Raw genomic sequence first — 115,343 nt, 5'->3', positions numbered from 1 at the left:
GCTGGCAGGGCTCCCCTTGGAGATCGGCCACGATCTGGCAGCCGAACTGCGGGCCCGGGTCCTGGCCTTCGGAGGGAGCGCCGGACACGTCGTCTTCATCGACCAACTGGAGGAGTACGACCCCTGGGCCGCGCGTGACCTGTTCGGAATGCTCGCCGCTCTGGCAGGCAAGGACGGCGCGGCCGCACTGCGGGTTGTCGCCACCGCGCGGCCCGACATCCTCGATGTGCTTGTCACTGCCAGCAACTCGGACCTGGTCAGCGAGGCCGTCTGTTTCCTCGCACCGCTGAGCGGCCGTGACCTGATGCGGGCGGTGACGGGGCCCGTCGACGCGGTGCCGGGACTGTGGTTCGAGCCGGGGCTGCCGGATCGGATCATCGCGGATGCGAGCGAAAGGCCCGGGCGAATGCCGATGGTCCAGTTCGCTCTGACTGAGTTGTGGATGCGCCGCACCCACTCAACGCTCACCCACTCCGCCTACGCCGACATGGGCGGTGTCGCGGGCGCGTTCGTGGCATACGCGGATGGCACACTGGAAGGACTCACGCAGGCCCAACGGGACTGTACCCCACGGCTGTTCGCGCAGCTCGTCCAGTTTGGCGACAGTGACACCTTTTCCCTGAGGCCCGCTCGCGCCGCCGACCTCGCCCCCGAACTCCGCCACCTGGCATGGGAGCTGGCCACCCACAGGCTCGTCGTTCGCTCCCATGGTGCCGACGGAGAGGAGATCGTCGACCTGCCGCACGAGGCTCTGATCCAGCTGTGGCCGCGCCTGGGGCAATGGCTCGCCGACTACCGAGAGTTCCGCGTTTGGCAGGCGGAGTTGCGGGACGACTTCCTCCGCTGGAAGGCACAAGACCGCGGGTCCGCTCGTTTGCTGAGCGGACCCGACCTGGCAGTGGCCTTGAGCAGACTTGCCGAGCATCCCGAGGACATCTCAGCCGACGAGCGCGACTACATCCTGCTGAGTCGCCGCCGCTCCCGATGGCGCGCAGGTAGGGCAGTACACGCAGTATCCGAACTGATGAAAAGAGCGGCGATGCCGATGAGGCGGGGCAAGGACTCGGAAAGTCGGCCGCACTGGCAGGTTCTGGCAGCAGTCGGTTTGTGGCTCGCCGTCTTGCTGGCCGCAGCGTCGATCAGTGTGCGTGAAGTGCTCGATAGCTTGCGTCTGCACGCACAGTTGGGGCCCTCCGACACGCCCGCGGTGGTCACGGCAATCGTCACCCTGGCGACTGCCATCGGCACCTTGATCGGTGTCACTCTGACCGCTTACGCCAAGTACGTGCAGGCCCGGGGGCAGGTCGAGGCGGATCTAATCCGAGCAAGAGCCGAGATGATGCGCGCGGAAGCCGATGTCACCAGAGCCCGGGCAGGGATCCCGCCGCACGATCCCTCCGCCACCGGCGATCCGCAAGCTCTCACGTCAGCCGAACTTGACACTAGCCAGCCTCCACCGTCCGGTGGGGTCACCTGATGCACCTTGAAGTACCTGAACTGGTGCCGTGACACGGCACCAGTGTCATGAAACACCGCGCCTAACGAGCTCGTGCATGGTTGGCGGTGGCGCGTCGAGAGCCTCGGGCCGACGGTCGTGTTCACCATTGTGTACCGCTTGCCGCCGTGGCGGTCTGTTGGTGGGAGAGGAGGCCTGCGACGGCTTGGAGGATGTCGCTCATGTGCTCGCGTCGGCCGTGGTGACGGGCGAGGGATCTCCAGTTCTTCATATGGCCGATGCCGTGCTCGACCCGGATGCGTCGTGAGGAGTGGGCCTTGCGCCGGCGCTGGTGGATCTCCTCGTACCACTCGGGTGGGTTCTTCTTGAACTTGCGGTGCGGTGGCGTCACCACACGGCCTCCGGTCTGGGCGCCCAGACCCTGGTATCCGGCGTCGGCCAGGATCTCCACGGCTGGGCCGTCAGCCAAGAGGTTGACCAGGCCCAACTTCCGGGCGTGGGTGATGTCCGCGCAGCTGGCCGGCTCGGCCGGGCTGCAGAACAGCAGCCGCCCGTCGGCGTCCGTGACAACCATGGATTTCACGGCGTTCTGCTTGCTCTTCCCGGAGATGAACTCTCCCGGTCCTTGCGTCCGGCGGCTGGGCGGCGCACTCGGACCTCGGTCCCGTCGATGATCCCCGTGCGTCCCTCGGCGCCGAGGTAGTCGATGACCTCAGCGAGAGTACGCAACTGCTGGCCAGGGGCGATGGTGCAGCCCCGTTCGGCCAGCAGGGGCCGTACTTCACTGATTGCACGCGTGATGGTGGAGCGGTCGACACCAAACCAGCAGGCCAGCACGTCATGGGTGGCGCCGTGTCGGAGATGGACGAGGGTGGCCAACAGCCGGTCCACGAAGACCAGTTTGTGTTTGGCTCCAGCACCCATGGCCCTGCGCCGAGGGCGCGCGGCGAGTGCCGCTTGGTGGCGCTCGTGCCACAACGGGCCAATCTCCGCAACGAGTTCAGCGATCACGTCGGGCGTCAGCCCGGTGATCCGCTGACTACGGATAATCGCTGCACGAACCCGGTTCCCCACCACGCAAACCATGATCAAGGATCAAGGTCTCGACGCGCCACCGCCAACCATGCACGAGCTCGTTAGGCACCCAACGCTGGGTCGTGGAACGCGCCTTCGCTCACCTGCACTGGTTCCGCCGCCTACGGATTCGCTGGGAGATACGCGACGACATCCACGAAGCATTCCTCACGTTGGGATGCGCACTCATCTTCTGGAGGCGTCTCACCCCACGAGGGCAGACGGCCCCTGTACCGCATGGACCGTGAACTGTAGAGGCTGGTCAGTGCACGCGTTCGCTGCACTCTGCTGCGAACAGCACGGCGCCGGGCGGCAGTTCAACTGGACGCCATCCCGTCACACGCAGGCACGCTTCAACAGAGCCGTCCACGGGTGGATATTCGAGGGCAACCTCGTCCAGCACGGCGATCTCGCCCCCGACGTGTAGTTCCGCTGCGTGCACGCCGCTCGGGAAACAGCCGACCAGAGTCCCGAAAGCTGCCGTGTCATTGCTGTCGGCGACGCACTCTCGGATCTCGAAACGCCAGTGCTTGGCCGCATCTGCAAGCAGTGCCCCGCCCCGCTTGCCCAGTCCAACAAGGAAAGCTGAGCGAGTTCGCAACTGGTGGGCGATAGCGCAGCAGATCGGGACTGCTGCGCCGAAGGACGTCGTCACCCGCGTGTACTCGCCGTGGGGATAGGACGACAGGGCCTCATCGACCAGCCCCAACGCGGCGTCCCGTGCCGCCGGGTGACCCTGCTGCGCGATGTCCAGGAGCAGAGGGGTCGCGACCGCGGCCGCCGGAAACACTGCGGCACTGTGGCCATGGACGATTCCGCCGCCGCCGAGCAGCGAGCTGGCCTCAGCCGCCTCCACCAGGTTCGCCGCATCCGCCAGCGCGCGCAGACCGCGCTCGGCACGAGCTGGTTCATACCAGTCCGGATGGCCCGGTATGGCACCCCAGTCCACCGCGTTGATCGCATCCAACACGACAGCATCCTCGCACCTGTCTGCTACCCACTGCCCCATACTGCCCCAGGGCCCGACGATGCCTCAATGAGTCATTCCGTTACTGACTTTGCAGCTGGGATGTCGTTTGGGGCTGACCGGGTGTGATCGTCGCGGTATGCCGGTTGTATGAGGTATCCGCAAGGTGGTGGGTTGACGCCTGAACGGCAGGCATTTCGCGAGCGGATCCGCCTGGAGGCCGTCGAGCGGTTCGCCGCGGGGACCTCCTGCGTCGAGGTCGCCAGGGAGTTACGGGTCAGTGTCCGCTCGGTGCAACGGTGGCGGCGCGCCTGGCAGGATGCCGGCGTGGACGGGGTGCGTTCGACGGGCCCGGCATCGCTGCCCAAGCTGAGCGACGCACTGTTCGCCGTACTGGAGAAAGAGCTTGACAAGGGCCCGGTAGCGCACGGCTGGCCGGATCAGACCTGGACCCTGTCGCGGATCAAGACCCTCATCGGGCGCCGGTTCCACAAGAAAATGACGCTGTCGGGCATCAGCCAGATGCTGCGCCGTCACGGCTGGAGCCACCGGGTGCCCGCCCGACGGGCCACCGAGCGCGACGATGCGGCCGTGGCCGGCTGGGTGAAGGAGACGTGGCCGTTCGTGGAACTACGGCGGCGGCGCTCGGCGCCTACCTCGTCTTCGAAGACGAGGCGGGCTTCTCGATGACGCCGCCCACCTCACGCACATGGTCCCGCCGCGGGACTACCCCCGTCGTCCGGGTCCGTGGACGCTCCCAGCGTCGGATCTCCATCGCCGCCCTGACCTGCTACAGACCCGGCGAACGCTCCCGCCTGATATACCGGCCGATCATCCATCGCGACCACAAGGTCGGCGGGCGCCGTAGCTTCGCCTGGACTGACTACCGCGACCTGCTCATCACCGCACACCGCCAGCTTGGCCGGCCTATCGTCCTGGCCTGGGACAACCTGAACGTCCACCGCGACGCCCGCATGCGGGCCTTCGCCGACGCCCACGACTGGCTCACCATCTACTACCTGCCGCCCTACGCACCCCAACTCAACCCCGTCGAAGGCATCTGGTCCCTGCTCCGCCGCCGCTGCCAGGCCAACACACACTTCACCGACCCCGAACACCTCATGCGCACCCTCCGCCGAGGCCTGCGCGAAGTCCAATACCGCAGCGACCTCATCGACGGATGCCTCACCGGCACCGGCCTCACGCCGAACCCATCAGAGCTAAATCCTCAGTAGCGCCTCAGCGAAGTGCCTGCGCTGCACGGCGATAGACGAGGGCGTGCTTGCCGGCCTCCTCGCGTAGGGCCCTCGCTCCACCGTGGCCGAGCACTTCAACTGCTGTGTTCTGGCACGCGGCCTCGAACTCGACCAGCGAACTCTGGGCTCCCGCGTCAATGGCGGTCGGCCAAAGGCGTGCGGCCTCTCGGGCCTTGTCGTTGATCCGCTGCAAAGAAACGTCGGAGCGATCCTCGCCGATCAGTACAAGGACCATCCGGATCACCAAGATGCCGGCGCCGAAGAAGGCTGCGGCAGCCGTGGTCTCTGGATACCGTGTGCTCAGTGACGAGCAGTCGTCGATGGCAGAGCAAATGATGTCGTGCTTGACTTCACGTTGCCGTGTAAGCGCGATCATCCCGGCCTGGATCCCCGCGTCCGCACCGTAATAGGCCTCCTCCAGTCCGGTCGCTTCGGCCAGGATGTACAGCGCACCTCCGGCTCGAATCGCCGTTGCACAGGCCAACGCCTTCGACGTGGGACCTTCAGCCGTATCCCGGGAGTCAGCCATCCCGGTCTCCTCTCTATACTGCTTCGGATTCCCGGTACTACTACCACCACCCTGTGGACCTGCCGGACGTCCGAGCCCCTCCGAGCCAAGGAGGTCACTCACGCCGGGCATCGGTCTCATCGCGACGACACCACAGCTACAACCTCAGTAGTAGTTCTAACCTCGATCTTGCATGAGCCCTCGTTGGATGCCGGCGGGGGCTTTTTGCGTGCCGGGACTGGGGTTGGTGTGAGGGTGGGCAGGTCGGTGGCCCGGCTGTCGTGTCGGGTGGGCGCCGGGTTCCACGGTTCCGGAGGCATTCGGGTACTTGTCGGGGTGGGTTGATGTTGCTGGTCAGCCGGGGTTCGGTAGGGCTTGCAGCCGGGTGAAGGCGCTGGTGATCGTGGTGGTCCAGGGCCAGTGGCGGGCAAGGCGGAGGATGCGTCGGCGGCCGGTGGTGACCAGGTGGGCGGCGGCGGAGAACAGCCTGAGTCGGAGCTTTTTGGGTTCCCAGCGGCGGGCTTGACCGGTCAGGGCGAGCATGGGCATCCAGGCGAGGATGTCCAGGGCGAGCTGGACGATCTCCAGCCAGAGCTGGTTGCTGGCGGTGTGGTGCAGGGGGAGGTTGCGCAGGCCGGTGTGCCGGGCGGCGCGGATGCGGTCCTCGGCCCGGGCGCGTTGGCGGTGTCGCAGTTCCAGCGTCGAGATCGCGGTGTCGGTGGTGTTAGTGGCGAAGCACGTCAGGCGCATGCCTTCGGCGTCGGTGAACCGCAACTGGGCGCCTGGGTGCGGCCGTTCCTTCCTCACGATCAGCCGCATCCCCGCCGGCCAGGCCTTCAGGACGTCGCCGGCGAGTTCGGCGACCCAGGCGCCGTCCCGGATCTTTCCGTCGGGTTCGACTGCCGGGGTCCATGCCGGGCCCGGGATCTGCAGCACGGCGTGGTGGACGGCGTCGGTGATGGTCATCCCGACCGAGTAGGACAGCCACCGGCCACGTGTGGTGAGCCAGTTGAGGAACTCGTGGGTGCCGCCTGCGGAGTCGGTGCGAATCAGTGTCGAGACTCCCCGCCGGTGCTGTTTGGGTAGTTGGGCCAGGGCGAGTTTCGTGGTGGTGATGTGGTCGGCGGCGGTGTTGCTTCCCGCATTCCCGGGCCGCAGCAGTGCTGCCACCGGCTCTCCGGAACCGGCCGGGCCGTGGTCGACGAACGCGACCAGCGGATGGTGCCCGAAGGTCTTCTTCCATGTCGCGGTCGCGTCCTGTTTGTCGGAGTGCGCGAGGACCAGCACCCCGTCGATGTCCACGATCACCTGCCCGTCCGCGTCGGGGGCGTCGGCGCCGGCCAGTGTCCAGACGCGCTCGCGGACTTCGGCCCTGGCCCGGCGGATCGCGGTCAGCGCGCGGGGACCGGCCCCGGCCAGGGTCTCGACCAGCCGTGAGACGGTCGGATCGGAGGCCACCGGCCCGAAAAGGCCGGGCTCGGCCCGAAGTAGGCCGATGTCCGACAGGCAGTCCCCGCCCAGTGTCACCGCCACAGCCAGGTCCAGCAGGATCTTCCCTGGATCGTGCACGGCCCGCGGCTTGCGCCAAGGCCGCAACGCCGTCGATATCGCCCGGCCCAGACCGGACTTTCGGACCGTCTCGACCAGTAGAACCGCTCCAGCCTGCGAGACCACTGAACGGCCACCGTCGCCCACACGGACGTGTGGGTAGAACCCGGTATTCTTCTTCACCTGGGAAGTGCCTCCGGCGGTGGCAGGAACAAGGACCTCGACAATCCTCATTCTTGCTGGTCAGAGGCACTTTTCGTTGAGCTGATCACCTGCTGGACAGTCAACTCGCGTGACTCTCGGCAGTCCAGCCGACGCACTCGATCTGTCCGAGGGTGATGAGGCAAACGACCCTGTCCGCACCCCGGGTCCCGTTCTTTACCGTGCGGGCGACCTCATCACCGCGAGCGTATCTCGTCCTGAGCAGCCCGTTGCAGAGTCCCGCTTCACCTGCGAAGTGCTCGAACCCCCGCGACGGGCGGGACCCTCCACGAATCCCAACCTTGCACGTCAGCGGCACTTCGGACGATGAGATTCAACCGTTGCGCAACTCAACCGGTGAAAGCCCGAGGCTAAGTGGGCGGTTCGTGAGTCTTTGAGTGGGTCTGCTGTCGCCTGATGGTGTGGAAGTAGGGCGGAGTCCGACTGTCTGCGGTTGTTGATCTGGTGATGTGACGGGGTGAGTGAACGCAAGTCATACCCGAGTGACTTATCGGACGAGCAGTGGTCGTTGATCGAGCCGGTGATCACCGCGTGGAAGGACCGGCACCGCTCGGTCAGCGGTTATCAGGGGGCCTACGAGATGCGGGAGATCGTGAACGCGATCCTCTACCAGGGGCGGACCGGCTGCCAGTGGGCCTACATCCCGCACGACCTGCCGCCCAAGAGCGCGACGTACTACTACTTCGCCGCCTGGCGGGACGACCGGACCGACCAGGTCATCCATGAACTCCTGCGCTGCCAGGTCCGCGAACGCGCCCGCCGATTAGAGGACCCGACCCTGGTGGTCCTGGACACCCAGAGTCTCCATGTCGCTGCCGGAGTCCCCGCCTCCACGACCGGGCACGACCCGGCCAAGCGAGTATCCGGCCGCAAACGCGGCCTGGCCGTGGACGTCCTCGGCCTGGTCATCGCGGTCGCCGTCCTCGCTGCGAACACTCACGACAACGCCGCGGGCAACATCCTGCTGGACCGGGCTGTCGAGCACACCGGCCACAGCGTCCGCAAAGCCGTCATGGACCAGGGCTTCAAGAACAAGGTCGTCGAGCACGGCGCCGGCCTGGGCATTGACGTCGAGATCGTCGCACGCAACCCGCAGGACAAGGGGTTCGTGCCCCAGCCGAAGCGGTGGAGGGTCGAGCAGACCTACGGGATCCTGATATTGCACCGGCGCCTGGTCCGTGACTACGAGCACCGACCCTCCTCTTCCGCCTCCCGCGTCTACTGGGCGATGACCCACGTGATGGCCCGACGCCTCACCGGCGCGAACGCCCCCACCTGGCGCACGGCGCAGGAGGCAGCAGCGTGAACATCCAGCCCCTGCTCGAAGCCCTGGACCTCCAGGAAGATGCCGCCCAGGCACTGGCCGACGACCTGCGCGCACAGATCGAAGACCTGCAGACCCGGCTGCGGGAGGCCCAGACGCATCTGGACCACCTCACGATCACCCGCAAGACGGTCACCGGCCTCGCCGACCGGCTCCCCCCATCCCCGCCGGAGTTGCCCGACCACCCCGACTACCCACGCATCCTCGCCGACTTCAACCGCACGGCCGAGCCACTACGAGCCAAAGACGTCTGCGAAGCCCTCGGCCACGAACTCCTGCCGAAGTACGTCGAAGGCACCCGCGCCAAGCTGAAACGCCTGGTCAAACTCGGGATCCTCACCGAGGCCGACACCGGCAACTTCGCCAGGAAGCAATAGCTGGCACAACCTCCACCAGCGTCCCTGCCCCCACCTCAGCAAGAAACGGACATCACCTCACGAACCGCCCACTAAGAGCCCGTTGCTCTATAGATCGTGGTGAGCGTGGGTTCGAGTTTGTCTTCCCGGTCGGGTGATCTCCGGAGGTGGCGCGCGTCTGAGGGCAGGGCCTCCGGTGCATCTCAAGGTTGTCGAGACCAACGAGCCCACCAGGGAGTCCTGTTGGCGCAGTTGTACGCCTTCGCGTCGGCCGGATCCAGCTCGCGCACCCGGTCGTGCGACTGTCTCGCTCACCGTTTCGAGAATGCGGGCGACCGCCAGGGTGGCCAGTTGACGTCGCAGACGCTTGCGGAACTATGGGAACAGACCGCGAGGAAGTTCCCTCGAAGCACCGCGATCATCTCCGAGAGTCCACAGCTCTCGTACGCGGAGGTGAACGAACAGGCAAACCGCCTTGCCCGGATGCTCATCGACCAGGGCGCGGGCCCCGAACGTCTGGCCGGCCTGGCGCTGCCCCCGTACGCCCGGCGACCTCGGGATAATCCGATTCTCGTGTCGGCGTGCACATGAACGTGCCCAACCGCGTACGCAGGAACGGGCTCGGTTCGTGAGGGGGTATCCGACCAGGCACTCCGGGCCTCCCGCGCTGGCAGGAGGGCCCTTCGGCCTCCATGAGTGATCAAGCCCACTACCTGCGGCATGAACTCCTCCTGGTCCACCTCGTCGTTCAGAATTTCTTGAATGCAACCTTTCGCCCTGAGGCGTCCAGGGGCTGGGGTTCCACCGCCTTGGCTCCTTTCCCAGGCCAAGACGCCGGCTGGTAAAAGATCCAGTACCGGCCGTCGGGCAGGTCGTGCCCTTTGGGGAGCGGTTTGGTCGGCACGACTTCTTTGGTGGATACCCGCACACCCACCGCCTTGCCGGGAAGGGGCCCGTAGGAAACGAAGGCATTTTTCCCTGGTGCGTCTCCGCCTCCATAGTATCCGCCGGAGTCCGAATCATCGAAGCCACATGCGGCGTTCACCCACGGGATGTTCGCGGTGGCGTCGGGGCCTTTAGGGCCGTTGATTCCCATGCAGAAACTGCCGTTGGCATCCCTGAATGCGTCCAGCTGCCAGTGCACGCCGCCGGTGACGTACGTCGCGAGCACAGTGTAGTGATCGCCCACGCGGCCCTCGCTGTTCTTGTGCCCATCACAGGCAGCAGTCAGACCTGCCATGAGGACAGAGACAACTACCGCCGCCACGGTTGTTCTCGTCAAGTGGCGTTCATCCCCCAAGTGCGGTCGCGGGCTCATCACTGCTCACTCGGTTGGGCAGCCCAGACATGCATGGAAGGGTGACCCTTCTGCCAGCTCAGATGGTCTGGCACCTTGTATATGGGCTCGTTTATTCGAGTAATACTGTGTTGTGTGACATATGGATTTGTTCCGTGCATCGACGTGATCACCGCCGCGTGATCGATGCTCTTCGAGTTCGATCCCTGCCAGTCAACAAACACGATGTCGCCCGGATGGGCATGCCGGGGATCTACAAAGGACGCATACTGCTTCTTCTCGAACTGGTACAGGTCCCTGGCAATGCTCCAGGAGTGGCTCCAGGTCCGCATTCCGTAATAGTCGCGGAAGAACCAGTACTTGTCGTTCGAGGTCATGTAGGTCTCTCCGTCGGCTCCGCGGTCGAACCTCTTCGGGAAGTGACCACCGTAGAACAGCGCGCGCGAGACGAAGTCCGTGCAGTCGTCGCCAAATCTGTTGTAAGTGCCCTTGTACCACTTTTTCGCCCAGGCGGCGACCAGGGGGTTACCGTCGCTCCTTCCACTCACTGGAGCAAGGCTGTTGGGTGACAAGGAGAAGTGGTCTTGAAGGTCCAGGATTCCTTCGGGGGTGGTGTCGTTCGGGTCGTCGGTTGCGTCATCGGGCGCCGACGCCGTCTCGTTGGACTCGGCGTTCACTGGGTCGAAGACCGCGTCGGCGTCAACGAGGCCGGTCATGACGGGGGTCCCTGCCGCGTTGAAGAAGAACTCGTCATTGTCGATGGCCTCTCCGGGAGTTGACGCCGTGCTACCGCCGCTGGTGTCGATAGTCGTGAAGGTCTCGTCTGCTGTGGTGAAGACCTCGGCTGTAGGGCTTCCGCTGGGTCGCACGACCAGGGTGTCGGACAGGGAGGTGCTGTCCTGGGTGTCAGTCTCGTTGTTGGCGAGTTCAAGGGCCGCTGTTGCCGTATCCACGGTTGCACCGACCGTCAGCTGGTCGGCGAACTCACCGGAGCCGCTGTACTTGGGCAGTATGCCGGCGGCCGAGCCGTTGGGGTCCTCCTCGAGCTCGTCCTGCGCGTTGAGGAATTGGCTGACGGTCTGCGTGTACGCCGTGGTGCCTCCCGGCACGGCTTGCGGGCTGGCCGACACGCCGGTGGCGGCCGGCCCAGTACCTACGGCGTTGACGGCGGCGACACTGAACGTATATGTATCACCGTTTGTGAGTCCGGTGATCACTGCGTACGCACTACCGGTCGTCACCTGGTGCGCGATCGTGCCCTGGGGATCGACCGCGCTGACGGTGTAGGTGATTCCGCCGTCTTCTGTCCCGGTGTATCCCTCGTCGGCAGGGGGGGACCAGGACACCAGCGCTCCTCCGTCGCCGGGCAGCGCCGCGACGTTCTCCGGGACATTTGGCACGACGGGCGGGGTGTAGGTGATCGTGAGGCCCGGACCAGAGGTCGGCCCGGTTGCGTAGGCGATCCCGGAGGTGGCCGCCGACGTGTCGTCGGCTTCAAGAATCATCCCGTTGTCGGGGAGGACGCCCGATAGCCAGCCGTCCACGAGTGAGGTGACATCGAAGGTGGCAGCGGGGTCGGTGGCCGAGTCGACCGGTCCTGACGGGTCGGTTTGGGCCATGAGCGCGGTTCCGGTGGTCTGGCTTGTCACGTCCGCATCGGCCTGTTCGATGTCGACCGTCTGGGCGGAGCAGACGTTGAGGCAGGCGCTTTTCGTCAGGGTGAGGTCGGCACTGTAGACGGTGGCCCCCGTCGGTATCGAGGATAGGTCCGCCTTGATGGCGGTGGCCCACTCGTCCGTGCCGTCGCTACCGACCTTGAGGACAGACGCCACCGGGTCGACGGGGCAGGACGCGGCACAACCGGTGCTGTCGATGACCGCGTCTTCCGTGGTCAAGGTGCTGCCGGAGAGTGTGATGGTGATCGCGTTGGCTGGTGGGGTGTCCGTTGCCGTATCGGAGGCGCTGGTGACCGTGAACGTCTGCACACTGGTCGGAGCGGAGCACAGCGACTCGTAGCAGGCCATCATGTACCAGTGGTATGTCTGCCCGGTGGTGAGCAGTCCGTCGGGAATCGCATAGGTGGCGCGCTCCCCGGACGGTACGGTGCCGGTCGCGGTGGGGGTGTCTCCGACAGGGGTTCCGGTGGAGTCCTGGAGGAAGATCTCGCCGGTGACGGAGTCGCCCGTCGGGCCGTAGACAATGCCGGACAGGACGGGCGTGGTGCTGTCGGTCGCTGCTGTCACCAGGTCAACGGGGAGGGAAGGTTCGACAGAGGAGAACCAGCCTTCGAGGTCGACGACCACGTCGATGGTTCCGGCGCTCTGGTTGGCGATGCTGATCTTGCCGCCGGTGCCGGGCTGAAGGATCGCCATATCCGCCCGGGAGGTGCCGGCCTGGAAGTTGTCCAGGGAGGTGGCCGGCATCGGCTGTCCGGTGGGCCAGCCGACCAGGTAGCCGCTGTTCTGTTGGTCGGTGGTGGTGATGTTGACGATCGCGCCGCCGATCCCGTACGTGGGGATCCCGTTCGTGCCTCCGACGGTAACTGTCGTGGTGCCGTGCGCTGGTACCGGCGTTGTCGTAGTGCGGGTGTCGAGCAACCGGGCCTGCACGGGAGTGAAGCCCCCGCCCTGGGTGACCGAGGGCGTGAAGTATCCGTACAGGTCCACGACGACATCGACCGGCTGGGTACTCGACCCGTTCTTGATGGCGATGTCGCCGTCGGCGCCAACCGCGATCGTGGCCGCGCTGGCGGCTGTTGCCTCTCCGCTGTACGCCAGGACCGGCTGGCCGCTCGATCCGCCGTCGGCATACGCGTACAGCGAACCGGCTGCGCCAGGTGAGGGCACTGTGACATTGGCGAATACAGCCGAGGGATTCGCGATGCCGTCCACGTCGGAGATCCGCACGTTCATGGTGGCACCGGGGGCGAGTTGACCCCCCGCGACGCCTGTCCCGTTGCGGGTGTCGACGACGCGTGCTTGCGTGACCGGGGTGTAGCCGCCCGGTGCCACTCCCGACGGCGAAGACGTGAAGTAACCGGTCACATTGACGACGACGGCCGCGGAACCGTCGGAGTTGTACACGTCGATCTTGCCGTCGGTGCCGACGGCGATGACCGCGGAGTTGCTGGACGTCTCGCCGCTGTGAAAGTTGATCACGGAGCCCGGAGAGGGCTTCGTCGTACCGTCCGGCCACATCTCCAGATAGCTGGAGGCCGAAGTGGCGGAGCTGACCACGACATTCAGCGACACCGCGGAGACGCCGCTCGTCGGCACGCCTCCCTGCCCGAGGATCTGCACCGTGGCCGTAGTTGCCGGGCCCAACGCGGTGCCGATGCCGAGCGCATGGGCCGTGTCCACGATCTCCGCCGAGGGTGAGACCGCAACGAAGTCTCCCCCGGTGCCTGGTGTTTCGGCAGCCGCACGGGCCGGCGAGACAGTTCCGAGAACCGAGGTGACAAGTAGGACGGCAAGCAACTCGGGCAGCCGTCTGAACCGGCTACGAGCCGGCATGTGTGGATACACAACCCCCCCAGGGAGTTAAGCAACTCCGCGATCTTCACAGCTTCCTCACAGAGGTCACAATGCTGAGCCGGTAAAGGTTGAGGAAACCCCGCCGAAGGCGAAACGCCAACCGCGTGTGGCGGACCACCGATCGCCCCGGCGCCGGCCTGGATTTCCGCTTCCACGCCCGCCACCGCATGACCTTGCCCATCCCCCCACAGCCCGGCACCAGTCACCCAGGCGCCGGCTCCGCTGGTCCCGCTGGCGCCGCCGCCACCAGGCCATTGCCCGGCATCACCACTACCAGCGCCGAACGCGCCCCGATCGGGCGAGTCACGAACCACCGCCATCCTGATGGACCGTCAGTGGACTAGGCTCAGAAAGAGCCTCCTGACCAGGGCATATGGAGAAGTACAACTGGAGTACTAGGGGTGTGGACCACCGAGTCCGGCGTGCAGGTCTACACAGGCAACAGCCTCGATGGCGGCGCCGGCGGTGCCGACGGGAAGAAGTACGAAAGCGATGGCGCGGTGTGCCTGAAGACCCAGCACTTCCGGACTCCCCGAACCGGCCGGACTTGTCCAGCATCGTGCTGTGCCCGGGGCCGGAGTTCCGCAGCACCACCGAGTTCCGCTTTCCGCATCTGGCGGAAGCCGGCTGAGTGAGCAGTGTGAAGCCCTGGGGGCGGGGGCCCGGTCTCGAGTCCCGCCCCCAGGGGCATGGCCGCTTCCTGCGCGAACCGCCTCATCTCGCGGGCGTGTACAGCGCCGCGACGTCCGAGGCCGTCAACGCGCGGTTCCACGTCTGCACTTGGTCGAGGGCGCCCGGCCAGAAGTCGGCGTTGTGTGACCCGGACAAGGCTCGGCCGATGGCGAAGGGACCGGATGACACGTCACCTGTCGGTTGCTGCCAGACGGTGGACTGAGCCTTGCCGTCGACGTAAAGGGTGTACGTGCCGGTGTCCGCGTCGTGCACGCCGATGAGTTGGTACCAGCGGCCGGTCACTGGTGCTTCGTCGGACAGCGCGCGGCCCTGACTGGTGGAGAACGCGAGCCGGTTGTTCGCCGCCGAGTACTGTAGGTAGAAGCCGCTGCTGACCGGGCCGTCCTGGCTCACGGCGGTGGCCCATGATCCAGTGCGGTCCAGCCGCACCCAGGCGCTGACCGTGAAATTGCCCGCGGTGTCCAGCACTGGTCCCGCGGTCTGGCCGAACTGGCTTGCGTCGCCGTTGAGCTGGAGTGCCGACCCGGTAACCCCCGTGACCCGGGCCGGTGACCCGCTCAGTGTGATGTCGTGCCCGCCCGCGCTGTCGTGCCCGCCCGCGCTGTCGTGCCCGCCCGCGCTGTCGTGGGCGACCGCTCCGGTTGTTTCGTCAAGATTCCACACGCCCACCGGATCGTGCTGCCCCGCCGCGAACGGAGTCCGCACGTTCTGCAACTCGTGAGTCGACTCGGGCGTGCCATGGCTCCGGCGGTACGTGGCCGTGGCGAGCACCGCGGCCTCTGTGCCGGGCGCGGTTTGCGGTGGTGCGGTGACAGCGAAATGCCAGATGGCCGAGCCGTGCGGGGCGATCGTCTCAGTCCGGTCACCGGTCGGCAGCGTTGTCCACCCTGCGGGCGCTGCTAGCCGCACCGACGCCGCGTTGAGCCGCTGACTGGTGGTGTTGCGCACCGTGACGTCCACCGGCGTCGAACTGCCAACAGAGACAAGCCCGATGGGGTTCAACGGGCCGACGCCGACGGTCGCGTCGCGGCTGGAGCTCCCCCATGCCTGGAACTCCGTCACGCCGACGAACGCCCCCGGCGGGTTGGTGAACAGCAGCCGCACGCGGCTGGTGGTGAGGGCCGGGAAGGTGATGCGGTTCAGGCCGTTACCCACCGGCTGCGCGGAGTTGCGCACCTGACCGGGCACGTCCTGCCAAGCCTTACCGTCCCAGTACTGCACGCTGTACGCGGCGGCTGGCTTAACCCCGCCCCCGTCGTCGTACCCGTACCAGCGGATGTCGCTGACGGTCGTGGGCACGCCGAAGTCGACGCCGTAGTAGTCCTGGGGGTGGGGGGAGGAGTAGTTCGTCCAGCGGGTGTTCTCGGGAACCTCGTTGAACCACACCTTGCCGTCCAGGGCGTTCCACGCGTTGTCGCCGGACCACGTGTACGAGGTCAGGGGCTTCGGGTAGCCCTGGCGCAGCGGGTTGGCGGCATCGTTCACCAGGCCCGTCGGCGCGGCCGGCACGGTCGCGCCGACGCCCACCGTGGTGTCCCTCAGCGTGGGCGAGGAGCGGACCAGGCGGCCGTCGAGGTAGATCCGCAACCCAGGGCCTTGGTGGTAGTGACTGCCGTCGCGGTCCCACAGCACGGTGACGTTGTGCCCGTGGTACGGGACGTTCTCGGCGGCGAAGTGGTCCCAGGACGACGGGACGAGCGGTTGTACACGCAGGTCGCCGCCCGGCTGCGGACGCAGGCCGATCAGCCCGGACAGCACCAGGTCGTCGTAGGTCGAGTGATTGTAGTCCTCGCTGTGGTCGTAACCGTCGTAGATCCAGTGGTCGTTGTCCGGGTCGTGCGCCTCCGCCACATACGGCTTGCCGTCCCGCGTCTGGGTCTTGGCGTAGGTGGCCAGCGCTTCGGCGTAGTCGTCCTTGGTGACCGCACTCTGCGTCGGATAGTCGTCCAGCAGGGTGGCCATCCCCGTCAGCGTCTGCGAGGTGGCGAACGGCCAGCTCGGGCCGTCCCAGCGGCAGCAGTTGTCCGCCTCATGCATGAACCAGGGGCTACGGCGCTCTGCCGTCGTCGGGCCGTAGGCGCTCGCGAAGCCCTGCGGGTCGAGCAACTGGGACCAAGCGGACGCGTCGGACGGTTCCGCGGCGCCGAACATCCACGGGAGGTAGCCGATCTCCTCCCGGGTGTCGGACAGCTTGTGGTCCGGGTTGTCGTCGCGCGCCATCGTGTAGTAAAAGCCGCGCCTCGGGTCCCACAGCCGCTTCTGCAGGGAGGCCCTCAACGCTGCGGCGCGATGGGCGTATTCGGAGGCGAGCGCGGTGTCACCGGCCTTGACCGCGATCGCACTGATGGCCATCGCGTCGCCGTACTGGTAGGAGTTCAGGGTGGGCCGGTAGCCCGCGCCGCCGTGGTACGGATCGTTTGACGCGTAGGAGGATGCCGAGAACTCCATGGCATCCCACACCGGGACCGACCAGTACAGGCCCAGCTGCGAGTTGAACTGTTTGTCCCAGCCGCGGTACTGGCGAACCAGCGCCGGCAGCAGGTCCTCCAGGCGGCCGAAGTCGCCGGTGACCTGGGCCTGCTGGTAGGCCGCGGTGGCCAGCCAGACGCTGTACTCGTGCGCCCAGTCGCTGGTGTCGGCGTTGACATCGTCGGTGGCGGGCTTGCTGCCCGCGCCCGGGCCGGTCAGCCAGAAACGTATGTAGTCGTCGTCGTAGGACTGATCGCGCAGCCAGCGCCCCTCGGTGATCTGGTGCCCAGCAGCCGCGTTGATTGCCTGGTAGGGGGCGGCGTAGCCGCAGCAGTCGAGGAACTCTGTGGAGATCCAGCCGTCCGCCGGATCGGTGTACCGCAGGTGCTCCTTGTAGTCCCGCCATCGGTAGTAGTAGACGCTTTGCATCGTTGCGTCCGGCAGGTCCACGAAGGGGATGTTCGCCTTGTACCAGGCGGGGTCGGCCACGCCGGACAGGTAGGACGCGTCGTCAAGGAAGTGAGTGCCGGGACCCACCGCGGGATAGGACGACGGGGCTTGAGACGCGCCGGCCGGCATGCTGGCGTCCGCAGGCAGTCCGGTGCCCAGGGCTTGGCCCGAGGTACTGCCGAACGCGAGCAGCACGAGCGCCGTCAGCGCGGCGAAGCATGCTGTCAGCCGAGTGGTGTGGCGCTGGGCTGCGGGACCAGCCTCTGGGGGTCGTGCTCTGCCAATGCCTTGGTTCATCTGTTGACGCATAGGGGCACCTCCGTCGTCGGCGCTTCTATAACGATGTAAATCATCGTCACCGTCAACCGGTTAAGGTCAACCCCGCTGTACGCACGGGTTTTTTCCGTGATCCGTCTGACCAAGGCGTGGTGGAGCGCGTAGGTGGCCATGTCATGGGACGGATATTTCCATCGTTGTAAGAGGAGATGTCGAGGCGTCCGGTGTGGCGGTGGTGGGGTTCGGTGCCCGCCACCGGCTTACGAACACGAAGGACTGAGCGAGCCAGACACCTTCCGGCGTACCAGACCCTGCCGGCATGCAGCAGCTCAAGGCACCGGGGTCTCGCTTGTGGGCAGGAAGCCGCGAACGCCCCCAACGCATCGCCCTCCGCCGGGTCCACAGACAGGCCCCACGCCAGCTTCGCCGAGACACAGTTCACGATGTGCCGGAGTCGCCAGGCGACGGCTGGAACATCGGTGGCACAAACGCCCATCGGGCCCAGAACAAGCGGGCGGCGGGGTGGTGGTTCTCCCGCAGTTCGCGCACCGCACTAGTGCGACGGGCCATTGTTCGGGGCAGAGGTGACGGTGTGGGTTCCTGCCTGGCTGACGGTGAGGTAGACGTAGCCAGATGCGGCATGTACGGCGGTGATACCGGAGCCCGCGGTGAAGCTTCCGTGACGCCACACCACCTTGCCGTCGACGGTGACGGTCGTGTCGCCTGCGCCGTAGGTCGGGACCGCGATCGTGCCTCGGGTGCCGTGTGGAGCGGTGACGGTGATGGTGAACCGTCCGGCCGCGCATTGGCCGCGTTGCGGTCGGTCATGTCGGCCGGGGTGACCATGACAAACAGCGGCAGGCCCTTGGTGTCCGCGACCAGGTGACGTTTGCGGCCGTTAATCTTCTTCCCGGCGTCGTAACCGCGGGAGTCCTTCCCGACGGTATCGGCGGCCTCTCCCGCCGGAGGAAGCGGTGCGGTGCCTGGTCGGCGGGGAACTGCTGCGCGTTGGGGCCGACCCGGCAACCTGATCCGGGAGCAGGGGGCGGGGCGCGCCTGCCTGGTTGCTACCAGGTGGTGCTGGGGTGGCGTTCGGCCCCGAGCTGGACCTCGCGCAGACACTCACGGCAGTGCCGCTCACCTACCAGGATCCTGTCTGCTGACCAGCGAGCGGAACTCGTCTAACACGTACGGACGGACCAGGTCCGTGCACCGTGCGCGGCCCAGATTGACCTGCTTCCCTCGCTCCGGCGCAGAGCCTGATGCTGCGTGATTTCGTCCAACACCGCCTTCTTGAAAGGCAGTTACCGCGGGCGTGAGGCTGGCCGCTAGCCTTCAGGCATGGACAGTATCGTGAGCGCGGGCCCCTCCGGGGATGACCAGCTCCTGTCCACGCGGGGCGCTGACACCATCAAGCGCGTACTCGCCGAGTGTGGGTCGATGCCCCTGCATCCGTGGCGGCGTCGCCAGGTGGACCAGTCGAGGCGGTGGGCGGCGCCGTGGACGGGCTGGACGACGAGCGCGATGAACAGGCGCTGGATCTCGTTGCAGGTGAGCGATATGAGGGAATCGGGTGCGCGGTGGCGGGCGTGTTCGTCCGCGCGGACGACGGCGAGGAAGGCGTGCGCAAGCATGGCGAGGGTGACCCATCGCGACCGGGACGGGTAGCGGCGGACCTGGTGCTCGTCCAGTCCGGCCAGGCCCTTTCCGGACTGGAAGAATTCCTCCACTCGCCACCTTGATCCGGCGACGCGCACCAGGGTGGCCAGCGGCACCGGGGTGGGCGAGTAGCAGCGGTAGTAGGCGAGTTCGCCGGTGCTGTGGTTACGGCGGATGAGCAGCTGGCGACTGCCGGGGGCGGGGTCGGCAAGGTCGATGACGGCCCAGTCGTAGAAGCGGTGGCCCTTGGCTCCGGCTCCTGCGGACAGCTTCTGCCAGGCCCTCTTGGGTATCTTCCTGGCCAGGGCGTCCGCGCGGAACTTCCCGGCGCTGGTGGTGGCTTCGTGGGAGCGGGCCACTGCGAGGATGTAGCCGGTGCCGCGTTCCTCCAGGGCGGTTCGCAGGGTCGAGTTGCCGCCGTAGACCTCGTCGCCCGCAACCCATGCGGCCCGGTGGCCGGCGTCCAGGAATCGGGCGACCATGCGCGCGGCCAGCTCCGGCTTGGTGGCGAATGCCGTCTCCTTGCCGAGTCCGGCGGCGAGGCAACGGTCGGGGTCGGAGGTCCAGGAACGCGGAACGTACAGTTCTCGGTCTACCGCGGCATGCCCACGCTGACCTGCGTAGACCAGGTAGACAGCAACCTGGGCGTTCTCGATTCTGCCCGCGGTGCCGGTGTACTGGCGCTGGACGCCGACCGTGCCGCTGCCCTTCTTCACGTCGCCGGTCTCGTCGACCACCAGCACTGCCTGGTCGTCGTGCAGGTGCTCCACCACGTAGTCGCGCACGTCGTCGCGGACGGCGTCCGCGTCCCATTTGGCTCGCCCGAGCAGGTGCTGCATGCCGTGCGGGGTGGCCTCACCGACCCACTCGGCGATGGTCCAGCAGTTCTTGCGCGGCAGGTCTGACAGGAGTCCGAGGACCAGTTGCCGAACCCGGCGTCGCGGTTCGACCCGAGCGAACCGTCCCGCGATCCGGCCGATCAGGCCCTCGAAGGCCTCCTGCCAGCGGCTGTGACCTGCGGCCACCGCATGATCGCTTGTCTTCATACACAGATGGTCAACGGTGGCCGTATGCGTTCCCACAGCAGTGATGTCGCTCATTGAAAACGGAACCCCCTTGCTCAGGACTGTCTCCACAGGCTCGCCGGATCTCCCCATCAATGTCACTGCGGGTGGCCACGCCTCTGCGTCAGGCATGTGACTTTCTGGCTAGGAAAGTATGTGCCATGCTGGCAACCTCATCGTCCTGCTGTCGGGAAGGTCGTGCGGTCTCGTGTCTCTTGGTGCTCATGGCGGCGAATCACAGTCCGTGGAGGTGTCCCCGGCGCAGGCGGCGGACGCACTGGCTCGCGCGGAGTCGATTCGAGCCGGGGTGCGGGGGCGGCGGGCACCGGGTTGGTTCCCGATGCTGGCGGGCCTCCTCGTCGGCGTGGACGTGGCGGCGCTTGCCGCCACGCAGGAGGTACCGCTTGCTGCGCTGCCGGGAGCATTGCTCACGTGGTGCATAGCGTGGTTGATGCGCCGGATGAGTGTCCAGGTCACCGGGGTGAGGGATGTCCTCTCCAAGCGCCTGCGCAACATACGGCTCGTGGGCGAGGCGGTGGGGCTGTGCGCACTGTGCATTGCCGTCTGGGAAGTGTGTCGCCTCGGCGGCGGCAGTCACGCCACGTGCATCGTCGTACCTGCTGTCGTTGGCGCCGCGGCGGCCTCGGGTCTGTTCGCGCGGCGCAACCGGGCGCTGCCTCCTGGCCCTGGGGGAGCCCATGTCCGCTGATAGGGGCGTGGCTGGGCCGGGCTTCAACGAGCTGATGCATCATCCGAGTCGACTGGCTGTCTTGGCATTCCTCTCCGGTTGCGTCGAGGCGGACTTCGCGCTCGTACGCGACCGGTGTGAACTGTCCGACTCGGCACTGAGCAAGATCGCCAAGACGCTCGAAGAAGCTGGCTACATCGACGTCGGAAAGGGGCGTGCCGGTCGCAAGGTCCGAACCTGGCTCGCCCTGACTCCCGAGGGTGGCAACGCGCTCGCCGCTCACCTGGACGCGCTCCAGGCAGTCGCAGCGGCGGCCCGCTCCTCAGCTAGCACGAGGCTGACGTGAACCGCCACGCCAGCTGACTCAACCGATCCGCGCTCGGTGCCGAGAACCGTTCGACTCGATCTGCCTCGCAGCACCTGAAGATTGGCTGCCGCCCTCCGCACGGAGGCTCATGTCCTGCTGTCCGGCAGTCGTCGCCACCGGCGCCTGGTCTGTTGAACGGCGGACCACGCAGGGCAACGAGCACGCCTGGCCATTTTCGATCGAAGAGCGTCATCAGCACCAGCAAGATCACGATCTACGACTGGAGTATTAGTACTCCAGTTGCAGTTCTCCATATGCCCTGGTCAGGAGGCTCTTTCTGAGCCTAGTCCACTGACGGTCCGTCAGGGTGGCGGTGGTTCGTGACTCACCCGATCGGGGCGCGTTGTACCGCTTGTGGAGTCGGAAGATGTCGAAGCGGGCTTGTGGGATGCCGAGTTGGGGTCGTTGCTGTTGCGGGTGGGTGAGCGTTTCGGGCGGGTCGAGCCGCGTCGGCACATGCGGGACTATGTGCGCGGCTTGTTGGGGTCGGTGGGCCGGAAGAACAGCTGGCAGCTGGCCGAGCATGCGGGCCATGTTTCTCCCTATGGTCTGCAGCGGCTGCTGTCGTGGTGCCAGTGGGAGCCGGACGAGGTCTGAGATGACCTGCAGGATTACGTGGCCGAGCGGCTTGGTCGGCCGGACGGTGTCCTCATCGTCGACGACACCGGCTTCCTGAAGAAGGGCACCGTCTCCGCCGGGGTACAAAGGCAATATTCCGGGGCGGCCGGGCGTACGGAGAACTGCCAGATCGGGGTGTTCGCCGCTTACACCTCCGCGAAGGGCAGGGCCCTGGTGGACCGCGAGCTCTACCTGCCCAGGTCCTGGACTGAGGATCCCGACCGGTGTCGCGCCGCTCGGATCCCCGAGGGCACGTCCTTCGCGACCAAGCCGGAGCTCGCACGCGCCATGGTCCGGCGGGCGCTGGACTGCGTACTGCCGATCGCCTGGGTGACCGCGGATGCGGCCTACGGGCAGGAGTGGCACTTCCGGCGAATGCTGGAGGGCGCCGGCGTCGGCTACGTCCTGGCAGTTCCCAAGTCCCAGCAGGTCACGTCACCGGCGGGCAGCTGGCGTATCGACCATGTCCTGACCGGCGCCCCGGCCGAGGCATGGGAACGGATCTCGTGCGGCCAGGGCGCGAAGGGACCTCGGGTCTACGACTGGGCTGCGGCCAAGCTGCCCACCGTCGATGGTTCCGATCCCACCTACAACCGTTGGGTCCTGGCCCGCCGCAGCCTGGCGCGGCCTCAGGAGATCGCGTACTACCTCGCCTCCGCCCCGGCGGACGCCACCGTCTCGGAACTGGTCCGGGTGGCTGGCGCCCGGTGGGCCATCGAGGAGTGCTTCCAGGCCGCGAAGAACGAATGCGGCCTGGACCAGTACGAGGTCCGCCGCTACGTCGGCTGGTACCGCCACATTACCCTGGCCATGCTCGCCCACGCCTTCCTGGCCGCGATGGCCGCCCACGCCGTTGAAAGGGGGGCCGGAGAAACGGTTCGAGCAGCCTCGTTCCCCTCACCGTGGCAGAAATCCGACGGCTCCTGGACCTTGCCCATCCCCCCACAGCCCGGCACCAGTCACCCAGGCGCCGGCTCCGCTGGTCCCGCTGGCGCCGCCGCCACCAGGCCATCGCCCGGCATCACCACTACCAGCGCCGAACGCGCCCCGATCGGGTGAGTCACGAACCACCGCCACCCTGACGGACCGTCAGTGGACTAGGCTCAGAAAGAGCCACCTGACCAGGGCATATGGAGAAGTGCAACTGGAGTATTAGCCAGAAGCACCTCCCTCCACATAGGCACCACAACATCGCCCGAGGAGGACGATGCCCATCGAGCGGATCGGCATCGTGATCGAGACTCGGGCCCGGTTCGGGTTCACCGCGGCGCCAGGGTCGACGGACGACGGGCGGGTGCCGGCGGATCACCCAGCACCTGCCGCCGGTTTACGCGAGCCGGTTGTTCGACGCGCAGGCCGCCGGCGCCACCGAGCAGCAGCTCCAGGCCATCGCCGCGGAGGGCCTGCAGGAGATCTACTTCAAGGACCGCGGCCGCCGCGCGGCCGACCTCGAGGTGGAATTCACCGACATCGACTACATCGAACTCGACTTCTGAGGCTGTGGGTTGAAGTCACGTCGATGGCGCCGGTTGACCAACGAGGCCCCTCGGTCGAAGCGTGGTGCGCAGAGAACACCAACGCAACGACCAGGGGCCTCGTCTCGTCACCACACCCCCACCGACCTGCCCATTTCACCCTCAGGCGCAGGTTGAAAGGCCCTCAGTTGCCGGTGAAGGTGATCGACGTCAGGATCGCCCCGTTAATGTGGTAATTGCAGCTGTTCCGATAGAAGTTGTACGTGAATCCGTTAACGTCCGTCACCCAGCCCGTGTAGCTGTCCGAGCACACCTGGTAGACACCCACGATGTACATCCCGCCCACATAGCCAGTGGCCTTGTTGCCGTCCCAGACGTAGCAGTCCTGGCCTACGTTGATATTGACGACGGACGACAGGTTGCACGTGGAGTTCACGACCGTGGCGCTGGCTGGGGTTGCAGCGGCGACGCCAGCGGTGGTGAGGCCGGCTGCGATGGCTCCGGCTGCCAGCTTTCGGGCGAGTTTCATGTGGTTCCCCCTGAGATGTGTGGTCGGTGAGTTGTTCTCCATGCAAGCACCGCGCCGAGAGGCGGGTGAGCCCGCGTGACGCGCTTTAGTGCATGACGGCTCATTGCGGGGCCGTTGTGCACGATCGAGGCTAAGAGTTGCCGTCCTAGATCCGTCCTAGATCCGTCCCTGCGCACTCCATTCACATGAGCTCATGTGACACGGCACCCTGCGCCGGCCCCGACGGGACCTGGCGGCGCGCCTGGAGCGCGAGGTCCGCAAGGACTGGCAGCCCCGCGTCCAGCGGCGCGCGAAGAAGCAGGCCGCCACCGCCACCGGCATCGTGATCGAGACCCGGGCCCGCTTCGGGTTCACCGCCGCACCCGGCAGCACGGACGACGGGCGGATCCGCCGGATCACCCAGCACCTGCCCCCGGTCTACGCGAGCCGGCTGTTCGACGCGCAGGCCGCCGGCGCCACCGAGCAGCAGCTCCAGGCCATCGCGGCCGAGGGCCTGTAGCGTCATTCCAGGACCCTGACCTGCCTTCACGATGGCGGCAGCTCAGTACTGAGTCTCTCGGCAGGCACTCGCTCGGTGCGGATCCAGCCCCTCCAGCCCCGCTCTTCCAGGATCGCCCGGAGTCGCTCGGCCACCGGTGAGGAGTTGGCCGTGGTTGAGTCCAGCAGGTCGACGAACTGGTCGTCGATGCCGTCGTCGGCACGCACCTCGCCGGCCTCCTCAGCGCGTATCATCAGGCGCTCCATGATGTCGGCGACCTCGACGATCTGCGGATCGTCGGCCGGCCAGTCGAGTGCCCCGCTGAGAAGGCTGTAGAGCTTCACCATGTCGGGGTCGTCCAGTTCCTCGTGCTTCTTGGCGATCACGGCGTCGATCGAGTGCGGCGCCTGGGCGGCGATCATGATCCAGGCGTCCCGCTCCATCTCGATGTACCGCTCTTCAACTCCGAGACCGCGCAGCCGGTCGAGGTAGTCCACGACGCTCTGCGGAAGCGCCAGGTGCTCTCCGGCGGCGAGCTTGGCAAGTCGGCTGCGAGTGTCCTGCAGCCGCCGGATCTCGGCACGCAGGGCCTTGTCGATCTCCTGGACGCCGCCGGCGAACTCCTCCGGGCCGGCCTCGAGGAGCTCCTGCACCCGGGCCAGCGGCACGCCTGCATCAGCCAGGGTGCGGATCCGGATCAGTCGCACGACCGCAACAGCGTCGTAGGTCCGGTATCCGGACCGGTCGCGCTCGGGCTCGGGCAGCAACCCGATCCGGTGGTAGTGACGTACCGCCCGCACCGTCACCCCGGCGTACGCCGCTAGCTGGCTGATGGTGAGCATGGGTCTCAGCCTGCCTCAGGCGATCTTCCGACGATAGGCGGCCATCGCGAAGATGTACGCCACGACGAGGATGCCGACGCACCACGCGAGGGCGGTCCAGATGTCGTCACCGACCGGCTGCTGGGCGAACAGGTTGCGGATCGTGTTGACGATCGATGTCACCGGCTGATGTTCGGCGAACCAGCGCACCGGGCCGGGCATCGTCTTTGTGGGCACGAACGCCGAACTGACGAACGGCAGGAAGATGAGCGGGTAGGCGAAGGCGCCAGCGCCCTCGACCGACGACGCAGAAAGCCCGGGGATCACGGCGAGCCAGGTCAGCGCCAGGGTGAACAGGAGCAGGATGCCGGCTACCGCGAGCCATGCCAACACTCCCGCCCCTGAGCGGAACCCCATAAGCACAGCGACGCCCACGACGACCACGAGCGCTATCACGTTGGCGACCAAAGAAGTGACGACGTGGGCCCACAGCACCCCCGACCGCGCGATCGGCATGGACTGGAATCGCTCGAAGATCCCGCTCTTCACATCGGTGAACAGCCGGTACGCGGTGTAGGAGATGCCTGAGGCGATGGTCATGAGCAGGATGCCGGGCAGCATGTAGTTCACGTACGGAGCCGACCCGGTATCGATGGCGCCGCCGAACACGTAGACGAACATCAGCATCATGGCGACCGGCGTGATCGCGGTCGTGATGATGGTGTCCATGCTGCGTGTGACATGGCGCAGGGTCCGCCCCGTGAGCGCGGCAGTGTCGTTGAAGAAGTAGGTGGTCATCGTCGTCCCCCAGTTGTCGTGCCAGTGGTGTCGCTCTTGTCGCCGCCGATGACTGCGAGAAAGATTTCCTCAAGAGTTGGCTGCTTCTCGACGTACTCGACCTTGGCTGGTGGGAAGAGCTGCTTGAGCTCGGGGAGGGTGCCGTTCACGATGATCCGACCCTGGTGGAGGATCGCGATCCGGTCGGCCAGTTGCTCGGCCTCGTCCAGATACTGCGTGGTGAGCAGCACCGTCGTTCCGTGGCCGGCGAGCTCCTTGACCGCCTCCCACACCTCGATGCGCGCCTCGGGATCGAGCCCGGCCGTCGGCTCGTCCAGGAAAATCACCGGCGAATTCCCGATGAGGCTCATCGCGATGTCCAGCCGGCGGCGCATCCCACCCGAATACGTGGACACTCTGCGCGCGCCCGCCTCGCTCAGCGAGAAACGCCTCAGCAAGACCTCCGCAGTGGCGCCAGGGTCCTTGATGTGGCGCAGCCTAGCGACCAGGGCGAGGTTCTCCCGACCGCTGAGGATCTCGTCGACGGCCGCGAACTGCCCGGTGAGACTGATGGACTCCCGCACGTTCGCCGCTTGCGTGGCGACGTCAAAGCCATTGACGCTCGCCACCCCCGCGTCGGCCTTCAGGAGCGTGGCGAGGATCCTCACGGTCGTGGTCTTGCCCGCCCCGTTGGAACCGAGCAGGGCGAAGATGCTGCCCGGCACCACGTCGAAGTCCACACCGCCCAGCACTTCGAGCTTCCCGTACGACTTCTTGAGACCTTGCACGCGAATCGCCGGACCGGCGATCGATTGGGCTGTCATGGTCATCTGCCTCCTTCGCGGAGCTGTTCCAGGCGGCTGCGCGGAAGCTCCTCCCGGAAGGATGGAGGGTTGACCCCGCGTCAAGGTCAAGCCCGTTCCGACCACGGCACTTAGATCGCCGACCGGCCAGACACACTGCAGCGATGACGGGCCGCTCACCCCGAGATCGTTCGGCCGCGAACCCGCCATACTCAAAGCTGTCGGTCAACCGCTCACGCGTCGCTTCCGGCGACCCACCGGCCCGTGGCGCTGCTGGCTTTCGGCGCGTTCGCGTTCGTGGAGGTGGACCGCGGCACGATGTCCTACGCGCGTCTGCTGGCGAAGGTGGACCGCTACGCCGCCTACCGCACCGCCCCGCCCCCGGGGCGCGGCAACGCCGCCCGGGCGGCGCGCAACCACTGGCAGGAGCACTATGCCGGCCACGCTCTGGAGCAGGCGTTCCCGCCGCTGCTGGTGGTGTTCGCCCCCGCCGCGCGCCTTCGAGCACCGCCCCGCGTCGGCCGAGTCCCGGGTGCAGTGGGCGATAAGCGATGTGATGGCCCGTCGGCTGACGGGCGGCGCGACCCCAGCCTGGCGCGGTGCATGACCGGCGGGGAAGTGACCTTGGGGGCGGTACGGGTACGGCTGGAGGAGCGCGAGCGGGAGATCGCCGCGCAGGCCGAGCAGACCCGCGAGCAGATCGTTCAGCTCACTGCGATGCTGGAGGAGCTTGACAGGGCCGTCGAGGAGGTGCGGATGACACGCAAGACGCTGCTGGAGCTGCCTGAGTCAGGCCCGCCCACGCCGCCGACCGGATCGGAGCGGTCGAACAAGGCGGCCTACCAGGAGATCCTGGCAGTGTTCGCCGAGGCCAGAGGTCCGCTACGCGCGCGAGGCGTATGCGAGGCGATGGACCTGGCTCCGAACAGCATCAACAACGTCCGGATCAAGCTCAAGCGTTTGGCCGGGCGCGGCATCCTGACCGAGCCCGAGCCCGGCCTGTTCACCCTGCCACGACCATAGCCGTCCGCTGTGGTGCCTGGGGCCACTCGTTGCTTTCCACAGTTCAGAGCATGATCAGCGTTTGAGGCGTGTTGGCGCGGCAGGTGCGGGCCAGGGGGCGTAGCCACCTTCGGTCTCGGGCAGAACCGATCATTTGTCCGTTCCCCTGAGTGCCTGGGGCGAGGTGGTGAATCTCCGCCAGACCGGGGCACGGTAGTCGACGCCGAGGAAGTTCTGGAAGTTCCAGTAGACGCCTCCTTCAAGGCGGCCGTACCCATCGCTCGGACGGACGGGACTGTTGAGAGGGTCGTGCTCGTCCTCCCAATCGATGTCCTCGTACCCGGGGTCGTCGATGCTGTAGTGGGTCAGATAGCCCCGGGCATGCTCGATATCCAGATCCAGAGCAGGGAATTGGGCCAGCAGGAGGTCGGGGCGCCCCTGGCACGGAAGATCGCCGAAAAACGAGCCAATGATGCCAGTCTCCTGCTGGAACTGGTCGATCGCTCTGCCGTGGTGGAACAGCTCGCAGCCCCAGAAGTCGTCGTCGTAGATGAAGACCAGCAGCCCCGGGCAGTCGTAGGCACGTGAAACGCGAAGCTGGGCGCGTCGGCGCAGGTCCCACTCCCAACCCCGGGTCCATTGCAGCACCGTCCAGTCACCGCGCCGCTCGTGCAGGGCGTACGAGTCGAGGTTGACGTCGTGAACGTCCTCCCGTTTGAGCGTGTGCTCCTCCTGGTGCCAGAACTCCTCCAACGCGGCGTACACCTGCTCGTGATCGACGCCGTAGAACAGATTGACGCGCTCGAATGTCCCCATGTGTGCCCCCCGAGGCGTGTGGTCGCCGCCAATGGCTGGCGCTCTCGCCTGGCAGTGTCGCAGCCGCCCGGCTGGAGCGGGTGACCGGGTCGCTGGCGACATCGGCCGATGCTGCGGATGCCGAGACCCGCCACGCACCCATGAACTGCACAAACGCGCCTGCCCAGAACGCCCGGATAACCAGCGCAGCTACTCCCTCCGCGGCAGCGAAACGGACATCACCTCACATCCTGCCCTCTACCCGGAGGCCGTGCCTGCCTCCGTTTCGCCCGCCCCGCGAATGCAGGAGCCGCACCGCGCATCTGAACCAGCATCAACCCGGGCGGATCCTCCGGACTACGCCGCCCTGTGAACAGTGCGGAGACGACGCCCAGCCTCTCCGGGTCTGGTTCGAATGAGTCGAACTCGGCGGGGCGGGGGGTGCGCCTATGGGTTGGTCAAACTGCTTGGGAGTGCGCCTCAGTTGTCGGCTGCCGGTTCGGCTCCGAGGTGTGCGTAGATCCAGCCCGCTGGGGCATCGGTGGAGCGGACAGCTTCGTAGACATGCCGAGTGGGGCCCGCTGGTCCGCCGCTCGCTCGCAGGGGCGAGGGTGGCGTCTCGTCCTGGCGGAGGTGCACGATCTTGGTGCGGCCGTCGAAGGGGCCACCGACGACGCGGATGCCGACGGTGTTGTCGACAGTCTCACCAGCGAGCCAGCGATTGACAGTCTTCATGTGCTCGGAGTCTTCGGCGGCCATAAACACAGCGGATCACGGGCGATGCTGGCTGGACAAGAGGTGAACTTCAGGCTGCGGCGACGGACCGGGATTCGTAGAAGGTTTCGTCGCGGAGCATGGCGAACAGGATGTCGGTCCGGCGTCGGGCGAGGCAGAGCAGGGCTTGGGCGTGGTGTTTGCCCTGAGTGATCTTTTTGTCGTTGTAGGTCCGGGAGTCCGGGTCAGCCAAGGCGGCGAACGCGGAGAGGGTCGCTTCCGGTGTCACATCGGAGTTCGAGATCCACTGCTGGGTTATGGGAGGGCGCCGGCTCGTGCGGCGAGGGCGCGGAGGTCGGGTGTGGCGCGTCCGGACATCAGCAGCCCGGAGATCAGGGACCTGACTGCGGGGCGGGAGTGGGTCTCTTGGGGTGCCTGGTCCTCGGCGGCCAGAAGAGCTCGTACGCATGCGTCTTTGCGTCCGCGTTGTGCCAGGGCGGCGGCGACGTCGGTGTAGTACCGGCCCGGCGTTCCACGCTGGGCAGGCTCTGCGGCGGCAGGGCACGGGCCGCGGCCAGGGCCGCGAGGGGGTCGCCGGTGGAGAACTCGGAGGAGATGCGGTGGAGTTGCACGGTGGCGGGGCTGAAGCCGCCGCCGTGGTCACGCAAGGCGGTGGTGCCGCCGAGGCCGCCTGCGATGGCGGCGGCCTCGTCCGTCAGCTCCCGCATCCCCGCCTTGTCCCCTTGTCGTGCGGCGCTGTAGGCGGCCGATTGGATCAGCAGGCCGCGTTCAGCGGCGCCGCTTCGGGAGGCGCGCAGGCCTGGATCGTCGGCGGCGTTGAGTGCGATCGACAGCGCCTGTTCCTCCCAGCCGGCGCGGCGGGCGAGTACGGCGAGGTTGCGGGCGGCTTCTGCCACGGCGAGGGGTGCCCGGCGGCGTCGGCCACCTGGCGTGCGCGGTCGGCCGCCATCCAGCCGAGTTGCTGCTCGTCCAGCTTGATGAGCATGCGGGTCGCGAGTAGGTAGCTCTGCCCGAGCAGGTCAAGGCGATCACCCTCGGTGCCGAGGGCGTGTCCGGCTCGGATCAAGCGCGGCAGGCGCCGGGCGAGGCCGGCGTAGTGGCAGGTGTGGAAGTCGGCGTGCACGCGGGCGAGTTCGATGGGTAATTGCTCGGGGCCCGGCAGCTCGTTGTCCTGGCCGATGCCGAGCATGGCATCCCGTAGGCGGCCGACGAGGAGATCTCCCACGGGCGCGTCCTGACCCGCTACGGGTGACGGGAGCGAGACGCCGGCGGTGGCCGCGGCCGAGATAGCCAGGAATTTCCGTCGCCGCACTGGGTCGTCACCGTCCTCCCGCCGGGTTCCTCCCACCCTAGGGCCGGGAAGGCGGGTAAGGCAGACCTGGGGGGACTGGGTGCCCGTGTCGGAGCTGTGCAAGGGGTGAAGCGGCCGCGAGCCCGAATTCCCTGGGCGGGATGTCGAGCGCGTCGGCGAAGCGTCGCAGCACATCGACGTCGGTCAGCGGCGAAAGGCCCCGCTCGTACCGGGAGACCTGGGAGGCGGAGTAGCCGGTTCGGGCGCCGAGTTCAGCGAGTGTCCAGCCACGTGCCAGCCGCCTGCTGCGGATCAAGTCGCCGGGTGTTCCTGGCCGTTCGGATCGAGCATGTGCCGCGCTGACTGGCATCCACGCCCCCGTCGATCGTCGAGGTGACCCTCGCCCACCGTAGACCGACCCATCGGGTGGTAACAGCACTTTTGCACCAGATGCAAACGGCCTTGCAGCCTGCGGCAGCGCCCCTGCCGCGGCCGGAGTGGGTGCGGTGCTCTGGAGAATGCCACGGCCTGCAGCAGGCGGGCTGGTGCGCTTTCACCAAGGGGTGTGAACGCGATGAGCGTACGCAAGAAAGCAGCCGTCATCGGGCTCGGCCACCAGGCCCTGGAGGACCACGTGCCGGGGCTGGCCGACTCCCAGTTCGCCCAACTCGCCGCGGTCTGCGACACCGACCCCGGCAAGGCCGCCGCCCAGGCCCAGCGGCACAGCGTGCCCGGCTTCACCGACATCCGCTCCCTCCTGAAGGACGTGCGCCCGGACTTCGCCATCGTTGCCGTGCCCCATCACGCCGGGCGTGAGGTCATCGAGGCATGCGCGGCGGCCGGGGTGCATGTGATCAAGGAGAAGCCGTTCGCGACCAGCCCGGCCGAGGCCGCCGAACTGGTCGCCATGTGCGGCACAGCCGGCATCGAGCTGATGGTCACCGTCCAGCGCCGCTTCCACCCGGTCTACACCGCGGCAGTACAGCTTCTGGAGCAGATCGGGCAGCCGTACCTGGTCGAGGGCCGCTACACCTTCCACAGCCCCGACCCTGCCGCCGGCTGGAGCGGCCGGGCTCGCCTGGCCGGCGGTGGAGCCCTGATGGACATGGGCGACCACCTCATCGACCTGCTCATCTGGTACCTCGGCCTGCCCGACAGGATCCTGGCTGACACCTCCACCGCGGCACATCCCGACGCCGACTACGACGCCGAGGACACCGCGCTGGTCCACATCGCCTACGACTCCGGGATGTACGGCTCCCTGCTCATCTCCCGCTCGGCCGGACCGAAGACCGGGCAGCTGATGATGACCGGCCCGCGCGGCGCAGTCGTCATCGAACGGGGCCGGGTGCGTCGCCTCGCCCCGGACGGACAGCTGATCGAGTCACTGACCGGTGAACCGGCCTGGCCCTTCGCCGCGGCGGCGCAGATCGACTGCTTCTGCCGCGTCCTGGACGGCGAGCGGACCAACCCCTCCGGCCCGCCGCCCACGTGGCACACGCCGCGTTCCTGGCCGCCGCCTACGCCTCCCAGATCTCCCGCACGCCCGCCGACCCGAAGGAGTACCTGTGACCGCCGCCGCGCCTCTCGCCCTCCTGGGCGGCCCGCCCCTCATCGACATCCCCGGCCCGCACTTCTCCTGGCCCCCGATCGAGAACAGCGACGTCCAGGCCGTCACCGGCCAGCTGATGTCCGTGGTGTCCATCCCGGACCGCTCCGGCGTCATCGCCGAGCTGGAGGACACCCTGGAGTCCTTCCTCGGAGATAGAGGCGCTGTTCGGGCAGGGTCTGCACCTGCACCTCGAGATCCTCGCCCCCGGCTTCCTCGAGGGCGAGGCGCCGGCGGTGCACCCGGGGCGGGCGTTCATCCACCCGACCTACGACGACGGCGCGGACCAGGAGCCGGGGGAATGTGTTGGGGCCGCGGCCGCCGGCGTCGGTGTCGCTGCTGGCCGCGCTCGGGGACGACGCGACCCTCGCGGCCATCGAGGCCGGGATGCTGCCGTCGCCGACGTGCTGGCGTGGCTGGAGGACGAAGCGGTCGTGGTGTATTCCGGGCCGGGCGGCGCGAAGTGGGAGCGGCCGGTGGGCGGCCTGGTCATCGCCAGGTTCCGGCACTGGGACTCCCAGCACCGGACACCGCTGCTGCACGACCACCTGGTGGTGTCGGTCAAGGTGCTGGGCGCCGACGGCAAGTGGGGCCACCTCGACTCCCGCCGCCTGTACGCGCACGTCGTTGCGGCCGGCGCTCTGTACAACCAACGGATCCTGGAAGAGGTCTCCGCCCGGCTGGGGCTGGCGACCGAGCCACGCACGCCGACGCCGGGGCTGCGGCCGGTGATGGAGCTCGTAGGGGTGCCACCTGAACTGATCCACACTCGGGCTGCGGCCGGTGATCGAGATCGCCGGGGTGCCGCCGGAGCTGATCGACTGGACGTCCACCCGGCAGCGTGACACCGCCGCGCTGCTGGAGCAGGCGGAAGCGGATTACATCGCCGATCACGGCTACCCGCCCACGCCCCGGGTGCGCGATGAAGCGGGCCGCGGACGACAGCCGCCCGGCGAAGAAGACGCCGCTGCCGCTGAGCGAGCTGCGCCGCCGCTTGCGGGCCGACGCGATCCGCCGCTTCGGCACCAAACTGGTCGACGGGCTGCTCGCCCCGTGCCGCCGCGCCGCGGCCGCCATCCGCGCCGCCTGGCCCACCCAGGCCGACACCGGGCCCGGCGGCGTCGATGCGCCCGTCGATGTCGCCGCGACCGTCTACATACACAGTGAGCACTTCCGGCGCCGGCACCTGCTCGCCGAGGCCCGCCGACACCTCGCCCGCGAGTTGCGCGGCCGCCGCGCCGCCCGGCCTGGATGACCAGATCGGGGCCACCGCAATCTGGGAACTGTGCATCGACGTTACCCCGCACCGGCCGTCGGGCCGATGGCCGTGCTTATCCGGGCACACCGCCCATACATACCGCCGCCTGAAAGCCCGTTCGTGTCGCAAAGTCTTCGCTCGCCGAGCCGCCAGGGCATGTTGCGCCGGGCTGTCGGAGATGGAAACGGGAAACGCCACTGATCGTCTTGTCTGTCCGTGTGGGCGTGCCGCACTGTTGCGTGCAGCGCTCCTCGATGTGGACGGACCGTCATGGGAGGTTTCTGTGCCGCACCCGCCCACGCATTTCGGCGAAGCGCTGAGGCAACGGCGTTTGGATGCCGGGATGAGCCTGACGGCGCTGTCCCAGCTCGTGCACTACAGCAAAGCGCAGCTGAGCAAGGTCGAGCGAGGCATCAAAACACCCAGCCGTGATCTCGCCCGTCTGTGCGACGCCGCCCTGGACGCCGGCGGATCCCTGATCGCCCTGACCGCAGCGGACCCAGTGAGCCCAGCCGATGAACCGGACGCGGGAGATATCAACGAGGAGGAGTGGATCATGCAGTTGTCGCCGGACGGCCCGAACGCGTTCCACCCCGTGGGCCGGCGCAGTGTGATGGGCGTCGGCGTTGCCTCGTTGATGACGTGGCGGTCCGACAGCAGCCAGGCCCTCGCCCCCGGCACGGCGGTGGGGATGCTGGACGCGTCCCGTTCGCTGTTCACGCACTACCGGCGGCTTGGCCAGAGCGTGCAGTCCGACCTGCTCTTGCCGGCCCTGATCGCCCAGACCCACACACTGCGGGAGCTGTCCGCCCACGCCGATGCCCGTACCGGGCAGGAACTGCTGGTGCTCGGCTCCCGCTACGCCGAATACGTGGGCTGGCTGGTGCAGGAGACCGGGAACGACGAGGCGGCCTTGTGGTGGACCCGGCGTGCGGTCCAGCTCGCGACCGCAGGTGGCGACCGGGCACTGGCCGGCTACGCCCTGGTCCGGCGGGCACTGGTGACGATGTACCAAGACGATGCCGTGCAGACCATCGCGCTGGCCGCTCGCGCCGACAGCAGCAGCCTGCCGCCGCGGATCCGTGGCCTGGCCGCCCAGCGTGAAGCACAAGGCCATGCCCTTGCTGGCGACCACCGTGCCTGCATGCGAGCCCTGGACCGGGCGCGGGCGCTGATGGACCAGGACCGCGGCGGCGAGGGGCCGGTGATCGGCACCATGCACCTTCCTGATCCCGTCGGGATGGTCACCGGCTGGTGCCTGGTCGATCTGGGCCGGCCCGGGGAAGCCGGTGAGCAACTGGACCGGCAGCTGGCCCTGGTCAGCCCCGATGCGCTGCGAACCCGCGTGCGCTACGGAGTGCGGCGGGCGCTGGCCTACGCAAGCGCCGGCGAGATCGACCACGCCTGCACCCTGGCCTTTCCACTTCTGGACGATCTGACCGCGGTCCGCTCTGCGACTGTCACCACGGACCTTCGGCGCTTGGCCCGCGTTCTGTCCCGCCATGGCGGTCACCCGTTGGTGCGGGCGCTGGCTCCCCGGCTCGGCACACTGACCCGCTTACCCACACCCGCAGACGAAGGATGACCGTGGAAGAGATCTTCATCAACTACCGCACCGGCGACGGGGAGAAGACTGCTGCCCTGATCGACCGGGAGCTCGTGCGCAGATTCGGCAGGGACCACGTGTTCCGCGCCTCCCAATCCATCGCCCCCGGCCAGGCATACCCCGAAACCCTGCTCCAAGGGCTGCGGGGCAGCAACTTGCTGCTGGCCGTCATCGGCCCGGGCTGGATCACCTCGCAGGCCCGCCTGAGCGACCCGCAGGACTGGGTCCGCAAGGAGATCGAAGAGGCGTTCGCCTGCGCGCTGCCGGTCGTCCCGGTCCTGGACGGCCGCAGGATGGAGCGACTCGACAAGACCCGACTTCCGGCGGAACTCGCCCCGCTGGCGGACCTGCAGTCCATTGCGTTCGACACCGCCGACCCCGAGCCCGGGCTCGCCCGCATCCTCGAGGCCGTCGCCGACTTCGTCCCCGGACTGAAGGACCTGACACAGGCCGAGCCCGAGCCGCCCGCACCAGACGCGGTGAGCAACTCGATCCGTGACACCTCAGGACCCTCCGCCCAGGCCGGGGGAGGCTTCACCGGAGACGTCGGCACCGTCATCAAGGACATCCACGGCGGCAACATCCACACCGGCCGCGGAGACATCTACCAAAATTCCCGACACGTCTCGGGCGACCGTCACTTCTCAGGCGACGGAATGACGTACTTCGAGGGGGACAACCACGGCGGCGTCCGCAACCAGTTCGGCAAACCGGACCCGCGCGAGGACGACCAGCAGTGACCGACACCGCCGGCGTCCGCGTCGAGAGCACCGGCGGAACCACCCACGCCGGAACCGGGAACCTCTACAACAACAACTACATCTTCATGGGGCCCCGCCCGGATGACTCGGGCGGCCACGGCCGGCGGCGGCGTGTCGCCGAGGACCAGGCGATCTGGCGGCGTCGGGTGCTGGTCGCCCCTCATAACATGGGTCAGGCCCGCCGGCTGCTTGCCGACACCGGGACCGTCATCCTGGACGGCGCACCGGGCACCGGACGCACCTGCACCGCCCACGTCCTGCTGCGCGAACATCGTCAGGACACCGGTGTCCTGCACGAACTGCAGCCCGAGGAGAACGAACTGCCCCTGCACGACCCGGACCTGGTCGGCTCAGGCGACCAGCTCCTTCTCGACCTCTCCCGGGCCGACAACGCCCAGTGGGAACGCGCCTGTCGGGACTTGCCCGCCCTGCGCAAGACCGTGCACGATCGGCACGCCCACCTGGTGGTCGTCATGCCCCACCGTCTGCCGTTGGACTCCGACCTCCAGCACTACCGCGTCGTGCTCACCGCGCCTGACGCCCTCAGCGTGCTGCGCCGTCACCTGCGCGTCCACGGCCTGCCGCCCAGTGACTACATGCAGCCCCACGGCGCGGTCACCGAGTTTCTTCAGGGGCGGCCGATGCGGGAGATCGCGGCCTTCGCCGACCTGATACGCCGCGCCCGCGAGGCCGACCCGGACAAGAACTTCACGCACTGGTGCGACAAAGCCGTCACCGCGCGCGGCGACTTGCGCCGCAAGGCCGCAAACAAGGCCGCCGGCCTGCGCCAAGCGCCGCAGAGGGCTCTGCTGGTCACCGCCGCCATGCTGCACGGCGCCCACGCCGACCTCATCTACCGCGCGGTCCAGATCCTCCTCGAAATCACCGGTTCTCCCCCCGAGCAGCTCCCGCTGTTGGAACACAAAGATCTCGCCGAGCGCTTCCACGAGATCGGCGCCGAAAGCGATGCCCGTGGCCGTGTGCGGTTCAGCGACCTTGACGACGACCAGGCAGTCCGTACCCACTTCTGGGACCACGTCCCCGGTCTGCGTCCACACCTGGACACATGGACCCTGCAACTGGTGAACCTCAGCGACCGGCACATGACCGAAGAGGTCCGCAGCGACCTGGTGGCACGTCTGGCCGCACAGTACCTGCGGACCGGGCGGAACCTCGACCTCGTGTTCCTCGCCGAGAACTGGGCCGCATCCCCGGCGACCCGGCTGTCCCGGCAGGCCGCTGTCCAGGCGCTGGCCTGCGGCCTGAACGACGCCGGCCAAGGAGCCCGGTTCAGGCAACTGATCTACCACTGGTGCGCGGAGCGGCGCCCCCGAGGCGACTTCACGCACGTCCTGATCGAAGTCTGCGCAGAGGTCATCGCCGCCACCCACCCAGATCAGGCGCTGATCCGCCTGCACCATCTGGCGCGGCGCGAGCGCAGCAGCGCCCGGGCTCTGCAGGCGCTGGACGAACTGGTAGCCAGTAGCCGCCCTCTGCGCCGCCTGCTCCTGCACCGCCTAGCACGCTCCGAACCCACCCTGCCAGATCTCGCCATTTTTCTGCAGATCAGCGATCCGGAGCCGCTGACTCAACCTGGTGCCACAACGCCGCTCGTGCACGAGACCGGTGTCCGGCTGTCCCTGACCGCCTGCTGGCACGCCGTGCTTGGCACACTCCCGCGCACGCAGTGGCATCCGCACGCCGAACGCTGGCTGCACCACGTCGCACGCGAAGAGCAGAACAGCGGTGAGGTTCTCCTCGACGTTCTCGTCGGCGCAGCCCAGCGCTGCCAAGGCCGGAGCGGCAGCGTCTTCGCCGCCCTGTACGCCAGCGCCCGCGACGCCGAACGCTCCGCCGACGGCCAGCCCCAGCGCTCTGCCGCCACCACCGAACTGCTGCTCAGCAAGATCCGCGCCGCCCAAGGGCTCGGCCCAACCATCTCCGCGACCGCTTCAGCCAGGGGGAGTCGACCATGACGACCGCACGCAGGACGACGACCGTCTTCCTCACCGTCTTGTGCGGCCTGCTGGCGACCATCGCTGGCCTAGCGCAGCAATGGCCCGCGTGGGCCTGGGCGGTCCTGGCCGCACTGCTGATCGCCCTCCCCGCCCTCCTCTTCAGAGCTGCCTCGCTGCGTCGCGGCCCGATGCCCGTCAGCTTCGAAGAGCAGCGCACCGCAGCCCCGGTGGAGCGCAACGAACATCGCATTAGCCACGTCGCGCTCCCCAGCCAGTGGGCCGACTACGACTTCGTGTTCTCGGCGACCGTACGGTGGTACCTGCTGTCGCCCGAGCCGGGCGACCTCATTCTCAACCCAGCGGGCCTGGCCGTCGAGGCCGTCCTGGAACGTGCCCGCGCCGTCACCGAGAAACGCGAGCCGACCCGCCCCTCACTCCTGCAACACGAACTCAGCGGTGTGCTCAGCAGGATGCTCCCGGACCTGACCGGACACCTGCAGGCCATGGCGGAGGACGTCACCGTCACCCTGCTCCAGCCGGACCAGGAGCGGCTGGACAAGCTCGCCGATGTCCGTAAAGACAAAGCGGTCTGGGAGCACCAACGCACCTACGAGCAGAGCAAACGGCAATACCTGGGCGAGGACGTCCTCAAAGATACCGGCAGTGCCGTGGTGTGGTGGCTGGCCAAGCATGACGAACACGTCGAGAAGACGGTCACCGACTTGGGACTGCTCGCACAACTCACCTCAGCGGCCAACGACAGCGACATCCCCGAACGGCTCCAGCACCTCGTAGACGAACAACTCGGCCACCCCGCCCCTGCACCGTCCACGATGCCGGATCCCCTGCCCGCTGACCCGGACCCGCAGCCCGCCGACCACCTCGCTGACTTCTTCGACTCGATGGGCTACACAGCCGGTGACGTCCGGCGGTCGTTCCTCGCCAAGCAAGTCGCCGACCTCATCCGAGCCCAAGACCAGGACGAGGCAGCCGACGACGTGCAACGCCGCTTCGACCAGCCGCCGTCCTTCCCCGCGGACACTACAGAAACACTCCACGACATCGAGAACGAGGCCGGCCACCAGCCGGAATCCTGACCACGAGGAGAGCAATGGACATCGAGCTCACCGCTCTCGCCACATCGGGAGCCACCACCCTGGTCTCCCTCATGGCCACCGACTCCTGGACACACGCACGCGGCCTCATCGCCCGGCTCCTCACCCACAATGGCCCCGACCGCAGCACACTCGCCGAACTGGACGACGCCCACAGCCAACTGACCGGTGCAGACCCCCGGCACGCTCACCAGACCGCCGCTGAACTCATCGCCCAATGGACCACCCATTTGCAGCACCTCATGGCAGCAGAACCTGCCGCCCGCGACGAACTGCGCTCCCTCCTGCGCTCCCTGGAACGTCTCACCGGCACCGCGACAACGCCGGCGGCCACCGTCCACAACGAGATCAACGGCGACATCCACCACGCACCCGTCATCCAAGCCGGTCGCATTCACACACTCACTCTCCACGCCCCTGCGCGCCAGCCCGAAGACAACCTCCCGTGACGCCGTGGAATCGACCACACGCAGGTTTCCAAGATGAGAACGGCGTGGCGCGCGTGGCCCGTGCGGATGAGTGATGAGGACAGCACGGATCGGCCGGACGCGGGTTCGCTGAGTGCGATGTACCTGGAGACGCTGCGCCTGCGGATGGAGCCGGAGAAGTTCGACGTCCTGGCCGATGCGCTGAAGGGGTTCAAGAAGGCGTCGGAGGCCGGCTTTGACGGGACGGGCTTCGACGTCAACGAAGAGCTGTTCACCGACGACGTGCGCCGCGAGCTCGCGACGGTCCTGACGATGGCGGCCACCGGCCGCACGGACGACCGGGTCGTGGAGGGCGTGGAGGGTGACCCCAGCATGGGCTGCATGGTGGTGACGGCGGAGGTCGCGGACGACCCGGTGAAGCTGGCGGAGCTCCGCGCGCAGATGCTCCGCATGGTCGAAGAGGGCGACTTCCCGGAGTGACGGCGTCGGGCGGACCTACGCCGCACTCCGCAGCGGCCGGTCCGGCCGGCACACCTCGCACGCCGCGGCGTCGGGCCGCTCGAGGGCGGCGCGGGCCTGCTCGGTGGTGACAGGGCGGGCGAGGTCGCGGGAGGCGTGGCAGGTGCCGCGCTGGATGATGCGGGCTGGACCGCGCTCGGTGCCGAAATAGACCGGCTCTTCGACCTTCCAGGCCGGGTCGACGCCGACGCGCCCGGTGGGCACCTGGTCGTACGCCTGGCCGTCGATCGGCTCGCAGCGGGAGGCGGGGGCCGTGAAGTCGACGGGGGAGGGTTCGTCGGCCAGGCGGCCGGAGCGCTGGGGAGATGGATCTGTAGCCGATACCACCACGACCGGTCGGTCTCCCGCAGCCGGCTCTTCACCACGGCGTAGAGGTCCTGGCCGTCAGGCAGCCGCACCCTCGCCAGCGGGCCGTCGGCCTGCGGCAGGACAGCCGGCCGCGCCTGGCCCTGCTCCTGCTCCTGGTCGCGGTCGTCGCTCACCCCACAAATCTAGTTCGATTCTCCGTTCGATTCCACGGTGGAATGCATCCCTTGCTGCCCCGGCGATCAAGGTTCGGTTGGGCTTGCTCCGACGTGCGGGTGGGCGGCGCTGAAGCCGGGGGCTTGGATGCTGCGATCTCAGGCGACTCGCTGGAGGGCGAGCATCACGATGTCGTCGCTGAGTCCGGCGGTGTACTGGGTCAGGTCGTTGCGAATGTCTTCCAGCAGGGCGCTGGGAGCGTGTTGTTGTCCGCGGAGGCCCAGATGACCGCGCCGACGGTCAGGACACTGAGCAGCAGGACGTCGAGCGGGCCGAGGGACACCGCGGCCAGCGCCGGCACCGCGACCAGCAGACCCCCGATACGAATCCCGCCGCCGCCGATCAGGTCCACACCGAGCAGAGCGGCGAGAGGGACGCGAGCGCGGCGGTGAGCAGGACCGGCCGGGATTTATACGCCCTCCAACCGACCGGCCGCCCGCCGGCGCCGCTCGAGGCCTGGAGCGCGACCGTGACGCCGTGACCGCCGCACTCACCCTTCCCTGCAGCAACGGCCCCACCGAAGGCGTCAACACCAAGACCAAGCGGATCGCCCGCCAGAAGCACGGACGAGCAGGCTTCACACTCCTCCGCCACCGCATCCTCCTCGGATAACAACACGTTCCGTCACCGCCGAAAGTGAGACAGGGCCGCTGATTGGACACACCCGTCGAACTCACCCGCGTGCACGCCGAGCAGCGGGCGGCGTACAAGTTCGATCCGGACGCTGTCCGGCACCGAGCCATCGGCACGGTGCTGCTCGGCGTCGGCGGCGGTGAGCGTTGTCCAGGTCTCGTCCGGGACGATGGCGTCGTCGTAGCCGGCCTCGCTGGCGGTCTGCCGGGCCGGTGCGATGTCGCACCGGCCGCGTATGCCGTCGAAGGTGTCGAATGCGAGTCGCGGGCCCATGGCCATCCTGGGGGCGGGTGCGGGGCTACTTGTCGTCGAGGTCTTCGCCGAAGGTGACGTCCAACTCGGCGGCGAGGGCCTCGGCCAGCTGCAGTGTCTGGGCCTGGTCGATGACGATCTGCTTGAGTGAGGAGAGGCCGCGCAGCTGGGAGAGGGTGTTGCCCCGCAGGTCCAGGCCTCGGTACTTCCCGCCGTGGAACTCAGTCAGCCGGAGGTCACAGTCGTGGATCAGGGCCGCGCCCAAGTCGGCCGCGTCGAAAGTGGTCTCGCGCAGCGAGCACTTGGAGAAGATCATGGGGCCGGTGGCCCGGACGCGGGCGAGAGTGCTGTAGTCGAGCTTGCAGTTCTCGAAGAGCACGTTGTCGAGCGTGACGTCTTCGAGGGTGGCGCCCATGAGCTTGCAGTCGCGGAAGACGGTTCGGGAGAGCTTGCTGTCGGTCCACTGCAGGGAGGACAGATCACAGCCGATGAACTCCACGGAGTCGACGCGGAGCTTCTCCAGGCGGGTTCGCTGGGCCTTCAGGCCGGTGATCCGTCCCTCGAGCAGGTGGGTGTCGGCCAGGTCGAGGTCCCGGAGATCGGCGTCGGCGTAGTGGAACCCCGCGAGCTGGCCGCGTCCGCCCTCGAGCGAGGTGACGTTGGAGAGATAGAGGCCAGGCTCGTTCAGCGCGGGGAGGGTGACGCTCGTGCGGCGGATCGAGCGGGTGTCCATCAACAGCCTTTCAGCGCGGTGACTCGGCGCCGGGTGCTGCCGGCCCCCCGAAGAGGCCGGCAGCACCGAGCGGCTACTTCTTGTTCCAGTTGTCCCAGGTCGGACGGTTGTCGAAGGGGGCCGGGTTCTTCGCCCAGTTGTCCCACGTGGGCCGGTTGTCCCACGTCGTTCCAACGATCACCGGGGGCGGGGCGTCGCGCGTGGCTATCAACTCCATCACGACGGGGGTGTCGGATGTGGCGAGTCTGCTCAGGACGGTCATGCTGCTGTCTCCTTCGTTGCGAGTGTGGACAGGGCCGTGACCAGGGCCTGCCGGGAGACCCGGCAGTAGTTGGTCTCAGTGGACTGGAGGCTGCCGTTCTCGAAGTAGCGGGTGGCGGCCTGTGCTCCGCGGCAGAAGTCGAAGAACGGGCATTCGGCCTGGCAGCGGTCCAGGCCGGTGAGGAAGTCGCGCACGTAGCCGAGGCGGTGGGCCCCGCGGAGGATCTCGGCCAGGGGCTGTTCGAGGATGTTGCCGGCCATGAAGTTGTCGTACTCGGGTGCCTCTGTGTCCGCGAGTTCGGGAGAGAGCAGGACCACGTCGCCCTTCCAGGAGACGGTGGGGATCGGATCGAGCCGTCGTCGTTCCCATTCGGCTCTCTGGCCGGAGCGGATCAGCTGGAGGTACTCGGCGAGGCGGTCGACTTCCCGGACCTCCGGGGCGTCGGGGTGCTCGCGGGACCAGGTGAGGGTGCGGCGCCAGGGCTCCTCGGCCTGGACTGGGGTGGGCGGCTGCCGGTCAGTGTTGGCCCCTTCGATCTCCTCGATGTTGAAGCCCACCGAGTGACCGCCCAGGGAAGCCAGGAACTCCAGCAGTTCCTCCGGCATCGTGATGCCCAGGGCGCCGACCACCGAGATGACGGAGAACGGGATGCCGTGCTCACGCAGTTGCGTGATGCCGCGCAGGATCCGGTTGGCTTCGTTCACGTTCAGCGACAGCGTTTGTCGATGAGTTTGAGCAGCGGTTAGCGATCAGCGGAGCGATGATTGTTCACGAGTTTTGACGGCGCTTCGCGTTGCAGTCGTGTCCGTCGCCAGGCAGACCCATGACGTTCAACACGGGTTGCTCGCCCTCGGGGATCTCGAAGGTGAAGTTCGCTCTTGTCGGGATCGCCACGAGCGAGCACTGGTCTCCGAAGGTCAGTGGCGGGTAGGGCTCCCAGGGGCAGCCAGCCTTGTCCAGGGCGGAGAGGACGTCTGCGTGCTTGAGTCCTGCGGGGAAGGTGCCCGTCCCCCCGACAAGCGCCGGGGGGAGTTCGACGACGTCGCGCCAGGTCTGGACGCAGATGAGAGACACCTTGCGGCAGCGGCAGACACTCAGTTCGAGGTCCCCGTAGGCGAAGAGCCTCGGCCACCTTCTGTTCCGGCTCATCGTTCCGACGTCCCACGGCTCGCCGAGAGCTGCGGTCACATCGCGCCACTCGGCTCCGCTAAATACCGGGCCCAGTCGGCCCGTCTTCGCCATGCTGGTCAGGACATCGAGGATCTCCACGAGACGGAGCCTGACAGGTGTCCTGACCAGCGGTCCAGGGGTTTCTGGATCAGCCCGCTGCGGGCTCTTCGACTCGGGCCCGAGTGTTGGCGAGACGGTAGGAGTCGGTGCCGGTCTCGATGATGGTGCCGTTGAAGGTGAGGCGGTCGACGATGGCCGCGCAGAGGCGGGGGTCGGTGAAGGTCTTGGTCCAGCCGCCGAAGGACTCGTTGGAGGCGATGGCGACGCTGTTCTTTTCCTCGCGTTCGGTCAGGACCTGGAAGAGGAGTTCGGCGCCGTGGCGGTCGAGTTCCATGTAGCCGAGTTCATCGATCTATGCGGATATCCACATAGGTGGACGAGCTGGGCTATCTGCCGTTGCCCGAGGACGGCGCCTCGGCGCTGTTCCAGGTGATCAACCAGAGGTATCTGAAGTCGTCGACGATCTTGAGCACCAACGTCGGCATTGCTGATTGGGCCTCGGCGTTCGGGGACGCGACGGTCGCCGCGGCGATGCTGGACCGGCTCCTGCATCGGGCGACCGTCGTCGGCATCGACGGCCCGTCTTATCGGCTCCGCCACCACCAGTCCCACGCCGAGACACTTCGCCAGGGAGTGAATGCCCGTGTCTCTTGAACCCACCATCAGTGCAGGCGAGTTGGACCGGACCTGCCCTGAGTGCGGCGTCGGTTTCACGGTCGATTCGGTGGCCAGCCGCCGCAAATACTGCTCGCCGGCCTGCCGGGAGAAGGGCTGCGCGCACCTGCCCAAGCAGCGCGTTTGCCCGCAGTGCGACAGGGAGTTCACCACCGACATGAGCCGGAAGAGGAAGTTCTGCTCGCCCGAGTGCCTGGTCGCGTTCCGTCACAGCGAGGAACAGCAGGAGGCCCGTCTCTGCCCGGTCTGCGACAACCCTTTCCAGGCGCCGAAGACCGTCCGCACCGTCTACTGCTCGATGGTCTGCCGCCAGGAGGCCGAACGCGTCCGTGACCAGGCCCTCAATGAGGAACGGGACCGCCGCCTCGCCCAGACGGCGCCGCCCGCACTGCAGGCCCGGATCGAGTTGCCTCCACCTCCGCCACCGGGCCGCGCGAGCACGCGGCAGCAGGCACCTGTCCGGGACCCGCTGGAACCGACCGCGACCCGGAACTGTCCGCACTGCCAGCAGCCGATCACGATCGTCGCGCTGCTGGCCACCCCGGAGGCCGCGAGGCCGACCATGCCTCACCACCGCACCGACGTCGTTCCGCTGCGGCGCAATCCCTGAGCAGACCTTCTGCCGGTCCCTGGCTCACAGATCGAGCTGGGGACGGGCGGGGTCGAGGAGGTCCGGGTCCTGGCGGGCGAATGCGTCTTCGAATGCTCGCCATCCCTTCTCCCGGACGAAGACGGTCTCCTGCTCCGTGATGGGGATAAGCCAGACGATGGCGACATCGCTGCCGTTCTCGATGGTTACCGAGAAGAAGTCGTCGTCGAAGTAGACGGGAAGCCCTGCATAAAGCGACGACATGGTTCCACCGGGCAACGGAGCGGGAAGCGCCACCACATCGCCGCGCAGGATCGCCTGGCCGCTAGCCAGCAACTGCCCGGTGACGAATTCCAGCACGTCGGGGAAGTGTCCATGGCCAGTAGCGCGGCTGGTGTTCTCGCAGGCCAGCAGCTCCAAGTGGAAGTGTCGGTCCGAAGCCGGATGCCGCAACGGAGTTCGGGAGTGGCCGACCGTCGCGAACGACTGGCAGCCAGCGAGGCGGCCGTCGCGGAAGCACGCCACCTGAGGACTGCCCTGCACGGCGTCTGCGGGCGGGGACCAGGCACCGATCATCCTGCCCAGCCTGCTCTCAAAGTGGTCTATAAGCTCCGGCACCAGGCTCTCCCGTCTGCCCCGAGCGAGTCAGGCCCGGTGACGACCAATGATCCCCTGGACACTAACGATGGCGACCAGACCTGAGCGAGCCAGGTCGACCAACGCGCACTGCCTCCACTGCCGCCCCTCACCGATCACCAGGGCCCGGCGACCTTCGGTCGCCGGGCCCTCACGCTGACGCTGGTCGCTCCCCACGAATCCCCACACCGTTGAACACCGAACGAACTGAGGCGAGCAGCGTCCCCGGCCGTTTTCGACCATTCTCATCAACGGCGGGACGGCACCGTGCAGGGGCGCGATCCTGCGCGGCGCGGACCTGCACGAGGCGGACCTGACCGGCGCGATCCTGCACAGCGTGCGGATCGGGCGGCCTGAGCCCGATCCCGTCGCGCACACGACCGGGCCCCGGAGGCGTTGCGGTTGCCTCTGGGGCCCGAGCCGTTCGGCACGGGCCTACCCAACCTCGCTGCTGTCTCGGCTCAGCCGCTGCGTGCAGCTGCTTGCGCCGTGCTGCCGCCTCTCCGGCCGTGCTCGCCGGTGCTGTCGGGCTCAGTTGACCGGCGGCTCCTCCAGCCCACCCGCGTGTCGAACCGGGCAATCTCGCATCAACGTCGCATGCGGGCGCCCAGCCTCTTCGCCCACGCGTCCGTCGGCCCCCGATCGTGTGGGCTCGTCCCCGCAGTGCGGCCCCCGGATTGCGTCTCGGGTTACCTTCGTTGCCGACGGCTGGTGTGAGCCGTGCTTGCCCGGGCACTCCGGCCGTAGAGGTGGTGTGGACCGGTCGCGGGCATTGCGGATCTGGAAGGGTATGTAGACGTGACGACGCCCCGTCGGCCGGTTGGCTGACGGGGCGTCGGGTGTGTCAGTCAGTGCGAGTCGTTCGGGACCGTTACCGTGACCTACGGTCGAACGAGCTCGTGCCAGAGGCTGCACTCGCCAACATCGTCGCTTACCGGGCAAACCCTGATTCTGATCTTGGTGATCCCGCCTTGGGGGCCGGGCTGCGTGAAGTTGAAGCTCGTCGTTTCAGCGTTTGCGCTGCGGGTTTGGAGGCTGAGGCCCGTATCACCCTGGTAGAAGTCGAATTCGACGAAGGAGCCGCCCGGCACGTGCGCGGAGTCAACCACGTATCCTTGGACGCCGACAGACTGGTTGTACCAGGTGAACGATCCCGCAGTTGCGGTGCCCGTGGCTTCGTAGCGTCCGAATGACGTTACCGGGTAGGACGCATAGGCAGGGCTGGTAGCTGTTAGGGCCACGCCTAGCGATGCTGCAGTTACCGCCCCGGCGCTGATGAACACGCGTCTCATTAGTGATCTCCCGTCAGCAGGATGTCCCTTGGCCGGAGAATACTGGTTGTCTGGCAGTAGGTAGCTGTAACTCAGCCCAATCCGACGGGGTTCTTCGCGACCTCGGCCTCGGCATCGATGAGGACGCGGCCGGCGTTCTGGAGCAGCACCCGGCACAGGGCACGGTCGCACGAGCCGTCGACGGCCGTCTCGTCGATCGTCGTCGGGGTGCCGACCGAGCGCCACGCGTGCGGGTGTACGAGACCACACCTGCGGGTGACCTGCCGCCCCTGGGAGCCAACGGATCGGGCCATTCCGCTTTGTGACGGGTTGTGTGGCGTCGCTCACAATCGCTCCGGCGCTGCGCCGGAGTCCTGATCGGGCGTGGGATGCGCAGTGTGTGCGCGTTTGGGAGTACACCCTGGTCGGTGCCGCGGAGTGGACCAGACCTCTCGGCCCATAACGGGCATGTGCTCAGTTCGTCGACGACGACGTCGACCTCCCCCTGCCCGCCGACGGCTTCGCCGCCCGCATAGAGGAGATGGCCGCGGGAGTCTAGCGGCCCGCACCGTCCCGTCCCGGGTGCGGTGACCACCCGGGACGGGCTGCCGGAGCTCCGTCGCTGATGGCGGACGCGGGTGGGCGACTTCGGCTGTAGGCTCCTGCGGGACCGGGGTGCGCTGGTGTACAGAGCGGCCGTCAGCCCGACGGGCGAGTCCGCCTAGGCATCCGCTTCGATGACACGGGGGTTCGGCCCAAGTCAGGGTCCCCCGGGGTGCCGTAGAAGTGGGCATCCCAAGCGATCAGCTTGTCGGTGAGTCGGCCGAACTCTGCGGCCAGGTCGTACACTTCCTCGCTGTAAACCAGCGGGAACACCACCTGGTCGGGCTTGCTTCCCTTGACGACGTGCCAACCGTGAGTGTCATCGTCGTAGCTCCAGCATCCGTGAATGAACAGGTTCCGCCGCTCGAAGCGGCTTCTGCACAGTTCCAGGTCGTGGATCAGAGCCTGGCGGGCGTGGGCGGGAACCTGATCCAGTGGGATGGTATCCAGCCGTTTCAAGGCCCCGTCGATGTAGTCGGTAGTGACTCTGCCCTGCGGCTTATCCGAGTAGGGCCTCTCGACATTCCCCAGGTGGGCGTAGATGCCGTGCAGGATGTACTCAGCTTCTGCGGCGCGCTGGACCAGGAGCCCCAAGCTGATGGTGATGGGGATGCCTGAAATTCCCCAGGGTCTGCTCTACTCCCCACTTGGTCAAGCGGTAAACGATGAGGTCGGGGTCGTGCCCCGGACCGACTTGGCTCAGGCCGGCGCGTCCATCAGGAAGGTGACATAGGCATCCAACCGCTCCTCCACAGCTCGTGTCGTCAGCTCGGTCCGTCCTGCCTCCCGCCACGGCTGCGCAACCCACTGCACTTCCTCCGAGAACGCCAGTGGCTCTCGCACCTGCCAGTACAGCCGCTCGTCCGCGGCCGCGGCCAGCATCCCGTCGGCCTCCTGGTACGCCTCGGTGAAGCGCAGGCCCCACCCCGGGCCGTGCAGCAGCGCGAGATTGGTGGAGCAGTGCGCCACGTCGAGGTCCGCCGGGCCCCAGGAGGCCGCCGCCCAGTCGACCACGCCGGTGATCCGGGCACTGTCGGCACCGGCCGGGTCCTCGGGTGACAGGTCGAACAGCACGTTGCCGGGCTGGAAATCCCGGTGCAGGAACCGGCCTTCGTAGCGCGGAGCGGGCCTGCGGATCACGTCGATCGCGGCGGCCCAGACGGCGGCGTCGGCGGCCTCGGGGGTCACAACTGTGTCAGCGGTCGTCAGCGCCACGTACTCCTGGGGCCGGACGACCGGCCGCACCGCGTGAACCGCAACGAGTTGACGGGCCAGCAGGTGCAGGCGCGTCTCCAGCCCCTCGTCGTCGAGGATCATCCGGCCCGGTAGGTGGGTCATGAGGAGCGAGGGGTACTCGCAGTGCGCCCTGGTCGGATCGACGGCGACGAGTCCGGGAGCCGGCACGCCGGTGCCGGTGCCGGTGCCGGTGCCGGTGCCGGTGCCGGCGAGCGTGGTCAGGGCCTCGGCCTCCCTGTGCAGGAGGTCCTCGGCCGGCCCCTGCCGGGTCGGGTCGACGAAGGAGCGCAGCACCAGGTGTCGGGTGCCTCCGCCCCGCGTGCCGATGGTCAGCCTCCGCATGTCGGCGGTGGCGCCGCCGTGCAGCGCCTCGGCTCCGACGATCCGCTCGCCAGCCTCCAGGTGCCGGCGCACCCAGGCCAGTGTCAACGGTCGGACAGTCGCCACATCATCAGGATTGGTCACCGTGCCACCTCATCATCCGGTCGGCGGCACGCGCGAACCCTTACGGGCCTGTCCGCAAGTCAGCGTGCAAGTGGTGGGTGGGGCGGTCGGGCGAGCAGGTCCGTCCGCACCCATAGCGAGGGGTGGGGAATTTCAAGAAGCCTCATCAATGGTGAGCGCGGCCTGGTCGGCGTTCAGGCCGTCCAGCAATTCTGCGGTGCTGATGTTGATGCACGATTCGTCTGGCGAGGCGTCGGCAGACGGTGAGGCGCTCATGGGCAGACTCCCGGTGTCGAAGAACGGGGGGAAGAGTGTGACCGCCAGCGCTGGGGAATGGTTGCGGGCTCGGGCGGATGCCTGCTGCCCGTAGATGTGTCCGGATCAGCCTGTCGGGTTCGCCTTGCCCAGCTGCTGACATGAAGGGCACCTGGGCAAGGCGATGAGCGAGCCGCGGACGCCGGGCATCTCCTAGCGCTGGGAGATGCTCGCTACCAGGGCGTTGATGAGCTCTTGCAGCGCAGTGATCTCCGTGCGGAGATCGTCGTCGACGACTTCTGGGAGATTGGCAGGATCGATCACCGCGATGTTCTTCCGGGTGGCCTTCAGGGCGCTCTGGAAGCGTGCGCGTTGCTCGCCGATGCGTAGCTGCGGATCGGATTCGACGGCCTTATTGATCAGCTCTTGTACGGCCTGGTACGTGCTTGTCACGGCGTCGGGATCCGTGCCGGTCTCCGCGACCGCAGCCAGCCGCTCACTGACTTCCGCCTTCCAGGCCGGGGTGACGCCGGCACGCTCGGTCGGTACCCGGTCGTAGGGCTGCCCGTCGATGGGCTGGCAGCGGCTGGCCGGCGCGAGGAAGTCGATCGGCGCGGGTTCGTCGACCAGGCGGCCGCGCACCTGGGCGCCGGAGGGGAGGTGGATCTGCAGCCGGTACCACCACGACCGGTCGGTCTCCCGCAACCGGCTCTTGACCACGGCGTACAGGTGCTGCCCGTCGGGGAGGGCGACGTCGACCAGCGGCCCGTCGGCCTGCGGCAGGGGAGCGGGCTGCTCCTGGTCGTCGTCGGTGCTCATCCCGCCAATCTAATTCGATTCTCTGTTCGATTCCACGTGGAACGCCCTGCCCGACCGGGTCCGGTCGGCGTTGTCTCGTGCCGCTGGACCTTGACCATCTGCCACTGAACTTTGACGACTGCGTAGTTCGTACGCAGGGCGATTCGATCCGTTCGTCGGCGCCGCGCCGGATGCCCTGGCCTTCCCGGCGGGGCTTCGTCGCTCCCCTGCCGCTTGCCAGGGTCGAGTATGCGTACTCATGCGGGTGCGGGAGGACTGGCGCACGCTACGGGGACGCCGGAGCGTCCGGCGTCGGGCTCGGGGGGGCTCCATGATTTTCTTCGGTATGGCAGTGGCGCTGGTGGCCGCGGTCGTGGTGTGGCGACAGTCCCGCCGGTCGGAGCAGGGGCTCGGCCGAGCTCTGGGATGTCTTCTGGCAGGCGGAGTGATCCTTGCGCTGCTGGCCTGCGTATGGGCTGTCGTCGCCGTCCACACCGAGTGGAATCTCGGGCTCGACGTTCCGTCGCAGCAGATTGGCAGCAGCCTGGCGGGTCAAACCTCAGTGGCAAACGGTGAAGGTTCAGTGGCAGAGGACAGGTGTTCCATGGACGTCACTGCCGCAGGTTGCGGGCTTGGAGCAGTGGAGAGGCGGCGGTGAGCGCAAGCAGGTGAGCAACGGGAGGCCGGCGTGCGGAAGGAGCCTTCGGATGGCGGAGAGGAACAGGCCGGCCGCGGGCGTGTCCGGTGGACGCTTCGTGGTCATGATCGTCGGCGCGCTCGTCCGGCAGGCCGTCGCGACCGTTTTCAGCGGAGTCCCGTCGAACGCCCGCCTGCATCTCACCGTCAGGTCTCCTCGCGTCCGCCGGGCCCGCCGGGAGGCATGGGCCGACATGCGCGCTCGGGTCGACGCATGCGCCGCCGCAGTACCGTCCGCGCACCTGCTGTGCTGTCGTTACGTCGATGAGGTGGGCCGCGTCTCGCGCTCCGGGAACGTGCCGATGTTCGGATCCGGTGGGCGGGTCAAGGCGCTCTCGCGCTAGTCGCCACGCTCAGTGCCGAGGCCTGGTTCGGCACTGACGCCGACCCCGAGGAGGCTCTGCGGGAGCTGATCGGCAGCGCCGAAGGTCCCTGGCGGCAAGGGCACAGGGGCTGGTTCAGCCCGCCCAACACCCGCTGGGAGCGGGACTCACCAAAGCGGCTGCTGGCCTGGCAGGAGGAGTCCCGGCGGCGCAACCGCTTCGTCATCCTGCACACCGGGCGGACCGAACCGGCCGGCTGGTCCATCGCCGGGGCCCGTGCGCAGTACGGCACGCTACTGCCGTGGACCGAGTTCACCGTCTATTTCACGGTGCCCAAGTACCCCTGGCTGGGAGCGCCAGCACGGTTGTGGCACCGGCTCAGGCATTCCGCTCCAGCACGATCGGGCCGGGCATGAAGCCCCTGCCCACGGCGCGTCGGTGCTGCGGCACGCCACCACAGTCAATCGCGCATTCGCCGACCTGAACCGCCAGATCACCGCCGTCCGGTAAGGCCTACGCCAACTCCATGACCGCCACGACACCCTCGACGGCTGGTTGTCTCATGGGAATGCCTCCCGCGCTGCCCCGGCGATCAAGATTCGGCTGCGCCTGCTCCAGCGGGCGGGTGGGCGGCGCTGAAGCCGGGGGCTTGGATGCTGCGGTTTCAGGCGACTCGCTGGAGGGCGAGCATCACGATGTCGTCGCTGAGTCCGGCGGTGTATTGGGTCAGGTCGCTTTGGACGTCTTCCAGCAGGACGGTGGGGGTGTCGCGGGTGCTGTGTGCGAGGCGGTCGGTGAGCGGGTAGAAGGCGCCCTCGGGGTTGCGGGACTCGATCACGCCGTCGGTGTAGAGCATCAGGATGTCGCCGATCTCCAGGTCGTAGCTGTCGACGTGGTGGTCCTCCCGGCAGAGGTCGCCCAGTCCGAGGGGCAGCTCGGGCACGTCGGGCATGAGCGGGATGACGCGGTCGCCTCGGATGAGCAGCGGCGGGGGGTGGCCGCAGTTCGCGATGCGCACGGTGCTGGCGTCGGCGGCGATGTCCACGACGACGGCGGTCACGAACCGCTCCAGGAACTCGGTCTCGACTGGGCGGGGGCCCAGGGTTCCGGGTTCCCCGCTCTCCTCCAGGTCCACCAGGTCGTCGCGCAGGCCCTGGTCGAGGTAGCCCGGCAGCGCCTCCAGCGGGACGCCGGAGCGTGCCGACAGGCGGAAGGTGCTCAGCAGCAGCCCTACGACCTCGACGGCGGCCATGCCCTTGCCCTGGACGTCGCCGACGAGCACCCGGATGTCGCCTCGCCGGTCGACGCCGGCGGCGTAGAGGTCGCCGCCGATCGCCGCCTCCTCCTCCGCGGCCAAATACATCGAGGAGATCGTGACCCGGCCGAGCCGGCCCGGCAGCGGGCGCAGCAGGGCCCGCTGGGCAGCCTCCGCGACCTTCCGCGCCTGGGCCAGCTGGCTCTCGCGGCGTCCGCGCGCCCGCGCGGCCAGCACGGCCGCGCCGCCGACCAGCACCACAGTCGCCAGCACCACGGGAAAGTTCGCGGTGCCGAGCGTGTTGTTGTCCGCCGAGGCCCAGACGACCGCGCCGACGGTCAGGACACTGAGCAGCAGGACGTCGAGCGGGCCGAGGAACACCGCGGCCAGCGCCGGCACCGCGACCAGCAGACCGCCGATACGGATCCCGCCGCCGCCGATCAGGTCCACACCGAGCAGCACAGCGAGAGACACGAGCGCGACGGGGAGCAGGACCGGCCGGGACTTACACGCCCTCCAACCGACCGGCCGCCCGCCGGCGCCGCTCCACTTCATAGCTCAAACGTACCGCCGCACCCCCCGACCTTCTCGGCAGGCGGACAAGCACAGGACGGCCCCATCGACATCACTACCGCAGGTCGCGGGCTTGGAACGGTGGAAAGCAGCGGGGGAGTGCAAGCAGGTGAGCAACCAGGCGATTGCTCACCTGCTTGCACCCGGAGCGGGACGTAAGGGCGTGGAATGGCGTGGAATGGCGTGGAATCGGGCAGTCCGGGCGCGGTGGAATCGTGTGGCGTGCGGGCTACCGGCGGGCGTTCGGCAGCCGGTGAGCACGGCGGCCGCGTTGGAGCTCCCGCAGGGCCGCGCGGATCTGGGGCGCGGTTGGCGCGGCCAGGCCGTCGAGCAGGTTGTCCACCAGGTGCGCCAGGTGGTCGATCCTCGGGTTGCGCCTCAGGGCCGTCTCTTTCGAGCGGAGGCTGGGTGCTGCCCCCGCCCATAGGCCGCTCGCGACAACCGCCGGTGCTTCCCGGCGGTAGCGAACAAATGTGTGACTGATGTGACTGATGTGGCTCGTCGGCGGGAGACGCGTTTCACGCCTTCGCGGCACGTCACCCCTTGACCACACCCCTTGTCCGGCCCCTTGACCACGCTGCGCCGCGGTCGGCCGGCACCTGTGTTCCTCCTGGACAGGGGCTGCTGCCGGGTGTGAACAGACCGCGGACAAGGGGGGCTCGTGCAGGCTGCGACCGGATCGCCGGCGACAGGTGCCGGGATGCGGAAGGGAGTCGCCGTGACAGGCGAGAGAGCGGGCGCGCAGCGGCAGCCAGCGGGGCCAACGCAGGGTGCATGCTGGACAGATGGGGCCGGCCGGACCGGAGGGCCGCCGGGCGGTGCAACCGGCCTGGCCGGGGCTGGCAGGCCACTTGGGTGGGCACTTGGGTTGCCACTGCGGAAGCCACTTCCGTGCCGGAGGTCCGCATGCATTTTGTTTCCGCAGGTCAGCGCCCGTTTATGCAAGTCGCACCGCTCGTCACAACCCCCTTGTTCCCCCTGTGATGACAGACGGCGGGGGGATCATCGGGTTCCCGGGAGCCCCCGGGACCCCTCCCCAGCCCCTGGGCCCCTCCGGCCGGGGCGGGCCTTGCCGCCCGACCCGTGGTCGGGCGGCGAGCAGGGTGTGGTGGACGAAGCGGGGAGGCTGGACTGATGGGCCAGGCACAGACCACACAGCCGGGCGAGCAGACCAAGCGGCGCAAGCGGATCGACAACCCGGCCGGGTCGACCAACGGGCTGCGCGAGGACGTGCTGAAAGTGCTGGGGGAGCACGGTGGCTGTCGCGGTGACGCAGCACGGGTGCGCTTCTCCTCGCTCTCGTACAGCTTCATCACCTTGAACGGGCCGGCGCCGTTGGACTTCTTCCAGCTGGGTCGTGGAGGGTGCGGGTTCTGGTTACGGCGAGGGTCTGGTCAGCGTCTCGCCTGTGCGGATGACGGGTTGCACCTGGGCGGAGGGCGCCAGGATCAGTTCCTCGAGTTGCGCGACGATGGTGGTCGGCGAGGTCGGCGGTTGCCGGGCGAACACCTCCAGCAGGGTGTCGACGGACTGCTCGACGGTGAATTTCTCCCCGGCGTCGTGCCTGGCACTCGGTGACAGTGGTCCGCTGTCCACGGCCTCACGGATGCCCCAGGCGAGTGCTTCGGCATTGTCGGGGGTGATGAGTGCCACTCCGCCGCAGTCGGTTTCGGGCAGGCCGCCGTCGTTGGAGGCGATCACCCGGCAGCCGGAGTGCTGGGCCTCGATCGAGACGATGCCGAAGGTCTCGTGCCAGTACTGGCTGTTCGACGGCATGACCACGATGTCGTGATCGGCCATCAGGGCTGCCATCGTGGCGGGTGTCTTGCAGTTGGCGACCACGGAGATTCCGGGGTGCTCGCCGAGCAGCCGCTTGATGATCTTTCCTTGGGGCTTGTCCGCGCCGGCTGTCGTCGCTGTGAAGGTGAGGTCCAGGTCCTGCGCGATGACGTCGATGTGCAGCGTCTCCAGCAGGGTGTAGATGCCCTTTTCCGGGCTCAGCCGGCCGGCGAACAGAACCCGCGTCTTCCCGGTTGCGTTGCCGGGACGTGACTGCGCGGCGAAGCACGGCTCGGCGAACGGATACACGACGCTGATCGTCAGAACGTCGATGTCCAGGTATCTCGACCACAGCGCGGCGGCGTACCGGCTGGTGGCGATCAGAGCGCGGTCTCTGGCCCCCTCGACGGCGAAGGCCTTTTCCCGTTCTCGGATGGGCGGTGGATTGTGCAGGATCAAGAACGCGGGATGCATGGTTGGCACGGGGTGCGGTTCGTTGACGAAGACGACGGTGCCGTCGAGTTCACTGATCTCGGCCAGGGTCGGCAGTGACAGGAACGGGATATCGGTGAACTCGTCCCTGCCGTCGTCGACGCCCAGGCCGACGGTGACCACCTGGGCCGGCAGTCCGCGCCGTGTCAGTTCTCTGACCTGTCCGACCGTGTAGTTCTCCGAGCCGCCGGTGCCGGCGGGCAGCGGATTTCCGGGAGACCAGATGAACGAAATCAACGTGTCCTACCTCGTGTTGTGTAGCTGTGATCAGGATCCGCGGCCCGTGAACGGTGCTCGCGGGCGGGAGTGGGCGCGGCCGGCTTTCAGTCCGCGGCGCGGCCGATCGTGGGCGGAGGAGACTGGCCGTCGTCGGGGCCCGGAGGGCGTGTGGTGCTGCTTTGCCGATGGCGACTTCAGGCCGCCTCGTGCATCCGGGTCACAGGAACGCGACGTCCGCTGTGGGTCGACTGCGGCGGCCATGGGCCGTGCGGCGCTCTGCTGTCTCGGGCGGGTCCACGGGCACGGTCCAGTGCCCCGGCCGGTAAGAGCGGCATCGCCTGGTGTGGGCGGGTCCTGCTGGTCCTCGAAGAGGCTGACTCGCAACACATGCCCATCGACCAGCACCATGTGCGGGGCGACCGGCCGGCGGATCGGGTTGGCGGTGATCCGGTCCCCGTGGACATCGAGCAGGCAGGTCCGCGAGCAGGGATCTATGGCCAAGCCGCGGGAGTACGTCCACCAGACGTCGTTGATCCAGGCAGGCATGGAGTCCACCAGGGCCAGGGAAAGCCGCAACGACCGGGGACGCGGAGGCCGGGACGTCAGCCGCCTGGAGGCCCGACGCCGGCTCCCGGATGGATCCCGGATCATGCGAGCGAGCAAGGACCGCTGCACTGGTACCGGCAGCCGTGGTCGCAGGGGCCGTCGCAGTCATGACGCACGCCTCACCGCGGGAACGGGGTAAACCGCCCCGGTGGTAGTCGATCGCCGAAAACGACACGGGCGGAATGCGAGTGCACGAAAGACCCTCGGTGAGCGCACCCTACCCCGGGGCGGCCCCCCGGACGAACCAGTTCGCCGTCGGCGCCGACCGTCAGCCGATCAGGAGGTGTCCGCGGTGTCGCCACGCCACTCCAACGAGCAGGATCGTGGCGTTCACCCGCGGCGGCAGGGCGCCGGGTGCCCCTGCCGGGATGGGCGGGATCGGCTGCTGGCGCACCGAGGTCGCGCACCCGCTGTCCAGTTTGGGCAAGGCAACGTGCGCGTGGACGCGGTGTTCCAGGACGAAGAGGGCGCGCCGCTGCTCCTGGCGCTCACCGACGTCCGCACCGAAGACGAGTACGACCAGCGCCAGGAGCAGCGCGAGCGGGCCGCCAAGGCGGAGGAGCAGCGGTGCGAGCAGGCCGAGGAACGCGAGCTGGCTGCCGAGTGGGCACAGGCGGAGTGGTTCGAGACCCGGGAACACAGGATGGAGGACGTCGCCGGCCTGTGGGACGAAGCCGGGGCCGAAGACAACCAGTGAACCGCTGGCCCGCGCATCTCACCGGCGCGACAGCGGCCGGACTCGGATGTGTCACCGCCGTGACAGTGCCGCTGACCTGCTCGCTCCAGCCATCGCGTTCGCTAAGGAGGGCCTGGAACGTAGTCCCGGCGTCAAGGCCCGTCCAGGCCTGCGGCACAAGGACGACGCGAAGGAACGGCCGGGACCGCCCCGGCAGGTCCGCTGTAGGCCCGTGTGCCGCCCTGGTGTTGGCAGGAGATCGGAAAGACCGACACGGTCCTTCTGGCATCGGCTTTGGTCCGGTGGGCCTGGTCTTGACGTTGGGGGAGTGCCTCATCTGGTGGGGTCGGGTTGGAGTTTGCGCCGTCGTCGTAGTTCGCGTTGGGCTTGGGCGCGGGCGCATTCGCGGGAGCAGTACTTGATACCGCTGGTGCGGTGCTGGCCGTACTCGGCGCGGCCGCGTTGGCGGACGAACTGCCGGCCGCAGTTCTCGTTGGCGCATCGCCGTACCGAGGCGCCTTCGGCGAGGTGGTTGTACAGCTGGAGGAACGCTACGGAGTAGACGGTGGGGTGGCGGTCGGCGAGGTCTCCGACGCCGATGCTGAACGGGCTCAGTGCCCTGTTCAACACGGTCTCCAGCGTGTGAGTGCGGTCCTGGATGAGGAGGGTCCGCAGATCCTCGAGGGACGGCGGCCACGGCGGCTCGCGGTGTGGGTTCTGGACCTGGATACTGGTCAGGTTCTCCTCGGTGATCTCCGGCTGGACCAGCTCTTCGAGACCGCCTTCGACCTGGCAGGCGAGCCATGTGGTGATCGCCTCCTGAGCGGTCTGCAGGTAGATCCGGACCACGTCGTGGTGCACGCCGAACGGGTAGGGCTGCTCGTCGCCGCCAGCCTCCGGGACCGCGTGGAGGTTCTCGTAGTCGTCCTCGGCGTCCACGTAGAGATCGCTGTGATCGGCGTTGAAGAGCGACCCATAGGTCTGGAACATCTCAGCTGCGCCCTCGATGTCGTCCGGGGACAGTTCCATGAGTTCACGCAGGTAAAAGTCCTCCGGCAGCGGCACCAGGGGGCGTTCCTCATCGAGTACCGGAGTCCACAGGATCCAGTCGCCCTTGATCCGGACGTCCTTGATGCGGCGTCTGAGCGGGGGCGCTGGGATGGCAGTCCCCGGCCAGAGCGTGGGACGAAAACGTGGGTCAACGTATGCCGCCATGGCGTCAGCCTAGCGGGTACTGTCGTAGTACGGAACCACTAATTTTAGTACCACGACATGGTGTCAGGGGAGGGGACTGGATGGCTGATTGGGCTGCGCGCAAGTCGATAGGGGACCAACACGAGCAACGTGTCATGGAGGAACTGCGAGCCCGGGGCTGGGAAGTCCATCCATTCGGCCAAGGCGCCTACCCAACCGCGATCCAAGCCGCACTGCAGGCCACCAACTCCCCACTACGCCATCTCCCTGACGTGATCGCCGCGCGCGGTACGACCGTCGTCACCATCGACGCCAAGACCTCTATGTGCAGCAGGGCTTCGGGCCGCTACGCGATCTCCACCAAGTGCCTGTTAGCGGGCCTTCAGTTCACCGGGCTCAACGCCCCCGTGCCCTTGTATTACGTCTTCGGCGATCTCACCGTGCTCACCCCGGCCGATGTCATGCATCACAGCGGTTACGGCCAACTGCACTCCAGCGGCTCCTACTACCTGGTGAGCACCCGCCAGGCGTACCGTTTCGACGACCTATTCGGCCAACCAGTCGAGGTAGGCCACCTCTCAGCGACGCACAGTCTTCGGCAGGCAGCAAGCTGAAGCCGCGGCGGGCTCGCGCGGTTGAGTGAGACAGATTCGGCGGTGCGAGCTTGGGCAGGTGCCCAGCGTCTCGTCCTCGGAGCGCGGGAGCGCCTGCCCCGCAGCGCTTGGCTCGCCCACGCAACTGCCCACCTTGCCCAAGCGCACGAGAACTGACCGGATCGGTGGTCGACCCGACCACGTACCGGGGCCTCCGGAAGCACTGAAATTCCACTGTCACCCCTGCTGCCTGGGTGGCGTGGCTTCGTTCACTTTGAGCGACAGCGTTTGTCGATGAGTTTCAGCAGCAGTTGACGATCAAGTTGCTTGGGAATGTTCACGAGAAGTGACGGCACTGCTGTGTGGTCGGGGCAGACGGGTCGATCGATGTCCGCGTGAGGTTCCCCCGCTGTCCGAGTCCAGTGGCTGGCGACCTGGATGGGGGTGCGATGATGCGTTCGTGGTGACAGTTGCCGAGTGGGCTCGGATTCGCAGGGGGCTGCGCTTCGGGCAGGTCTTCGAGGGAACCGTCGTGAACGTTCCTCGGCCCGGTGTGATCGGGATCTTCGTGGACATTGGCCTGGGTGTCGGAGGCTTCGTCGACGTCCTGTTGCTGCCGGAACACAGTGAGGACTGGCCGGTGGAAGGCACCGTTGGCGAGTTCGAGATCTGGTGGGCCGACAGCCGCCAGCAGATCCGCCTGAAGCCGTCCGATTCCCGTTATCTGCGCGGCGACTTCGCAGACTTCGTTGCGCGCTTCCGTCCCGGTTGGTCGTCCGACGTTGGCCGTCCCGTTCGTGACCCGGGGCCGCCGTCCCTTGAGGAGTTGCAGGCCGTGTTTCGCTCTGACGGGCCTCCGGCCAGCTCCCCATGAGGGCTGGTGAGGTGGCCGGCTGCCTTGGTGAGAGTTAGCTGGCCTCGGCTTCCGCTCGTGCTCGGGTGGTGGCGAGGCGGTAGGAGTCGGTGCCGGTCTCGATGATGGTGCCGTTGAAGGTGAGGCGGTCGACGATGGCCGCGCAGAGGCGGGGGTCGGTGAAGGTCTTGGTCCAGCCGCCGAAGGACTCGTTGGAGGCGATGGCGACGCTGTTCTTCTCCTCGCGTTCGGTCAGGACCTGGAAGAGGAGTTCGGCGCCGTGGCGGTCGAGTTCCATGTAGCCGAGTTCGTCGATGCAGAGGAGGTCGACGCGGCCGTAGCGGGCGATGGTCTTGTTGAGCTGCTTCTCGTCGGCGGCCTCGACCAGCTCGTTCACCAGCTTGGTGGCGAGGGTGTAGCGGACGCGGTAGCCCTTCATGGCGGCCTCGGTGCCCAGGGCGATGAGCATGTGGGACTTGCCGGTGCCGGAGTCGCCGATCAGGCAGAGCGGCTGGCTCTTCTTGATCCATTCGCAGCTGGCCAGCATGTGAATGGTGGCCGCGTCGATGTTGGGGTTGGCGTCGAAGTCGAAGGCCCGCAGGGACTTCTCCCGGGGGAAGCCGGCTGCTTTGATCCGTCGTTCCGAGCGGCGCCGGGCTCGGTCGTCGCACTCGGTCATCAGCAGTTCGGCGAGGAAGCCGCGGTAGGTCATCTGGTCCTTGACCGCCCGGTCGGCGATCTCGCTGAACTCGCCGCGGATCGAGGGGAGCCGCAGCAGGCGGCAGACTGTGTCGATCGCGGCGTCGGCTGCCTGCTCGGTCAAGCCTCGCTGGCGGGGCAGGGTGGTCACTGTGCTTCTCCCTCACGGTGGTCGCTGCCGCTGGTGCGACGGCTTCGGAGCAGTTGGTCGTAGGGGGTTACCGACGGAAGCGGCCTGGTGTCCGGCGGCAGGTGCGCCAGACGCCACGCGTGCAGCGAGGTGACGGTGGCCGGCGGCTGCCCGGGAACCGTCGGGGCGGATGCGCCGATGGTGGGCTCGTCCTCTGCCTGGGCGGCATTGCGGGCTTCCAGGGCGACGGCGTCGGCGGTCAGGGCGCCGGCCCGCAGGGCGGTGGCCAGGCCCGCGACCACGTGCTCGTGGGCGAGGTGCCGGTTCAGCAGCAGGACCTCGATCAGGGCCCGGGTGCCGTCCTGTTCGCCGTGGACTTTGCGGGCCTGGTCCCACCAGGCGTCGTGGACCGGGGTGAGCTTGCCCGCGGACCGGGCCTGTTCCAGGGCTGTGGCGCCGGGGAGGGCGCCCGGCTTGCGGATGAGGGCTTCGAGGTAGTGGTCCAGGTCCAGGCGGCAGCTGCCCTTCGCGATCAGCCTCTCGTGCCGGGCCACCTCGACGTTCTTGTCGTAGACCACCAGGTGGGAAGCGTGGAGGACGACGCGCACCCGCTTGCCGATCAGGCGGGTGGGAACCGAGTAGCGGTTGGTGCGGACGGTGATCTGGCTGTAGCGGTCGACTCGCGGCGTGAACAGCCGGCCCGTCTCGAACGGCTCCTGGGGCAGTGGCTTCAGCAGCGGCTGCTCGATCGCGAAGTACTCGTCGACGGTCCGCGGCCGTGAGCCGATCCTGCGGTGACCGTCGTGCAGGTCCCACTGGTCGACCATCTCGTTCAGCTCGGCGGGGGGGTCGACTTCCGGGACCGGGGTGAAGTGGTTGCGGCGGAAGTAGCCGATCATCCCTTCGACGCCGCCCTTCTCGTGGGCTCCTTCGATGCCTGGGCGGCAGTAGAAGCTCTCGATGGTGATCTTCCGTGAGTTCGCGAATTCTGAAGGCTCCCGCGTGCGAACCCGCGGGTCCGGGCTTGAAGTCAGCGATTGACGGTGGCCAGTTCGAGGCGGATGTTGAGAGCGTGAATTCAGCAACGGATCCCGGGCCGCCCGTGCTGAGGCTTGCGGGTGAGGCGGTGCGTGCGTGGATCAAGGAGGTCTGCGGGCTGCCATCATGCTGAGATGGCCCACGACATATTGTTCTTCCTCGCCCCTGACGACGAGACTGCAGCTGCGACGCGCTTGCGGGGACCCGGTGAGGACTTTGAGTCTGTGACCTGCCGCTTCATTGCGCCGGACAGTGCCATCGCCGAGTGGGACCTGTATTTCGAGGAGCCGTCGGCCGAGGTCCCCTCGCGCGAGCGGCTCTACGGTTGGTTGTGGCCGGCGTGGGTCACTGCTCCCTTGAACGATGGCATTGAGGTCTTTGCTTTGCCGCAGCGGTTGACCCGAGCGTTGGCCAACGCCAGCTCCGCCGAGTTGGAGGAGCTGGCAGGTCGCTGGATCATGAGGCTCCGGTCCGAGGACGGGGACGATATGACCGACGATGATCTACTTGCGGTCCTGCAGGGAGTTGCCCGGCTTGCGGCTTCTGCGGTGAGCACTCGTGGCAGCCTCTACAGCTGGAGCTACTGACCGTCTTTCTGCGGGAGGTCGGGGAGCTCAGCGACTATTGGTCACTCAGTTCGGCGGCAGATGCTGCGACTGCCTGGGTGTAACGCAGGCTGCTCTTGCCGCCCAGGGCGAAGACGTGAGCGAGGTGGAGGGGGTCGGCGCCGGTTGCGGCGGCCTCTTCGAGGATGCGGTCCTGTCGCAGCCGGTCGAGGGCGACGGGCAGCGGCTGGACGAGCCGGTCCAGCCAGAATGTGCCGACCGGCGCGGTGGTGGTGGCTGTGTTGCGGGTGATCAGCAGGTGGGGGTTGGTGCTGTTGGGCCAGCGTTCGTGCCGGTAGGCGAGGTAGTCGCTGATCGCCTCGGCGGTGTAGTCGTCCAGCGGGTGGTTCCAGCCGTCCGGGTCCAGGCGGCGGCCTGCCAGATCGACCTGGCCCCGCAGGAGGGTGCGGATGAGGTGCGGGCGCATCGCGTGGATGCCCGCGAGCGCGACGACCGTCCGCAGGACGAGGTCTTGGCGGGCCGCGCCGGCGACGGCTGCGACTTCCTGGTCGGTGAGCGGGACGGGAATCGAGGTGGGCGGCTTTCCCGCGGTCACCCCGCGCATCGGATTGGCGAAGACCAGCTTCTCCTTCTTCAGGACGCCGAACAGGCTGCGCAGGGCACTGGCTTCCTGCACCCGGTTCGGCCGATTGGAGAGCCAGGTGGTGACGTCGTCGCGGGTGACCTGACGCAGTGTGGTGTAGGCCGCCGTCCGCTCGCGCAGGAAGGGCCGGACCAGTCCGAGCTGGGTGATGACCGTGGACCGGGCGCGGGGGCTCCGACGCCGATTGCCGTTGCGCAGGATCGAGACCCAGGCATCGACTTCCGCACGGATCCCGTCCGCAAGGAAGCTCAGGCGCTCGTCGCACCAGAGGTGCACGGAGTCGGGCCGGTCGTCCACCAGCACGTCCAGGTCCTGGAAGACCTCCAGCACGTGGTTGGAGGGGATCGCGGTGTGGGTGAGCTGAGCAATGGTGGACGCCCGGACCGGCTCGCCGACCTCGTGGATCGCGCAGAGGATGCGTATGCCCCGGCGGACGGACCCGAGCGTGCGCGGCGGCCAGCCCCTCAGCTCCGCGATCCGCCCGGCCCTCGCCTCCAGGAACCCGGCCAGTTCCGGATCCAGAAGCGGTGTCCGGCTGCTGACCCCGCGCAGATCGCGTGCCGTCTCGAACAGCGGCGGCTGCATCCAGCGCGGGCGGATGCGGTGCCGCCACCGTTCCGGTGAACCGGCGGCGGTAATCTGCGGGCCGGGCGGCCGGCCGCCGCGTGGACGCAGGGTGCCGATGATGAACAGCTGGTGGCCGGTGCGGGCGGCGACTGTCAGGTCGACGCGCGTGTGGTTGTCCCTCCCGGCTATCAGGCCGGCCTGCCGACGGCAGAGCCGGCAGACGCCTTCCTGGACGGCCACCTCGCGACCGCAGACCTCGCAGCAGTCACTGGTGGCGTTGGCGACGAATCCCCAGCAAGCCTTGCAGCGAGGCCGGTCCCGCCCTTGTCCGGACGCCGCCAGCCTCGACAACTCAGCCCGGGCGCCTACCCGTTAACTGCTGCCACCGGTCGCAGGCGGCCTGCAGTTCCTTGTCCGCTTCCCCGCGACGGGTGTCGCGACGGTGGCGTTCGGCGACCTCCGCGATACGGGTGCGGGCCTCGTCCTGGGCGCCGGTGTCGCCGCGTGCCTCCGCCAGGTCATCCTCGGCCTGCTCCAACTGCGCGGCGGCGCGGATACGGAACGCGTTCTCCTCGGCCACGGCGTTCTCCAACTGTACGGCGAAACGACGGACGCTCTCCTCGTCATGCTCGGTGCGCACAAATTTTTGAATACTGCTCCAGCCGTCAGGCTTCGTCAGATACAGGAAGTGCTGCTGCTGCGCGTGGTCGAGACGGACCGTCAGGCCGGCGAGAGGGATCTCCCGGCCGTCGGCCACCACACTGTGCTCGTGAAGGGTCACCTCGCCGAGCGAGGCGACCATGCCCCCGCGTCCGGGACGACGAAGCGAGGCAATCCGCCGCTCGATGACCCGCACCCGCTCCCGGTGACGCGACCGCTCGCGATGCAGCTGCCACTGGGCGGCACGGGCCTCCTTGCGTGAGGCCCGCTCCAGTGCGCCGGCCCGCTGCCGGGCGCTGTCGAGATCATCACGGGCATCGGCGTGATCGGGGCTGAAAGCGTAGGCCCAGCCGCCGGGATAGCGGGACCGACGCCACCCGACATAGATCGCGGCAGCCACTGCCAGCACGACCATCACACGGACCAGATCTCTCAACGTCCCCACCCCATCTAGCGCTTCGCTACAGGAGATGTAGCGCCTGCAGACCGTTCGCGTGGGGCGGTTCGAACAAGTCGGCGTCACCCGTGGCCCCTCGGCCGCCGCACCAGCAGGAGCAACAGGTCCACCAGCACCCCCGTGGCCGTGGCGTGAACTCCCCGCCGCCAGGTGTTTCCGGGGGTAGAGGAGTGGCCCGCTGGGCAGCGTAGGAGCGTCCGGAAGGCCGTTCTTCGGTGGTGGGGGCTGATTGTGGTGGTGGTCGCCTTAGCGGTGCTGGCCGTGTTGGCACTGGTGGCTGTGGTGGCGGTCCTTGCGCGTGCAGGGCGACGTGAGGCCCAGGCAGAGCGGGTGCGCCTTGCCGAGCAGGAGCGTGTACACGCGCAAGACTCGATCCACGGTGTGTGGGCCATGGGCGACGGCGAGTTCGAGGAGTACATCGCCGGGCTGTGCCGCCGCGACGGCTGCACGCAGGTCCAGCGCGTAGGCGGTGCGGGGGACCTGGGCGCGGATGTGATCGGCCGGCTCCCCGACGGCCGCAAACTGGTTGTGCAGTGCAAGCGCTACGCCAAACACCGTTCGGTCGGCAGCCGCGAACTGCAGACCTTCAACGGCACAGCCCGCCAGGAGCACGGCGCGGACGTGCCGGTGTTCGTCGCCTCCTGCGTGTTCACCCAGCCCGCCCGCACATTCGCCGCCAAGCACGCCCTGGTGCTCGTCGACGTCAACCTCCTGGGCTTCTGGAACAGCGGCACCCCGCTGACCTCGCTGATCGATCTGGACATCGCCCGCTCCGGTAACCACCGCAAACTCGCCCCCGATAGCTGACGCACTCCGACGCTGGTCACCGGTACGTTCCGTTGGTCTGAGGGCAAGGCAACCGCGGGGCCCGACGTTACCCAGCGCCCAGTGTGCGATGCGCTCAAGCCTGCGGACGGCCGTGCCGGGCAGCCTTCGTTGTGCCGCCGCTCCCGTGGGCGCGCTCCTGCTCGGACCACGGCGGCGGCCCGAGAGGACATGGCGAGACACAACGGTAGGGTCATGTCATGGTGGACGACGATCCGGCGTGGCACGGGCTGCCAGACGACGGCCTGCGTCCCGGCGTCGGGCGCCCCGTGGAGGTCGCCGAACTGGCGCCGCTCTACCTCGAACTGATAAGCCCCGGCGGTGAGACCACAGGGCACGGCACAGGGTTTGTGATGCGCGACGCGCACCGCGCCCCGTACCTGGTCACGCCCGAAAACACCGTTCCCACAAGCGTGTTCGCATCGTGCACGCTCGATGATCAGAGGCGAGCACTCGCCGTCACCACCGACTACGGAACAGACCCGAACGATTTACAGTCCCGCACCCCATGCCTTGCAGTGGCACGCAGTCGGCAAGGTTTCGGCTATGCGGTGGCCGTGGCGTTCTTGGCGGGGGCGTCGGCTGCCGGGGTGGTTTCGGCGGCTGAGTAGTACACGGCCCTGCCCTGCTTGGAGCGCAGGGCCTGGCCCTTGGCGACGAGGGCTTCGAGGGCGTTACGTACCACGGTCGTCTGGATCTTCCGGTCGGAGTGGGTCTGGGCGAGGGAGGTGGTGACCTCAGCGGCCGAGCGAGGTTCGCTGTGCTCGGTGAGGAGGTCAGCGGTGACCAGTTCCACCAGAGTGGGGACCCCCGAAGAACTGCTCTTGCGCGTGCCGGTGTTGGACGCGGTCTTCTTTCCGGCCGATGCCTTGGGAGTGCGGGGAACTGCCTTGGACTTGCGGGCTCGGGGCACCGTTGTCGCCGGCATATCGGCTGAAGCGTCGGCCGGTTCGGTGTCCTGGGCGGAGTCGGGCGTTGCGCTTGTCAGGGTGTGCTGCACGCCGAGGAGCAGTGCGTGGTCCTGCTCCAGATGCGTCAACTGCTCCTGGAGCGAGGCCAGGTCGGCGGCGATGTGCTCCCTTTCCTTGGCATTGTGCTCCAGGTCGGCCTCGACCTTGGCGAGGTACTGGGACTTCAAGGTGGCGTTGTCGGCCATGGCAGTTCAGCTCACTTCCTGTGCATCTGCGTGTGGCGCCGGGATGGTGTCCACGCTGGTCCTGGGCGCGTCGTCCGGGGGCGTCGCACCCACTTGCACCATGTGCACGCGCTCTAGAGTAGGCGCACTTCGATCACCGGCCGGCAACTGCCTCGACGGACTGGCCTGGCCATCGGTGTCAGCCGATGTCTGGGTTCACTGGGAAAGGCAGCTCTGCGCGCAATTCCCGTCCTGTGTGTTGCACGACGGGCAGGCGGTTTCCCAGACCACGGGCTGTTCCTCGTCGGTGTCCATGGTGGGTGCGGTGGTGGGGCGGCGAGAGTGGCTGGCAGCCACGGCGGGTGTGTGGTGAGGGACGGGGGTGGTGTGGGGTGTGGTGAGGGCGCATTGGTGGCACAGGTCGGCCAGCCGCCATGTGCCTACGGTGGGCGTGCAGGTGAGGGTGAGGAGGACCGGGCCTGCGCACCCGCGGTGCCGGCCGTGCCAGGGACAGCCGCGGTGGCCGCATTGGCAGACCCGCAGGTGCGGGGGAGTGACGTCGCTGCGGGCGTGGAGGGCCAGGTGATGGAGAGCGGTGGTGCGTAGAGCCTGGTCCGGGAGATGTTGGAGTGGTCCGCATGCCCCGCACGAGGCTCCGGAGGCACCAAAGCGGGTGGTGATGGCGACCGTCCAGATGCGCTGGGGGAGGGAAACGGCCGGGCCGGGCTCCATCGGGTGTCCTCCTGTTTCCTGGTGCCGTCACGGTGGTCCGCGCCGGGCTGTGGCCGACGGCCGGGTGGCGCCGGTGCGGCGACACCGTAGTGCGGACTTCTGCCCTCGACGAGGGCTACTCGCCGCCGGAGCGGCCCTGGGCCGTGGAGCACGCGGGCGTCACCGCGCAGGAGGCGCGGCGCGGCGAGACGCTGGCCGAGCGTCTTGCCGAGGAGGTACCGGACCTCGGCGTCCCGGTCGGCGACGGCATAGGCGATACCTGGGACACCGACGGCGAACTCCTCGATGACGAGGTCGGGGACGCCCGAGCGGGGCGTCTCGTCGCCCTGGACGAGGGCGCGCACGTGGTGACTGACTCCGACCTGTTCGCCTCGGACCGGGGCTTGGACGGCGCCGGCGCGTCGGCGGAGGAGGCCGCGATGCACGTGATCCCCCAGTCCGAGAGCCTCTGACCCGCCGGTACGGCGGTGGCCGGCGCCATGATGAGGGCGAGAGCGATTTTCTTGATCATTTCTGGATCATGACTGGTCAGCGCTATCTGGTGGCCCGGTCGGGGAGGTTCCGGCGGTGCGGCTGGGGCGGAGGTTCATCTGCCCGACCTATGCGGATGACCAGGAGCCGGGGGAGCCGGAGGCCGTCATCCCCGACGACGACGGCAAGGTGCCTCCGGCGCGGCGGCGCCGGATGCTGCGGGGCCCGGTGGCGGCGTTTGATTTGGTGGCGCGGCCGCCGGCCCCGGTGTCGCTGCTGGCGGCGTTGGGGGGCGACGCGACCCTTGAGGTGATCGAGGCCGGTCATGATGCCGCGGTAGCCGACGTGTTGGCGTGGGTGGAGGACGAAGCGGTCGTGGTGTACTCCGGGCCGGCCGGCACGAAGTGGGAGCGGCCGGTGGGCGGCCTGGCCGTGGCGCGGTTCCGGCACTGGGACTGCCGGCATCGGATGCCGCTGTTGCACGGCCACCTGGTGGTGTCGGTGAAGGGGCTGCGGGCTGACGGGAAATGGGGGCACCTGGACTCGCGGCGCCAGTACGCGCACGTGGTCGCGGCCGGCGCCCCGTACAACCAGCGGGTGCTGGAAGAGGTCTGCGACCGGCTCGGGTTGGCGACACAGCCGCGTATACCTACGCCGGGGCTGCGGCCGGTGATGGAGCTCGCCGGGATGCCGCCGGAGCTGATCGACTGGTCGGCCACCCGTCAGCGCGACACCGTCCGTCGGGGAGGGCGACGTCGAGCAGCGGGCCGTCGGCCTGTGGCAGGGGAGTGGGCTGCTCCTGGTCGTCGTCGGTGCTCACGACCTCAGGCTGGTTCGATTGTCCGTTTGATTCCACGGTGGAGCGCCTCCCGGTCCTGCGCCCGCTGTCCTCCGACAATCGATCTTGACCGATTGCCAAGAGATCTTGACCGCTCCCAACCGTGTCGACGCTGTGGGTGACTCGGGCGACTCGTTGTCAGTACCCGGTGGTACTGCTGCAGTCATGGACACCGAAGCCGCGTCATCGTCCGTTGACCGTCCTGGCGAGGCCGCGTTCAGGCGCGGGTGCCAGGCCGTGGAGGCATGGGAGTGGGACCTCGCCGAGGAACTGTTCGAGGATGCGGTTCGCGTTGCGGGTCCGCCGATGCTCTGGCGGGTGACCGAGGCCTGGTCGAGCCGCGGCCAGGCCTCGTCATGGATGCGGCGGGCCGTGGCCTCGGAGAGCGAACCCGGCGGCATCACGGTCGACCCGACCGCTCTGGAGATCACCGGGGGCCACGACCTGGACGTGCAGGTCCAGAACTGGGAGATCGCCGTCAGGTCGGACGACCCGGTCCGTGCGATCGTCGCACTCACCGCAGCGGAACCGCGCCTGTTGTGCGTGTTCGAGGACGGTCGGGAACTGTCCCTGGAGGACGCCGAGGAGCTCTGGGACGAGGCTATGTTTCCCTACAGCCCCAACTTCGCCGCTGTGGACCCCGAGGTTCCACGCATCTGGATGGACTGCAAGGGCGGGGTGTACCCGCACATGGCCCGCACAATGCTGCGCGTCGTGGCGGACGAACTGCGCAAGGCCGGAGTACGACAGGCGCACCTCTTCACCCGTCCCACCTGGGATCTTCCAGAAGACTGACAGCACCCGTCCTCGGGGACGGGACGTCGGCAACCAGCCCCACCCTTCCCCGATACGAAGAGGCGCTCCGTACGCACGCCACTGTCGGTCCACCCATAGCAGCGGGGGAGTGCAAGCGGGTGAGCAACCACCCCGGTTGCTCACCTGCTTGCATCCGGATCGGGACGTAAGGGTGTGGAACGGCGTGGAATTGGGCAATCCGTGCGTTCAGGGGGTGGACCAGGGGGCGACGGGCTTCGTGGAATCGGGCCTGATCCGGTCTGCCGGGAAATTCCTCGGGGTCAGGTGTCACATGGGAAGATCGTTTGGCGCTTGTAGCAGGTGATGGCGGATCTGGAGTCCGCCCGTACCTGAAAGGCGTCCTCGATGGAGCTGACCGATCCCACCCGTCCAGGAAGTGCAACCGCCGGGCTTCCGGCCGCGGCGGGCCCCGCAGCCGGCCCCGCGCTGGGCTCTGCGGCAAGTCACGGACCCGATTCCCGGGCATTCGGCGTCGCGCCTGGTCACGCCCCTTGTCCAGAGGGGTCCCGGGACTGCGACACCTCTTCTCCCGTCCTGGAACAGGCGGGGAATGGGGTGTTCTCCTTTCGGGGGTCCGCCCGGGGGGTGCGGCGATGAGCGGTCGGGGGCCGGCGCGGGCGGGTGCGGAGATCCGCGGCGAGGTGCTGGTGACGCTGGCCCGGTTGCGGTTGGCGACCCCTGCTCAGCTGCGGGCGCTGTTGCTGCCGCAGCATGAGGGCACGGATTATGTGCGCCGCGCTCTGCGCAACCTCGCAGCCGAGCGGCCACCGCTGGTGGGCCGGGTGCAGCGCGCGCAGCAGTCCATCTGGTTCTGCACGACCGCCGGTCTGGCGGAAGCGACCGCGTCCGGGCTGCTGCTCGCGTTCAACGGATCTGCCGGCGGCCGCACGACGGGACGCAAGGCGGCCGCGAAGACGGGACTGCGCGAGCACGGCCTGGCCCTGGTCGACACCGTCCTGGCCTTCCACCGCTCCGGCGCCGCAGACGCGGGCGACTGGCAAGTCGAGGCCGCCCACCCGACGCCGGCCGGGCCGCTGATCCCGGACGCGGTGGTGCTGCTCGCCACCGGAGGGTTCGCGTTCGTGGAACTGGACCGCGGCACCATGTCCTACGCCCGGTTGCTGGCGAAGCTGGACCGCTATGCCGCCTACCGCAGCGCGCCGCCGTCGGGGCGCGGCAACGCCGCCCGGGCGCCGCGCTCGCACTGGCAGGAGCACTACGCCGGCCACGCCCTGGAGCGGACCTTCCCGCCGCTGCTGGTGGTGTTCGCCCCCGCACCGCGCCGCGCGGAGCCGGCCACGCGGGAGGCGGAGTTCCTGGCTCGTGCGGCTGGTCTGCTGCCGGTGAGGCACCGCCGCCTGGTCGTCGCCACCGTCACCACGGCCCGGCTGGCTGCGCACGGCCCGGCACGGGCGGTGTGGCGGGTCGCAGGCTCCCCGGCGGGCGGCTGGAGCCTGGATCGGCTCCCGACCCCGCAGTGACCTGTTGAACGGGTCGGTGAGGCCGGATCGCGGCCGCCTCCAACGGCGGCCGCCAGTCGCCTTCTTCATTCGGCACGCCCCCAGGCCGGATCGGCGAAAGGTTGCCAGATCGCCGGATCGTGGTCTCGTGCCGTGCGGCAACGGACTGGGCAACCGGGTGCGCAACGGAGTGCGCAACCGACTCGGCAACCGCCTGCGCACACCGTTTCGTCAAGGCCGCATCGAATACCGTGTCCGACCTGCGGTAGTGATGTCTGCCGGGCCGCTTCGGAGCGCTGACATCCCCTCGGTGCCCCTGCCCTTGCCGGGGAACCGACGAAATGCGCTGTCTGGGGTGACGGAATGCGGCTTCGACCGGTGCCCGCCTGGCCGGGTGGTGCGGCTCGCGGCAGGCTAGATGTCGCCGACGGCGAACTCGTTGATCGTCGAGGCGTAGCTGGTGAGACCGGCCGAAGCGCAGGCTGCACTGATCTCGATGAGGTTGCTGGTGGTCCGGCCGTTGGCGCGGGCGTAGCCGCCGGCGAAGCGGCCGGTGGTGCTCCCGCCTTCCAGGGAGAAGGACCGTTCGTCGCCGCGGAAGATCGTCTGGTCGATGACCGTCTTGGTTCCGTCGTTCCAGTTGATGGTGGCCTTGACGTAGCCGGGCCCGAACGGTCCGGGGCAGTTCGCGGTGAGGGAGGCTTCGAGCTTCACCGCTCCGCCGGTGATCTCCGGGTGCTGGCTGGAAGAACATGTTCCCATCTCGCCGCTGGCGGACATCCGGACTGTGCTCCTGAAAAAGGTGGCGCCGGGGTTGAACTGCACCGTGAGGGAGCCGCCGTGGCAGGTGATGTCGCCAATGTCGGAAGGGTCCGCGGCCGACGCTGTGCCGAGGGGGGACAGAGCGATAACCGCGGCTGCTGCGACCGTCGCCTGCATGAGAGGACTGCGCACGTGAAGGACCTCATTCCACTTCTGAGATGGGAGCGAACACGACAAAGCGAACACTCTTCCGCTTGCACCAACCAGAGCCACGCCAGCAGCCGCGGGAAGCCTCACCTGAACGGCAGAGATGGTCGGGGAATCCCTACCGCTCAACGCGGGAAATCCACACGCCGCATCATGCGAAGCAGCAGGTCAGCGAATTCCGTCGGTTGGCCTTGCCCTGACGCTGGTGAAGATGGAGTGCGGAAGGAGCGCGGACCGGGCAGCGCGGGGAGCAGCGCGCGTGGGTGTGCGGCTCGCCTGCCGGGCTCGCCGGCCAGGGTGGGCGCGGCTGCGGGAGTACCGCGAGAAGACCCCGAAGAATCCTGAACCAAGGCGCAAATCCGGGCTCAGCCGGGCCGGTTACGGGATTCCTGCCACCGCGAATTCCGGGGCGTGCTCCAGCACGCGCAACTATGGCGCATCCAGGCGCATCCAGGCGCGCAACTAGAGCGAACCCCGCGAGCCGACCGGAGTCGCGGACGTGTCCGACAGGATGCGCACCAGGGTGCGCACCAGGAGGCGCAGCACAATGCGCACCCTCTTGGAGAACCGGAGGTGAGCGCACGTGCGATGCGCACCTCGTGCGTCGCGCTGGCCTGCGGTAGTGGGGTCGCCGGCGGCGGCCCGCGCACCGAACCGGAGCCCGCCGCGGCGCCGACTTCCCCTCCGTCTCCGTTCACATGCCCAGCCCCCTGTTGTTGTGGGGGCTGGGTGCGTGAGCGGAGAACGTCGGGAAAGGGGCGCGGAACTGGCCTCCGGCTGCGTCCTGTGCACCCTTGGACGGATGCACAGAATCAGGCGGAGGCCGCCCTCACGTCCGGTGAATCCCCAGGTGAGCGACCAAGTACGCTCCGCCGTTCGAAGCCGCCAGTTGAACGACAAGCCCAGTCAGCTGCAGCATGAGGAACGCCAACTCCGGGTCGGCTTGCTCGCGGCCCGCGCCTCGGGCGGGATCTGCCGTGACCTCGACGCCTTCCACCTCCAGGGCGGCGTCGGAAACCTGTGCATCGGCGCCGGGAGCGACGCGCGGTGCTTGGTCGGTGTCCTCGTCGCGGGGCTGTTCCGACCGCCGTGACGGTTCAGCGGGAGGCCGGGACGAGTTCGATGCCGAGCTGGCGCAGCCACTCCACGTTGTCGTACTGGACCCACTCTTCCGCCAGCCTGCCGTCCTCGTCGTAGCGGAACATGTTGATCAGCGTCAGCGTCACCTGCTTGCCGTGCGGCTGCACCGTTCCGACCGGCGTCGGATCGAACGGCTTGTCGAAGACGCCGCCCATCTCCGTGCGGCAGCCGACCAGATTTCCGGCGGAGACGATCTCATACCGCTCGCAGTAGTAGTCCGTGAACGCGTCACGCATCTGGCCGAAGAAGCCCGCCAGTTCGTCGAATCCGAGGTCGCCGTCGGGGCCGTGGAACCTGAAGTCCGCGCTGAAGTAAGCGCGCAGGGCGCTCGGGTTCTCCTTGGAGATGGCGTCCCGTCCGATGCGGACGAGCGCGCGGGAGCGCTCGTCGTACCGGGTGTCGTCGGGGGAGATGAAACGAGCCATGGTCATTCCTCTGGATCGGTGCTGCCACATTGCGTTTTTCCTTGACACAGCCAGCGTTGCACCGTCGAGGCAACACGACCAGCGATGCCTTTTCATCGCTTCCATGCGAGAACCGCATGGCTGCGTGCTGGCCTCGCCATGCACGAAATGGCGGGTCACTCGTTGTCGACACCGCGGTTCACGCATAGCGTCGGCCCATGCCGGAACTGACACTGACGGGCCTGCGGGTCATGCTGGAAGTCGCTCAGCGCGGGTCCTTCACCGCGGCGGCCGAGGCGCTCGGATACACCCAGTCCGCGGTCTCCCGCCAGATCATCGCGATGGAAGCCGCGGTGGGAACCCCGCTGTTCGAGCGCCATGCCCGAGGGGTGCGGCCGACCCTGTCCGGGGAGGCGCTGCTGCGCCACGCCCGCCGCATGATCGCGCACGCGGAGGCGGCGGAACTGGAGATCGCCGGGCTCCGCGACCGCCTCGCGGGCCGGCTGACCGTCGGCGCGTACCCCACTGCGGCCGCCGTGCTGGTGCCTCGGGCCATCGCGCGCCTGCACAAGGCGCACCCGGCCCTCACCGTGAGCCTGTGGGAGGCCGGCAGCCCCGCCCAGCTGCGCCGTGTTCGCGCCGGACGCTTGGAGGTGGCCGTGCTGGCGATCGGGGAAGGGCTCCCCGACTACGACGTCAGCGGGCTGCGCGTCGAGGTCGTGCGCACCGGCCGCGGCATCGGCGTGGCCGTCCCCGTGGCCCATCCGCTGGCTTCCCGGGACGAGGTGCACATCGACGACCTGGCGCGGGAGGCGTGGATCGTGGGAGCCGGTGAGGAGAGCGGCGGGCCCCAGTTCGGCGCCTGGCCCACACTGGAGGCTCCGCGCGTGGCCTACCGGACGGACAGCTGGCAGACACGCGTGGGGCTCGTTGCCGCGGGGCTGGGGGTGTCGGTCATGCCCGGGTTGGCCGCGGACACCGTCCCGCGGGGCGTGAAGTGGTTGCGCGTCGATGACCCCGCACTCGTCTTCAGCAGGGAGACCGTGATGGTCACCGCCACCGAACCGTCGGCGTCCGCGAGCGCCATGCTCCAAGCCGTGCGCGACGAGACCGCCGAACTCGCTACGGAGCACAAGTCATCTGCGTGAAGGAAGCACCGCCCCATGCGCCTGCCGGGAGACCGCCGCGTGCCAGGACATTGTGAGTGGGCGCCTTGGTGGCAGCGGTTGTGCGTCAGCTGTGTTCGGCTGGTGCTTGCCTGGTCATGCGCGGTGGACGCGGGTTGGTCTGCTGTCACGGAGTGACCAAGCGGCTGCCGTTTTGCGGCGAGCGGGTGGCGGGTCGGCTGTCGTGGGGGTGGCTGTTCCTATGGCTGGCCCCGAAGGGGGCGTCATCACGGGGTCTCGGGCGTGGTGGGTTGTCGGCGCCGTCTTTCGGCGGAGGCGTTCCCGCTCAGGCGATGGTGGTGTTGAAGAACGCGATCGCTGCCCGGTGGTGCACGGCCCCGTCAGGGCCGAGGCCGCAGGCCCGCTTCCGCTGAGGGACGTCAGCGTCTCCCGCGTCGATTCCGGCGGGTTCTGGTCGTCCGGAGTGCGGAAGAGGGTCGCAGTAGGTTGAACAACCAAGGGTGCGCGGATCATGTGAGGGGCGAGGTATGCGGCTGGGCTGGTGGACGCGACGGCGCGCCGTGGGGTGCTCGCTGTGTCGCGCTTCTTTCCGGGAGCCCTTGTTGTAGGTTGCTGCGCTGCACACGGCGGATCCCGGCCGCGAGCACCGGAGTGGGGAGGGTGGTGTCGGTGGGTGGTGCCATCCTGACCGGGTGATCAGGCAGAAACTGGCCGTGCAGTACCTGGCCGATGAGATGAGGGATTGTTCGATTCCGGTGGCGCCGGAGCACTTCCAGCGCAGACGCTTTACCGAACATGATGACGTTTTCTTTGGTTATGTCCCGGTCCGCGCGTATAAGCATGCGAATCAATGGCGATTTCACGAAGCGGATGTTCGGCAGGCAGCCCGGACCATCGCAAGCCTGGCCTGGGACCCGGAGGATCTCGTCGACCCCCGGCATGCCGTCCGCAGCGAACTGCAGGTGGATGTCCCGCTGGGCACGTCCTGGCGGAGCCAGCTCCTTCGCCTGTTCCGCAGCGCAGCGCGGGATGCTCGCAGGAACAACGGCTGCCCGTGCGGACCGCTCGGCTGCCAGCGTGGCGATACCAACTGGGCTCTGCCCTGCGGGCTTACTCAACAAGACCTGCTGCGGCGCTATGGCCACTTCGCCATCGCCTGCACGCTTCCAGTGCCCGCGTTGGTCTGGACCCAGGAGACCTGGCTGATTCCCCGGACCCTTGCCAACATTCTCGACCGGTGGGAAGAGGCCCAGGGCGCGCTGACTGCGACTATCCACACCTGCGGCGGCTGCGGCGCGCTCGATACAGGCTCTGCCTGGCGCACCGCGACCGCCAGCGGTTGGCGGATCCTTTGTCCTCAGTGTGCGGCCGCTGGTCTGCGCCGCTACCGCAACGAACTCAACGGCGCCTCCTACGCCCGGATCCAGGAACAAGGGCCGCGGGCGCGGGACTACCTCTGCGGAGTATGCCGCACGCCTCGGCCGGCCACCGACTGGGATCACTGCCACGACCACGGCATGATCCGCGGCCCCCTGTGCGGCAGTTGCAATACCAAGGAAGGACACGGCAAAGAGTTCTTGGCCATGGAAGGCAGCATTGCGCACCTGCTGCGCTGTGACGGCTGCCGGGCTGAGCGGAAACTGCCGCCGCACCACCGGCTCGCGGCATTGCGTCGCCACGCTCACCGGGAGTGGGGTGCAGCGGACTGTGACTGGCCTATGCAGGCGTGCGTGACACTCGATGAGACCGACGAGAGCGGAATCGAGTGCACGGTCCGCTGCCCCGAACAGCGTCCTTCCCGTTCTACTACCGTGCGCCTGACGGCTGATGAAGCCGAGCGCGTCGTGCTCCTGACAGTGGAGAGCGAGCTGACGTGAGAGCTGTGACGAGGTGGGCTGCCTATGGACGGCTTTGCCGACGGTAGTCCCCAGTGGTGCAGGAGGCGGTCGAGGATCGCGGTGGCCAGGACCTCGTCACCAGTCGACCTGGTCCTGAGCACCCGGAACGACCTCGAACCCCCGGTGCAGGCCCACCCGCTCACCCGGGCTGATGCCCAACTCCTGCGCGATCCGGGGCCGGGCCTGCGGGAGATAGAGCTTCACCCGCTGGTAGTTGATGCCGACCCCGTACTCCTGGACCAGGCGCCCGTGGTGATGAGGCTTCGTGAAAACGGCCAGGGCTGCTCTCCGTTCCCTACTCAGTTGCCGTCGGCAACGGGGTACCCTCGCCGCATCGCCAGGCCGATCGTCAGGAAGCTCCGCCGTGGCCGGTTCAGGAGCCAGTCGTATGACGAGGCCCCAGGCTGATGACCTGGGGCTTCGTTGAGGGGAGATGAAGGGATCCGGATCCGGTGCGGTGGGGTGCGGGTCCGGTTCTCAGGTGGGGGAGTCCTTACCGGTTGAGGACCTGTTGGACCGTGTCGGCCACCTGTGTGGCCTGGATGTCGCGGCCCTTGTCATTGGGGTGCAGGTACCACGGGAGCGCCTGCTCTCCGATCTTGAGCTGGGAGGGCTCCAGCAGGCCGCCGATGCCTCGGTTGGTGCCGTCGCAGGCTGTGTTGCTGCCGGTGCGGGCGTAGAGGTCCACGAAGTCGGCGCCACCGTCGGTGTCCGCGACGGCCTTCTTCATGACGTCGTCCAACCGCTTCTGGACCTGGTCGAGGACCGGCAGGGCGTCCTGCGGGATGTCCGCGAATGGCAGCTCCGTCTGGCCGGGCGCCGGGGTCTGGCACTTGGCGGTGTCCGCGGGCACGAGCCTGGGGTAGCCGACCAGGACGCGCTTGGCGTCGGGAGAGAAGTACGCGATGCGTTCGAGCATCTCCTCCAGGTCGTATCCGACCCGCTCGAACTGATCGTCCAGCCACTGCTTTCCGTCCCCGGACGCGAAGAACTCGCTGCACTTGGCGGCGGGCACGTCCTCGTCCACCGGTGTTCCCGGCAGCAGAGTCCCCTCCACGCCGCGGAGCTTGGCGGAACACTGCTTCAGGATGCGGTTGAAGCCCACCGTGTTGCCGCCCATGCTGCCCACGGCCAGCTGAGTGTCGGGCTTGAGCGCATCCTGCTGCGGCGGGAGCTCGCCGAGGCCGAAGGGCAGCTCCTGCTTCTCCCAGAAGTGATGGACGAGCGCGCCTCCGCAGGAGACGTCGGACTGGACGTCGAGCGTGACGCCCTTGTCCGCGAGGCGCTGGGTGGCAACGGCGGGATAGTTCTCCTTCGCCTGGAAGCAGAAGAACCTTGCCTCGCCTTCGTGGTTCACAGGGGCGATGCCGTAGTTGGCGGTGTAGGAGTCGCCGAAGAAGACCGTCGGTACGGGGTCGGCGGGAGCCGCGCCGGCGTGTGCCGCCGGGCCGGCGAGCGTGAGGCAACTGCCCAGCGCGATGGCCGCGGCGGCCAGCCGCCGCACCACCGGAGTTTTCGTCGTCTTGCGCATGGCCGAAGGCATGCCGATGCCCTTTCGTCGAGGACTACGGGAAGAGACAGATCGCTACGCAGAGTATTCATTCATGCGCTTAAAGCGATGACCGCGAGGCACGCCGGTAGCTCTCCAGCAACCCTGCGGCAAGCCCTTGACGCGCACCCGCCCTCCATTGGGCACACAGGAGCGGCCATATGACCTCCATGGCAGACGCTGTCGCCAACTCGGACGTCCGCAGGTGGGGAATCTCAGCAAGCAGGTCCGTCCCACCCCGAGCACCCGGTGGGGAGATTCAGGAAGCCTCATCAGTGGGTCACCTTTGCCCTTGAGCAGGACCTCCGACCTGAGCATCGCGTCGATCGGCGGCGCGACCTCGTCCACCACCCGCGAATGGCGAAGGCGGACATCACCTCGATGCCGGCCGCCCGAACCGAGGCACAACTCCACGCAACGGCTGTTGTAAGTCCTTCATCAAATATCGGAGTGTGCTTGACCTTTGGTCCCCCTACGGTGGTCCCGCGAGCCAGTACTGTCGGGCGAGGGGACGCGGAGCGTGTTGCTGACCACGGGTCAGGCGGCTGCGGAGCTCGGCTGCGCGGTGACCACTTTCCGTCGCCTGATCCACGCGGGGCTGCTCCCGGGCCTGTCCAGGCACGGAGTGCGGGTCATGGTGCCGCTGGAGGTCGTCATGGCCCTGAAGGACCGCCCCGTGACGGACCTGAGGTATCTGCAGGTGCCGGAGATCGCTGTGCTTCGTGCCGACGTCGCGCCGGCCGCGGTCCGGCCGGGGGAGTACGTACAAGGCTTCTCCGCATCCCTGCCTCCCGATGAGCTGCTGGCTGCCTTGCAGGGGCGGTGGCGGTGCAATCCGGCGAGCGTGGCAGCCGGAGGGATCCTGCCGGTGACCCTGTCCGGCTACGTCGTCGCTGTCCTCAGCGGCCTCCAGCAATGGACGAAAGACTCCCAGGGCCGCCACGGCTTCCCGGACGCTGTCCTCGCCGGATACGTCACCGACCTGGCCACCCCCACCAAGCACCTCACCGCCCCGGCCGCACGCGACCGTCAGGCCGCCGACCGACTGCTGGGCACCCTGCTCGTGTCGCACTCCGGCGGACCCGTCGCCTACGTCCCCACCGAAGCCCCCACCCGATCCAACTCCGCACACCGGAAGAGGGTAGGAGGAGACGGGTCAACTGCCGTTGTGCGCCGCGGTGTAGAGATCGTTGAGCAGCAGTGGAAGTAGGGCTTCTTCGTGAATGGCCACGCCGGCACGGGTCATTGACGTGGCCAGGGCAGGGTCCCAGTGGCTGGGCGTTGGTGGTCCGGACAGACCAAGGGCATGGTCGCCCCGGATGCTGGTGAGCGCATCGCGGTAGTCACTCGAGCCCATGCGCCACGGCGCTGCTCCAAGAGCGAAGATGCGGGCGGCGATCGCCAGGCCGGGCCAGTCGAAGTCGCCGTGGTAGCTCAGTCGGGCGCCGTCGCGTCTGAGGCGGCCCAGTAGTTCCCAGCCGGCTCCCGCTGGATTGCCGGAGGGGCAGATCAGGGTAGTGGGGATGCGTTGTCGGGCAGTTGCCTGCAGGACTTGAGGGTTCTCGCAGCCGTGCACGGATGCGTCGGGGGGCACGAGGGTCGCTGCCGATGCAGCGCCCAGTTCGTGCATGGTCAGGTGGGTGACCAGATGCATCTGAGAGCGGCTGCGCATCATCGTCGACCATGGATCGTCTCCTGGCGGGTTGAGGTGCCAGACCATGACGGTTCCCGATACCACGTCTGTCGTGACCGACACGCGCTCCCACAGGCGGCGCCGGGCTGCGGAGGATTCAGGCAGCGGTATGTCGCAGGCTGCTGCGATGGCGCGCAGCACGAGAATTCCGGCCAAGCGGCCCTCGTCCAGGCCGTGCCCGTCGGCGGTGGCGTGTGCGGCAAGTTCAGCCAGTTGCCATTCACGTGGCGGGACGTCTGGTTGTTCTGCCGGGTGAAGGGGCAGGGTGCGCAGCAGGGCCAGGGCGCGCAGTGCGCCGTCGGCAGCCTCCCATGCTGTATCGGATCCGGCGCGGGTGAGCATGCCGGTGGTGCGTAGCCCCTCGAGCCAGGTGGGGACCCATGATGCGGCGGCCAGCCCGGCGTCAGCCAGGCGTGCATCGATCCGCGCCCACAGGTCGGCTCGCGCAGCGCTTTGCCTTTGCCGTGTCAGGACGCGGTCGGTCAGAGGGCTGCCGGTGAGGTCGGTTACGGCAGTCAGCAGACCGCACTGGGCTGCCGAGACGCGCAGGGCATGGTCCAGTAGCGGCAGCCTGACGGACACGGTGCCGGCGGCGGGACGGGTGCCCAGAAGTCCTCCGAGCCTGCTGGTGCCTTCCTCGTCGAGTTCAACGCGGACGATTCCGGTAGGGGACAGGCGGTTGCGCTCCAGTTTGGAGCGCATCGCCGCCCACAGGGGGGCAAGGCAGGCGTCGGCGAGGTAACTGCGCAGCGGCTCCGGTATCCGGACGGCGGTGCTGCTGGTCATGAGGCGGTCCGCAGGTGGCGGGTGTGGCCGTCCCAGTGCACGTGCGTGGTGATCGCAGGAGTTCCTTCTGCGCGTCGGACTTCGTAGGTGTCCAGGGCCGGCACGCCGGGGAAGAAGCCCCACAGGGCGTGGCCGGTCATCACGAAGTCCAGGTCCAGGCGGACCAGCAGGTTCATGAACTCGCCGATGGTGGGCTGGTCGACCTTGGCGAAGGCATCGTCGAGCAGGATGAGGCGCAGAGCCCGGTCGGTGTCGGGCAGGCCGCTGAGATAGGCGTCGGCGGCGGCGAACAGGGTCACATAGGACACGAAACGGGTCTCGCCCTGGGACAGTTTGGCTCGGCGGCTGATGCTGCGTTCCTGCCCTGGCGCGGGGCCGATGATGATGACCTTCACGGTGTGCCAGGTCCGGTAGTCCAGCGCTGTGCGCAGGTGAGTGGCGTAGCCGGCGTCCGGCTCATTGGCGTGTGCCTGGTCGACGCGGGATCGCAGCAGCACAATCAGTTCGTCGGTCTCCTCCTCGCGCAGGACCCGAGGGTCGCGTGCCAGGAGTTCCTTGAGGCGAGCGGTGGCGCTCTGCGCGGACTCCGCCAGCACCCAGCGCACCCGGACACCGATGCCATGGCTGGTGGAGATTGTCTCCAGGGACTGATTCATCGCTTTGATCAGTCGGTCTGCTTCGTGGATGCGGTCGCGCAGTTCACCGGCCATGCCGCCGAGAACGAAGCGATGGAAGGCGTCGCGTTCGCGCTGAGTCAGAGCCAGGCGGCCTCGGTCTCTGCGGTCTTTCAGCTCGGCGGCCGCTTGGGCGATGTGCCGCCTGCCGGTGGCGTCGATGAGTTCCACGATGTGCAGGTCGTCCTCGACGGTGTCCTGCACGTCGTAGCTGCCGGACGTATGGCGTTCCAGCAGCGACTGGGCCCGTAGCAGCGCGGTGACATCCGCGGTGTGAGCGGAGTCGTTAAGGGCCGCGGTCACGGTGCGGGCCAGGACCACCGCTTGTTCGGGGGAGGGATCAGCGGGAAGGTCGGTCAGGGCGGGAGCGGGGCTGCTGAATGCGTGGGCCAAGGCTGGGTGGGTGGTGCGGTGGCGCAGTTGTGCGGCGCTGGAGGCGAGGTCCTGGCGGGCTTGCGCGGCCTGCTCGGCAGCGTGTCGGGAGGTGATGCCTGCCGCTGCTTCCTTCGCGGTCAGGTCGGTGAGAACACGGCTGGCTGTCTTGTGGTCGGAGGTGGCATGGCTCAGCGCGCGGTCGGCCTGCTCCAGGGCATCGGTGATCTGCTGCGGCGTGGAGCCCAGCGTCTCGCGCAGCGCTGCCAATTCTGCTGCTTGTGCGGACCAGGTGGCACAGGCCACTGCAGCCTTGTCCTCCGCGGCGTGGCGGCGGGCAGTCTCCTGCACGGCCTGGTCCAGCCGCGCTTGGTAGCGCTGGATCCGGCCGGTGACGGTCGCGGCTGCCTGTTGCAGTTCGCGGCAGCCTGACTCGGCAGTCGCGGCGGCTTCGCTGACTGTCGCCAGGGCCGCGGAGTCAGCGGGCAGGCCCAAGGCCGCACAGGTCTGGCTGTGCTGGCGGTCGTCGACTGCCCACTCCCGGCGCAGCGTCGCCGCCTGCTCGTGCAGTTCGCGTGCCTGGCGGCGGGCATCTGCGGCGTCCACGGCGGCCTGGGCCGCCTGGTGACGCAGGCTGGCCAGGGCCGTAGAGCGCGGCGCGGTCAGGACATGCGCCTCCAGGTCCGTGAGGACGGTAGCCAGCCGATCGCGGGCCTGCGCCCGTTCTTCAGCTGCCTGAGCCAGCTCCTGCAGTTGAGCCTGGATCTGCTCCAGCCGTGCCGCGCGTGCTGCCGCCCGTGCAACTGCGCCGATGTAGCGGGCTGTGGACAGGCGGTGGCGGCCGTGCAGTGGTCCGTTGCCCCAAGAGCCGTCCCGGCTGATCCAGGTCGCGTGTGCCGAGGAGTCCAGGGCGATACGCTCCAGAACAGCTTCGACCCGAGCTGCGGGCACCGGGCACGGCTGACTGGGGTGCAGCACCGCCCGTACCGAGTGCAACACCGCTGGCCCTGACGGGCGGAGCAGCAAATTGCCGTCGGCGGCCTCGAGGTCACCCTCAGGGGTGATGCGGGCCGTCAGGATCCCGGCCGCCAGCAGTGCTGCTTCCAGACCGGCCCGGTCGGCGCCGCTGAGGCCAGGGCGGAACTCCAGCACGCGCCACAACTCCACTGAACCCGGAGGCGGTGAGCTCACCCAGTGCGGCGCCGGCGGCGGGACATCCTCGGCGTTGTGCAGGGCTCGGGCTTCCTCGGTCAGAGCGTCGGCCGTCTCGGCGGCCTGCCGTTGCCGGGCGTCGAGTTCGGCCATGGCGCGGGCATGTTCCTGGCGGGGAGGGGTGGCAGCGGCACTTGCGGCGGCATCCATCGCTGCCAGGTCCTCACTGCTGGCCTCGGACAGCCTCTCGCCGCCGTGAAAGGCCGGAGCTGCGGCCGTGGCGGACCAGTCCACGGTGCCCAGAAGACTGATGGTGACCGCCGACGTCGTCCAGGACCGCCACTGCAGGGCCAGATCCTCGGCAGCTTCGTCTCGCTCGCCGGCTTTGTCCTGGGCGCGCTCCTCGGTGGATCTGGCGGTGGCGGCTGCTTCCTCGGCCCGGTCTTCGGCTCGCTGCACGTTCTGCAGGGCGGCCGCCAGCCGCCGGGCATCGGTGTGGCGGGCATCGGCCTGCTGCTGGCGGGCTGCGGCCGCAGCCCGCACAGTGTCGGCGGTGGAGGACAGCTGCTGCGCAGCTGCGGCTGCCTCCTCGGCTGCGGGGGAAAGCACCAGCGGAACGGGGCGCTGCACGGGCTCGGGGTCACTCGTCCTGATGGTGCGGACCGGTTCGGCCAGAGCAGCGGGACGATGCGTGGTGATCGTCAGGTGCGTGGGTAGCGCTGCACTTAGGGCGGCCCGGTTCAGATGTGCGCTGACCCGGGTGAGAAGGGTGGTGATGGCGTTGCCCTGTTCCTGGACGTCTTCGGTCGCCTGGTCGCAGGAGTCGACCGTCGCCTGCTCTTGGCGGCGTGCGGAGTACGCGGCGTCCAGGGCGTTGTCGGCTGCGGATGCCAGAGCCTGCACCGTGGTGGTGCGTTCGGACAGTTCGCGCACTGCCCGGTACTCGCGCGACTGACGGATGCCGGTTGCGGTCGCCTCCAACTCCCTTTTGAGGTCGTCCAGTTCCTCCACCCGCGCCGCAGTCTCGGCGCGCTCCTGGGCGAGGTGCTCGTGGGCGTCCCTCTCCCGGGTGGCCGCGCCTTCCAACGTGCGGGCGTTCTCGGCTGCGCGCAGGGTCTGCTTGGCCCGGGAGGCCAGCACTCCGGTGGCGTAGCGGGTGTAGACCCGCAGGAAGTCTGCGATGTGCCCGTAGGCCGACTCCAGACGCTCCAGCGCCTGACGGGTCTCCTCCAGCCCGTCGAGCTCCTCGCCAGCGGTGGCCAGCGAAGCTTCCGGCAGCGGGGGAAGCGCGTCGGAGAGGATCTGAGGAAGGCGGCCTTCGTCGATCCGGTTGCCGACGTCGGGCGCTCGCAGGGTGTGCAGCAGCTGCAGAAGCCCGATGTAGCGTTCCCGGCCCTGCCGGCCCTGCAGCCCGAAGACCTCGGAGCGAATCCGCTCTCTATGCGTCTCGGGCTTGTCCGTCACTCGGTCGGCTCCGACTGCTTCGACGAGCCCCTCGCGTGAGAGCGGGGTGCGGGCTGAGTCGACCAGCACCAGTTCGTGATCGACTCTCAACGGTGTGGCGAAGTACCACGCCTTGGCTTCCGAGGTACTGCGGGAGAACCTGATCAGCGCGCCGACCGTCAGGTACTGCGGGGCTGCCGCCGGAGTGTGGCCCTCGCCCGGGCGGATCAGCTCCAGCCACACGTAGCCCAGGCGGTTGGGCTGTTCTTCTCCGCCGGCACGCATCAGATCTTCCAACCGGACCTTCCCGGAGCCGGTGGCGTCCATCCGGCGCCGGTCAGCGTCCAGGACGAAGGGGAGCATCATCTCCAGCGCCCGTGACTTGCCCGACCCGTTGGTGCCGCGCAGGATCAGCCGCCCGCCGGACAGGTCGAAGCGCTGGTCGAGGTAGAACCACACGTTGACGATCCCTGCACGATGCATCCGCCACCGCTGCGGGTGCGCCCGCGGTGTCGGCACGGTCGCCGGGCTGCCGCTTCGCGGGCCGGGAAGGGCGAAGGTCACCTGACCTCCCGGGCAGGGCCGGCGTCGAACAGGCCGGTCTGCGCGTCGGCTGCCGGAGCGGACAGGTCGTGCAGGCGGCGTGTGGCGCGGCTGGGCTCCGCGGTATGGGGGGCGGGCCGGTAGCGGGCGACCGCGGCATGCACCAGCAGGCCTTCGGGCGTGCCGCGAGCAAGCGAGAGGGATTCCAGCAGAGCAATCACCTCGGCCTGCAACTGTCCGGGGTCGGCGACCAGCGCACCGGACCAGGCGCGGTGGTGGCGCTCGGTCAGATGCGTGACCTCGTCGGCAACGGTCGACCATGCGACCAGCATCCCCGATGTGTCCCCGTCCGCGAGTTGTGCCGAGACACCGGCAGCGGGCCGGCCGAGGTCGATCAGAGCGTCGCACAGCAGCAGGGCAGCCTGCCGAACGGTTCCCGGCCCGGGGAATTCCACATCGCTCAAAGCGCCGTCGGTGTCGTAGGCCAGGACACCTTCGGCCCGCACCTCCAGTGTCAGACCGAAGTGCTCGTCGAGCAGGCGGGTGAGCTCCGAACGCTCCCGCGACAGCACGTCCCGTTCGCCGTCGCTGAGATCCTCTCGTCTGACCAGGGGGTTTTCCACGAGCCTGCGGCGCAGGCTGCGCCGTGGCTCCGCAGGTTCCTCGGGTACTGCCCACAGAGCCTGAAGGGACGCTGCGTCCCTCAGCGGGCGGGCCAACAGATGAGGCAGCAGGGACCGGTGCACAGCGAGCACCCCTTCCTCCTTGCGTTCAGCCCAGGCCTGTACCGAGCCGTCGGTCTCACTGAGCACACCCCACTCGATCAGCAGCCCGAGCGCATGGGCCAAGCGCCGGTTCTCAGCAGGCGAGTCCTGCAAGGTGACCTCGGCAGCTGCAGCGTCGGCGCGGAGCTGGTCCACCAGCGACGAGATCAGAACGAATTCGCCGATACCAGGGGCCAGGAGCGCTGCGCAGGCCAGGGCGAACAGCGCATAGGTCTGCGGAGTGAATGCGGGCCCGTCACCCCGGCGGGCCACACGCTGCGGGCCGTCCGGGCTGAGGGGGGCTTTCACCAATCGCGCGAACGAGCTCTCCACGATCAGGTGGTAGCCCAGGACGCGACTGAAGGTGGTCTTGAGTGCCATCGCGTGCCGCCGTACCAGGGCCAGTTCCTCCGGATGCCGGCGGGAGGTCAGCAGCGGGTGGCCCAGCAGTGTGCGAGCGGCGGTTCTGCGCTCACTGGCTTCCTGCTCGGCGGTGGCAGCGGATGCAGCAGCCAGTCTTGCAGCGTTCACCGGTCACCTCCGGGCGGTGGAGCTGAGGAGCGGCTGCTGCCGGTTCCGTCGGCGGCGGGATCGCTCGACGCCAATCCGCCGCCGATGGCGCGTGTGCGCAGCGTCAGGTCATGGATCAGGGTGCGGCCGTCATCGGACAGGACAAGGGTGAGGCGGCTCGGCGTGTGCTCGATATGAACGGCAACGCCCAGGTGGGCATCCACGGCCTCCAGAGGACCTTGCGCGGTGGGATGTTGTGAGTGGGCCTGACTGATCAGGTCGAGCAGCATCTCCCGGGCCCCTGGAGACAGCCGGGACCCGTTCACTTCGCCGACGGCGGCCAGTTCAGCAGCACATGCCTGGCGTGCTGCCAGCTCGGCGGCTGCCTGTGCACGCAGCTGGGCCTCGGCCATGCCCGCGGCCGGCACACGGGACGTACGTCCGCGGGCAGCCCGGTCTCCGCGTTCCCGCAACGAGACCGGAACGTCCACCGGATCCGTCTCCCACCACGACGCCGATGTGGCAACTCGCGGATCGGGCTCTTCCGGACCGCCGGACAGATGGCGGGCCGGGTAGGCGCCGAAAGCGGCGCAGAACGCGCGATCCGCCTCCTCTGCCTGGGCGGCCTGAAACAGCGCGGCCAGGTGCAGCAAGTCGTCCCGCCGCGGCACGCCCGTGCCTTCGGTCGCCAGCATGCGCTTGGCATTGCTGATCAGCTGGCTCAGCGCCTGCTCAGCGGCCGCACGCAGGTGCGCGGGACCGGAAGCCCCGTCCTGCCCGCTGTACCAGTCGGTCAGCTCCTGCCAGTCCCGCAATTGCCGGCCCGGGGACTGCTGCACCGGACTGCCGTCGGCGGAGACCAGACCGGGCAACGCGGCCAGTACCTTCAGGACGGCAGGCAGCAGCGGCCTCAGACGCACCAGACGATCGGCCACTGCCGGGGCGTGCCGTGACACGTCGCTGCTGATCAGATCGACGTATTCCAGCAGCAGCGTCTTGAAGGTCGAGTACTCCTCACCGGCCAGGTCGTAGCGGCTGAGCACCGAGGAGAGGTAGGCGTAGAAGTCGCGGACGCTCTCGGTGAAAATCTGGTGGTGGGAGAAGACCGTCGTGACATCGGCGGCCAGCGCATCGGGTTCGGTCTCGCCGCTCCCGGATGCGTGGCCGATGATGCGGTCCAGCAACTGGACCATGCTTCCCAGCAGTTCACGGGCCACTTCCCTGGCGCCGTCGGCAGCAGTCAGCAGATCCTGCACCTGGTGATGGACCTTCACGCCGAGCCGGGACGCCTGGAAACGGTTGCGGGCGCGCTGCAGTGCGGCCACCGTCGGAACCCGGGGGTCGCGTGTGGTCGACACCAGATTGCCCCACCTGACCAGCTTCAGGCACCGCTCCTCGGCGGTCTCCACCGACAGGGCACGGCCGGCGTCCGTGGCCCTCTCCGAAACCTCGGCAGCCGACAGGTCGGTCAACAGCGACTGCGTGAACAGGTCCATGACCAGCAGGTACTCCAGCGCATGCTCGGCCGTCGCATAGCGGTAGAGGTCGCGTCGGGCCGCGGAGCCGTCGCCCCCCGCACTTGAGCTGTCGATCCGCATCCTCACCCCCGGCTGCTTCACAGCAGCTGGGAGGCACTTTATGCAAGTGTGGGGGCTGCGCGGGCCGTTGGATCGTTTACGTCCGAAAGTATTCGGATCCGACCGGTTCAGGCGCCGATCACGGGCGGCCGCACGCGGTGTCAGGAGAGCAGCGCCTGCGCACTCGACGGCATCTCCAGACTTCTTCCACAGGACTGCATGGCCTGCAGCAGAGCGAAGGCCTCGACGTGAACAACGTCCCCGCGCGCACAGCCCTGCGCCATGACATCCATCGTGCGCCAGGTCGTGATGCCGTGGTGACGGGCGAAATCGCATGCCGCCCGGTCGTCGCTGATCCACACCGAGTCTCCGTAACCAAGCCAGGTACGGACGATGTGCAGAGTCTGCGCCTCGCCCAGGTGCTGCGTGGGGCGCTGAGCCTGCCCGAAGAAGCCCGAGCGACGCACGCGCTCCACTGCGGCCGCCTCCTCCTGGCCGATCTCCAGGGGCTCCCCAAGCCACCCCTTCTCGAAGACCGACGCCAGACCGGGCAGCGCCACGGCAGCCGAGGCCCGCGCCTCGTGCGCCACCGCCTCAGCCCAGCGCCCGCGGCCGTCGAGGATCGCCTCCAAGAGGTCCAGCCGGTTCACAGAGGCAAAATTGCATAAGACGGTGTTGTCGGGAAAGCACCACGAACTCACGGAGTGAAGGCCAATTCTGGAGTGCTCGCAGGGGATGAAGATGACGCCGGCGCCTCCTCCAACGGCGCGCTGGCCTGGAACAGATCGAGTAGCTGATCGGGATCCTTGCCCGTGACAGCCGACACGGCACGGATGCTCACATCGCCCCGCACATACGCGGTGATCGCCTGCTTGGCCAGGAGCGTGGAGTACCAGCCGGTCTCGGACTGCTCAGCGTAGGCGAAGTGCATGTCGAGCTCGCCGACATGCCTTGCCGCCGCCTGAGTCGTGGCAGTGGCCCATGCGCGGCGCTGCTCCTCGCTGATCACTCGAAGAGTCTTCAGGCGGGTGGCCATAGCGCTGGGAGAGACGAGGAAGTCCCACGACAACTGCAGTACGTCATCTGGCCCTGGGGCTCCGGACTGCGCCACGCGCGCTCGCAGTTCACTGGCAGGCATGAGCATTTCGGCAGCGAAGGCATTGGCCCGGATCTCGGCCCTACTCTGAGCGAGGCTGGGCGCGACATGCTCGGCGACAGGGTCGTCCTCCGCGTCGCCTGCCAGGATGTGCCCGAGCTCATGGGCGAGAGTGAAGCGCTGGCGGCTCCAGATAGGGGAGCGCCCGAGCAGCACCAGACGCATCCCGTTGGGGGCCCACGCCAAACCGTCCAACCCTGGCGGGAGGTCCTCGGCTGTCACGACGAGCCCGAAGATCTCCTCCCATTGCTCGCCCAGCTGGCGCGTGGACACACCTTGAGGGCTGGTCCCGACGGCGGCCGTGGCCTGCCGAGCGAGATCGGTGGCCTGAGCGATGAGATCTCCGTCGTCGGCGGCCGCAGAAGCCGGCAGGACGGGGGAGGGCAGCGCGCATCCGGCTGCAGTCAGGGCGTCGACGATGTCGGCGTAGGCGAGCGCAACCGGCCGCCCTGCGGCAGCTGCCGCATCGTCCGGTCCCTGCGTGCGTGCAGCCAGACGCGTAGTGCTTCGCGGCTCGACGCCCTGCAGCAGCCAGTCCACGGTGGTGCGGCCCTGCTCCGCGATGAGGGCGAGTTCCAGGGACGTGAAGCGCCTGCGGCCCGACAGGGACTTGGACAGCTTGTCGGGAGTCAGGCCCACTCGGGCGGCGAACTCTGCCTGAGGTTCGCCGACGCCCTCGAGTACCTGGCGAACTCGTGCAATCAACGATTCAGTCACTGCTCCACCTTACCCATGGGTTGCGAAAATCGCAATCCTATGAATCTTTGTTGAGCGAAAGCTGCTAAAACAGGTCAAATTTTCCCTCTGTCTGTTGTTGCTCGCCAGGAATCAGTTGATTTCTTCCCTTTGCTGAAATCCTGCGGTGGACGCGACGGGCCGCCGCGGAGACGCTCTCGATGATCATGAGTAAGACCCGCTGGCTCGGTGGTGGGGCGGTTGGGCCGGGGCGGAATGTGTCAGGGAGTGCGTGGTCGAGCCTGCGCGGAGGTGAGGTGCTTGCGCAGGCCGGAGCGCCCGACGGAGTTTGCAGAAGCAACTCCGGCCGCGCCTGCGTGTGCGATCCCTCGGTGGCGGGGGACTCCTGCAGAAGGCTGATCCTCTCTGGCGGGGGAGTCGGCCGCGCTGGTACCCGCGCGAGCGCGGCGGGGCGCCTTGCATGAGAGTCCTGCGAGGTGACGGCCAAGGCTGAGGAGCTTCTCTATCTGGCCAAGCGGCGCCACCAGGCCCATGGCGTCGGAAGAGAAGGCCGAGGTCGACGCCATGGGTTCACGGTGTTCGGTGCTGCCCCCTACGCGACACTCGCAGTGTCTCCGGCGCGACGAGCGCTGCTCGGTTCCTGGGGCCGGCTGGCGGCGGAATCATCGAAGCCCGAGGCTCGATCTCCCAGGCGCCGGCCATGCAGGCGGAACGCGGCGGCCGGCCTCCTCTGCCGGGCCGAAGGACTATAACGTTGAGTGCATATACACTGGATGTTATGGACGAGGCTGGGCTGTGGACCGTCGAGATCGAGCCGGAAGTGCAGGACTGGCTTTCCGGCCTGGCCCTCGACGCTCATAGCCGCGTCGACCTGTACGTCTGTCGCCTCGCCGAGGATGGTCCGAGCATGCGCATGCCACGAAGCAGACCACTCGGTGATGGGTTGTACGAACTGCGCTTCCAGCTCGGTGACGACGACCAGAGGATCACCTACTGGTTCGCTCCGGGCCACCGAGTGGTGCTCTTGACGCAGTTCCGCAAAACCAGGATGAACGAGGCAGACGAGATCGCCCGCGCACGCCGGGCGCGGCAGAACTGCAAAGACCGGCACCCGCCAGCTGAGGACCACAACATCTACCAAGGCCCGGTCAGGAAAGAAGGAGGCCCATCATGACCCACGCCCGCTGGGACCCCCGGTCCCGCCCGGCCGATGCCGAGTACGAGGACCTGTACGAGGACGCCCGCCTCGCCGACGAACTCGCACAGCAGGTCTACGACCGGCGCACCGAACTCGGCCTGAGCCAGACTCAGCTGGCAGAGCGCGCCGACATGAAGCAGCCCCAGATCTCGCGCATCGAGGGAGGCGCAACTGTGCCAACCCTTCCCTTGCTGCGCCGGCTGGCCAAAGCCCTGGAGATGGATCTGTCGGTGGGATTCGTCAGACCCCTGCCCCCACCTGCCGACAAGCCCGAGCAGCGAATCTCCGCCATCGAACAGCGTCTCACCGAGCTGCTGTTCACCCACCCCGATGACATCCCAGCAGACGCCTGGCTGTCGGCTGTCGCGGGAGTAGCGGATCTCCGCAATGCCCAAGCAGAGGCGGAGTTCAGCGTGGCGCTCATCCAAGCCAGACTGCGGCACATGCTTGCCCAACTGGTGTCTGAGCCAGGCGGGGCAGCCGCGATGGCTTTCCTCGACCGGGCGCGCAGGCAGCCTCTGGATCTCACGGCCTTCCTTCAACTGGTCCACAGCCGCATGGATGCTGCTGTCAGGGAGACGGAGCAGGACGTGCGGTCATTGGAACAGGCCCGCTGATCCGACGCGATCGTTGAGGTACGCCAGTTGACCTGGCTGCGCAGTAGGGCCTTGGCGGGTGTCCGGTGCGTCCTGGCTGCCGAACCTTCGTGGAGGAAGCATGGTTCGAGCCGGGCGCTGGTGGCGCGCCCGCTGACAGCACCAGCAGCACCGCCTCACCCCGCCCTCCGACCCACGCGACAGACCCCGCCCCGGGCCCCTGCGCCGGCAACCACAATGGGTGCCTGTCCGCCAAGGCGCCGTGCCGGTGACAGGCGCCCGCGGCCGCGGAAACGCCGCGTGAGCACGACCCACGCCCTGCGCGAGGCGCCAGGACGTCACGGGATTGATCTGCGCGCTGTCGAGCCGCCGGTGCACCATAGACAACGTGGTCAGCAGTTCCAGCAACTCCTCGTCGGTGACCGTGCGGTGAAGTCGCGGCACGTGCGCGGCCGGGTTGCGGAACATGCTGAACAGCCCCTTGACCGGGTTCGCCAGCCCCCTTCAGCTCGTCCAACTCCAGGACGACGCTGCCTGACATTGCGCGCGTTGCGACGCTTCGACCGGGAACTCACACCCTCAACCTCACCACAGACCGGCACCCGCCAGCCAACGGTTTGAACGCACCTGCAGCCGCCGACGTCGCTGCCGGCCTCGGCCTGGCAGAAACCGTAGCAACTGCCTCCCACACGAACCGCGCAGGGCAGGGAACTGGACCGGCCGATCTGGGAGTTGCAGCGGACCAGCGACGGTCAGAGCATGAGTCAGCGGTCCTGCGGTCCTGCGGTCCTGAGACCGTGGGTAGACCAGTGGCCGGTTGCGCGGTGGGGGCACTGTCGGTCAGGGGCTGTCGGAATCGTCGGAGGGCGTGTCGGTGTCGGTGAGTCCGGTGCTGGGGCCGCGGTGCTCGCTGTGGTTTTTGTCGACGCAGCCGGCGATGTGCAGGGGGACTGGGTGGCGGGTGCGTGCGTCCCAGCCGAGGCTTTGGTGGCACAAGGCCGCGGTCAGGGCTGCGAGTTGTTCCGGGTCGTAGGGGCCGGGCACCGGGACAGTGATCTGGGTGGCGGTGAAGCTGTGCCAGTCCTTGCCCAGGACTGTGTCCTTGAGGTCGTTGGGGAGGGTGAAGCGGGTGTGGTTGCTGCCGTTGATGCTGGTCTGGCCGAATCCGTTGTAGGTGCGGGAGGCTTGGGCGAGGTACCAGCTGGTCACTCCCGTGGCGGTGGTGCGGCGGTGGAGGTAGGTGTCGGGGGCGGCGGGCCGTTCCTGGTCCTTGCGGCGGCCGTCGGCGCGGTCTACCGGGGTGGGGACCTCACCGTAGGAGGCGTTGATGGTGACCACGGCGACCGGGCGTCCTTGTGCGGCGAGATCGTCGCCGGGGTAGGGGCCTTCGCCGAGTTGGGCATGCTGCAGTGCGGGCCAGATGGTTCGGCAGGCTTCGGCGTCGGCGAAGACGATGACGGGTAGGCCTGTGGGCAGGATCCGCAGGGCGGCTTTGATGTGTTCGCGGACGAGTTGTGCGCCGTCGGCGTGGCGGGCATGGCCGTCGACACCGATCGGTCCTGATCCGAAGGCCGCTTCTCCGTTCGGCAGGGATACCCAGGAATGGTTCTGGCGGTTGTAGATGCCCAGCCGCCAGGGTTCGTCGGGGTCGGCACTGGTACGCAGACCGGTGAGGACCTCCACCATCTGGGTCCGATCGGCGGAGCCGATGGTGCGGTTGCTGACGCGCTGCTGGCGCAGGTGGAGGCCGATCAGCAGGGCGGTGTCGGTGAAGGGCACGGCGTCGGCCAGGCGCCGGTCGATGGCGCCCAGGCGGAGCAGCAGGTCGCGCAGGCCGTTGATGGCCGGATAGTCGACCTTCGGCCTGCCCGGCGCGCGTGCTCCCGCTTCTGCGATTGGGGGTTCGGCGTCGTGGGCGCAGACCGGTACGGCTGTTGCGGTGCCGTCGGGCGCGGGGGCGGTGGCGGGGCGCGGTTTGGGGCGGTTGCGGTGGGCGATGAACTGGGAGACCACGCCGCGGTGGTGGAAGTGGCGGCGCAGGTCACGCTTGGGGTCGTAGTCCTCTGCGCGGTCCCGGCGTGCGCGTTTTTTGGGGTTCCAGCGTGTCTCGATCCACACACCGGTCAGGTCGGCGTGGGGGAGAGAGGTGAGGAAGGCCAGGTGCTGGTCCCAGTGAACGGGGACGGTGGAGACCAGTTCGGGCATCCGGCGGAAGTGGACGCTGACCGGGCCGACGAGGGGGAAGTCCCGTCCGTCGTGCCAGGGGGGTGCCTGCTCGGGGTCGTCGAGGTAGTCGGTCAGGGCTGTGATCATCCGCTCGCGGGTGTACTCGCTGTCATACAGGGCCAGGAGCCGTACCGTTGCGGCTCGGGTGCCGGCCAGGGCCTGCGGCAGGTCGTCGCGTGTGATGGGGCCTTTGGCCGGGCGGGTGACTTCGAAGTCGGTGCGTTCGTAGGTGACCTGGGTGGGCTTGAGTTTGTGTGCGGCGCGTTTGATGTAGTTGGCCAGGTACAGGTTGAAGCGGGTGCCGGTGCCTTTGCCCAGCGGGTGCTCGACCGGTGCGGGAATGAGGGCGCGGACCGTTCCGGTGCCTGCGGCGAGGGTGTCGTTGGTGCCCAGGGTGATGGTTTCCAGGTTGCAGGCGTCGACGACCTGGGTGGTGAAGCCGCGTGCGTACGGTTCCCAGCCGTCCTCGGTGCGGCGGTGTCCGACCGGCAGCCGCAGCACGGTGTCCTTGCCGCGGGCGACGAAGGCGGTGCGGGTGCTGGCCCAGTGGGTCGCCAGGCGGCTGAACGTCGGCAGGGCGTGGACAGCGATGCGGGACTCGCCGGGCAGCGTGATGACCCGGAAGTCGATCTTGTGCATGGCGTGGCCGGTGGCGCGGGGCTGTCCCGCGTGGTGTGTCAGGACATGGTCCCAGGCCAGGAGGCTGCCGCTGGTGTCCATCAGCCACTTCAGGCGGGTTCCCCCGCGCTGCTGCTCGCCTTCGCCGTGAAGAGCTTCTGGCAGACGCAGCGCGGGTAGATGCAGGTCCTTCCTTCCGACGTGGGCGGCGAAGTTCCAGGCCGCGACCCGGTAGAACCACTGCGGCGCTCGGGGCCGGCCCAGGTCGGCGCCGCAGATGAAGCGGGCCAGCTCCTCCTGGTGGGTTTCGGAGTCGGCCAGAAGCGGGGCGAGGGTGTTGGCGTCTTCTCCGCCGCGGACATGGCGCTCCCAACTGCGCACGGCGCGGGTCAAAAGCCGGCCGGGAATCGGGTCGGTGGTGACCAGAACCGTCGGCAGCGGCTGTTCGTCGTCGGGCCGGTCGAGGATGTCGGGCATCAGTACCACCGGCTGGTTGGTCACCGCGGACAGCGCCGTGGCCAGGCTGGCGTAGGCGGGGCGCACCGGCTTGGAGGTGTCGCTGTCGCGGTAGCGCGGAAGGCACTCCCATGCTGCGGCGAAGTCTGGGCTGAGCGGGTAGCGCACGACGGTGCCCAGGTGCTGGGGGTCCAGGAGAAAAGCCAGCGTGGTCAGCATGCGTGGTCCAAGGTGTCGCGGGCGGGGGATCGGGTCTCGGCGAAGGTGAGGAATGCGCGCAGTGAGGCGCCGTTGGTGGCCTGCAGCAAGTCCAGTTCTCCCGTCCGTGCCCAGTCCTTGCGCAGGTCGTGGATGAGCGAGGGCAGGTCGGAGTTGCCCCGCGGGTCGAGGAAGGCGTAGTCGACCAGCCGGATACGGCCGGGGGTTCCCCCGCGCCGGGCGCGTCCGACGAGTTGGATGATCGACGCGATCAGCTCCGCGGCGATGGCCTTCTTCGCGCGGCGGGGAAGCGCGCTGAAGTAGCGGCGGCTGCCCACCAGCTCGTCGAAGTAGCGGCCGGCGACCTTCCTGGCCTGCGCAAGGACCGTCCAGGGCAGTGCATGGGGCAGGCAGTCGTCCAGCACCCGTGCGCCGACATGGGCGAGCAACTCGTCCGGGTCGTCGACGATGGACATCGGGCGAACAGCCAGCCAGATTGCGCCGATGCGGGAGCGGCGGGATCCGGGGGCGAGGATGTTCAAGCTCCGCTCGGCCCGCTTGATCGGAGCGATCAGGATCCGCGCGCGGACCAGCGACCCGAAGTCCTCGAGCCGGTCACCGGCCAACTCGATCCAGGGCAGATCCTCCTGCTGTGTGCCGGAGCGCACGCCGTCGGGATCGGGGCGTACCGCCACAGTGACCAGCCCTGGTGGGGCTCCGGCCTGGCGCAGCCCTTCAGCCAGGTCGTGGACGCTGTCGTAGGAGGTGGTGGCCAGCAGGATCGAGTCCTGGACACCCGCTGTGTCCCCTTCGGACAACGTCTCCAGGTCCCGTGACAGCTCGCTCCACAGGCGGGTGCCCAACTCCACGGTGGCCTCCCGGCGTTTTTTGCCCGTCAGGCCGGAGATTCGCATCCACTCCTGGTCCAGGCCGGGGATGGGCCGAGCGTCGATCTCCACACAGGAGTCCTCGTCGGCAACGATGTAGGCCGGCCTGGCGTGGACGTGGTGGCGGTGAGCCCCTGGGATGTAGGCCGTTGCCGACAGCCCGACCACGATGCGCCGGTGTCCGGCTTGTGCCAGGGCGGTGATCTGGCCCAGCGAGGTGACGTAGCGGTGGGGGTCACCGCCGAACGCCGCGGCGCACAACCGGGTGTCGCGGACGGCCTGGGGGGTGTAGTCCTCGGTGAAGGCGAAGACCAGCCGTCCCATGGGCCCGTGCGGGATGGCCCGCCACGTCTCGAATCCGCGCAGTGCCTGAGCGATCTCCTCAGCTGCGGTGGCGCCGGCCAGCTTCAGCTGTGGAGCATCATGGACGAAGCTGTAGAGCATCCTGCGCAGCGGTACCAGGAACATTCTGCGCACCAGGCGTTCGATGACGGCTGTACGCATCCGGGGCGCCGGAATCCAGGGGGTGAGCATCTCGAACAGCACGTTGCGGGTGTGGTCCAGCACTCCGCCCGAAGCGCTGGCGGCGGTGATCGAGCGCACGACACGGGCAAACTCGCGCAGGTGCTCCGGCAGGCAGTACGAGGCCACCGCCGGGTCGTAGACCGCCTCCAGAAGAACCGCCTCCGCCGGCCCGCTACCGCGCTGCGGACTGGATCCCACCTGGGCGGGATCATCGGCGAGAAACGCCGCCAGCTCACGGGCGATCATCCCGTCCCACCGCTCGGGCAGAACCCAGCGCCGACTGGCCTGCCGGTCCTTACCACCGCGTCCCCGGCCGGGATCCTCCGGCAGGCGCTCACTCAACGCCAGGTCACCGCGGGCCAAATGCATGGTGTAGGTCTCGGCCAACCGCCGGCACTCCAGCAGGTTGGAGCGGCTGCGCTCCTCCAAAGCTCCCGGCAACTGGACGAACGCGGAGATGATCTGCCGATCCAGGTCGAGCAACGGCCGGTCATGGCCGCGGTCTCCCCATGCCAGAGTCAGTCCCCGACCCGAGCGGTCCATGGCGGTGGACTGGAACGCGTCAAGCTCATCGATCAGTACGATCTGGCAGCGGCGCAGGACGAGTTCCTCGACACTGACCTTCTCCTCGACCGAGCCGTCGTCCATCTCCAACGGGATGTGCATCCGCCCGCCGTACAGGTTGGCGTGGGTGGTGATGATGACCTGTGCGGCGCATGCCTCCCGCGCCAGCCGGTACTTGCCGCAGCCTGCCTTGAATGGGCAGACCTTCGCCGCCGGCATGCTGCGGTACTCCTCCAGCGGCTTGTCCCGCACCGCGGTGAGGTTGGTGCACGGCTCACTCCCGGGGATCCAGGTGTCCACTGCTTCGTCCACCGAAGCCAGGGCCGGCAACTGGCAGGAGTACCCGATACGGCCGAAGACCCAGTCGACGAAGTCCGGGTCCCCGGAACTGTGCGCGGCGCGCTCCACCTCCCGCATCAGGTTGTGCGGCGACATCAGCGGGACCACCACCTGCTCGGCGGTCCCGGCACTGGCGCCGAGCAGACCGTCGTCCCTGAGGGAGCCCAGATCCTCCTCGATGGCGCGGGCGAGTTTGAGCGCTGCGGCGTTTGTGTCCACCACCAAGGCGATCGTATGGCCCTCCAGGACCGCCCAGGACGCCGCCGCGCGCATCCACACACTTTTCCCCGACCCCGTGGGAGCGCTGAGGACTTGCGTCATCCCGGCCTTCAGCCGCATCACCTTGCCGACTGCCGCGCCCTGCCCGGTCGTCATCTTGGCGAAGAACGGCTCCAGCGCGGCGACGCGGAACGCCCTACCTTCCCCTGCGATGTCAAGGCTGCGGCTCAACGCCAGGAATTCGGGGATCTTCACGTCCGCTGCAGCCAGTTCCCCTGCGGTGACCAACCGCTCGACGGGCAGCCGCCGCTCCGGTGCATGCTCGTCCCCGAAGGCATACAACGCCAGCACGGGTTGCGGCTGCCGGCCCGCCATCGGCAGCCGCAGCGTGTGCGTGTACTGCCCGGACTTGGCCACTGCCGCCGCAGTCCGAAACTCAGACACGATCGTGTCCAACTCGTCCAGGAGCTTGGTCAAGCAGGCCCGCGGGTTCATCCCGTGATGGCTGTCGATGGTCTCCTCGTCCGCACGCAACCGGAAACCGGGAATTTCGCCCAGGTAGAACTGCTCCAGCGCGTACTGTCGGAAACCGGCATCGTTGGCCAGGGGGTTGGGACGATGCCGCAGCAGGCGGCTCAACTGCAACTGGTCAGCAACCGGCAGGCGCTCATATCCCTCCCACACGTCGAACGTGCCCGTCACAAGGAACTGCGCGGCGGTCAACAACGCGGTGGCGCCCTGCGCCTGAGGAAAATGGGCTTGCGCCGCGGCACACGCCGCGGCGACGAGGCGGGGAATGACCAATGCCTCACGCCGGGACAGGCCGTTGTCATCGGAGTTCACCGCGACGACCTCCTCGCCCGGGCCAGTGCCTTGCCCACGGCTTTGTGCACGTCCGAGACCAGCAGTACCTCATAGCCCGGCAGCAGATCCGACAACTCCGCCTGGTGCGCGGTGCCGCGGTGGTCGGGCAGCACGATCGTGCGGGCCGCCAGGGGCTTGGACCTGACTTTGTCAGCCAGCGCACCGGCACTGGCGACGTCCTTCAGGTCCAGTGCCATGGTCCAGTTGGTCGACGCGATCTCGAACCGCAGGTCGTAGGCGTCCTGACCGGGCCACAAGGCGACATCCAGCAGATCCGAGACGCCAAACCACCGTGTGAACAACGCCAGTTCTTCGACACCCGGAACGACCATGTAGCGCCACACAGGGAGCTCCACGCACAGGGTGCGCTCCTCACCGGCCGCCACCCACCGGCGGGCGCCCGGCTGGCGGGGCACGGTCTCGTCGCGGCGCCGCAGCCGCGGCGTCGGGCCGCTGCTGTCACGGACGAAGTAGGCGGCATTGTGGGGTAGGTAGCTGCAGCGCACCGAAGCTCCGGTGACACGCATCGGCCACCGGCACGTCGGGCAAGGCCACCAGTAGTGCCCGTCGTACAGGCGGTCCGGCGGGATCGGCACATAGGGAACCGGTGGAGCGATCCCCGCCTGGCTGCACAGGTCCGCCAACGAGCCCGCACCGCCGACGGGGTTGTCGATCACGAACCGGCGCCGGGCCACGTACGTCTCCTCCGTGGCACCGGTCTTGATCTGCGTGAACGCCTCGTTCTGCACGACCTCCTGCTGCAGCCACGTCCACGACGGCAGCCATCCGCGGCCGCGGTCGCCCTCCGCCAGCAGGTCCACGATCACCGAGCACCCGTCGGAGTGCACGTCGTCGCGGAGCTCGTCCCACTCCAAAACCGTGATCCAGCCCAGCCGGTCATCGCCGAACACATCCGGCGCCAGCTGCTTCAAGGGCCGCGACAAACGGTCCACGAACTCCACCGGACTCAACGCCGGAACCGCGGCACCACGCAGCGCATTGACCACCCCGGTCATGCTCATGATTTCCCGCCAGGCCCGGGACTCCGAACGGCGCACCGACCACGCGTACCCGGCCCGGACCGCAGCGCTGACCACCATGGTCCTGCGCCGGCTCACGGCAGCATCAACGACCACCACGACTCCATCTCACTTTACTGAGTGTCCTTGACAGAGATCACTGAGTGACAGGAGCGATGATCGCCGACCCATGCGGACCGCACAGCACGCACCACCCTGCGCGTGTCCGCGCTGGAGCCGGGCCCAAACCGCCGCTGAACTGCGATGTCCCACCACGCACGGCACGCAGCCGGAACCAAGCGATTCACCCCCTCGGAGGACGGCCGACAGCCAGTGCCACGCCTGTGCGCCCCCTGGATGCTCCCGAGCGCGGGCCGAAAACCCTCACAACACGCCACGGCGCACACGCTGCCCAACCACCCTGAAGCCAGACCTTGCCGATCACCATGACCTCGTGAAGGACAGCCCCGCCGTGTCGCTGACGTCCCAACTCCAGGCCAAGGGAAGCCCCCTGTCCACGTTCCTGCGCGAACACCTGCCGCAGATCCGCCCCGCCACCGACTCCTTCCGCAACGCACTCGCCGACGTGGAAGCCGGGCCGCTGCTGTTACCCCAAGCCCCCGCCGGCGTCAGGCCCCTGTGGGGAACCCTCGGAGCAGCCGTCGACCACCGCCTGCGATACGCCTTCACCACTGCCCGCACCTGGGACACGGCCGTCACCCTCGGCGTACAGGCAGCCGCGGCATGCGCCTGGGCCGAAGGCGACGTGGCCGCGGCACACGCCTTCACCACCACCGGAAACGACCTCCACGCCGCCTTGGACGAGGTCCTCGCCCGACAGGCCCCCGACGATCGCGATCGGGAACTCCTCCTGCCGCTCGAGGCCGAAGAACACCTGGGCCGCCTGTGCATGGCGATGGCCTGGTTCGAAGAGATCTACCGCAGCGGATACCTCGCACCGGCCAGCCCCCTGGGAACGCTGCGCGCCGCCACCACCCTCCCCTCCCTCCTGCAACGCGTCCCCGACTACGCCGTCCGCGACCTGACCGCCCAGATCCGCAACGCACACACCGTCCTGGGTCCCCTCCGCGCCGCCACCACGCCCGACACCTGCCGGTCCGGCCCGACGTTCGCCGGCTCCACCGACATCGACGGCGCAGACGCTGACCTCATCGCCGACGGCCTTCTGATCGACATCAAAGCCACCAAGGACGCCACCCGGTTGGCCGCACCCGCCCTCAGACAACTCATCGGCTACGCCCTCCTGGACTACTCGGACCAGTACGGGCTCAACCGTGTAGGCCTCTACCTCACCCGCACAGCCCGACTGGTCACCTGGGACGTCGAGGAACTGCTCCAGATGATGGGCGCTCAAGCGCCCCTCCCGACCCTTCGTGCGGCCTTGTCCCGTCACCTGGCCCGCGCAACGACATGACACGTTCGGAGAGACTGCTGCCGTGCCGGGAGTGCGCTGGGCGTAAGACGTCTCCGGCGCCCAGCCGCTTCACCCAGGCGCGTTACAACAGGCACTCCAAATGTGTACCGGAGTGGGTTAGTCTGCACAACAGGCGTTACACTTTGAGTGGTCGGTGGTTCCCGCGCGGCTGCTCAAGGCGCCGTTTCGCCTGTTTCACCAGGAGGGCCCCTCCTCGGGGGCCCGTACCCACCCCTGCGTTGATCTTGTGGAGCCGCTGGTGTCATCGCGTTCGCGTTCCCCCCGCTCCGGAACCACGTTCAACCAGAGCGCAGCCGAGGCTCCCACCAGGACAGATCCTGCACCACGTCAGACCGCACCGGGCGCGGCCAAGGGGATCGAGCTGCCCAGCCCGACTGACCCCGTCTGGACCAGTATCCCGCTCTCGCTGCGGCAGGCCCTGTCGATGCCGGCACACCAACTGGTGACACCACCGCGCGGAGGGCTGGCAGAGAAATCCGGCCGCCGACTGCGACTTGCTCTGCAGGCCGCAGCCCAGCAGCGGACGAGCGGCTCGCACTGGCACGTCCTGCTCACCGCGCCCCGCTCCGCGTTCGGCGGTCCCCGCAGCACCCGCGCTGAGCAGACGTACCAACTGCTGGAACGGATCGTGACCCAATGCCTGCACCCCGGCCAGGCCCCCTCCGCAGGCCCGGCCCCGGCCCAGCCATCAAAGCCAGCCCCCGAACCGGCCCCGGTGACCGACGCGACCTCCATCCTCACCGAACCCGCCACGGAGCACGACGGCCTGACACACGAGACCGCCCCGGCGCAACGCGGCCCTTCCCCGGTCGCGAAGCCGGCCCCTTCCACGGGCCCAGCCCAGTTCCTCTCACAGCCCGCCGCTGCACCGGCGAGGCCAGGAGACACCTCGAAGACCGCCCCCGACTCCAGCGACACCGTCCGGACCAGCGCGACCGCCACCACGGCTCAAGAAAGCGAAACGGGTACCGCCGTGGCAAGCGCGCCCTCGGCAACCCCTCCATCTGCCACCCTCGCCCGCAAGCTGCTCCCCGGTCCGCCACCGGCAACCCTGCACGAGGCCCGCGCTGCCTTGCCCCAGTTCATCCGGGCGGCCGCCGACGGCACGCCCACCCCCCTGGCGCGCGATACCGACCACGCTCTCCTGATGGCCCCAACGGACGCCGCAGCACTGGGATGGGACCTGACCGGCGCAGAGGTGCACGGGATCGCTGATGCCCGCAAGAAACTCGGCGACCTCATCCGACACGCTTCCCAGGGCCGCCCCCAACTCCTGCGCCGCCACAACACCCCCGTGGCCGTGCTGATCCCCGCCGTCACAGAAAGCACCCCGCACCCGGCTACCACACCCGGCCCCCGGCCCTCTCCTGCTGAAGAGCCGTCCAACGACCACCCGACCCCCCGTCCTCCCAATGGCCTTCAGCCTCAACCAGACCTGCCAGTGCCCCTCGGCAGCGCCCCACATCCCGCGAAAGCCCCTGCACCCAGTCCCTCGGACGCTGCGGCCCGGTCGTCCGCTCACCCCTCCGGTGACTTGCCGACCGAGCTCGCCCCGCAGCCCGCCGTCGCCTCTGCTCCCGCAGCCGTCCCCGATTCCGGCGAGCCGGGCGTGCCGCGCCGTTTGGCTCCTTTGGATCAGGCTCTGGACACCGTCCTCATCTCCCCTGCCGGCAACACCACCACCGACACTGCCGCACCGCCGCACGGCCTGCCGACCGGTATCCCCAGCCTCGACCAAGCCCTCGGCGGTCTTCAGCCCGGCCGTTTCTACCTCGTCGCTGCTGCTCCCGGCGCCGGCGGCAGTCTCATCGCCAGCAGCGCCGCCCGCACGACGGCTCTGGACCACCGCCGCACCGTTCTGTACGCAGCCTCCGGTCTCAGCCGCGCCGACGTCGCCGCCCGGATCGTCGCCGCGCACCTATCAGTCGACTACCGCCGCTTGCGGACCGGACAGCTCACTACGACCGAACAGACAGAAGTCAGCGCCCTGTACCGCGAACTGCCTGCGGCCCCGCTGTTCATCGACGACGGCAGCGACCTGACACCCGCTGCGATCGCCGAGAGCGCCACGGGTCTGCTGGATCTGGCTCTGGTTGTCGTCGACCGACTCCAGGCCGCCGACGACCCCCGCTTGCCCCTGTCCGGGCCTCGCCTCACCGACGCCGCCCAAGCGCTGGCCCACCTCGCCCGTACCCTCCACATTCCGGTCCTGGCCGCCGTCGACACCGACCATGCCGACACGGTTGCCACCCTGAGCCTGGACACCACCCTCACCCTCACTCCTGACACCGGCAATCCGCACCAGACCCACCTGACCATCACCGAACGGGACTTGGGTACCCAAGCGGTCCTCACCCTGCACGCCGACCTCACCCATGCCCGCCTCACCGAGGCGCCACCGCACGCCCCCTCTACCCGCCCCACTCCCACCCAGCCCGCCGCGGCCCATCCGGCACCACCCGCACCCGCGGGCACCCCAGGGGCGTGGCCACCCACCGCCACCCCCGGCAACCCCACCCCACCCGCCGCCAGCGCACAGCAACCTCCCCCCACCCCGACCCCGCCGGCGGCCGCTGCCGCCCCTGAGCCCGCCCGGCAACGCACCCCCCAGCCACCAGGCAGCACCACCGGCGGATACGCCGGCCGCGACTACTCCTACTTCACCGGCCAGATCACCCGTGCCGTCGACCAAGCCCTCGCCGACCATGCCGGCGACGTCGAAACCGCGACCGAAGCCCTGGCGAAGAAAGCCGTCCCCCACGCCATGGCACTGTTCGAGGAGACCCGCGTCGGCTCGAACTACGAGCACACCGTCTACCCGGAGACCCTCGAATTCCTGCGGAAGAAAACCAAAGAAGGCGCCGACCAGGTCTGGGAAGGCCGCCACAACTGGACCAACACCACCCTCATCGACTCCCTCAACAACGGCACCCTCGACCCCGTGACCGTCGACGCCCTCGACACCAACGCCGCCTACCTGTCAGCGTTCAAGACCTACCTGCCCATCGGCACCCTCCAACACAACCCCGACGGCGGCTTCGACCCCAAACGCTCCGGTATCTACCTCCTCACCCAGCGCCCCACCTGGCACCACCCCCACCTCCCCGACCCCATCGGCAACCGCCACGAAACCGGCCCCGTCCTCCTCACCGACTCCACCATCCGCCTCCTACTCCGCTGCGCCCGCTACGGTCTGTGCGACCCACCCGCAATCGCCGAAAGTTGGACCTCGGGTGCCAGCGAGGGGCTGCTGGAGAAGTTCCGCCGTGTCCTGACCGAAGCGCGAGAAGCCGCCCTCGCCCGCGAGGCCGCCGGATACGCCGACGGCGCCGTGACCGTCGAGTACGTCAAAGCCATGTACGCGAAGTTCACCTCGACCATGGGCGAATCCAACGCCAACCTGGAGATCCGCCGACCGGAGTGGATGCACATCATCCGCTCCCAGGCCTTCGCGAACCTCTGGTACAAGGCCAACAAAGCCCACGAAGCCGGCCTGACCATCGTCCGTGTCCGCGGCACCGACGAACTCCACCTCACCGGCGGCCCATGGCGCAAAACCCCCGGCCAGGAAGACGGCGTGTTCCCAGAGGGCCGCCTGACCCAGCACATGAAACTCAAGGATCGCTACACCCTTCCCAGGAAGACCACCGCCTGAGATGTCGACCGACGGATGGAGGAACTTCGGCACCTACGGCGCCGGCCGCGACCCCGGAAACATCCACGGCCGGGCCGCGCTCGGCCGCGCCCTGGAAGACGTCCTCGAACGCATGATCATCGACGGTGGCATCAAGTCACCGGCCACCACCCGCCGCGGCCTCAAAGCCCGCATGAAGTACCTCACCACCACCCAAGGCGGCGCCCAGGCCATGGCCGACGCCGGCATCACCGCGTCCCGCGCCACCCTCCGCGCCTGGACCACCGGCCGCCAACGCCCCCGCCCCGGCAACATCGAGGCGATCGACACCGCCTACTGGAACCTGCGCGCCACCAACGTCCTGGCCAACCCCGGCGGCCTCAAACAACACCTGAACCGGGGCGGCCAGGGAACCCGAGTGGAAATCCACCCCATCAACCAGGACGTCGTCGACGAACACGCCCGCCGACGCAACCTGCGCGTACGCCGCATCCAGGTCCGCTACGTCTGGGACGCCGCCGTCGACGCCCTCATCGCCGGTGACACCGACGAACTTGAGCAGATCTGGGACGACATCATCGCCGACCTCGACTCTGACTGGGGCGCCTATACCTACGTCAGTCACATCGGTCTCGGTGCCTGACAACCCCCAGGACCGTCTGCGGTCTGTGGACGGTCCCGCCACCACACGATTCATGGACCGGATCGCTTCGATCCGCTCGGGGCACTCCGGCACCGAACACCGGACAAACCACGATTACGGCGGACGCCTGACAGGTGAGCGAAGGCGGCCAACTGGACGGACTTCTCACGGATCAGGAACCGGTCGTGGTGGCGTCGGATTCTCTGACCGTGGGATCCGTAGGGTCGTGGACTTCGAAGAAGTGCAGGCCTGCGTCGCCGACGACCGTGAGGACCCTACCGCTCGGGTCGAACGCGGCGTCGTAGATCCGGGAGTTGGTCTTGCTCCAGCACAGCGTGTGCATGTCGCTCAGTCGGAACACTCCGATGTAGTCGGGGAAAGCGAGCATCACGGCGTGGGTGTCGCTGGCAGCGACGCGCACGATTACGGAGTGGTGGGCTGCCGGGCGGGACACGCGGTATGTCTGTCGGGCGGTAGCCTCCCGCGGCCGCGCCCCGTTGAGGTTCCACACACTGAATACGCTGTCGTCCCAGTCAGCGCCTGCAGCGGCCGCAACGACACGGTCACCGCGCGGAGTGAAGCAGGCATCGCCCCAGCGTTGCGCACCGTGAGGCGAGGCAAGTTCGGTGACGAGCCGGCCTTGGGAGGTGAAGACACGCAGCGGCTCAAACCAGTGCCCGATCAGATGCTGTCGTTCCTCCGGCCCGAAGTTCACGATGACCGGAGAACCTTCCGGGGGGTAGCGCTCGGCAGGCACACCGACTGCCTGCGGCCATCGATGCCGGGTCGCAGGATCGCGTCCGGGAAACGGGAAGGAGGAGTGGGCAGCAACGCGGGAGGCGTCGGGGGAGGAGCCTTCCATATGCACGGTCATCCAGTGCCCGTGCTCTCCCGCCACGGCCAGGCTTCGGCCATCGGAGCTCCACCGTACGTGCACGAGTGCGGCCTGTCCGGGCCGTGCCGCGGCGGCAGGGCTGAGACGCCCGGTATCCCACATCTGCAGCAGGCGCCGGTCACTGGTGGCCACGAGCGCCGCGGAATCGGAATGCCAGGACACGCAGTCCCGGTCGTTATGGTCGGACCGCAGCGGGACAAAGGACTCGGGCATCGGCAAGTCCCCGGATGACAGAGCCTCATCGGACGGCACTCGCCACACGGTGATCCGACTCGGACCCCGATGAAGCCGAGGCGCCGACTCGCGTACGGCGAGCTGTTGGCCGTCGGCCGACCAGTAGGCAGTGGCTTCTCGCGTGTGCTCGGTGCGCCACAGGACGCGCTGAGCGAACGGGTCCACGATGGCCACGGCACGCTCCAGGTCCAGTACCGCAGTGCGACCGCTCGGTCGCCACATCAAAGATCCGCCGCGGCCCCACAGTGCCCGGGAGTGCCACTGCCGTGGTTCCTGGCTCTGGTCGGCCGGATCCGCCCATAGGCGCAGCAGCCCGGCGTGGTGCCTGTCGCTGGTGCGCTTCGGGGTGTGCGCGAGCAGGCCGTGAACGGGGTGCCAGTCGAGTGACACCTCGCCCTCTTCGTCCAGGTGCTGGATACCGGTCAGCGGCTGGGGACCGCTGCCCGCGTCCAGCGCGTACAAGGACACGCCCGTGTCACTGGCGACGCAGATCATGTCGGAGTCCGGTGACCAGCACAGGGCCGGCGGCGATTGCCGCAAGAGGGAGAGGCCGGCCAGGACAGGCACGGCCAGGATCTCCCTACCGGTCCGAAGGTCATAGACGGTCACGTCGTTGTGATGGTTGCGGAGAGCTTCCTCCGGAGTCGTCTCAACGTCGTGAGGCATGTCGAAGCGGTCACTGACACCGACGAGTGCCAGTCGGGTTCCGTCCGGGCTCCACCGCACGCGGTTGACCGTGTCAGGGCCTTCCATCGTCCATTTCCGCGTTCCCTCGGTGTCGAGGATCTCCACGGTGGGATGGGAGCCCGCGACGGCCAGGAGCCGACCGCTCGGGTGCCAGTCGACATCGTGGAATTCGTCGACACCTACGGCCGGAACACAGCTTTTGAGCGCCGGATGGTCGCGGTCGAGCGGCGGGTGCAGGTACCGCACCCCGCCGCCTGAGCGGGCCTGCCCGAGCCCCAGCAGCCATTGCGGCAGCGGGTCGAGTCCCAGGGCACGGTTCTCCAGGGTGACGGCCAGGTCGTGGCAGGACAGCGGGCCGGTGAACGCCAGCGCCTCACGGCGCATCAGGCTGGCCAGAACACGGGCGCCGGCGTCGTCGGGAACTGCTGCACGGTAGCGGGCAAGGTCGGCATCCACGGCGGTCGGTCCGGACCGGGCCAACCGCAACGCGAGGAAGCGGACATCCCGCACGGTTAAGCCCAACTCCTGCAGCAGACCTGCCTGCAGCAGATGGAAGGCCAGCGTGTCGGCGAGAAGCATGCGAGCGCCGGCCAACCGGTGCCATCCCTCGGCAGGCCGAAACTCGACCAAAAGCCGCTGACTGAACCCCGCCAACTGATCGGCATTCAGTACGCGCAGGGCCCGACGGATGATGCCGTGCAGACGCAGCCCCTGCCCGTCGACCGTACACAGTGACCGGCCGACGAAGCGGTCGCCCTCGGAACGCGCCCGCACATCACTGATGCCCCACAGCTGGTGCAGCAGCGCGAACGGCACCGCCTGACCAGCCGGGAACGCCGCCAGGGACACGAACCGTTCCAGACATCGCGGTCCACCGACCGCGACAAGATCGTCCAGACTCACCTCAAGCGTGCGGGCAATGCCCCTGGCCACGTCCGTATCGGACAGGTCATCCAATGCCAAGACACTGGCGCCGTCCAGCTCAGATGCCAGTTCACGCACCGCCTCGACCACGTCCTTGCCGTGCCGGCCCACCAGACTCCGCAACACTCCCGAGAGCATGACCAATGCCAGCGGCCAGTACCCCGCACGCGCCAGCAGCGGCTGCAGCACAGCCTCGTCAGCGTCGTCGACGCCCAGGACGGCCACAGCCTCGTCCACCGACATCTCGCCGACCTCGACCTCGACTGTCTCCACCAGCCCGGCACGACGCGTCGTGACCAGCAACTGCACCCCCGGCCCAAGCCCCTGGAAGGGGCGCAGATCAGTGGCACTCCACACGTCGTCAACGACCAGCAGGGCCTGCAATCCCGTCAGCGCCGACCGCAGAGCCTGCGCAGCAGCGGCCACATCGACATACACCTGCGGCGCCGCTGCACCGCTGACCTGCGCCGCCATCTCGGACAAAGACCGCGCCACGCGGTCCGGTTCCACCTGCGGACCCATCTGCGCCCACAGCACCCCATCCGGGAACTGCTCACGAATCTGTGGCGTGGCACAGACCCAACTCGCCAGCGTCGATTTTCCGAATCCGCCAGGCCCATGCAGCACTACCGGGCTCTGCCGATGCTCCAGCGCAGCCAGCACACACTCCGCCTGCCTCGGGCGTGGAACGAAGCGATCCGGGAGGACCGGCGCCATGGCCAGCGGTCCCACGGCACGCCCCTGGCCCATCCCCGGCCGTGGAGTCAGCGACTGGGCGGACGCGTCATGAGCGGCCAGCTGCACTGCACCTGACCGATCACCCGATGAAGAGGAAGCCTCGTCCTGGGCCTGCCGCCGCCACTGTGCCCACCGGTCCAGCGACAACAGCCCGGGCTGCACCGTGATCGCCGACAGGCCGCTCCTGGCGCGGGCATGCTGAACTGCGATCACCATCGCGGTCAACGCCCGCTCATGGGGGATGTTCTTTCCCAATACCCAGTCGCTGATCCGCTGCGGCGAGAATCTGGGCCGGTTGCGAGGCGGATCGGCCAACTTCTGCTCGACAGCGGCGGCCTGACGCGCGAAAGCGGCTTTGGACAGGCCAGAAGCGGTGATCAGCTCCTGCAGTCGCTGCGCGAACTGTTCCCGTGCCCCTGTCGGCCGGTCGCTGTCCGGCACCGAAAACCTCCGGTTTCTTCCGGTGGCGATCCGCTCCGGAAAGCTCATCGTAGCGATCCCACCTGCAACTTTGGGTGCCTTCCCCGACCGGATGCTGCCCCACCGTAGAGCCGGACTTCACCATCACGCCATGACCAACCCACACCGGCCCCGCCGCACTCGCAACCCCAACTGCCACCCCGGCTCACGCGTCAGGCGCGATCTCATGACGTCAATGCTGTCGGCAACTGCCGCTGGAGCCGTCAACGCCATTGTCAGCGTTGCTCTTCATGCGACCCAGCACTGGCTGCAGCATTAAGACTTCAGGAAGCACTGCCGGAGCGAGCCCTACCCGAGGCTTCTCGGGTGGGGGCGCCCGTCAGCCTTGGAGACCGGCCCCAGGAACCATCGGTCTGGACACCCAAGCTGTCCTCCCGGCCAGGGACCAGGGTGCACGACGGGAGCAAGTCCATCGACCTCAGGGATGCGCGCCAGGGATGCTTCTGGGCTTGATCCGCTTCGACGGACATTCGAGATCAGGGGCTCTGCCCCGGGAGGATGTCCGTCGAAGCGGATCAAGCCCAGTCACGCCATCGCCCTGTTCCGCGGACGCGACACGACAGTGGAGAGCAAGCGATCGGCCATCGTGACGCTTGCGGGCATCCTCGAGGAGCGCCGCGCCCTGCTCAAAGACAAGATCAGCAAGCCCGACGAAGGTGCACTGTTCGAGATCGCCAACCGCTACGACCTACGTCACCGCAAGGCAGGCCAGCGCGGCGAGTACGACGAAGTGTTCTTGGACTGGATCTTCTGGTGGTACCTGGCCACGGTGGAGCTGACGAACCGGCTCGTCGCCTCTCGCCTCGCCAGCGCCGAAAGCTGACTGACGAATACGGCGCAACCCCCGTACCTGAGGGAAGGGACGGTGTGGCGTGGACGGGCGGCAGGGGCGAGAAGGCCGGCGTGGGTCTGACCTCCAGCGGCCCTGGCGGGGCCGCTTGCCGCCGTTGGTTGCGTCGGGCTGTCGACGGCGCAGACGACGGTGGAAGGCCTCCAGTAGATCTTCGCGGGGAGGCGAAGACCGCGAACACGCCGTAGATCATTGGGCTGGTCCGTCCGCACCTGTCGGACAAGGCGATCCGCAACGTGCTGCTAGTTCGAGGCGCCGGATCGGCGGGGCGAGCCGTCGCAGAAGCTGTGGGGTGTGACGGCGGCGGGGCTGGAGGCGGTTGCGGGGCAGCTGCAGCGAGGGACGGAGCACGGCGCAGACGACGCGAGCGGAGAAGGCCCACAGAAGGCGAACCGGTTCCTAGGACGCTCACCACCCGTGACCGCGGGTGGTGAGCTGCTCTCCAGCCCTAGGTCCGTGTGGCGCCCTTCCGTCAGCGGCCGGCCCGGGGATCGCACGGCATCTGGCAGCAGGTGGGTGGACCAGCCGACCGCTGGCCGGGCCCTGCCAGGTGGCCGGTGGCCGGTGGCGGGAAGGCAGGATGGCTGCAGCAGCGGCTCATGCAGACTTCAGCAGTCGACGATACCTTTGATTCAAAGGAATTTTTCCTCTTTGCTCCAATGATATTATGAAATCTGTTTATTAATCCTTTGAATCTAAATTTTTGGTCGAAATGAAGCGATCGTCCGTGGGGTTCTGTTAGATTGTTTCACGAACCCCCTGCTCGTTGCGGCGAGCAGGCGCGAGGCCCGCCCTACGGCGGGCCTTTGCTTTTGTCGGGCCGGCATTGGCTGGTCAGACCCACTCCTGCGGCTGGGTCACGACCTTGCCGTCTCCCAGCGGCACCGAGGCCGGGAGCTGGGAAGCCCGGACGACGCCCTGCCGGATCGGCTTGATGAACGCTGGCTGGAGCTTCTTCAGCCAGTGGCTAGGCTGGGCAAACGGGTTGAGGATGCCGATAGTCAACCCGAGTTCGCTCTTGACCATCCTCAGAGGCTCGCACAGATCGCTGTCGTTGCTGATCAGCACGGCCATGTCGCAATCCTTGCGGAAGGCGTCCAGGAGCATGTGCGCCCCTATATGGACGTCGGTGCCCTTCTCCTCAGTCTTGATCACCTCCACCGTGTTGGGGCCACCAACGGGCGGGCTGGCCAGCCTCATACGGGTCTTGGTCTGCGAGAACCTGCCATAGTGAATCGACACCTCCGGCAGCGTCTCCAACGCCCTGAGGTAGGCGTCCTGGCGAGCCGGGCCGTCGGGATCATCAGGTCGCGGAGTGATCCGAGCCGTGAAGTAGCGGACCCGCTGGATCCGAGTCCCAGCCGGAAGCAGATTGCGACACAGCTCCACCGGATCGAGCCACTTGGAACCCTTCTGCCCCTTCAGCCGCCCGTAGTAGAGGTTGAAGCCATCGATATAGATGTTGGTTAACACGACCGATTACCGTACGCGCCTAAGGAGTCCCAGCGCTGCGAGTACAGCCAGCCCGACACCGCCCGCACGCCGACGAACCAGCCGTCCCCGAACGACCGCTGCGACCCGTGCGGGGCGCTGCTCCCGAGATCCAGGTGTGCGTCCCGGCGACCGCGCCAGCAACGAGCACGTCCGCCGCCGCCCCCGCCACGGCAGCAGCTCGAATAGCGCGCCGCGTCCGTCGGGCGAGAGCAGACCGGGCGCACTGGGGTTGGCCAGCCATCCAACGGTTTTTGGGCCCGTCAACTGCCATCGGTCTGCCACGAATCAACAACGCTCGCTCGCAGCACCATGACGCAGGAAACGAATGGTTCGCCACACTCGGCACCCGGTCATTGACCAGCGACACCGCCTCGGGAGCACACCAGTATTCTGGGCCCGTGACACCCCGCCGATGGCGCGTGCACTGGGGGATGCGTGAGCTTCGAGGAACAAGTCGTTCGGGCTCTGGGCAAGGACCGGGCCGACCGTGTTCAGGCGGCAGCCCGGCAGTTGATGACGCTGGCCGACGGCAATGCCCAAAGCACGCAGGCCGTGGTCCACATCAATGTGCCGCTGCGCGCCCACAATGCGCATGACGCGACAGCCGAGCTCGCCGACCTGCTCAACGCCGCCGCACCGGAGGAGACCTGGACGTTCGTCACCGTCTCTCATCCCGACGGTACGTGGTCGGGCAAGGCGAGCCCGTTCATGCAGGACACCACCGCGCTCGGCTCACGGGACTGGATTGCCCATTTCGCCCTGTCCGAACTGCACATGAGGATGGCGGCCTGGCGGCTGACCCAGCTGTGGCGTGCCGCCGAACTGGCCGAGCAGACCGTGGAAGCCCTTGGCCGCTGGCGGCTGCTCGTCGCAGCCGCATGCTCCCGCTCCCTGCTGGAGGGCGCGGCCGCCCTCACCCACGAAACAACCCTCCTTCACGAGGCATGGGACACGTTCAAGAAAGTCGGCCCGCCCACCACCGACTCCCTCACCCAGTTCAGCGCCGACCTCAACAACCGCCTGGCAAAACTCCAGTACGCCTCACGCATCGGACAAAGCGCCGACCGGCCTCCCGTGCTCCAGAGCACCAACGTGATGACCTACATCAATAAACTCGCCAAGAACACCACGACCGTCGACGTGCTCGACCTGTACGAATGGCTGTGCGACGCAGTCCACCCCAGCTTCGGCTCCGCCACCACCCACACCGTGTTGCGGGCCTCGGACCGTCCCAAAACGCACGCCGTCGAGCACTACGCGCGCCGCCCCCTGGAGGGCCTAGCCGCCTCCGGCTACGTCATGCAGCCGACCGTCGCCCACGCAGCCGCCGACGCCCTCGTCCTGGCCGCCGATGTGGTCCACAGCAGTCTTTCGCTCGTGAAGTGGACCATGGACGACATCGGCCTGACAGCAGAGATCCACGGCCTCAACCGCATCTCCTACGCCGGCGCCAGCGACCAGCCACCCCAGCGCAGCGACACATGCCCGTGCGGCAGCGGCCGCAAGTACAAGCGATGCGTGCACCGGTGGGGTCAACCGAGCACCCCGCCCTCATCGGCCGCCGAACCACGGGAAGCCAGGCCGAAGCGCCAGCCTCGGTCCTGATCCGTGGAATGTGCACAAGGAGGCTTGTGATCACGACGCCTGCCAGGCGCCGGGCGATGCCATCCCGCTTGCGCCGCCTTCGGGGCATCTCGTAGTGCCGCCGCACGCAGCAAGCAAGTACCGCTCACTTGAAGGTGTGGAGCTGTGGGACAGATGCAGCAACGGTCCCCCCAATGACGCAATGTCATATGCCTTTTGCCCCGGGCGGTGGACAACACAGGGCAGACCAGGGAAGAGGACGGAACGACGGAGACGGACTCGAGTGAGCAAAGGCTGTGCAGAACAGCTGACCCCGACGCCCTATTCGTCGAAGGTGCCGCACAAAGCCGCGCCAAAGCGCTGTACAGCAGCTGCAGCGCCCGAACCCAGCGCCTCGCCTACGCCCTGGACCAGCGCATTGCATTCGGTGTGTGGAGAGGCATGACCGAGCGCGAACGCAGCACTCTGCTGCGGCGCCGGCCGACCGTCACTTCCTGGCGGCGCTTGCGCGTGCCTGCCTCGCGGGCCGCGACCTGTGCCGCGTCGAGCAAGCAGTTCCCCACGCCGCGGCCGCGGTGGTCTGCCGCGACGGCAAGCAACTCGATCTCCACCAACGCTTCCACCAGGGAGGCCCGCTGGGCGGCAGTCTGACCGTCCAACCAGCGGATCGGCGGGGTGGCGTAGACCATGCCCACGACCGCATCCCCCTCGCGGGCTACCAGACAGTGCCCGAAGCCGTACGGAAGGTGGATCCGCCCGCCCTGGCCGGCGACGGCATCAGCGAGCGCAGAACCGGAGGGCACCCCCGCGCACCCCACACCATCGCCAAGCGCCAGCGCAGTCAACGCCGTCACTGCACCGGCTCACCAGGCACAGCCGGAGCAACAACACACGAACCACCCGAACTGCCGGTCACCACAGCACCCTACGGGACCCCGCGGGGAGCGGAATACTCTGGAACAGCCCCCACTGCCCCGCCCCGCCGGCCCGGTGCACTTGCGTCTGCCCCTTCCCGAGACATGGGGACGGGACATCGCCGGCCCCGGGCACGCGGTGCTGGCCGGGAGACCCGTTGGAAGGCCAGCCCTGTACATGCCGCAGCGCCCTGGAGCAACGCGGTAGGCCCCACAACAGACTGTCGCGGCACAGGTTGTGGACCGTGCAACGACCAAGGCGCGCCCGTCACAGCGCGATAAGTTCAGACGTCCGGCTGAGCGCCAGTCAGGGAGGCTGGAGAGCCGCCGACAGAAGGAATGATCGTGGCTGAGTTCTGGATCGGTCCTCGGAAGTACCGAACGAAAGGCACCGCCGAAGAGGCCGTGCGGGCAGTGCTCTACCGCTACCAGTTGGGGGAGACCGTCGATGCCGAGGAGGACCACCTGCTCCTGGTGGACCTACTCGACATGCACCATGAGGCTGCAGAAAAGATCGGCCCCGGCATCGAAGCGTTCGCCATCGCACCTCCGCAGATCGGCTCGTCCCCCGGGTTCGAGGTCGTCCGCGTCGACGGCTCCAGGATCGACTTCTCGTACAAGACCTGCATGAAGCCGCCGACGGTGCGACAGCAGGTCCTGAACATCATGCGATCCGAAGTGCAGCCGCAGGCCAACGGCTACTTCGAGGCGCGCAAGGAAGCCGGGAGGCTGGTTTCCGACCAATCCGGCCAGCAGCTCGACAGCTCAGATGTGGCGGTGTCCTACTTTCGAGGCCCGGCGTTTGTGGACATCGCGGAGGAGTTCGCTGCCATGGTCGACGGCTGGGACTCCATCCCGATGACGCCCTCGACGGAACCTGGACTGGGCCGGATCGCGGACCGCGAGCTGGCCGAGCGGTGGAAGGACCACCACCAGGAGCGGGCGGTGCTGGGTCTACTGTCCAAGAAGGAGAACCAGCGGCGGCCCCGCCGGTAGCAGGCCGCACGCCAGCCAGCGGCGGCCCCGCGCGTCCGCCGGGCGCCGCTGCCGCCTGGCCGTGCCGCGCGGCCGCTGCGAGTCCGGCCGCGCCCACCCCGGCTGCCGCGTCAAGGCGCGCCGGCCCGTCCGACGGTGCCGCGCCCCCGTCCGCCGCGGCCCGCGCCCTCGCGGCCGCCGTCCGTTCGCCGTGGCCCCGTTCGCCGCGCGCCGCCGGGCCGGGGCGGACGCGTTCGCCGAGGCGGGCGTCGACGACCCGGTGTAGCTGGAGCTGATGCGCTCCAGCGCCGAGTACTCCCCGGATCTGAAGCACGCCGAGCGCGTCGCCGCCCGCGCCTCCACCCACCCCGGCAGCCAGGACGCCCTGTTGCTCGCCATGGTGTTGGTCGCTCACGCGCCCGGGACCTGGACGGACGTGGCCGTGCTGCGGCACGCCCGCGCCCTGCTGGCCGCCGCGGTCGTTGTGCCTCGGGGTTGAATTGTTGCCTGTGGTGGGGGTTGAGGGGGGCGCTGGTCGATGTCGGTGATGTTGTGGCTGCCGCGCCGCGCCCGCCGGTCCGGGCCGCGCCCAACTGGCTCCGCTTGGGTTGTTGGTGGTCGACGGGGCCCTGGCGGGTGGCGCTCAAGGCGCAGGGCGAGGCGGGCGTGCGGGCGCGCTGTGCCGGGCCCGCACGCGGTCGAGTTGGAGGACTCGTGGCGGCTGTGTCTGACGTCCCGGCGGTGTTCAACGCGGCCGCCCTGCGCCGACGCGGCCGGGGCCGTCTACGGCTCTTGCTCGCTGCCGCGCCGATGAGTGCGTCCTCAGGCGCAGCGGGAAGAAACCCACCCCGCCACGAGGAGCGCGCGCCTTCTTACGGAACACTGCCCCTCCGATGAGACCCACCAATTCCCGGGGGAGTAATATCCAGTCGGGTAGAGAGCTGTACAGAAATCATTTCATGAGCAGCTCCATACAGTAACGCAGGACAGAAACCGTGGCGGATATCAACCCGAAGAGAACGGGACTGCCAATCCCCTTTATCCACCATTTCAAATTCGCTACAATTCATTAACTGGTTCAGACCACTACGGCGGGTACACAACATCACAAGGTGTCACGGTTACAGACTTGAGCGGTACACAATTACGTGACATACTCAGGTACACAACCCGCCCCGGACGAGACTGTCCCTGACGGGCGCTCAGAGCAGACCAGCCCCACCGCCCGGCCCTCCCGGACAGCACAGCTCAAGAGACAGAGCATCAAATAGCAGATCAGAGCGCCACGTTGACCCGTATAGACCACCCGCGCAGACCCTCCTCCCGCTTCGCCCCACCTCTCCGAATATGTAACGACCTACTCGGCCGGCACCCCTCCCTCCTCTAGCCAGCGCTGTGAATGTCGCGGAGCGACGTTACAACACTCCGTCACGTAGTGACGGCGCGTCATGTC

The 115,343-nt window shown here is 68.1% G+C and carries 98 protein-coding genes and 12 pseudogenes (1 of these 110 running past the window's edge); 50 read left to right on the top strand and 60 right to left on the bottom strand.

Annotated elements, in window-relative coordinates:
• Positions 1-1,477, top strand: partial view of a serine protease gene (locus tag C4U44_RS29355; RefSeq protein WP_103889071.1) — the 3' portion only. The gene continues 908 nt to the left of window position 1, outside the view; only the last 1,477 of its 2,385 coding nucleotides appear in the window; its start codon lies off the left edge, out of view; it ends in the stop codon at positions 1,475-1,477.
• A gap of 121 nt (positions 1,478-1,598) precedes the next feature.
• Here C4U44_RS29355 and C4U44_RS29350 read toward each other — a convergent pair whose 3' ends face one another.
• Both C4U44_RS29350 and C4U44_RS29345 read right to left on the bottom strand, forming a co-directional pair.
• On the bottom strand, positions 1,599-2,030 hold the full coding sequence (locus C4U44_RS29350; protein WP_103889127.1) for a transposase family protein: 432 nt from the start codon (positions 2,028-2,030) through the stop codon (positions 1,599-1,601).
• A 5-nt stretch (positions 2,031-2,035) separates the two neighbouring features.
• The gene (locus tag C4U44_RS29345; protein WP_160145139.1) at positions 2,036-2,533 is read right to left on the bottom strand and encodes a helix-turn-helix domain-containing protein; all 498 of its coding nucleotides are present in this window, start codon (positions 2,531-2,533) and stop codon (positions 2,036-2,038) included.
• A gap of 53 nt (positions 2,534-2,586) precedes the next feature.
• Between C4U44_RS29345 and C4U44_RS29340 the strand changes: the two are divergent.
• Positions 2,587-2,778, top strand: a pseudogene (locus tag C4U44_RS29340) (transposase); the annotation flags it as partial.
• Between the two features lie 14 nt (positions 2,779-2,792).
• Here the strand turns inward: C4U44_RS29340 and C4U44_RS29335 are convergent.
• Positions 2,793-3,500 (bottom strand): hypothetical protein, encoded by a 708-nt coding sequence (locus C4U44_RS29335; RefSeq protein WP_235032438.1) that lies wholly within the window; start codon positions 3,498-3,500, stop codon positions 2,793-2,795.
• 147 nt (positions 3,501-3,647) lie between these two features.
• Between C4U44_RS29335 and C4U44_RS43785 the strand changes: the two genes are divergently transcribed.
• Positions 3,648-4,732 (top strand): IS630 family transposase gene (locus tag C4U44_RS43785; protein ID WP_456053128.1). Its coding sequence is split into 2 segments (ribosomal slippage): positions 3,648-4,143 and positions 4,143-4,732, totalling 1,086 coding nucleotides; the frame shifts between segments, so codons are not numbered across the junction.
• A 4-nt stretch (positions 4,733-4,736) separates the two neighbouring features.
• Here C4U44_RS43785 and C4U44_RS29320 read toward each other — a convergent pair.
• Together C4U44_RS29320 and C4U44_RS29315 are read right to left on the bottom strand one after the other, a co-directional pair.
• Positions 4,737-5,282 carry a hypothetical protein gene (locus tag C4U44_RS29320; protein WP_103889066.1) on the bottom strand — a complete coding sequence of 182 codons (546 nt, stop codon included), beginning with the start codon at positions 5,280-5,282 and terminating at the stop codon, positions 4,737-4,739.
• Between the two features lie 333 nt (positions 5,283-5,615).
• Entirely contained in the window at positions 5,616-6,992 is a 1,377-nt protein-coding gene (locus C4U44_RS29315) for an IS1380 family transposase (RefSeq protein WP_103889065.1), read from the bottom strand.
• 496 nt (positions 6,993-7,488) lie between these two features.
• On the opposite strand from C4U44_RS29315, the gene C4U44_RS29310 reads away from it, so the two are divergent.
• From C4U44_RS29310 to C4U44_RS43690, 3 genes are all read left to right on the top strand, one after another.
• On the top strand, positions 7,489-8,337 hold the full coding sequence (locus C4U44_RS29310) for an IS5 family transposase (RefSeq protein WP_103889064.1): 849 nt from the start codon (positions 7,489-7,491) through the stop codon (positions 8,335-8,337).
• Positions 8,334-8,732 carry a hypothetical protein gene (locus C4U44_RS29305; RefSeq protein ID WP_103889063.1) on the top strand — a complete coding sequence of 133 codons (399 nt, stop codon included), beginning with the start codon at positions 8,334-8,336 and terminating at the stop codon, positions 8,730-8,732. Before C4U44_RS29310 ends, C4U44_RS29305 begins: the two co-directional genes overlap by 4 nt.
• A 96-nt stretch (positions 8,733-8,828) precedes the next feature.
• Complete coding sequence (locus C4U44_RS43690; protein ID WP_407642904.1) at positions 8,829-9,302, top strand: AMP-binding protein; 474 nt, start codon at positions 8,829-8,831, stop codon at positions 9,300-9,302.
• Between the two features lie 157 nt (positions 9,303-9,459).
• On the opposite strand, the gene C4U44_RS41250 is transcribed toward C4U44_RS43690, so the two are convergent.
• From C4U44_RS41250 to C4U44_RS29280, 5 genes and pseudogenes are all read right to left on the bottom strand, one after another.
• Positions 9,460-9,951: a hypothetical protein gene (locus C4U44_RS41250; protein ID WP_146088376.1), complete on the bottom strand. Its 492-nt coding sequence runs from the start codon at positions 9,949-9,951 to the stop codon at positions 9,460-9,462.
• A 77-nt stretch (positions 9,952-10,028) separates the two neighbouring features.
• Positions 10,029-13,367, bottom strand: coding sequence for an amidase domain-containing protein (locus C4U44_RS29295; protein WP_103889061.1), 3,339 nt, complete (start codon positions 13,365-13,367; stop codon positions 10,029-10,031).
• Between the two features lie 888 nt (positions 13,368-14,255).
• A complete protein-coding gene (locus tag C4U44_RS29290; protein WP_200823448.1) occupies positions 14,256-17,240 on the bottom strand; it encodes an MGH1-like glycoside hydrolase domain-containing protein in 2,985 nt (994 codons plus the stop codon).
• Positions 17,241-18,236: 996 nt separating this feature from the next.
• A pseudogene (locus tag C4U44_RS29285) lies at positions 18,237-18,383 on the bottom strand (transposase); the annotation flags it as partial.
• Between the two features lie 374 nt (positions 18,384-18,757).
• Positions 18,758-20,134 (bottom strand): IS701 family transposase, encoded by a 1,377-nt coding sequence (locus C4U44_RS29280; protein WP_456053127.1) that lies wholly within the window; start codon positions 20,132-20,134, stop codon positions 18,758-18,760.
• Positions 20,135-20,922: 788 nt separating this feature from the next.
• Here C4U44_RS29280 and C4U44_RS29270 point away from each other — a divergent pair.
• The 3 genes and pseudogenes from C4U44_RS29270 to tpg (C4U44_RS29260) all read left to right on the top strand — a co-directional run.
• The gene (locus C4U44_RS29270) at positions 20,923-21,186 is read left to right on the top strand and encodes a transcriptional regulator (RefSeq protein ID WP_235032436.1); all 264 of its coding nucleotides are present in this window, start codon (positions 20,923-20,925) and stop codon (positions 21,184-21,186) included.
• Positions 21,187-21,561: 375 nt separating this feature from the next.
• Positions 21,562-22,884 (top strand): annotated as a pseudogene (locus C4U44_RS29265) (IS701 family transposase).
• 166 nt (positions 22,885-23,050) lie between these two features.
• Positions 23,051-23,321 (top strand): annotated as a pseudogene (gene tpg, locus C4U44_RS29260) (telomere-protecting terminal protein Tpg); the annotation flags it as partial.
• A gap of 163 nt (positions 23,322-23,484) precedes the next feature.
• On the opposite strand, the gene C4U44_RS29255 reads toward tpg (C4U44_RS29260), so the two are convergent.
• Complete coding sequence (locus tag C4U44_RS29255) at positions 23,485-23,829, bottom strand: hypothetical protein (RefSeq protein WP_103889058.1); 345 nt, start codon at positions 23,827-23,829, stop codon at positions 23,485-23,487.
• A gap of 208 nt (positions 23,830-24,037) precedes the next feature.
• On the opposite strand from C4U44_RS29255, the pseudogene tpg (C4U44_RS29250) reads away from it, so the two are divergent.
• A pseudogene (gene tpg, locus C4U44_RS29250) lies at positions 24,038-24,325 on the top strand (telomere-protecting terminal protein Tpg); the annotation flags it as partial.
• A 29-nt stretch (positions 24,326-24,354) separates the two neighbouring features.
• On the opposite strand, the gene C4U44_RS29245 reads toward tpg (C4U44_RS29250), so the two are convergent.
• Genes C4U44_RS29245 through C4U44_RS29235 form a run of 3 tightly spaced genes read right to left on the bottom strand, consistent with a single transcriptional unit; the run spans position 24,355 to position 26,729 of the window.
• Positions 24,355-25,149, bottom strand: coding sequence for a helix-turn-helix domain-containing protein (locus tag C4U44_RS29245; RefSeq protein ID WP_103889057.1), 795 nt, complete (start codon positions 25,147-25,149; stop codon positions 24,355-24,357).
• Positions 25,150-25,164: 15 nt separating this feature from the next.
• Positions 25,165-25,926 carry an ABC transporter permease gene (locus C4U44_RS29240; protein WP_103889056.1) on the bottom strand — a complete coding sequence of 254 codons (762 nt, stop codon included), beginning with the start codon at positions 25,924-25,926 and terminating at the stop codon, positions 25,165-25,167.
• The gene (locus C4U44_RS29235; RefSeq protein ID WP_103889125.1) at positions 25,923-26,729 is read right to left on the bottom strand and encodes an ABC transporter ATP-binding protein; all 807 of its coding nucleotides are present in this window, start codon (positions 26,727-26,729) and stop codon (positions 25,923-25,925) included. The genes C4U44_RS29240 and C4U44_RS29235 overlap by 4 nt, the downstream gene beginning before the upstream one ends.
• A gap of 243 nt (positions 26,730-26,972) precedes the next feature.
• Here C4U44_RS29235 and C4U44_RS42835 point away from each other — a divergent pair, with 243 nt between their 5' ends.
• Positions 26,973-27,731 carry a replication-relaxation family protein gene (locus C4U44_RS42835; protein ID WP_235032435.1) on the top strand — a complete coding sequence of 253 codons (759 nt, stop codon included), beginning with the start codon at positions 26,973-26,975 and terminating at the stop codon, positions 27,729-27,731.
• A 129-nt stretch (positions 27,732-27,860) separates the two neighbouring features.
• On the opposite strand, the gene C4U44_RS29220 is transcribed toward C4U44_RS42835, so the two are convergent.
• From C4U44_RS29220 to C4U44_RS29205, 6 genes and pseudogenes are all read right to left on the bottom strand, one after another.
• Positions 27,861-28,526 (bottom strand): hypothetical protein, encoded by a 666-nt coding sequence (locus tag C4U44_RS29220; protein WP_103889055.1) that lies wholly within the window; start codon positions 28,524-28,526, stop codon positions 27,861-27,863.
• Between the two features lie 459 nt (positions 28,527-28,985).
• Positions 28,986-29,240, bottom strand: coding sequence for a hypothetical protein (locus C4U44_RS41245; RefSeq protein WP_146088375.1), 255 nt, complete (start codon positions 29,238-29,240; stop codon positions 28,986-28,988).
• A gap of 70 nt (positions 29,241-29,310) precedes the next feature.
• Positions 29,311-29,490: pseudogene (locus tag C4U44_RS29215) on the bottom strand (IS110 family transposase); the annotation flags it as partial.
• 121 nt (positions 29,491-29,611) lie between these two features.
• Complete coding sequence (locus C4U44_RS42830; protein WP_235032434.1) at positions 29,612-29,947, bottom strand: hypothetical protein; 336 nt, start codon at positions 29,945-29,947, stop codon at positions 29,612-29,614.
• 47 nt (positions 29,948-29,994) lie between these two features.
• Positions 29,995-30,465, bottom strand: a complete 471-nt coding sequence (locus tag C4U44_RS42825; protein ID WP_235032433.1) for a hypothetical protein — start codon at positions 30,463-30,465, stop codon at positions 29,995-29,997.
• A gap of 124 nt (positions 30,466-30,589) precedes the next feature.
• On the bottom strand, positions 30,590-30,901 hold the full coding sequence (locus C4U44_RS29205) for a helix-turn-helix domain-containing protein (protein ID WP_103889054.1): 312 nt from the start codon (positions 30,899-30,901) through the stop codon (positions 30,590-30,592).
• 204 nt (positions 30,902-31,105) lie between these two features.
• Here C4U44_RS29205 and C4U44_RS29200 point away from each other — a divergent pair, with 204 nt between their 5' ends.
• The 9 genes from C4U44_RS29200 to C4U44_RS29155 all read left to right on the top strand — a co-directional run bounded on the left by C4U44_RS29200 (position 31,106) and on the right by C4U44_RS29155 (position 39,746).
• The gene (locus C4U44_RS29200; RefSeq protein WP_200823447.1) at positions 31,106-32,299 is read left to right on the top strand and encodes a Gfo/Idh/MocA family protein; all 1,194 of its coding nucleotides are present in this window, start codon (positions 31,106-31,108) and stop codon (positions 32,297-32,299) included.
• 77 nt (positions 32,300-32,376) lie between these two features.
• Positions 32,377-32,985 carry a relaxase domain-containing protein gene (locus C4U44_RS41700; RefSeq protein ID WP_265737349.1) on the top strand — a complete coding sequence of 203 codons (609 nt, stop codon included), beginning with the start codon at positions 32,377-32,379 and terminating at the stop codon, positions 32,983-32,985.
• 77 nt (positions 32,986-33,062) lie between these two features.
• A complete protein-coding gene (locus C4U44_RS29190) occupies positions 33,063-33,395 on the top strand; it encodes a hypothetical protein (RefSeq protein WP_103889052.1) in 333 nt (110 codons plus the stop codon).
• 286 nt (positions 33,396-33,681) lie between these two features.
• On the top strand, positions 33,682-34,983 hold the full coding sequence (locus C4U44_RS29185) for a helix-turn-helix domain-containing protein (protein WP_103889051.1): 1,302 nt from the start codon (positions 33,682-33,684) through the stop codon (positions 34,981-34,983).
• A gap of 2 nt (positions 34,984-34,985) precedes the next feature.
• Positions 34,986-35,744 carry a toll/interleukin-1 receptor domain-containing protein gene (locus C4U44_RS29180; protein ID WP_103889050.1) on the top strand — a complete coding sequence of 253 codons (759 nt, stop codon included), beginning with the start codon at positions 34,986-34,988 and terminating at the stop codon, positions 35,742-35,744.
• Positions 35,741-37,741, top strand: a complete 2,001-nt coding sequence (locus C4U44_RS29175) for a hypothetical protein (RefSeq protein ID WP_103889049.1) — start codon at positions 35,741-35,743, stop codon at positions 37,739-37,741. The genes C4U44_RS29180 and C4U44_RS29175 overlap by 4 nt, the downstream gene beginning before the upstream one ends.
• Positions 37,738-38,820, top strand: coding sequence for a hypothetical protein (locus tag C4U44_RS42820; RefSeq protein ID WP_235032431.1), 1,083 nt, complete (start codon positions 37,738-37,740; stop codon positions 38,818-38,820). The genes C4U44_RS29175 and C4U44_RS42820 overlap by 4 nt, the downstream gene beginning before the upstream one ends.
• A 14-nt stretch (positions 38,821-38,834) precedes the next feature.
• Entirely contained in the window at positions 38,835-39,287 is a 453-nt protein-coding gene (locus C4U44_RS29160; RefSeq protein WP_103889048.1) for a hypothetical protein, read from the top strand.
• A gap of 66 nt (positions 39,288-39,353) precedes the next feature.
• Positions 39,354-39,746: a hypothetical protein gene (locus tag C4U44_RS29155; protein WP_103889047.1), complete on the top strand. Its 393-nt coding sequence runs from the start codon at positions 39,354-39,356 to the stop codon at positions 39,744-39,746.
• 15 nt (positions 39,747-39,761) lie between these two features.
• Here the strand turns inward: C4U44_RS29155 and C4U44_RS29150 are convergent, their stop codons facing one another.
• Positions 39,762-40,115: a DUF6233 domain-containing protein gene (locus C4U44_RS29150; protein WP_103889046.1), complete on the bottom strand. Its 354-nt coding sequence runs from the start codon at positions 40,113-40,115 to the stop codon at positions 39,762-39,764.
• Positions 40,116-40,467: 352 nt separating this feature from the next.
• The gene (locus C4U44_RS29145) at positions 40,468-40,659 is read right to left on the bottom strand and encodes a hypothetical protein (RefSeq protein ID WP_103889045.1); all 192 of its coding nucleotides are present in this window, start codon (positions 40,657-40,659) and stop codon (positions 40,468-40,470) included.
• A 98-nt stretch (positions 40,660-40,757) separates the two neighbouring features.
• Here C4U44_RS29145 and C4U44_RS29140 point away from each other — a divergent pair.
• A pseudogene (locus C4U44_RS29140) lies at positions 40,758-40,919 on the top strand (transposase); the annotation flags it as partial.
• Positions 40,920-40,931: 12 nt separating this feature from the next.
• Here the strand turns inward: C4U44_RS29140 and C4U44_RS29135 are convergent.
• The 6 genes and pseudogenes from C4U44_RS29135 to C4U44_RS29110 all read right to left on the bottom strand — a co-directional run.
• Positions 40,932-41,213: a hypothetical protein gene (locus C4U44_RS29135; protein WP_103889044.1), complete on the bottom strand. Its 282-nt coding sequence runs from the start codon at positions 41,211-41,213 to the stop codon at positions 40,932-40,934.
• 25 nt (positions 41,214-41,238) lie between these two features.
• Positions 41,239-41,925 carry a pentapeptide repeat-containing protein gene (locus tag C4U44_RS29130; RefSeq protein WP_103889043.1) on the bottom strand — a complete coding sequence of 229 codons (687 nt, stop codon included), beginning with the start codon at positions 41,923-41,925 and terminating at the stop codon, positions 41,239-41,241.
• A 73-nt stretch (positions 41,926-41,998) separates the two neighbouring features.
• Positions 41,999-42,187, bottom strand: a complete 189-nt coding sequence (gene amcA, locus C4U44_RS29125) for a multiple cyclophane-containing RiPP AmcA (protein WP_103889042.1) — start codon at positions 42,185-42,187, stop codon at positions 41,999-42,001.
• Positions 42,184-42,891: a radical SAM protein gene (locus C4U44_RS29120; protein ID WP_103889041.1), complete on the bottom strand. Its 708-nt coding sequence runs from the start codon at positions 42,889-42,891 to the stop codon at positions 42,184-42,186. Before C4U44_RS29120 ends, amcA begins: the two co-directional genes overlap by 4 nt.
• Before the next feature lie 64 nt (positions 42,892-42,955).
• Positions 42,956-43,456: a hypothetical protein gene (locus tag C4U44_RS29115; RefSeq protein WP_103889040.1), complete on the bottom strand. Its 501-nt coding sequence runs from the start codon at positions 43,454-43,456 to the stop codon at positions 42,956-42,958.
• A 49-nt stretch (positions 43,457-43,505) separates the two neighbouring features.
• Positions 43,506-43,769: pseudogene (locus C4U44_RS29110) on the bottom strand (ATP-binding protein); the annotation flags it as partial.
• Between the two features lie 20 nt (positions 43,770-43,789).
• Here C4U44_RS29110 and C4U44_RS29105 point away from each other — a divergent pair.
• Positions 43,790-44,071 carry an ATP-binding protein gene (locus tag C4U44_RS29105; RefSeq protein ID WP_235032430.1) on the top strand — a complete coding sequence of 94 codons (282 nt, stop codon included), beginning with the start codon at positions 43,790-43,792 and terminating at the stop codon, positions 44,069-44,071.
• Positions 44,072-44,249: 178 nt separating this feature from the next.
• Positions 44,250-44,702 (top strand): hypothetical protein, encoded by a 453-nt coding sequence (locus C4U44_RS29100; RefSeq protein ID WP_103889039.1) that lies wholly within the window; start codon positions 44,250-44,252, stop codon positions 44,700-44,702.
• 24 nt (positions 44,703-44,726) lie between these two features.
• On the opposite strand, the gene C4U44_RS29095 is transcribed toward C4U44_RS29100, so the two are convergent.
• Positions 44,727-45,257, bottom strand: coding sequence for a suppressor of fused domain protein (locus C4U44_RS29095; protein WP_146088374.1), 531 nt, complete (start codon positions 45,255-45,257; stop codon positions 44,727-44,729).
• A 301-nt stretch (positions 45,258-45,558) separates the two neighbouring features.
• On the opposite strand from C4U44_RS29095, the gene C4U44_RS43685 reads away from it, so the two are divergent.
• On the top strand, positions 45,559-46,113 hold the full coding sequence (locus C4U44_RS43685; RefSeq protein WP_103889122.1) for a pentapeptide repeat-containing protein: 555 nt from the start codon (positions 45,559-45,561) through the stop codon (positions 46,111-46,113).
• Between the two features lie 85 nt (positions 46,114-46,198).
• On the opposite strand, the gene C4U44_RS41240 is transcribed toward C4U44_RS43685, so the two are convergent.
• The 6 genes from C4U44_RS41240 to C4U44_RS29065 form a co-directional block, all read right to left on the bottom strand.
• The gene (locus C4U44_RS41240; protein ID WP_146088373.1) at positions 46,199-46,600 is read right to left on the bottom strand and encodes a hypothetical protein; all 402 of its coding nucleotides are present in this window, start codon (positions 46,598-46,600) and stop codon (positions 46,199-46,201) included.
• Positions 46,601-46,680: 80 nt separating this feature from the next.
• A complete protein-coding gene (locus C4U44_RS29080; protein WP_103889036.1) occupies positions 46,681-46,902 on the bottom strand; it encodes a hypothetical protein in 222 nt (73 codons plus the stop codon).
• Between the two features lie 385 nt (positions 46,903-47,287).
• Entirely contained in the window at positions 47,288-47,785 is a 498-nt protein-coding gene (locus C4U44_RS29075) for a hypothetical protein (RefSeq protein WP_103889035.1), read from the bottom strand.
• A gap of 105 nt (positions 47,786-47,890) precedes the next feature.
• Positions 47,891-48,874: a phosphotransferase family protein gene (locus C4U44_RS29070; protein WP_407642903.1), complete on the bottom strand. Its 984-nt coding sequence runs from the start codon at positions 48,872-48,874 to the stop codon at positions 47,891-47,893.
• A gap of 150 nt (positions 48,875-49,024) precedes the next feature.
• Positions 49,025-49,147, bottom strand: a complete 123-nt coding sequence (locus C4U44_RS43310; RefSeq protein ID WP_265737348.1) for a hypothetical protein — start codon at positions 49,145-49,147, stop codon at positions 49,025-49,027.
• A gap of 192 nt (positions 49,148-49,339) precedes the next feature.
• Positions 49,340-49,945, bottom strand: a complete 606-nt coding sequence (locus tag C4U44_RS29065) for a hypothetical protein (RefSeq protein ID WP_103889033.1) — start codon at positions 49,943-49,945, stop codon at positions 49,340-49,342.
• Between the two features lie 686 nt (positions 49,946-50,631).
• On the opposite strand from C4U44_RS29065, the gene C4U44_RS29060 reads away from it, so the two are divergent.
• A complete protein-coding gene (locus C4U44_RS29060; RefSeq protein ID WP_103889032.1) occupies positions 50,632-50,964 on the top strand; it encodes a hypothetical protein in 333 nt (110 codons plus the stop codon).
• 643 nt (positions 50,965-51,607) lie between these two features.
• On the opposite strand, the gene C4U44_RS29055 is transcribed toward C4U44_RS29060, so the two are convergent.
• Complete coding sequence (locus C4U44_RS29055) at positions 51,608-52,672, bottom strand: PP2C family protein-serine/threonine phosphatase (protein WP_160145137.1); 1,065 nt, start codon at positions 52,670-52,672, stop codon at positions 51,608-51,610.
• A 1,476-nt stretch (positions 52,673-54,148) separates the two neighbouring features.
• A complete protein-coding gene (locus C4U44_RS29050; protein ID WP_146088372.1) occupies positions 54,149-55,165 on the bottom strand; it encodes a glycosyltransferase family 4 protein in 1,017 nt (338 codons plus the stop codon).
• A gap of 1,141 nt (positions 55,166-56,306) precedes the next feature.
• On the opposite strand from C4U44_RS29050, the gene C4U44_RS29045 reads away from it, so the two are divergent.
• Positions 56,307-56,564 carry a hypothetical protein gene (locus C4U44_RS29045; RefSeq protein ID WP_103889029.1) on the top strand — a complete coding sequence of 86 codons (258 nt, stop codon included), beginning with the start codon at positions 56,307-56,309 and terminating at the stop codon, positions 56,562-56,564.
• 312 nt (positions 56,565-56,876) lie between these two features.
• Here C4U44_RS29045 and C4U44_RS29040 read toward each other — a convergent pair whose 3' ends face one another.
• Complete coding sequence (locus C4U44_RS29040) at positions 56,877-57,758, bottom strand: hypothetical protein (protein WP_200823446.1); 882 nt, start codon at positions 57,756-57,758, stop codon at positions 56,877-56,879.
• 134 nt (positions 57,759-57,892) lie between these two features.
• On the opposite strand from C4U44_RS29040, the gene C4U44_RS29035 reads away from it, so the two are divergent.
• Positions 57,893-58,351, top strand: coding sequence for a hypothetical protein (locus C4U44_RS29035; RefSeq protein ID WP_235032429.1), 459 nt, complete (start codon positions 57,893-57,895; stop codon positions 58,349-58,351).
• Between the two features lie 439 nt (positions 58,352-58,790).
• Positions 58,791-59,204 carry a S1 RNA-binding domain-containing protein gene (locus tag C4U44_RS29030; RefSeq protein WP_103889027.1) on the top strand — a complete coding sequence of 138 codons (414 nt, stop codon included), beginning with the start codon at positions 58,791-58,793 and terminating at the stop codon, positions 59,202-59,204.
• A gap of 34 nt (positions 59,205-59,238) precedes the next feature.
• Here the strand turns inward: C4U44_RS29030 and istB are convergent, their stop codons facing one another.
• On the bottom strand, positions 59,239-60,033 hold the full coding sequence (gene istB / locus C4U44_RS29025) for an IS21-like element helper ATPase IstB (RefSeq protein ID WP_103889026.1): 795 nt from the start codon (positions 60,031-60,033) through the stop codon (positions 59,239-59,241).
• On the bottom strand, positions 60,030-60,911 hold the full coding sequence (locus C4U44_RS29020) for a Mu transposase domain-containing protein (protein WP_235032428.1): 882 nt from the start codon (positions 60,909-60,911) through the stop codon (positions 60,030-60,032). The genes istB and C4U44_RS29020 overlap by 4 nt, the downstream gene beginning before the upstream one ends.
• Positions 60,912-61,184: 273 nt before the next feature.
• On the opposite strand from C4U44_RS29020, the gene C4U44_RS29015 reads away from it, so the two are divergent.
• Positions 61,185-61,637, top strand: coding sequence for a hypothetical protein (locus tag C4U44_RS29015; protein WP_103889025.1), 453 nt, complete (start codon positions 61,185-61,187; stop codon positions 61,635-61,637).
• 34 nt (positions 61,638-61,671) lie between these two features.
• Here the strand turns inward: C4U44_RS29015 and C4U44_RS29010 are convergent, their stop codons facing one another.
• Together C4U44_RS29010 and C4U44_RS43305 are read right to left on the bottom strand one after the other, a co-directional pair.
• Entirely contained in the window at positions 61,672-63,066 is a 1,395-nt protein-coding gene (locus tag C4U44_RS29010; protein ID WP_103889024.1) for a site-specific integrase, read from the bottom strand.
• 112 nt (positions 63,067-63,178) lie between these two features.
• The gene (locus tag C4U44_RS43305; RefSeq protein ID WP_146088371.1) at positions 63,179-63,901 is read right to left on the bottom strand and encodes a hypothetical protein; all 723 of its coding nucleotides are present in this window, start codon (positions 63,899-63,901) and stop codon (positions 63,179-63,181) included.
• 273 nt (positions 63,902-64,174) lie between these two features.
• Between C4U44_RS43305 and C4U44_RS29000 the strand changes: the two genes are divergently transcribed.
• Both C4U44_RS29000 and C4U44_RS41235 read left to right on the top strand, forming a co-directional pair.
• Positions 64,175-64,750, top strand: coding sequence for a restriction endonuclease (locus C4U44_RS29000; protein ID WP_103889022.1), 576 nt, complete (start codon positions 64,175-64,177; stop codon positions 64,748-64,750).
• A 218-nt stretch (positions 64,751-64,968) separates the two neighbouring features.
• Positions 64,969-65,379, top strand: coding sequence for a hypothetical protein (locus C4U44_RS41235; protein ID WP_146088370.1), 411 nt, complete (start codon positions 64,969-64,971; stop codon positions 65,377-65,379).
• On the opposite strand, the gene C4U44_RS28995 is transcribed toward C4U44_RS41235, so the two are convergent.
• A complete protein-coding gene (locus tag C4U44_RS28995; RefSeq protein ID WP_103889021.1) occupies positions 65,313-65,924 on the bottom strand; it encodes a hypothetical protein in 612 nt (203 codons plus the stop codon). The two genes, C4U44_RS41235 and C4U44_RS28995, sit on opposite strands and share 67 nt — an antisense overlap.
• 800 nt (positions 65,925-66,724) lie before the next feature.
• Between C4U44_RS28995 and C4U44_RS28985 the strand changes: the two genes are divergently transcribed.
• The 4 genes from C4U44_RS28985 to C4U44_RS28970 all read left to right on the top strand — a co-directional run bounded on the left by C4U44_RS28985 (position 66,725) and on the right by C4U44_RS28970 (position 70,241).
• Complete coding sequence (locus C4U44_RS28985) at positions 66,725-67,087, top strand: DUF5709 domain-containing protein (protein ID WP_235032427.1); 363 nt, start codon at positions 66,725-66,727, stop codon at positions 67,085-67,087.
• Between the two features lie 115 nt (positions 67,088-67,202).
• The gene (gene mobF / locus C4U44_RS28980) at positions 67,203-68,066 is read left to right on the top strand and encodes a MobF family relaxase (protein ID WP_103889019.1); all 864 of its coding nucleotides are present in this window, start codon (positions 67,203-67,205) and stop codon (positions 68,064-68,066) included.
• A gap of 43 nt (positions 68,067-68,109) precedes the next feature.
• Complete coding sequence (locus C4U44_RS28975) at positions 68,110-68,739, top strand: hypothetical protein (protein ID WP_103889018.1); 630 nt, start codon at positions 68,110-68,112, stop codon at positions 68,737-68,739.
• A gap of 614 nt (positions 68,740-69,353) precedes the next feature.
• Positions 69,354-70,241, top strand: a complete 888-nt coding sequence (locus tag C4U44_RS28970; RefSeq protein WP_103889017.1) for a replication-relaxation family protein — start codon at positions 69,354-69,356, stop codon at positions 70,239-70,241.
• Between the two features lie 393 nt (positions 70,242-70,634).
• On the opposite strand, the gene C4U44_RS28965 is transcribed toward C4U44_RS28970, so the two are convergent.
• On the bottom strand, positions 70,635-71,000 hold the full coding sequence (locus C4U44_RS28965; RefSeq protein WP_103889016.1) for a hypothetical protein: 366 nt from the start codon (positions 70,998-71,000) through the stop codon (positions 70,635-70,637).
• Between the two features lie 1,039 nt (positions 71,001-72,039).
• Between C4U44_RS28965 and C4U44_RS43505 the strand changes: the two genes are divergently transcribed.
• Positions 72,040-72,282, top strand: coding sequence for a hypothetical protein (locus C4U44_RS43505; RefSeq protein ID WP_200823445.1), 243 nt, complete (start codon positions 72,040-72,042; stop codon positions 72,280-72,282).
• 4 nt (positions 72,283-72,286) lie between these two features.
• Here C4U44_RS43505 and C4U44_RS28955 read toward each other — a convergent pair whose 3' ends face one another.
• Positions 72,287-72,754 (bottom strand): ester cyclase, encoded by a 468-nt coding sequence (locus C4U44_RS28955; protein ID WP_103889120.1) that lies wholly within the window; start codon positions 72,752-72,754, stop codon positions 72,287-72,289.
• 197 nt (positions 72,755-72,951) lie between these two features.
• On the opposite strand from C4U44_RS28955, the gene C4U44_RS28950 reads away from it, so the two are divergent.
• Both C4U44_RS28950 and C4U44_RS28945 read left to right on the top strand, forming a co-directional pair.
• Positions 72,952-73,881: a LysR family transcriptional regulator gene (locus tag C4U44_RS28950; protein WP_103889015.1), complete on the top strand. Its 930-nt coding sequence runs from the start codon at positions 72,952-72,954 to the stop codon at positions 73,879-73,881.
• Positions 73,882-74,552: 671 nt separating this feature from the next.
• Complete coding sequence (locus C4U44_RS28945) at positions 74,553-75,737, top strand: endonuclease domain-containing protein (RefSeq protein ID WP_103889014.1); 1,185 nt, start codon at positions 74,553-74,555, stop codon at positions 75,735-75,737.
• 96 nt (positions 75,738-75,833) lie between these two features.
• Here the strand turns inward: C4U44_RS28945 and C4U44_RS28940 are convergent, their stop codons facing one another.
• Entirely contained in the window at positions 75,834-75,962 is a 129-nt protein-coding gene (locus C4U44_RS28940) for a hypothetical protein (RefSeq protein ID WP_456053126.1), read from the bottom strand.
• A 289-nt stretch (positions 75,963-76,251) separates the two neighbouring features.
• On the bottom strand, positions 76,252-77,289 hold the full coding sequence (locus C4U44_RS28935; protein WP_235032426.1) for an SGNH/GDSL hydrolase family protein: 1,038 nt from the start codon (positions 77,287-77,289) through the stop codon (positions 76,252-76,254).
• A gap of 538 nt (positions 77,290-77,827) precedes the next feature.
• Here C4U44_RS28935 and C4U44_RS28925 point away from each other — a divergent pair.
• On the top strand, positions 77,828-78,517 hold the full coding sequence (locus C4U44_RS28925; protein WP_107503996.1) for a helix-turn-helix domain-containing protein: 690 nt from the start codon (positions 77,828-77,830) through the stop codon (positions 78,515-78,517).
• On the opposite strand, the gene C4U44_RS28920 is transcribed toward C4U44_RS28925, so the two are convergent.
• The 6 genes from C4U44_RS28920 to C4U44_RS28895 form a co-directional block, all read right to left on the bottom strand.
• Positions 78,464-79,786 (bottom strand): TIGR02679 family protein, encoded by a 1,323-nt coding sequence (locus C4U44_RS28920; RefSeq protein ID WP_103889012.1) that lies wholly within the window; start codon positions 79,784-79,786, stop codon positions 78,464-78,466. The genes C4U44_RS28925 and C4U44_RS28920 overlap by 54 nt on opposite strands.
• Positions 79,783-83,991: a TIGR02680 family protein gene (locus C4U44_RS28915; RefSeq protein WP_146088369.1), complete on the bottom strand. Its 4,209-nt coding sequence runs from the start codon at positions 83,989-83,991 to the stop codon at positions 79,783-79,785. The genes C4U44_RS28920 and C4U44_RS28915 overlap by 4 nt, the downstream gene beginning before the upstream one ends.
• Positions 83,988-85,265, bottom strand: a complete 1,278-nt coding sequence (locus tag C4U44_RS28910; RefSeq protein WP_200823444.1) for a TIGR02678 family protein — start codon at positions 85,263-85,265, stop codon at positions 83,988-83,990. Before C4U44_RS28910 ends, C4U44_RS28915 begins: the two co-directional genes overlap by 4 nt.
• Positions 85,262-86,842, bottom strand: a complete 1,581-nt coding sequence (locus C4U44_RS28905; RefSeq protein WP_146088368.1) for a DUF2397 domain-containing protein — start codon at positions 86,840-86,842, stop codon at positions 85,262-85,264. The genes C4U44_RS28910 and C4U44_RS28905 overlap by 4 nt, the downstream gene beginning before the upstream one ends.
• Positions 86,843-86,982: 140 nt before the next feature.
• A complete protein-coding gene (locus C4U44_RS28900) occupies positions 86,983-87,471 on the bottom strand; it encodes a hypothetical protein (RefSeq protein WP_235032424.1) in 489 nt (162 codons plus the stop codon).
• A 47-nt stretch (positions 87,472-87,518) separates the two neighbouring features.
• Positions 87,519-88,694, bottom strand: coding sequence for a helix-turn-helix domain-containing protein (locus tag C4U44_RS28895; RefSeq protein ID WP_103889008.1), 1,176 nt, complete (start codon positions 88,692-88,694; stop codon positions 87,519-87,521).
• Positions 88,695-89,451: 757 nt separating this feature from the next.
• Between C4U44_RS28895 and C4U44_RS28890 the strand changes: the two genes are divergently transcribed.
• Positions 89,452-89,847, top strand: coding sequence for a type II toxin-antitoxin system RelE/ParE family toxin (locus C4U44_RS28890; RefSeq protein ID WP_103889007.1), 396 nt, complete (start codon positions 89,452-89,454; stop codon positions 89,845-89,847).
• Positions 89,844-90,104, top strand: a pseudogene (locus C4U44_RS42805) (helix-turn-helix domain-containing protein); the annotation flags it as partial. The gene C4U44_RS28890 and the pseudogene C4U44_RS42805, both read left to right, overlap by 4 nt.
• A gap of 363 nt (positions 90,105-90,467) precedes the next feature.
• On the opposite strand, the gene C4U44_RS43680 reads toward C4U44_RS42805, so the two are convergent.
• The 4 genes from C4U44_RS43680 to C4U44_RS28865 all read right to left on the bottom strand — a co-directional run bounded on the left by C4U44_RS43680 (position 90,468) and on the right by C4U44_RS28865 (position 98,463).
• Positions 90,468-90,965 (bottom strand): TIGR02391 family protein, encoded by a 498-nt coding sequence (locus tag C4U44_RS43680; protein ID WP_407642907.1) that lies wholly within the window; start codon positions 90,963-90,965, stop codon positions 90,468-90,470.
• 342 nt (positions 90,966-91,307) lie between these two features.
• Positions 91,308-93,986 (bottom strand): RNaseH domain-containing protein, encoded by a 2,679-nt coding sequence (locus C4U44_RS28875; RefSeq protein ID WP_103889004.1) that lies wholly within the window; start codon positions 93,984-93,986, stop codon positions 91,308-91,310.
• Entirely contained in the window at positions 93,980-97,342 is a 3,363-nt protein-coding gene (locus C4U44_RS28870) for a DEAD/DEAH box helicase family protein (RefSeq protein WP_103889003.1), read from the bottom strand. Before C4U44_RS28870 ends, C4U44_RS28875 begins: the two co-directional genes overlap by 7 nt.
• Positions 97,339-98,463 (bottom strand): restriction endonuclease-related protein, encoded by a 1,125-nt coding sequence (locus C4U44_RS28865; protein ID WP_103889002.1) that lies wholly within the window; start codon positions 98,461-98,463, stop codon positions 97,339-97,341. The genes C4U44_RS28870 and C4U44_RS28865 overlap by 4 nt, the downstream gene beginning before the upstream one ends.
• Before the next feature lie 373 nt (positions 98,464-98,836).
• Here C4U44_RS28865 and C4U44_RS28860 point away from each other — a divergent pair, with 373 nt between their 5' ends.
• The 4 genes and pseudogenes from C4U44_RS28860 to C4U44_RS28850 all read left to right on the top strand — a co-directional run bounded on the left by C4U44_RS28860 (position 98,837) and on the right by C4U44_RS28850 (position 104,115).
• A complete protein-coding gene (locus C4U44_RS28860; protein WP_146088366.1) occupies positions 98,837-99,817 on the top strand; it encodes a hypothetical protein in 981 nt (326 codons plus the stop codon).
• A 445-nt stretch (positions 99,818-100,262) separates the two neighbouring features.
• Positions 100,263-101,141: pseudogene (locus C4U44_RS43675) on the top strand (hypothetical protein); the annotation flags it as partial.
• 327 nt (positions 101,142-101,468) lie between these two features.
• Complete coding sequence (locus C4U44_RS28855) at positions 101,469-103,493, top strand: DnaB-like helicase C-terminal domain-containing protein (protein ID WP_235032449.1); 2,025 nt, start codon at positions 101,469-101,471, stop codon at positions 103,491-103,493.
• 1 nt (position 103,494) lies between these two features.
• Positions 103,495-104,115, top strand: a complete 621-nt coding sequence (locus C4U44_RS28850) for a hypothetical protein (RefSeq protein WP_103888999.1) — start codon at positions 103,495-103,497, stop codon at positions 104,113-104,115.
• A gap of 172 nt (positions 104,116-104,287) precedes the next feature.
• Here the strand turns inward: C4U44_RS28850 and C4U44_RS28845 are convergent, their stop codons facing one another.
• A complete protein-coding gene (locus tag C4U44_RS28845; protein WP_103888998.1) occupies positions 104,288-108,082 on the bottom strand; it encodes an NB-ARC domain-containing protein in 3,795 nt (1,264 codons plus the stop codon).
• A 514-nt stretch (positions 108,083-108,596) separates the two neighbouring features.
• On the opposite strand from C4U44_RS28845, the pseudogene C4U44_RS28840 reads away from it, so the two are divergent.
• Positions 108,597-108,896 (top strand): annotated as a pseudogene (locus C4U44_RS28840) (hypothetical protein); the annotation flags it as partial.
• Between the two features lie 861 nt (positions 108,897-109,757).
• Here C4U44_RS28840 and C4U44_RS28835 read toward each other — a convergent pair.
• Positions 109,758-110,396, bottom strand: coding sequence for an NYN domain-containing protein (locus C4U44_RS28835; protein WP_103888997.1), 639 nt, complete (start codon positions 110,394-110,396; stop codon positions 109,758-109,760).
• A 456-nt stretch (positions 110,397-110,852) separates the two neighbouring features.
• On the opposite strand from C4U44_RS28835, the gene C4U44_RS28830 reads away from it, so the two are divergent.
• Positions 110,853-112,022: an SEC-C domain-containing protein gene (locus C4U44_RS28830; protein ID WP_146088364.1), complete on the top strand. Its 1,170-nt coding sequence runs from the start codon at positions 110,853-110,855 to the stop codon at positions 112,020-112,022.
• 207 nt (positions 112,023-112,229) lie between these two features.
• Positions 112,230-112,508, top strand: a pseudogene (locus tag C4U44_RS28825) (WhiB family transcriptional regulator); the annotation flags it as partial.
• Here C4U44_RS28825 and C4U44_RS42795 read toward each other — a convergent pair.
• Positions 112,400-112,690, bottom strand: a complete 291-nt coding sequence (locus tag C4U44_RS42795; RefSeq protein WP_235032448.1) for a GNAT family N-acetyltransferase — start codon at positions 112,688-112,690, stop codon at positions 112,400-112,402. The pseudogene C4U44_RS28825 and the gene C4U44_RS42795 overlap by 109 nt on opposite strands.
• Before the next feature lie 570 nt (positions 112,691-113,260).
• On the opposite strand from C4U44_RS42795, the gene C4U44_RS28815 reads away from it, so the two are divergent.
• The gene (locus C4U44_RS28815) at positions 113,261-113,911 is read left to right on the top strand and encodes a DCL family protein (RefSeq protein ID WP_103888994.1); all 651 of its coding nucleotides are present in this window, start codon (positions 113,261-113,263) and stop codon (positions 113,909-113,911) included.
• Between the two features lie 274 nt (positions 113,912-114,185).
• On the top strand, positions 114,186-114,389 hold the full coding sequence (locus tag C4U44_RS28810; protein ID WP_103888993.1) for a hypothetical protein: 204 nt from the start codon (positions 114,186-114,188) through the stop codon (positions 114,387-114,389).
• The last annotated feature ends 954 nt before the right edge of the window (positions 114,390-115,343 follow it).

The organism is Actinacidiphila yanglinensis (assembly GCF_900107965.1).
Lineage (GTDB): Bacteria > Actinomycetota > Actinomycetes > Streptomycetales > Streptomycetaceae > Actinacidiphila > Actinacidiphila yanglinensis.
The sequence above is the reverse complement of the archived record's forward strand: the minus strand, read 5'-3'. Positions and strand labels throughout refer to the sequence as shown.

What these genes read in the sequence shown, in the direction of transcription:
- C4U44_RS28950 (WP_103889015.1), top strand. Translation starts at nt 72,952, where the DNA reads ATGCCGGAACTGACACTGACGGGCCTGCGGGTCATGCTGGAAGTCGCT.
- C4U44_RS42820 (WP_235032431.1), top strand. Translation starts at nt 37,738, where the DNA reads ATGACGACCGCACGCAGGACGACGACCGTCTTCCTCACCGTCTTGTGC.
- C4U44_RS29040 (WP_200823446.1), bottom strand. Translation starts at nt 57,758, where the DNA reads ATGGCGGCATACGTTGACCCACGTTTTCGTCCCACGCTCTGGCCGGGG.
- C4U44_RS28845 (WP_103888998.1), bottom strand. Translation starts at nt 108,082, where the DNA reads ATGAGCTTTCCGGAGCGGATCGCCACCGGAAGAAACCGGAGGTTTTCG.
- C4U44_RS28850 (WP_103888999.1), top strand. Translation starts at nt 103,495, where the DNA reads ATGTCGACCGACGGATGGAGGAACTTCGGCACCTACGGCGCCGGCCGC.
- C4U44_RS29015 (WP_103889025.1), top strand. Translation starts at nt 61,185, where the DNA reads ATGGCCCACGACATATTGTTCTTCCTCGCCCCTGACGACGAGACTGCA.
- C4U44_RS28875 (WP_103889004.1), bottom strand. Translation starts at nt 93,986, where the DNA reads ATGCTGACCACGCTGGCTTTTCTCCTGGACCCCCAGCACCTGGGCACC.
- C4U44_RS41250 (WP_146088376.1), bottom strand. Translation starts at nt 9,951, where the DNA reads ATGGCAGGTCTGACTGCTGCCTGTGATGGGCACAAGAACAGCGAGGGC.
- C4U44_RS29095 (WP_146088374.1), bottom strand. Translation starts at nt 45,257, where the DNA reads ATGATCGGTGCCTGGTCCCCGCCCGCAGACGCCGTGCAGGGCAGTCCT.
- C4U44_RS29130 (WP_103889043.1), bottom strand. Translation starts at nt 41,925, where the DNA reads ATGGACACCCGCTCGATCCGCCGCACGAGCGTCACCCTCCCCGCGCTG.
- C4U44_RS29190 (WP_103889052.1), top strand. Translation starts at nt 33,063, where the DNA reads ATGAAGCGGGCCGCGGACGACAGCCGCCCGGCGAAGAAGACGCCGCTG.
- C4U44_RS29160 (WP_103889048.1), top strand. Translation starts at nt 38,835, where the DNA reads ATGGACATCGAGCTCACCGCTCTCGCCACATCGGGAGCCACCACCCTG.
- C4U44_RS28995 (WP_103889021.1), bottom strand. Translation starts at nt 65,924, where the DNA reads ATGGCCGACAACGCCACCTTGAAGTCCCAGTACCTCGCCAAGGTCGAG.
- C4U44_RS28905 (WP_146088368.1), bottom strand. Translation starts at nt 86,842, where the DNA reads ATGCGGATCGACAGCTCAAGTGCGGGGGGCGACGGCTCCGCGGCCCGA.
- C4U44_RS29035 (WP_235032429.1), top strand. Translation starts at nt 57,893, where the DNA reads ATGGAGGAACTGCGAGCCCGGGGCTGGGAAGTCCATCCATTCGGCCAA.
- C4U44_RS29080 (WP_103889036.1), bottom strand. Translation starts at nt 46,902, where the DNA reads ATGGCCCGATCCGTTGGCTCCCAGGGGCGGCAGGTCACCCGCAGGTGT.
- C4U44_RS43305 (WP_146088371.1), bottom strand. Translation starts at nt 63,901, where the DNA reads ATGGTCGTGCTGGCAGTGGCTGCCGCGATCTATGTCGGGTGGCGTCGG.
- C4U44_RS28920 (WP_103889012.1), bottom strand. Translation starts at nt 79,786, where the DNA reads ATGACCAGCAGCACCGCCGTCCGGATACCGGAGCCGCTGCGCAGTTAC.
- C4U44_RS43310 (WP_265737348.1), bottom strand. Translation starts at nt 49,147, where the DNA reads ATGAGCGCCTCACCGTCTGCCGACGCCTCGCCAGACGAATCGTGCATC.
- C4U44_RS42795 (WP_235032448.1), bottom strand. Translation starts at nt 112,690, where the DNA reads ATGGTCTACGCCACCCCGCCGATCCGCTGGTTGGACGGTCAGACTGCC.
- C4U44_RS29350 (WP_103889127.1), bottom strand. Translation starts at nt 2,030, where the DNA reads ATGGTTGTCACGGACGCCGACGGGCGGCTGCTGTTCTGCAGCCCGGCC.
- C4U44_RS29065 (WP_103889033.1), bottom strand. Translation starts at nt 49,945, where the DNA reads ATGAGCACCGACGACGACCAGGAGCAGCCCGCTCCCCTGCCGCAGGCC.
- C4U44_RS42830 (WP_235032434.1), bottom strand. Translation starts at nt 29,947, where the DNA reads ATGCGGGAGCTGACGGACGAGGCCGCCGCCATCGCAGGCGGCCTCGGC.
- amcA (WP_103889042.1), bottom strand. Translation starts at nt 42,187, where the DNA reads ATGACCGTCCTGAGCAGACTCGCCACATCCGACACCCCCGTCGTGATG.
- C4U44_RS41245 (WP_146088375.1), bottom strand. Translation starts at nt 29,240, where the DNA reads ATGAAGACTGTCAATCGCTGGCTCGCTGGTGAGACTGTCGACAACACC.
- C4U44_RS29100 (WP_103889039.1), top strand. Translation starts at nt 44,250, where the DNA reads ATGAGCCGGAAGAGGAAGTTCTGCTCGCCCGAGTGCCTGGTCGCGTTC.
- C4U44_RS29255 (WP_103889058.1), bottom strand. Translation starts at nt 23,829, where the DNA reads ATGAAACTCGCCCGAAAGCTGGCAGCCGGAGCCATCGCAGCCGGCCTC.
- C4U44_RS28970 (WP_103889017.1), top strand. Translation starts at nt 69,354, where the DNA reads ATGAGCGGTCGGGGGCCGGCGCGGGCGGGTGCGGAGATCCGCGGCGAG.
- C4U44_RS29155 (WP_103889047.1), top strand. Translation starts at nt 39,354, where the DNA reads ATGAGTGATGAGGACAGCACGGATCGGCCGGACGCGGGTTCGCTGAGT.
- C4U44_RS29205 (WP_103889054.1), bottom strand. Translation starts at nt 30,901, where the DNA reads ATGCCAGTCAGCGCGGCACATGCTCGATCCGAACGGCCAGGAACACCC.
- C4U44_RS29135 (WP_103889044.1), bottom strand. Translation starts at nt 41,213, where the DNA reads ATGGGCCCGCGACTCGCATTCGACACCTTCGACGGCATACGCGGCCGG.
- C4U44_RS29320 (WP_103889066.1), bottom strand. Translation starts at nt 5,282, where the DNA reads ATGGCTGACTCCCGGGATACGGCTGAAGGTCCCACGTCGAAGGCGTTG.
- C4U44_RS29020 (WP_235032428.1), bottom strand. Translation starts at nt 60,911, where the DNA reads ATGATCGGCTACTTCCGCCGCAACCACTTCACCCCGGTCCCGGAAGTC.
- C4U44_RS29200 (WP_200823447.1), top strand. Translation starts at nt 31,106, where the DNA reads ATGAGCGTACGCAAGAAAGCAGCCGTCATCGGGCTCGGCCACCAGGCC.
- C4U44_RS28890 (WP_103889007.1), top strand. Translation starts at nt 89,452, where the DNA reads ATGGACGAGGCTGGGCTGTGGACCGTCGAGATCGAGCCGGAAGTGCAG.
- C4U44_RS29060 (WP_103889032.1), top strand. Translation starts at nt 50,632, where the DNA reads ATGGCGGAGAGGAACAGGCCGGCCGCGGGCGTGTCCGGTGGACGCTTC.
- C4U44_RS28810 (WP_103888993.1), top strand. Translation starts at nt 114,186, where the DNA reads ATGCGCTCCAGCGCCGAGTACTCCCCGGATCTGAAGCACGCCGAGCGC.
- C4U44_RS29280 (WP_456053127.1), bottom strand. Translation starts at nt 20,134, where the DNA reads ATGAAGACAAGCGATCATGCGGTGGCCGCAGGTCACAGCCGCTGGCAG.
- C4U44_RS29240 (WP_103889056.1), bottom strand. Translation starts at nt 25,926, where the DNA reads ATGACCACCTACTTCTTCAACGACACTGCCGCGCTCACGGGGCGGACC.
- C4U44_RS41235 (WP_146088370.1), top strand. Translation starts at nt 64,969, where the DNA reads ATGGTGGACGACGATCCGGCGTGGCACGGGCTGCCAGACGACGGCCTG.
- C4U44_RS29245 (WP_103889057.1), bottom strand. Translation starts at nt 25,149, where the DNA reads ATGCTCACCATCAGCCAGCTAGCGGCGTACGCCGGGGTGACGGTGCGG.
- C4U44_RS28955 (WP_103889120.1), bottom strand. Translation starts at nt 72,754, where the DNA reads ATGGCTCGTTTCATCTCCCCCGACGACACCCGGTACGACGAGCGCTCC.
- C4U44_RS28965 (WP_103889016.1), bottom strand. Translation starts at nt 71,000, where the DNA reads ATGTCCGCCAGCGGCGAGATGGGAACATGTTCTTCCAGCCAGCACCCG.
- C4U44_RS28975 (WP_103889018.1), top strand. Translation starts at nt 68,110, where the DNA reads ATGGACACCGAAGCCGCGTCATCGTCCGTTGACCGTCCTGGCGAGGCC.
- C4U44_RS28865 (WP_103889002.1), bottom strand. Translation starts at nt 98,463, where the DNA reads ATGGTGGTCAGCGCTGCGGTCCGGGCCGGGTACGCGTGGTCGGTGCGC.
- C4U44_RS29235 (WP_103889125.1), bottom strand. Translation starts at nt 26,729, where the DNA reads ATGACAGCCCAATCGATCGCCGGTCCGGCGATTCGCGTGCAAGGTCTC.
- C4U44_RS28935 (WP_235032426.1), bottom strand. Translation starts at nt 77,289, where the DNA reads ATGCGCAAGACGACGAAAACTCCGGTGGTGCGGCGGCTGGCCGCCGCG.
- C4U44_RS29220 (WP_103889055.1), bottom strand. Translation starts at nt 28,526, where the DNA reads ATGGGGACATTCGAGCGCGTCAATCTGTTCTACGGCGTCGATCACGAG.